The organism is Haloferax marinum (genome assembly GCF_009674625.1).
Lineage (GTDB): Archaea > Halobacteriota > Halobacteria > Halobacteriales > Haloferacaceae > Haloferax > Haloferax marinum.
Genome location: NZ_WKJQ01000001.1, coordinates 225,962 through 339,638 on the forward strand (window position 1 = coordinate 225,962; position 113,677 = coordinate 339,638).

Consider the following 113,677-nt stretch of genomic DNA (forward strand, 5'->3'; position numbering starts at 1 on the left):
AGTTCGATGACGTTCTTCGTCGCGTCCCGGCAGAATCGCTGGACTGCGTTGGTCGAAGGCTTCCAGTGTCGCTGTCGCGTTCGGAGGATACGCATCCCGAGCCCTTCGACCTGAATCGGGTCGACCATCTCGGCGGGGAACGCCCAAATCTTCCCCGCGCCTTTCTCCCAGAACGTGTAGTGGTCGAACGTCTCGGGGTCGAGTCCGAACCGCTCTTCCCACCAGTCGACGACTTCTTCGCGAGACGGACGCCCTTCGACGACTCTGTCGTCGGGCGTCTCTGGGAGGCGGTCGAACTGTTGGCCCCAGTTTTCGTCTTCGGCGGTTTCGTCTCTCATCCTTGGACCTCCAGTTTCGCGGTGAAAAAGCCGCCCGTGTCGTTCTGATGTGGGTAGACACGTCGGGCCTTGGTGACCGAGGGGTCGTACTCTTCGTCTTCCCACTCGGTGACGCCGGGAGACGTTTCGAAGCCAGCAGGCACGTCCCACTCGACGACTTCGCAGTCTTCCCGTTCGAGGACGAAGTCGAGGACCGCTTCGTTCTCTTCGGGCGCGAACGTGCACGTAGAGTAGACGACGGTGCCACCGGGTTTCGTCACCTGGACGGCGCGGCGGAGGATGCCTTTCTGGATGCCGGCGACGCTCTGGACGTGGTTCATCGTCCACTCGTCGAGGACGTCAGGGTTCTTTCGACACGTGCCCTCACAGGAACACGGTGCGTCGACGAGGACGCGGTCGAACTGCGAGAATGCGCCCGGTTCGTCCGGCGTCTGCTCGCCGAACGGTTTCATCGAGAAGTTTCGTGCGTCCTGATTCGTCACGACGAGATTCGTCACACCGAGTCGTTCGGCGTTGTGACGGAGTGCCGAGAGTCGGCCGAGATTGTTGTCGTTGCCGACGAGGACGCCCTCGTCGTTCATCATGGCGGCTATCTGGGTCGTCTTCGACCCCGGTGCGGCGCAGGTGTCCCAGACACGCTCGCCAGGTTGCGGGTCGAGTGCGATTGCCGGGAGTGCAGAGACTTCTTCTTGTCCGTGGAGCCAACCGTGGAAGTACGGCCAGTTCGTTCCTGCAGTACTGTCTTCGAGTTTCAGGATACCGGGGTGCCAGTCGGTCGGTTCGTAGCTGACGCCCTCGTCGTCGAGTGCCTCGCGGGCACGCTCCACTGTGGCCTTGATGGTGTTGACCCGGACGACAGACGGAAGAGGCCGCTCGCAGGCCTCCAAGAATGCCTCCTCGTCGTCCACGAGTGGCGCGTACCGCTGGAGCGGGTTCATACCACTCGATTCCGTGTGGGTGCGTTTGTCGGTTTCGGAGTGGCCGGGGCTCTCGTGTGAGAAACACGAAGTATCTCGGCGGACGCCCATCTGACAGTATTGTCCCCAGTATTCAGGCCCCCCTTCTCAAAACGTATAATTTGGGGCTCACTTTTATGAGCTGTATTGGCTGATAACTGCACAGTTGAGCACAATGAACGTAAATCAGACTGGGGGAGCTGATGGAGTGTTGATTACGAGCGAAAAGCGGAGCACGGTCGATGGTGGGGCACTCTGTGCCGAAATCGGAATCGACGACGACGAAGTCGAGTGGCGAAAGAGGTTCACGCGGTTTACCGAGGCCGACGCAAGACGTCTCGATGCGCTCTCTGACACGTTCGACGACGTGGCCGAACCACTCGTCGAAGAGTTCTACGACAACATTCTGCGAGACGACGAGACGGAGTCGATTCTGGGGCGCTCGACGAAGTCGGTCGAGGCGCTGAAGGGGTCCCAGCACGCCTACCTCGACGACCTGACGAACGGTTCGTACGGGTGCGACTACTTCGAAAGACGGGCACGTATCGGGAAGATTCACGACATGCTGGAACTCGGGCCGAAAATCTACCTCGGCGCGTACTCGGTGTACTACGAGGGACTGTTCGGAGCAATCGTCGAGGACGCAAAATCGCGGCTTGCCAGCACCGAACCGGCCGTCGAGACGACGAAACCCTCACTTCGTGAACGACTCTCTGGAGCGAAAGCCGCGACCGACGGCGCAGTCGAGACAGATTCGGATGGGCTCTCTCCCGAGGAGGCGCTCGACGAAGTGTACGAGAACTTCATGTCCGTCCTCAAACTCGTCACGCTCGACCAACAGGTCGCGATGGACACCTACATCCACTCGTACAGCAGTCAGATAGAAGACGAACTCGAGCGGCGTGAACACGTCACCAAAGAGGTCAGAGAGACCGTCGACGAACTCTCCGAGGACGCCGAGAAAGTCACTACACGGGCAGCGACGATTCGGGACTCTGCGTCGATACAGTCCGAAAGTACGCGGTCGGTCGCCGACGAAGTGTCGTCGATGAGTGCGACGGTCGAAGAGATTGCGGCGACGGCGACCGAAGTCGAAGAGACGAGTGGACGCGCCGAGTCGCTCGCTCGTCACGGTCAGGAGGCCGCAGGCGAGGCACTCGGTGCGATGGCTGAAGTCAGCGACTCCGCAGAAGGCGTCGCAGACGACGTGGACCAACTCAGAACTCGTGTCGACGAAATCGACGAAGTGGTCGAGATAATCACCGGCATCGCCGACCAGACCAACCTGCTGGCACTCAACGCCTCCATCGAGGCCGCACGGGCAGGTGACGCGGGCGACGGGTTCGCCGTCGTCGCCGAGGAGGTCAAGTCGCTCGCAGAAGAGTCGAAAGCGCAAGTCGGCGAGATAGAGTCGGTCATCAGGCGGATTCAAGACGACACAGACGAGACGGCCAAGAACATCGAACAGACCACCGTCAGACTCGACGAGGGCATCGACGAAGTCGAGTCTGCGATGGAGAACCTCGGTGAAATCGTCGCCGCTGTCGAGGACACTGCGGCGGGGATTCGCGAGGTGTCGGACGCGACGGACGAACAGGCGACGTCGATGACCGAGATTACGAGTATGATGGACGAAGTCGCGATGCGTGCCTCGGAGATACGCGAAGAAGTCGCGACCGTCTCGGAAGCGAACCAGCGACAGGCCGAACAGGTTACCGAAATCGCCGACACGGTCGGCCGTCTCACCGACGAGTCCTAAACCCGCTCGTCTTCGGGGGTGCCACGGGGTTCAGCGGTCGGCTTTTGCGGTACACACCCCCGTCGGATTTACCACACGCGGGCACCCACGTTGACATATGGCACAAATACGCGTCTTCGCTGACGAACTCACCGACCAGTTGGACTCTCCGACGCTCGTCGAGGGACTCCCCGGTGTGGGACTCGTTGGAAAAATCGCGGCCGACCACCTCGTCGAGGTGTTCGATATGACGCACTACGGTGACGTCTACTGTGGGGGTGTTCCCAAAGTTGCAGTGTACATGGAGGGGTCACCGACGCTCCATCCGCCCGTCCGACTCTACGCCGACGCCGAACACGACTTACTCGTGCTTCAGAGTGACATCCCGATTCGCCCCGAGTCGGCGACCGAACTCGCGACGTGTCTCGACTCGTGGATTGCAGACCTCGACGTGACGCCGATTTACCTCTCTGGTATCGCACGACAGAAGTCCGACGGGGTGCCGGCGCTCTACGGTGTCGGGAGCGACGGTGTCTTGGACCGGTTGGAAGAGGCGGGTATCGGCCTCCCGACGGAGACGGGACTCATCTCGGGGCCGACTGGCGCGATGCTGAACTATTCGGTTCAGCGTGGAACACCGGCGTTCGGACTCATCGTCGAGTCGGACCCGCAGTTCCCCGACCCCGAGGCGGCTCGAATCATCATCAAACAAGGAATCGAACCCCTGACGGGTATCGAGGTTCCGGTCGACGACCTGGTCGACAGCGCGGCCGAGATTCGACAGGCGAAAGAGAATCTGGCCAAGCAGATGCAACAGGCCGACGAAGAGAGTTCGCAAGCACGGCCACTCGGGATGTACCAGTAACGCGTGGTGGGGAGTCAGAACGGAATGCGTGGTGGGGAGTCAGAACGGAATGCGTGGTGGGGAGTCAGAACGGAATGCGTGGTGGGGAGTCAGAACGGAATGCGTGGTGGGGAGTCAGAACGAAATGCGTGGTGGGGAGTCAGAACGAAATGCGTGGTGGGAAGTTAGACCCACCTCCGACCGAAAACGAACCGGCGAATACACCCCAACAGTGAGAACCTTTCGGCCGGGGCGCAGTCTACACTCTTAAGCCATATCAGCCACTTTTCCCGCTCATGAGCGACGACCCTGCCGAGTCGGTCACGGAAGCAACTGCAGAAGGCGACTCCGAGACGGCTTCCGAAGCCGATGCGTCGGAGTTCGAGGACGCGGAGGTAGTCGACCGCGACGCCGAGAACGGCGAATCGGTATCCGATGCCTCTGATGACAGCACCGACGACGAGTCGGACGCGGTATCCGACCGCGTCGCCGAGTACGACGACGAACTCGCCGACGAGGTTGCGGCACTCGAAGCGCGCGTGTCGGAACTCGAAGCCGAACGCGAGGAGACCGAAGCGACGGTCTCAGAACTCGAAAGCAGACTCAAGCGGACGCAGGCCGACTTCCAGAACTACAAGAAGCGAGCGAAGAAGCGCCAAGACCAGATCAAAGACCGCGCGACAGAGGACTTCGTCGAACGCGTCGTCACGGTCCGCGACAACCTGCTCCGCGCACTAGACCAAGACGAGGACGCCGACATCCGCGATGGCCTCGAATCGACGCTCAAGGAGTTCGACCGAATCCTCGAAGACGAGAACGTCGCCGTCATCGACCCCGAACCGGGAACCGACGTCGACCCGAACCGTCACGAAGTGATGATGCGCGTCGACAGCGACCAACCGGTCGACACCATCGCGAGCGTGTTCCAACCGGGCTACGAGATGGCCGACAAGGTCATCCGCGCCGCACAGGTCACCGTCAGTAAAGACGAGTAGTTCGGCACTGGCGAGTCCCCACGACCTGCCAACTGAGTCTTCTCGACGGCTGAACCGGTCGAATCCGGGGAGGACTTTTCTTCTCACCCGTCGTCAGGTCGTACATGCGACTTCGCCCCGGTCGACGCCGTCCGACAGTCCGTGTCACCCAACACGGTGACCCACTCGACGACGGCTTGCTGTTCGTTCTCGGGTGGGGGAACAAACCCACTCACCGAAGCGTCGAATGGCTCATCGACCGACTCACGTACGACGGCTACCGAGTCCACGCCGTCGAACTGCCGACGAACGGGTGGGAGTTCGAAGACCAGTACGTTGCGCCGGTCAGAGCGTACGCGGTGGACCGAGATATCGACCTCGTACTCAGTCACAGCACGGGTGGCCTCGTCGCGTCGCACCTCGACTTGGCTGTGCGCAACGTCTTTTTGAGTCCGTGGTGGGGAATGGCACTCGATGGAATCGACCGGTTCGTCTATCCACTGCTCGAGCGAGTCCCGACGAGAAAGCCGTTCGTTCCGACTGGCATCGCTCGGACGGACCTCGGAGCGCTGAAACTTGCCGAGGAGATGCGTGACACACCGGACACCGTCTCGCCTGCGTTCCTCCGCGCGATTCGGGGCGCACAGGATTCGCTACCGCCGTTTCGGACGTCCGACGTGGTGTTCTTCTCACCGACAGACCGAGTCGTCGACGTCCCGTCTATCGGCGAGCGAACGCCGGCCGATAATCTGGTCCCCTACGACGGTGGCCACGAGTTCTTCGCCAGCGAGGCACGAGAACACACGTTTACGAAGGTCAGTGTGGCCCTCGAAGACGGCGCCGATTCGTTTCGCTCGGTAGACGCGACTCCTCTCTCTGTGGCTGAACGGCCGTAATCGATTTGTAGACGTCCGTAGAACGGGCCTCACCGAATTTTCCGCCGAGTCGAATCGCGGTCAGAGGACGCAGTGGGCGGTTCTACATAAATCGTCCGACCTGATTCGGAGTGCCAACTCAAAATCGCAAGACTGCGGCGACGTGTATACACTGTGTGTGTCGTAGTATCTAGTAACCTTTAACCACCAAAGGACGGTATTTGAGTGCAAGATGGCGAGCAATAAGATTCTGGGTATCGACCTTGGTACCACGAACAGCGCGTTCGCGGTGATGGAAGGTGGGGACCCGGAGATTATCGTGAACGCAGAAGGCGACCGAACGACGCCCTCCGTCGTCGCGTTCACCGACGATGGTGAGCGCCTCGTTGGAAAGCCGGCGAAGAACCAGGCTATCCAGAACCCTGAGCGCACCATTCGTTCTATCAAGCGCCACATGGGTGAAGACGGCTACACCGTCGACATCGAGGGTGAGGAGTACACGCCCGAGCAGATTTCGGCGATGATTCTCCAGAAGATCAAACGCGACGCCGAAGACTACCTCGGCGACGAACTCAAGAAAGCGGTCATCACGGTCCCTGCGTACTTCAACGACAAACAGCGTCAGGCGACGAAAGACGCCGGCGAAATCGCCGGCCTCGACGTCGAGCGCATCGTCAACGAACCGACGGCCGCGTCGATGGCGTACGGTCTCGACGACGAGTCGAACCAGACGGTCCTCGTCTACGACCTCGGTGGCGGAACGTTCGACGTCTCCGTCCTCGACCTCGGAGGCGGCGTCTACGAAGTCGTCGCGACGAACGGGGACAACGACCTCGGTGGGGACGACTGGGACGAAGCCATCATCGACTGGCTCGCACAGGAGTTCAAGAACGACCACAACATCGACCTCCGTGAGGATCGTCAGGCCCTCCAGCGCCTCAAGGACGCGGCCGAAGACGCCAAGATAGAGCTCTCCTCGCGCAAGGAGACGACCATCAACCTCCCGTTCATCACGGCGACGGATTCCGGCCCGGTCCACCTCGAATACGACCTCACTCGAGCGAAGTTCGAGTCGCTCACGAAGGACCTCATCGAGCGCACGGTCGAACCTACGGAGCAGGCGCTCGAAGACGCCGAGTACACGAAAGACGACATCGACGAAGTCATCCTCGTCGGTGGGTCGACCCGCATGCCGCAGGTCATCGACAAGGTCGGCGAGATGCTCGGGTCCGAACCCAAGAAATCCGTCAACCCCGACGAAGCAGTCGCACTCGGTGCGGCGATTCAGGGTGGCGTCCTCGGCGGCGAAGTCGACGACATCGTCCTCCTCGACGTGACGCCGCTGTCGCTCGGTATCGAGGTCAAAGGTGGCCTGTTCGAACGCCTCATCGAGAAGAACACGACCATCCCGACCGAGGAGTCGAAGATTTTCACCACCGCGGCCGACAACCAGACGACGGTTCAGGTCCGCGTCTTCCAGGGTGAGCGCGAGATGGCCGCAGACAACGAACTCCTCGGCGAGTTCACGCTGTCGGGTATCCCACCGGCACCGGCCGGCACCCCACAGATCGAAGTCGGATTCAACATCGACGAAAACGGTATCGTCAACGTCTCTGCAGAGGACAAAGGCTCCGGTAACGCCGAGTCCATCACCATCGAAGGCGGTGCTGGTCTCTCCGACGACGAAATCGACCGGATGCAGCAGGAGGCCGAACAGCACGCCGAAGAGGACAAAGAACGCCGCCGCGCCGTCGAGGCCCGCAACGAGGCCGAAGGCGCAGTCCAGCGGGCCGAGACCCTCCTCGAGGAGAACGAAGAGAACGTCGACGACGAACTCCGCGCGGACATCGAGGCGGCCATCGAGGACGTCGAAGCGACCCTCGAAGACCCCGAAGCGTCCACCGAGGAACTCGAAGACGTCACCGAACACCTCTCGAAGGAACTGCAGGAGATCGGCAAGCGCATGTACCAGCAACAGGCCCAGGCGCAGGCCGGCGGCCCCGGCGGTGCCGGCGGCCCCAATGCTGAGGACATCGACCCCGAAGACTTCGTCGACGCCGACGCCGACTTCGACGACGAAGACGACCAATAACCACGGCGTCTGACTGCAGTTCATCGGGCCTCCCGGCGCAGTCGGCCGAATTTTTGATTTTTCGTACGTCTACACCCTCGTAGCGTCGCAAATACTAGAGGCGCACTTTTCAAATACCTCGACGGATTACAAGGCACTAACCGATGAGCGAGGACTTCTACGACGTGCTCGGGGTCTCGCGGGACGCCTCGAAAGACGAGATCAAGAACGCGTACCGCAAGAAGGCCGCGAAGTACCATCCCGACGTCTCTGATGAGGACGACGCCCAAGAGAAGTTCAAAAAGATACAGAAGGCCAAAGAGGTCCTCACAGACGACGAGAAGCGCCAGATGTACGACCAGGTCGGCCACGACCGCTTCAAACAGGCACAGAAACACGGTGCCGGTGGCGGCGGTCAGAGTCGCGGCAACCCGTTCGGCGGTGGCGGCAACCCGTTCGGCGGGATGGGCGGTGGTGGTGGCTTCGAGGACCTGTTCAACAATCTGTTCAACGGCGGGCGTGGACAACAGCGTAACCGGCCACAGCAAGGACGTGACGTCGCCCAGCGCATCAGTATCGACCTCGAAGACGCCTACCACGGTGTCGAACGCGACGTGACGATTCGCCGGCGTGAGGTGTGCCCGGAGTGTGACGGAGCGGGTCACCCCGACGACGCCGACGTCAACACCTGTTCAGAGTGTGGTGGGTCTGGCCAACAGACCACCGTCCAGCAGACGCCGTTCGGCCGCGTCCAGCAGGCGACGACCTGTCGGGCCTGTGGTGGCGACGGCGAAACCTACAGCGAAGACTGTTCAGAGTGTCGCGGAAGCGGGCGCGTCCGGCGCACGCGTGACGTGACTATCTCCATCCCCGCCGGATTCCGCGACGGACAGCGACTCCGTTACCGCGGCGAGGGTGAACCCGGTGAGAACGGTGGTCCGAACGGCGACCTGTTCGTCGAAGTCTCGGTTCGAGACCACGACGAGTTCGTCCGTGAGGGTGACGACCTTCACTACACCCACCCCATCTCCTTCCCGCAGGCCGTCTTCGGGTCGACTGTGGAGGTGCCGACCCTCGATGGCGACGAAGAACTGAAAGTGCCCGCAGGCACCCAAAGTGGGTCGACGTTCACCGTCTCCGGTGCAGGGATGCCCCACCTCGATGGCCGTGGGTCGGGCGACCTGCACGTCGAAGTCCACGTCGTCACGCCCGAAGACCTCAACAAAGAACAGCGTGAGGCGCTCAAGAAGTTCGCAGAAGCAGGTGGCGAAGAGGTCAAAGAAGGTCTCTTCCAGAAACTGAAGAACTCGCTGTAAGCTCGATTCCTCGTCTGTTACGGTTCTCTCACCAGTTATCAGAGAGCAGTTCTGCTCGACCGACTTTGGGCGTCTACCAGTCCGTCGTGGTGTTTCTACGGTTCGTGTGCATCGAGTCTCTATCGTGAGGCAACGGTGTTCGCCATCCACCCACCAACTCGACCGAACACCAGACCAAAGATGGGGGCGATGCACAGTACCAGTCCACTGACGAACACGAAGAACACCGCTCTCGACAATGGCCATGCTGCCGTCGCACTTACTGGCACGATAGACGCGAGCACTCCGACGACAGCAGCAACGAGGCCGGCACGGAGTCCGGCAGCACCCGAATCCGTCGAACGAGTCGCAGCGATTGCTCCCGCCACGAACGCGCCGATTATCATGATACCCCCGCCAATAGTCGCCTCCGAATTCGGCAGCAAGTTCACACCGACGGTGATGGGCAGCGAAATGAGTGCGCCGAGTATCGCGAATCGCCATGCTGCAGGGTGAGTTCGAGTACGGAGGGATGATGGGGACATTCGTGTCAAATGATTTACGGAGAGTCTAGATATGGTTTTTGGAGGAGAGAGGGGCGAAAAACGAGAGTTTGTTGGTGACCAGTTCGTCCAGAGTGGTTGAGATGGACTGGCGCGAATAGTCGAATCCGTTCGACAGAGGCGCTCTGCAACTCGTGTGTGCCTGAGTTTGCAGACAGTTCTGACTTCGAGAACTGTCTGGGAGTGGAGAAGACATATACACGTCTGTCTACGGACGTAGAACGTGAACCGACGGAATCTCTTGTTGACGACCGGGTTGGCCTTCTGTACACCGCTCACCGGCTGTCTCGGCGTCGGACTCTTGACCGAATCACCTCCTCCTCCCGAACCCTGTGAGCCAGCCAATCCAGGGGTTGACCTCCCAAGCGAGAACACGCTCAATGAAGACGACGTCGGCGCATATCTCAGAGGGATTGAAAAGCAACGATACCTCGACCAGAGTCGCTCCCCAGAGTTCACCACGGTACGTCTCTCGGTGAATTCTGTCACCACCTACGACAAGGGGTTCGTGGTCGATATCCACGGGAACGGTTCGATAGACATGGGAGACAACAAAGCTATCGTCTCTATCCGCGAGACGGTGCCTGAAAATGTGACCGTCAAGTCTGCCGACACTGCCCCGTTCTCCGCTATCGACCGACTACAAGAGACAATCGAGACAGCATGGGTTCGGCTGGCTGATGAGCGGTGCGAGGGCCGGGTTGCTGCCCATCTCTCTCAGAGTGAATTCGACACCGTGCGGGCAGCATTCGAGGACATGGAGTCGGGCCCGGACGACATCTATTATCTTCGGGGCGACGTTTGCTACATCGGTGTCAAATTCGAGGATTCAACGGTCGTAGTTACTCTTTCCCACGATATCCCAGAGGGCGTACCGACTGAATCCGTGACAGCTGAGCAGTTCGAGCTAAAACCATTACAGGAGGCCATTGACCAGGCACTCAGCATGAGTGAGTATACCCACGACCCGGCTTCGTCATACCTCACCGAAGAAGAGTACGACCGACTGAAAAACGGGTTCGCGGAGATGGAATCAGACAAGGACGGTTTCTACTATCTCCGAGACAACGAGTCATACGCTGCGGTCAAAGTACAACGAGAAACCGGACCCATTGGTCATCTCGCACCCTGGGTCGCGAGATACTATGTTGACGATATGCAAGTGCGCGTAACTGCCGATCATGATGCTGAGAACACCGCTGATGCGGATCTTGAAGACCCAACGAAGGGCGAGGTTATCGTCTGTTAGTGAGGCAGGGGGTGTGTAACACCTGCACAAGTGATAGGCCATAGAGTTATGGTCCGTTTCACGGGGACTCGAACGGAGCCTTCGTGCTGATTACAGCCTCTCTATTCAGCACGCTATTTCTGTCACTCCCCGAAGACTTCAACAGAGGCTCATCTCTCGCCGCCACGTTCAGGGTGCTCGCGCCCGATTTCTAGTCGATGTCGTACACCAAGGTCAACTACCGTGACGTGGACGAACTCGGGGGTGGACTACACTTCATGCGCGACTCGCTGGAGTGCGAACAACTCGGCTTCACCGTCGTCGAGTGCGAACCGAACTGGACCGGGAAACGACACGATCACGCCGAAGAGCGCCACGAAGAGATATACTACCTCGTCTCCGGTGACGCGACGCTCGTGGTCGAAGGCGAGCGGATACCGCTCGAACCCGGCGACGCCATTCGAATCTCACCGACCGACACTCGGCAACTCCGAAACGGGGACACCGAGAGTCTCTTGGTCGTCGCCGGCGCGCCCTGAGCGTCGGGATGCAGTGGTTGGGCTCGATTCGGTCTGAACGCCGAATACGACGACTGCCTCGGCGGCTTTTTTCACCCCGCCTCCGTACGGCCTCGTATGGACGTTATCGGTGACCTCATGGCCCGCGACCGGCGAAGCGACCGCCTCGCCCTACAGGTCGATGGCCCCGGCCGGACCTACACGTACTACGACTTCATCACAACGTCGTACAAGGCGGGGAACGTCCTCCGCTATCTCGGTGTTCGGAAGGGGGCACGCGTCGCCATCGAACCGGTCGCACTCCCCGAACCGATACTGACCTTCGTGGGGGCGTCTCACCTCGGAGCAATCACCGTCTTCGACCCCACCGTCGAGGCACGGGCCGTGCTCGTCGACGTCGCCCGCGAAGAGGAGTTCGACCTTCCACCGGGGCACAAACTCGCCGTCTACAACGGCCCACCGAGTTCACCGACGACGACGCACTGGGAGAAAGAGGTGTGGAGTGAGAACCCTGCAGTCCACCCCGAAGTCGTCGAACCGGAGGACGTCGCACTCGTCGCGGATGGTCGTGAGTACACCCACGGCGACCTCCTCGACTCGGCGAAACGAGTCGTCGATGCGTCCGACCTCGACGCCGACGACACCGTCGTGGTTCGGTCGTCGCTCGCTCACCCTGGGACCGTCGTCGCCGGGATTCTCGCCCCACTGCTCGCTGGTGGAACGATTCGCGTTCCCGACGGTGACGCACCGATAGCCGGGGCAGTCGGGGTCGGTGACACTGTGCCTGAACCGCGCTCAATTTCGCCCGCCGACGCCGCACCGGACCGCTGACAGAGAAAGTACTTACCTGCGTCTGCAATCGGATTCGCTATGACTGGCACAACCGTGGTCGACGGTGACCGTGTCTCGCTCCGTCCCGTCGAACGAGACGACGCAGCCTTCCTCCAACGGTCGACGACTGACCCCGAGATTCGCATTCCACTCGGCGCACCCAAGCCACAGAATCTGAACCAAGCCACCGAGTTCATCGAGAAGACCGTCGAAGACAGCGACAACATCTGTTTCATCGTCGAGGCCGACGACGAAGCAATCGGATTCGTGATGGTCGAGATACACGACTACGGTCGGCCTAACCTCGTCTATTGGTTCATCCCCGAGTACCACGGACAGGGGTATGGAACTGAAGCCGCGGGCTTTCTCGTCGATTACTTCTTCCGAACCGTCGAATGCCACGGCCTCCAGGCTCTCACGTTCGAGTTCAACGACGCCTCACGCGGCGTCCTCGAACGACTCGGATTCACGAAGGAAGGTCGACAGCGAGAAGCGGCGTTCGTCGACGGGTCGTACGTGGACGTCGTCCAGTTCGGCTTGCTGCGCCGAGAGTGGGACGCGAGTCGTTCGGACTGACCGAACTGACCGCCGCGTTTCCGAACGGCCGACCGTCGGGTTACTTGCCGCTGTCCGTCGATTCGTGACTTATGAAGGACACGACTGTCGTCGAAGGCGAGCGTGTGTCGCTGCGCCCCGTCGAGCGCGACGATACCGACCTCCTCCAGCGCTCGATGACGGACCCAGCGATTCGAATCCCGCTGGGTTCCGAACCGAGAAACGAACACGAGACGACCGAGTTCATCGAGGAGTACGTCGAAGGTTCCGACAACCTCTCGTTCGTCGTCGAAGCCGAGGGCGAACGAATCGGCATCGTCGCCGTGAAGAGTCTCAAACCTGCTCGGCCTGAACTCGTCTACTGGTTTCTCCCAGCGTATCACGGACAGGGCTACGGGACCGAGGCAGTGGGTAGTCTCGTCGAGTACGTCTTCAACGCGGTCGATTGCCACGGACTCACCGCAATCGTGTTCGAGTTCAACGAGGGGTCACGTCGACTTCTCGAACGACTCGGGTTCGAAGAAGAAGGCCGACTCAGAGAACATCGGTTCGTCGATGGGGCGTACGTCGATGTCCTTCGGTTCGGCTTGCTTCGACGGGAGTGGGAACAAGCCCGGTCCGACTGAGCACTGTGTCGGGGTTTTACGACGCGTTTTCTATCTTCTCTAAGGCTTCGGGGTTCTCGATACTGCTCATATCTCCGAGGTCCTCGCCAGCGTAGATGGCCGAGATGGCCCGGCGGATAATCTTTCCAGATTGGGTCTTCGGGAACTCGTCCACGAAGAGAATCTCGCGGGGACGGAACGGCTTGCCGAGTTCGTCGCCGACGACACCCCGGAGTTCCTCGCGTAGGTCGTCGCTCGCTTCGAAATCGTCTTCCAGGACGACGTACGCGACGACGGCAGTGCCCGTGGTGTCGTCGGGGACGCCGACGGCGGCGGCCTGATTCACGGCGGCGTGTTCGATGAGCGCGCCTTCGACTTCCGCGGGACCGACTTTTCGACCGGCCACGTTGAGGGCGTCGTCGGCACGGCCATGTAAGAACCAGAAGCCGTCTTCGTCTTTCTGGGCCCAGTCGCCGTGGTCCCAGAGGTTCTCCCACGACGACCAGTAGGTGTCGAGGTAGCGTTCGTCGCCCTCCCAGAGGCTCTTTGTCATCGACGGACAGGAGTCGCGAGCGACGAGGAAGCCACGTTCGTTGGTGTCGGCAACCGACTCGCCCGACGAATCCACGATATCGATATCCATCCCGAGGCCAGGGCCACCGAGTGAACACGGCTTGAGGGGTTGGGTCGGCATCGGCATGAGGAAACAGCCGCAGATTTCGGTCCCGCCGGAGATGTTGATAATCGGGGCTTCGCCGCCGCCGACGTTCTCGTAGAACCACATCCACGACTCGGGGTCCCACGGTTCGCCGGTAGAGCCCAGCAAGCGCAGACTCGAGAGGTCGTGTCTCTCGACGTAGTCGTCGCCGTACTTTCGCAGGGCACGAATCGCGGTGGGAGAGATACCGAAGGTGGTGATGCGGTGGCGCTCTATCATGTCCCAGAACCGGTCGGGCTCGGGGTAGTCTGGCGCGCCTTCGTACATGAAGATGGTGCCGGCGAACGTGTGATTCCCGATGAGCGTCCACGGGCCCATCATCCAGCCGATGTCCGAGACCCAAAAGAAGCGGTCGGCGGGTTTCTGGTCGAACCCGAAGTGAATCTCTTTCGCTGTCTGCATCTGCACACCCGCGTGGGTGTGCACGATTCCTTTCGGCTTCCCCGTCGTTCCCGACGAGTACAGGAGCATGGACTCGGCGTCCGAGGGGAGGTGTTTCGTCTCGTACTCGCTTTCTGCTTCGTCGACGGTGTCTGCCCACCACTCGTCGCGGCCGTCTGTCCACGGGACGTCGGTGGCGTCTTCACTGTCTTCGTCGCCGTCTCCGAATCGTCGGTAGACGACGGTGTGTTCGACACATCCTGCTTCTTCGATAGCCTCGTCGGCAGTCTCTTTCAGTCGGACCTCCGACCCGCGACGGTAGAAGCCGTCGGCCGTAAAGAGGACCGAACACTCTGGGTCTTCGAGACGGGTTGCAGTCGCGTCTACGCCGAACCCAGAGAAGATGGGGACGGCGATCGCACCGACTTTGAAACAGCCGTAGAGAATCGAGATGACTTCGGGAACCATCGGCATGTAGAGGCCGACGGTGTCACCGGTCTCTATCCCGTAAGATTCGAGGACGTTGGCGACGCGGTTGGCTTCGCGATACAGGTCGTGGTAGGTCCGCTGGACGACCTCACCGTCTTCGCCCTCCCAGATACAGGCGACGCGATTTCGGTTGGGCGAGTCGACTGCCGCGTGGCGGTCCAGTACGTTGTGTGCGACGTTGATTTCGCCACCCGGATACCAGTCGGAGAACTGGGGGCCGTCGGTGTCGTCTCGAACCTCGTCGTAGTCTTCGTAGAAGTCGATATCGAGATAGTCGACGAGTTCGTCCCAGAACCACTCGACGCCCGATTCGCCGATTCCCGGAAGCTCAGTCGTGGTTCGTTCGATGAGTTCGTCGTAATCATCGATGTCGTACTCCCGCATGAAACGCGTGACGTTGGCGTCCGCGACGAACGCCGGGTCGGGGTCGTGCACCACCGTGTCGGTATCGGGTACGTCCATGCGTCGTCGTACCGTAACGAAGACCATGAATCTTTACCGTTCGATGATGTGGGAAGACCCCACGGCACCGAATCGGCCTACCTGGCCGGGGTGTTTTTATCGGCGGGAGCGGTATACCTCGGTATGTACGTCCGGGATGCCAAGAACCGAGACGAGGCCTGGTTGCTCGATGCACTCGAGGACCTCGCACTCGACGACGCTGCGTTCCGCTCCCGCGACTACGTCATCGCACTGGACGAGGAGACGAACGAGAAGGCGGGGTTCGGTCGAATCCGGGTCCACAAAGGTGACGAGTCGTTCTGCGAGATTACCTGTGTTGGCGTTCCCGAGCGCTGGCGTGGACAGGGTGTCGGTGCCCACGTCGTCGAGCGACTCGTCGACCGAGCGACTGCCGAAGGATACGACACCGTCTTCGGCTTTTCGTCCGCCTACAGATACTGCGTCCAGTTCGGATTCGACCCCGTCGATGCGTCCGACCTCCCCGAACGGGTCGAGGCCCGATTCGAACAGGTCAAATCGAGTGACTCCGACGCGATTGCGGTCCGACTCGACAACGACGACTTCTCCATGCCGGACCGACTCCGAGAACGGTTCAAGCAGGCGACCCCGGCACCGACAGAAGGCGAGGCCGAACCCGAACTCACGGCCGAAGACTTCGGCTACGACGAAGAGACACCGACGAAATACTCGACGAACCTTCGGCGGTAAGTCGGCCTCGGCCTGGTCCGGTCTTTTTTAGACAGGGTCGGTTCGGTCTATTCTGACCAAGTTAGGTTCGGCCTTCGAGGAAGTCCGTGCTGAAGACGATCCACGTCAGCACGCTACAGAAGAGAATCGGCGGGAGGATAGCGAACCCCCAGAGTGGTTCGAGTCCCTGCATCAAGATGAGAACCACGTCGGCGAGTCCGAGTGCGAGAAACGGTGCAGTCGCCAATGCGGCCCGTCTCCGATTTTTTCCACCCTCTTCTTCCGGGAGCGGTCCAGGCGATGGTTCACCGGTCGAAGACGACGTGGAGGTCGACGAGGGCGCGTCCATGGTCGTCTCTGGGGACCCGACGAGCAAAAACGGTCCGCCTTTCGCTCGGCGAAGTTTCGGGTGTGTTCGCGGCGAACGTTCAGGCGTCTTCGAGTCGAGACGCGAACTCGACGAGACCGAACAGCACCGCGAGGACGACTGCCGACACGACCATCCCGTAGAGGCTGAACGCGACGGGCGACGTCGGCAGCGTGAGGGTCCCGAACAGCGTTATTTCGGTGACCACTTGGCCACCGTTCTCTCCGATGAATACGCCGAGAATCCCCGAGATAATCACCACGCTCGCGCCGACGAGCAAGAGGATGTCTCGGCCGCCAAACCGTTCGTTCACGCCGGCCGCTACGGACCGGATAGTATAGTCGTTTACGGGGCGTGACGGGTGGACTACGACGAGACAGAGAGACTACGACGAGACGACCCGTCTCTCGATACCCGACGTATCCGACGTGTCTGTGCGACGTCGGGAGACGAACGAACTAAGCAACCTCACACGAACTTTCGCCACACGATGCCCGAACCTCTCGTCGAACGTGCCCGTGAGGCACTCGACAACGCCTACGTTCCGTACTCCGAGTACACCGTCGGTGCCGCTCTCAGAACGGCCGATGGCACAGTCTACGTCGGGTGCAACATCGAGAACGCCAACTACTCGAATAGCCTCCACGCCGAAGAAGTCGCTATCGCGGAGGCAGTAAAGAACGGTCACACCGAGTTCGACCGACTCGTCGTCACGTCGGGTGCTCGTGACGGCGTCACTCCGTGTGGGATGTGCCGACAGACGATTGCAGAGTTCGCAGACGAGGACCTCGAAATCGTCTGTGACCTCGGTGGCGACGACGTGGCCGAGTACACGCTCGGAGAACTCTTGCCGAACACCATCTCGCTGGACACGCTCGAAGCGGCGGCAGAAAAGCGCTCCCGCGACGAGTAACGTGCCGTCACCTGCCGACACGCGTCTCCATTCACTGGCGCTCGCAGTGCTGGTCGTCCTCTCTGGGTGTGCGGGGTTCTCTCCGGCCCCACCGGTTGCAGAGGGCACCGCACCCGATTCGCCGGCCGACGTCGTCCGCGGTCACCCCACGTCGAACGCCTCGGCAGTCTCGCCTCCGTCGTCGGATGTCGATTTTCGCCCTGCACGTAATCCGTGGAATCACACGCCACTCGTCGTCGCAATCGACGCACTGGACGATAACCGAACGTACGCACCACTCGTCACGTCGGCAATCGAGTACTGGCGGTCGAACGCCTCGGGAGACTCCGAGGGTGCGTCAGGCGACTCCGAGGACGTGACTCCCCCCGCGTACAACCCGGCGTTCGTCGTCGTTCCGAACGCCTCCGACCCGGACGTTCGCGTCTCGGTCGTCGACTCTATCGAGTCGTGCGGGGCGTACGACGGCCCCGACGCCGTCGGGTGTGCACCGCTCTTGGACGCCGCGAGTTCAGTCGACGCGCCCGTCTCAGTTGTCGTCGCAGACGGATACGACGACGCGACGACTGTCTCCGTACTCACCCACGAGTTTGGCCATCTCCTCGGGTACACACACGACGATGCCGAGTCACATCCAGTGATGGGGACACACCTCGAGACGACTCGCCTGCCCGTCGCGAACGCGTCGACGCGTGCGGTTCCGTTCCGTGACGAGACGCTCTCTGTCTACGTCGACCTCTCGAACGTCTCCGACGCCGAGCGCGAGGCGTACGACGCTGAACTCGACCACACCCTTCGGTACTACGAGTCGGGCGCAGACGGGTTCACACCCGAGGCTGTCGAACTCACTCGCGTGTCGAATCGGTCTCGCGCACAGGTCGTCGTGCGTGTCGTGACGTTCCGGGAGGGTCCGTCAGGCGTACGCTGGCGGCGAACTGGTGAGTCGGTGGACGACGACCCGGCGTACGAGTGGTACACCGGCGGAACGATTCTCGTCGATACTCGACTCGGCCCGTCGTTGGTCGATTGGTACGTCGGTGCCGGGGTCGGATATCTCCTCGGCGCAAACGACCGCGCTGAGTTACCGCCACCCTTCCGCGACAGCGACCTCCGTGACGACCCGTCGTGGCGGGGCGTGGCGAACGAGACCGTTTGAAACGACGACATCGATTTCGAAGAACGCAAGAATTTCCCTTGTTCCCCTGGGAGTAGTCGTATGAACGACAGTGAGGACCCGAACGCCGAGGTCCAGTACCATCTCGAAGTCGCACCCGAGGACCTCGCGAACGCGGTTTTGCTCCCTGGGAATCCCGAGCGCGTCGACAAGGTAACCGCGCTGTGGGACGACCACGAGGAGAAAGCGTACCACCGCGAGTACCGAACTGCGACCGGTACGTACGACGACACACCGATTTCAGTCACCTCTACGGGTATCGGTAGTCCGTCGGCGGCAATCGCTGTCGAGGAACTCGCACGCGTCGGCGTCGATACGTTTATCCGCGTCGGGTCGTGCGGTGCCATCCAACCAGAGATGGACGTCGGCGACCTCGTCATCACGTCGGGTGCAGTCCGACAGGAAGGCACGTCCAAAGAGTACGTCCGCGAGGATTACCCCGCGGTTGCCGACCAGGAAGTGGTCTCTGCGCTCGTCGCCGCGGCCGAACGACTCGGGTACGACTACCACGTCGGTCTCACGATGAGTGCAGACTCCTTCTACGCCGGCCAGGGTCGCCCCGGATTCGAAGAGTTCCGCGCTGCAGGCTCCGAGTCACTCGTCGAAGAACTCCAGAACGCGAACGTCAAAAACATCGAGATGGAGGCGTCGGCACTCTTGACCATCGCCAACATCTACGGTCTCCGCGCCGGTGCTGTCTGTTCGGTCTACGCGAACCGTGTCACTGGTGAGTTCCGAACCGAAGGGGAATCTCGTGCGGCCGAAGTCGCGAGTCTCGCAGTCCACCTCCTCGCGAAGATGGACGCGGTCAAACAGGAGGCCGGTGTCGACCACTGGCACGCCGGACTGAGCATCGAGTAATCCGACAACCGTCGAACCCGAATTTCGACGCTACGGCACGTATAGACCCAAAATAGACAGGTATCAGGAGACGGTTTCAAAGCCCCTTTATCCGATGACTGCAGAGACGACGACATGAGCACGCAGGTCGTCGTCCTTGGCTCGGGTTACGCTGGGGCCGGCGCAGTAAAACGCCTCGAAAAGGAACTCGGCCACGACGCAGAACTGACGTGGGTCGCAGAGAACGATTACCACCTCGTCCTCCACGAAGTCCACCGATGTATTCGTGACCCGAGTGTCGAATCGAGCATCGCGATTCCCATCGACGACGTCAAATCGGCTTCGACGACGTTCGTCAAGGGTCGAGCGACCGACGTCGACGTCGACGAACGTGTCGTCGAACTCGAAGGGGGCGACACGGTCGACTACGATTACCTGCTCGTCGCGATAGGGTCTTCGACGGCGTTCTTCGGTATCGACGGACTCGAAGAGTTCGCACACCAACTGAAAGGTCTCGACGACGCCCGCGAGATTCACCAGGACATCAAGCAGGCCGCAACAGACGCCTCCCGCGACGACCCCGCACAGGTCGTCATCGGTGGTGCCGGTCTCTCCGGCATCCAGTCGGCCGCCGAAGTCGCGGAGTACCGCGACCTGAACCGCGCACCCATCGACATCAAACTCGTCGAGGGGATGGACGAAATCTTCCCTGGCAACGACCCCGAACTGCAGGGTGCGCTCCGCCGCCGACTCGAAGAGCTCGATATCGACATCCTGACTGGCGACTTCATCTCGAAAGTCGACGAGGAGACTGTCTTCATCGGTGGTGGCGAAGACGAAGCACCGGAGGAACTCGCCTACGACGTGCTCGTCTGGACCGGCGGTATCACCGGACAACCCGAAGCGAGCGACCTCGAACTCGAACAGGACGAGCGCTCCCACCGCTTCTTCGCTGAAGAGGACTTCCAGACGAGCGACGAACGCGTCTTCGCAGTCGGTGACTGTGCACTCGTCGAGCAGGGCCCCGACAACGTCGCGCCGCCGACGGCGCAGGCCGCTTGGGACGCCGCAGACGTCGCCGGCGCGAACGTCGCGCGTGCCATCGACGGCCAACCGCTCGAGCGCTGGTCGTTCACCGACAAAGGGACGGTCATCTCTATCGGTGAAGACGCCGTCGCCCACAACGTCAAGTTCCCCGTCGTCGGCGAGTTCCCGGTCAACGTCTTCGGTGGTCCGCTCGCGAAGATGCTGAAGAAGGGCATCGCTGCGAACTGGATTGCCGACGTGACTGGTGTGGGCCGCGCGGCCTCGGCTTGGAACGACCTGTAGACGACTACTACGACCGACTGTCCTCGGAACCGTCACCGGGGAACAGCACTGTCTTGCGATTTCTCTCTTTCATCCGGTTTTCGGCCGCGTTTGCAGCGCTCGAACCTCTCTACCGGCCGCAGCGCTGTGTCGCTGTACGACTCGAAAATGGCGTTCAGAGAAAAGAAAATAGACGTCGACTCGGTTAGTGCGACGCTTCGCCAACCGGCGCTTCCATATCGTCGATGCGGAGGATGAGGATGTTGCTCGTGTCGTCCTTGCCGTCGAGCGTTCCGTCGATGACGAGTCGCGACAGCGGCGTCGGACCGACGCGAATCTTGTCTCCCTCGTGGAAGTCACGAACCGAGCCCTGGACGTGAATCTCGGCGCGGCAGAGTTCGGGGTGGTGGACGCTCGACAGGTCGATTTCGTCGACGTTGACGCCTTCGACTCGGTCGTCGTTGTGGAACAGCGGAACCGACGCAGGCTCGTCCATCTTCTCGACGTCGAGTGCCTCGTACGCGTTCGCCGTCGGCTTGTAGCCACCTTTCGGACCGGGTACACCTTCGACCAGTTGCAGTGCTTTCAGGCTCTGCATCTGGTTGCGAATCGTTCCGGGGTTCCGGTTGACCTCCTCCGCGATGTCTTCGCCCTTCACCGCGTCTTCAGATTCTCGGTAGAGGTTGATGAGTGCAGTGAGGATAGTTTTCTGACTCGAAGTCAGTTCGATTGATGACATGGAGAGTGGTTCGCTACATACGTCCTTAAATCCGATGGATGATAGGTCGAATCTTCCGTTCGCCATCGGTGTAACGAACACCTATTCAGGAATGTATCGCGAGACTGACCGTCGAACATCCCGTGTCGACAACACTTTAGGGCTTAGCAGAGTCCAGTCGATTATGAACGGGAAACGAGTCCTTGTCACTGGCGGCGCTGGATTCATCGGGTCCAATCTCGCGAACACTCTCGCCGCAGACAACGAGGTCGTCGCAATCGACGACCTGTATCTGGGCACACCCGAAAACCTCGACGAATCAGTCGAGTTCCACGACGTGAGCGTCCTCGACGACGACCTGCCAACCGAGGGTGTCGACGTCGTGTTCCACCTCGCAGCGCTGTCGTCGTACTCGATGCACGAAGACGACCCGACGCTCGGCGCTCGCGTCAACGTCGAAGGCTTCGTCAACACGGTTGAACAGGCCCGAGACGACGGGTGTGACACTGTCGTCTACGCCTCCACGTCTTCGATTTACGGGTCGCGAACCGAACCCTCGCCCGAGGAGATGCCAGTCGAGGCACGAACCGGGTACGAGGCGTCGAAACTCGCCCGTGAACGCTACGCTGAGTACTTCCACCACCACTACGACATGCAACTCGCCGGCCTGCGCTTTTTCTCCGTCTATCAGGGCTTCGGCGGCGCGGAAGAACACAAAGGCGAGTACGCGAACACCGTCGCACAGTTCGCCGACAAGATAGCCAACGGCGAGCGCCCCGAACTCTTCGGGGACGGGTCCCAGACCCGCGACTTCACGCACGTAGACGACATCGTCCGTGGCATCGAACTCGCTGCCGACAACCGACTGAACGGTATCTACAACCTCGGGACGGGCGAGAGCTACTCGTTCAACGAGATGGTCGGGATGATAAACGAAGTGCTCGGAACCGACGTGGAACCGAAGTATATCGAGAACCCACTGGAGGTGTACGTCCACGACACGATGGCCGACTGTACCAAGATTCGTGAGGCGACCGGATGGGAACCCGAGATTACGTTCGAAGAGGGCGTCGAACGCGTCTGCGAACCGTACCGCTCCGACTAACCGCTGGTTCGGACGGCGGAGTCGCTGTTCTTTGTCGCCGGTAGTTTCGACGAAATAGTCCACGATGCTGAGTATTCCGATGCCACTAAACACCCCGACTGAGTGGATTCACCATGGAACGGAACGTTCGAATTCTCGGCGCACCGACGGACTACGGTGCGAATCGACGTGGCGTGGATATGGGCCCGTCTGCGATTCGATATGCGGGACTCACGTCACAACTCGAGGATGCTGGTGTCAGGCCGGAAGACGCAGGCGACCTGCGCGTCCCACACCACGCGACCCGCGACGCCGACGCCGGTGCGGACAACGCGAAGCATATCCACGAGGTCGAAGAAGTCTGTACGGCGCTCGCTGACGCCGTCTCGTCGACGATTGCTGAAGGAGCGACACCGCTCGCGCTCGGTGGCGACCACTCTATCGCCATCGGGTCGATGGTCGGGAGCGCCCGAGACGCCGACATCGGCGTCGTCTGGTTCGACGCCCACGGCGACTTCAACACGCCCGGTACGTCGCCGTCTGGAAACGTTCACGGGATGCCCCTCGCCGCAGCACTCGGTATCGGTGACTTCGAGGGTGTCGAGTGGGCGAACGCCGCGGGTCTGAGAGAAGAAAACGTCGCTATCGTCGGCCTCCGCGACGTCGACGTAAACGAGACGGCGGCGATTCACGCCAGCGACGTCACTGCCTACACGATGTCCGACATCGACGAACACGGCATCACCGAGATAACGCAGGAGGCACTCGACGTGGCGACGAGCGGAACCGACGGCATCCACGTCAGCCTCGACCTCGACTGGTTGGACCCCAGAGAAGCACCCGGTGTGGGGACCCCTGTCCGCGGTGGCGCAACTTATCGTGAGGCGCACGCCGCGATGGAACTCGTCGCCGAATCGGGCGCGATGCGCTCGATGGAACTCGTGGAGGTCAACCCCATCCTCGACCAGCACAACGAGACTGCAGCGCTCGCGACCGAACTCGCCGCCAGCGCTTTCGGGAAGCGTATCCTCTGATGGCTGCCCCGAGAGACGCCCCGGCCCCGCACGACTTGGCCGCCGGTGTCGTCGTCATACGTGACGACGGCATCCTCGCCGTCTACGAGAAAGACCGTTGGGGACTCCCGAAAGGTGGGTCCGAACCTGGGGAGTTCTTCTACGAGACGGCCGCCCGCGAGGCAGCAGAAGAGACCGGAATCGACGTCGACATTCAGTCACTCGCGTTCACGAGTGAGATTCGCGGCCCTGACAGACGTATCTACCTGCAGCGATTCTATCACGCGACTGCCGTCAGTCCGGAGGCGACGCCGACGCCGAGCGACCCGGACGACGAAATCGAGGACGCGGCGTTCATCCCCCTGTCGGAACTCGGACGGACGTTCACGTATCGCCCACGGGTCGAACCACTCCGTGATTGGCTCGAAGACCGCAAACCGAGACACTACACGTACGACCTGACGAACGAACCGTCACACGTCGACGAGTAAGCTCTGTAGAACCCCTCGAATCGATTTAGGGCCGTCCGTTTCATTTTTGCAAGAAAACAGCGTACAGCGTCGGAAGAGTCGTTATTCCTCGGCTGGGCCGTCTGAGTCGTCTGCGTCGGCCGCGTCGCCGGAGTCGTTCGTCTCCGCCAGTTCGTCCAGTTCGTCGGCGTCTGACGCCACTTCGTCTTCGAGTTCTTCGTCTTCGGTCGTCATCGTCGGCGGAATCACGTCGACGGAGGCGACGGTGTCGCCCGCGTCGAGGTCCATGACGATGACGCCCATCGTGTTGCGCCCGACCGTCGAGATATCTTCGACGGGGGTGCGGACGATTTGGCCGTCGTCGGACATGACGACGAGGTGGTCGCCTTCGCCGACGGTGTTGATGGCACAGACGGGGCCGTTTCGTTCGTTCGTCTTGATGTCGATGAGGCCCTTTCCGTTACGCGACTGCGGGCGGTACCTGTCGAGGTCCGTGCGCTTACCGTAGCCGTTTTCGGTGACGGTCAGAATCCAACTGTGGTGTTCTTCGTCGATTGCGGCGACACCGGCGACTCTGTCGTCGCCCGTGAGTTTGATGCCGCGAACACCGCGGGCCGAGCGACCCATCGCCCTGACTTCGTCTTCGTCGAAGCGGATAGACATCCCCTGTTCGGTGCCGATGACCAGGTCGTGGCCACCGTGGGTGACTTCCACGTCGGCGAGTTCGTCGCCGTCGTCGAGTTTGGTGGCGATGATACCCGTCGAGAGGATGTTCTGGAACTCGTCGATGTTGGTGCGCTTGATGTACCCACTGCGGGTCACCATCGTCAGGTAGCCGTCGACCTCCTCTATGTCGTCGCAGTTGACGACGGCGGTAATCTCTTCACCGTCGTCGAAGTCGAGCAGGTTGACCGCGGACTTCCCGCGGGCAGTCCGAGACATCTCCGGCACCTGGTAGGCTTTGAGTTGGTAGACCTGTCCGTGGTTGGTGAAACACAACAGGTCGTCGTGGGTGTTCGTGACGAACACCGACGACACTCTATCGCCTTCTTTCAGGTCAGTCCCGATGATGCCCTTTCCACCGCGGTGCTGGGCGCGGAAGCGCGAGACGGGCATGCGCTTGATGTAGTCGTCTTCGCTGACGACGACGACGACGTCCTCTTCGGGGATGAGGTCCGCACGCGTGACTTCGCCAGTGTTGGCGACGAACGACGTCCGCCGGTCGTCGGCGTACTCGTCTTTGATGTCGAGGAGTTCGGACTCGATGACTGCGTCGAGTTCCTCCGCGTCGCCGAGGATAGTTTCGAGGCGTTCGATGGTCGCCTGGACGTCCTCGTACTCGTCTTCGATTTCGGCCGCCTCCATCGAGGTGAGCGAACCGAGTTGCATCGAGACGATGTGGTTGGCCTGGTCTTCGGAGAAGTCGAAGGTGGGCAGCGGTTCGCCGTCGACTTCGACGACGACCTCGCCGCGGAGGGCGGCCTTCGCGTCGTCACGACTCTCAGAGTTCCGAATCGTCTCGACGACGTCGTCGATGTTGTCGAGCGCTTTCAGGCGGCCTTCGAGGATGTGTGCTCGGTCTTCGGCCTCGGCGAGTTCGTACTCGGAGCGCCGGCGCACCACGTCACGGCGGTGGTCGAGGTAGTGCTGGAGCGTCTCCTTCAGCGTGAGGACTCGCGGTTGGCCGTCCACGAGGGCGAGGTTGATGACGCCGAACGTGGATTCGAGGTGGTTATCGAGCAGTTGGTTCTTGACGACTTCTGCAATCGCGCCGCGCTTGAGTTCGATGACGACGCGGATGCCGTCTCGGTCGGATTCGTCGCGGATGTCGCGGATACCCTCGATTTTACCGGCGTTGACGTCGTCGGCGATGCGCTCGATGAGGCGGGCCTTGTTCTCCTGATACGGGAGTTCGTTGATGATGATGCGGCCTTCCTCTTCTTCGACGGTGTAGTCGGCGCGGACACGGACGCGTCCGCGACCCGTCTTGTACGCCTTGTGAACCGCGTTGCGGCCGACGATGTTGGCACCAGTCGGGAAGTCTGGACCCTTGACGTGTTCCATCAGGTCGGCGACGGTGGCGTCGGGGTCTTCGATGAGTTCGACGGTCGCGTCGATGACTTCACCGAGATTGTGTGGCGGGATGTTCGTCGACATCCCGACGGCGATACCGGACGACCCGTTGACGAGCAGGTTCGGGAACGACGACGGGAGGACCGTCGGTTCCTGTTTGCGGTCGTCGTAGTTCGACTGGAAGTCGACGGTGTCTTTGTCGATATCGGCGAGGAGTTCCTCGGCGATAGAGGACATCCGCGCTTCCGTGTACCGCATGGCGGCCGGCGGGTCGCCGTCGACAGACCCGAAGTTCCCCTGGCCGTCGACGAGGGGATAGCGCATGGAGAAATCCTGCGCCATGCGTGCGAGCGTGTCGTAGATTGCAGAGTCGCCGTGTGGGTGGTAGTCACCCATCGTCTCGCCCACGATGGACGAGGACTTTCGGTGTGAGGAGTTGGAGGTGACGCCCGCTTGGTGCATCGCATAGAGGATGCGCCGGTGGACGGGTTTTAGGCCGTCGCGAACGTCCGGGAGCGCACGACCCGCGATGACCGACATCGCGTAGTCGATGTACGACTGCTCCATCTCGTCTTCGATGCGAGCGTTTCTAATCTCCGCCGCGATGCCCGCGCCGGGTTCGAAGGAATCAGGTGCGTCAGAACTCATATTAGATGTCTACCCACTCGGCTTCGGTCGCGTGTTCCTTGATGAACTCTTTTCGTGGTTCGACGGCGTCGCCCATCAGGATGTTAAACATTCGGTCGGCCGCCGCGGCGTCCTCGATAGTGATGCGCTTGAGGACGCGGTTCTCGGGCTTCATCGTCGTCTCCCACAGTTGGTCGGGGTTCATCTCACCGAGCCCTTTGAACCGCTGGACCTGCGTGGGGTTGCCGTTACATTTCTCTTCGATGATGCGGTCTCGCTCTTCTTCGTTCATCGCGTCGTAGGTGTTGCCACGGTAGCGGACGCGGTAGAGCGGCGGTTGGGCCGCGTAGACGTAGCCTGCTTCGATGAGTGGGCGCATGTGCCGGTAGAGCAGAGTGAGGAGCAACGTCCGAATGTGTGCTCCGTCGACGTCAGCGTCGGTCATCAGGATGATGCGGTTGTACCGCGCGTCTTCGATGTCGAACTCGTCACCGATGCCGGCACCGATGGCGGTGATGAGCGCGCGAACTTCGTTGTTCTGGAGGATGCGGTCGAGACGGTGTTTCTCGACGTTCAGAATCTTCCCGCGCAGTGGGAGAATCGCCTGGAACTTGCGGTCACGGCCCTGTTTGGCCGACCCGCCTGCGGAGTCACCCTCGACGACGAACAACTCGGATTCCGCTGGGTCGCGCGTCTGGCAGTCTGCGAGTTTGCCGGGGAGCGCAGTGGATTCGAGCGCAGATTTGCGTCGGGTGAGTTCTTCTGCCTGCTTCGCTGCTTTCCGAGCGCGTGCGGCCTCGACTGCTTTCGAGATGATGGCCTGTGCGACGTTCGGATTCTCCTCGAAGTAGGTGCCGAGTTTCTCGTGGGTGACGCTCTCGACGATACCGCGAACTTCGGAGTTGCCGAGTTTCGTCTTCGTCTGCCCCTCGAACTGCGGGTCGGGGTGTTTGATGGAGATGACGGCAGTGAGGCCCTCTCGAACGTCTTCGCCGCGGAGGTTCTCGCCGTCGAGGTCCGAGAGCATGCCCTCGGAGTTGGCGTAATCGTTGACGACACGGGTCAGTGCCGTCTTGAACCCGGTGAGGTGCGTCCCGCCTTCGCGCGTGTTGATGTTGTTGGCGAACGCGTGGACAGACCCTTGCAGTTCGTCGGTCGCCTGCATGGCGATTTCGACGGCGATGCCATCCGACTCGTCTTCGTAGTAGATGACGTCGTCGTGGAGTGACGTCTTCGTCTCGTCTAGATACTCGACGAACTCGCGAATACCACCCTCGAAGAGGAACGTACTCGACTGCTCGGTGCGCTCGTCGGTGAGCGTGATTTCGACACCAGAGTTGAGGAAGGCGAGTTCGCGCAGACGGTTTTCGAGCGTCTTGAATTCGAACTCGTCCGTCTCGAAGATATCGCCGTCGGGCCAGAATCGGATGACTGTCCCGGTATCTTCGCCCGGTTCGAGGTCTCGGACGCGTGTGAACTCGTCGGGAAGCGGTTCCCCGAGTTCGAAACGGTGTCGCCAGAGTGCGCCGTCGCGCTTGACCTCGACTTCCAGTTCCTTCGAGAGCGCGTTGACGACGGAGACACCGACGCCGTGGAGACCCCCAGAGACCTGGTACGATTTGTTGTCGAACTTCCCGCCAGCGTGGAGGATAGTCATGATGACTTCCAGGGCAGGTCGGTCGTACTGTTCGTGTGTATCCACCGGGATACCACGGCCGTTGTCCGAGACGCTCACTGACCCGTCTTCGTGAAGGGTCACTTCGATAGCGTCGCAATACCCCGCGAGTGCTTCGTCGATGGAGTTATCGACGACTTCGTAGACGAGGTGATGGAGTCCGCGAGAATCGGTGGACCCGATGTACATCGCCGGACGCTTCCGAACGGCTTCGAGCCCTTCGAGGACCTGAATCTGCCCGGCCCCGTACTCGTTATCCTGTGACATCTGAACTGGCCTAGGATAGCCCGTCCCTTAAAGCCTCGCACGCGCGGGCGCAAACTACTTACAGGAATGTCGCTTTGAGTGTCATCTGACGCCTCGACTCCGTCCGATTCGCCCTCTGCGTGGACCGAATCGAGACGCACTGCATCCGGCCACGTTCACTTTCACTCCGTTGCCGGAGAGTACTTAACGCGGGAATTGGTAGATGCGGCACAGGAAATGACGTCGTTCCAGTCGACGCTCGGCGAAGACGAGGGGATCGCAGAGGAGTTGGCAAAGGGCCAGCGAGAGATCTCCATCGCCGAGTTCTTCGAAAAGAACAAGCACATGCTGGGCTTCGACAGCGGAGCCCGTGGGTTGGTCACTGCCGTCAAAGAGGCAGTGGACAACGCACTCGACGCAACGGAAGAAGCGGGTATCCAACCCGATATCTACGTTGAAATCAGCGAGGTGCGCGACTACTATCGCCTCGTCATCGAAGACAACGGGCCGGGCATCACGAAAGAACAGGTGCCCAAAGTGTTCGGGAAACTCCTCTACGGTTCTCGGTTCCACGCACGCGAACAGTCCCGTGGTCAGCAGGGTATCGGTATCTCTGCAGCAGTTCTCTACTCACAACTGACCAGCGGAAAACCGGCGAAGATTACGAGTCGGACCCAAGGCTCTGCGGACGCCGAGTACTTCGAACTCGTCATCGACACGGACAAGAACGAACCCGAGATTCGCACGTCGAAGACGACGTCGTGGGACCGCCCCCACGGCACGCGAATCGAGTTGGAGATGGAGGCGAACATGCGTGCTCGCCAGCAACTTCACGACTATATCCTCCATACGGCAGTCGTGAACCCGCACGCGCGCTTCGAACTCCGGGAACCCGGCCTCGACGAACCGATGAAGTTCGAGCGGGCGACCGACCAACTCCCCCAACAGACGAGCGAGATTCGCCCGCACCCACACGGTGTGGAACTCGGGACGCTCCTGAAGATGCTCAGCGCGACGGAGTCGTACTCGGTCTCCGGATTCCTCCAAGAGGAGTTCACCCGCGTCGGCGCGAAGACGTCCTCGAAGATTATCGACTCGTTCCGCGACCGGCACTTCGGCCGCGAGATGACGTGGAAGACGCCCGCGTCCCACGAGGCCGAGGAACTCGTTGCCGTCGTCGAAGACGCCGTCGCCAACAAGGGCAAAGGACCGACCGCGGCGTTCGCCGAGGAACTCGTCGATATCGTCACGGGCAAGGACAGAATCGCCCACAGCGAACTCGAACAGATAGTCGGCAACGTGGCCGAATCGGTCGGTGAAGAGACGGACACCTCCTTCGGAGACACCGTCCAGGAGAACGTCGTCGAGGCAGTCTGGCCCGTCCTCACGGAAGACCGTGAGAGCGATATCTACGCCATCGTCGACGACGTGACGACGACGAAGAAGAGCGACGCCGGCAAAGTCTCTATCTCCCGGTCTATCGCGACACAGTTCGCCGAGACCACAGGACCGAAAGACCGCACATCCCACGACGACGTCACGGAGTTCGTCGTCTGGGCGGCCGAGCGGACCAAAGAACGCGAAGACGAGACCTACGGCGAGACGGCACAAGAGAAGATTATCGACGCGCTGTGGTCGCGGATGCGAACCGTCCCCGACGACGTGCCGAAAGTCCGGGAAATCGCAGGTGACCGCGACATCGCACGCGACCTCCTCGAAGGCATGCGCGAGGCGGACATCCTCGCACCGCCGACAGATTGTCTGTCGCCCATCACCGCAGAACTCGTCGAGGAAGGCCTGAAAAAGGAGTTCGACGCCGACTTCTTCGCCGCGGCCACCCGCGACGCCGAAGTCCACGGCGGCGACCCCTTCATCGTCGAAGCGGGCATCGCCTACGGTGGCGAACTCAAAGCCGAGGGAAGTATCGACCTGCTCCGATTCGCCAATCGCGTCCCACTGGTCTACCAGCAGGGTGCGTGTACCATCACACACGTCGTCAAGGACATTGGCTGGCGGAACTACGGCCTCGACCAACCGGGCGGAAGCGGGATGCCGAACGGCCCCGCCGTCCTCATGGTCCACGTGGCTTCGACGAACGTCCCCTTCACGAGCGAGTCGAAAGACGCACTCGCCGACGTTCCGGCGATTCAAGACGAAGTCGAACTCGCGATTCGTGAGGCGGCCCGCGAACTCAAATCCTACCTCTCGAAGCGCCGGTCGCTCCAGAAGCGCCGCAAGAAACAGGACGTCCTCGGCCGCATCCTCCCGCAGATGGCGACGAAACTCTCGGAGGTTACGGGCCGCGACGAACCCAACATCGAAGGTGCGCTCGCTCGTATCATGAACAACGTCAGTGTCGACCGCGACGTCGACGACGACACGGTGACGCTGACGGTGAAAAACTACTCCAGCACCATCGAGTCGCCCGACATCACGGATATCGTGACGGCCGAACCGCAGGGCCTCAACGGTGACGCGACCGTGGTCGACTTAGACGGCGAGTGGTTCGTCAAGTGGAACCCCGAGGTGTCGCCCGGCGACACGGTGACGCTCACGTACACGATTGCAGAGGACGCGTCGTTCGACATCAACGTCGACGGCGTCGAAGCAGAGAAACTCACGGTGAACGCATAATGGCATCCGATTCGAAGACATCCGAGGAGATCGCCCGCGAACGGCTTATCGACCTCGCAGCGGAGTTCTACGACCAGTTCGACCGGGGAGAGATTCCCGAGATGAAACTGCCGACGCGGACGAAGAGCAACATCGAATACGACGAAGACTCTCACGTCTGGGTCTACGGCGACCGAACCTCGACGCGGTCGGCAAACAGTGTCCGCGGCGCGCGGAAACTGCTGAAAGCCACGTACACCATCGAGTTCCTCGCCCGCCAACTCGACGAAGACCGCTCGTCCACCCTTCGTGAACTCTACTACCTCTCTGAGTCGTGGGACGCCCAGGAAGCCCACTTCTCGGACCAAGACGAGTCGAACCAGTTGGTAGAGGACCTCGAAATCGTCTCGAACGTCACTCGCGAGGACCTCCACATGCGGCCCGAAGAGTCGGGTGCGACGCTCATGGGTCCGTTGAAGATTCGCGAGCAGACCCGCCGTGGCGAACGCGAGATTCACTGCCAGGGCGACGTCGGCGAAGGTGGCTACCAGATTCCGAACAACCCGGACACCATCGAGTTCCTCGAACACGACATCGACTTCGTGATGTGTGTCGAGACCGGTGGTATGCGTGACCGCCTCATCGAAAACGGATTCGACGAGGACTACAACGCACTCATCGTCCACTTGAAGGGCCAACCTGCCCGTGCGACCCGTCGTATCACCAAGCGACTCCACGACGAACTCGACCTGCCCGTCGTGGTCTTCACAGACGGTGACCCGTGGTCCTACCGCATCTTTGGCTCTGTCGCGTACGGGTCTATCAAATCTGCCCACCTCTCGGAGTACCTCGCCACGCCCGAGGCCCGATTCGTCGGTATCCAACCCCAGGACATCGTCGATTACGACCTGCCGACCGACCCACTCGCGGATTCGGACATCAACGCCCTCCAGTCGGAACTCGAAGACCCGCGCTTCATGACCGACTACTGGGAAGAACAGATCGAACTCCAACTCGACATCGGGAAGAAGGCAGAACAGCAGGCGCTCGCGGCCCGTGGACTGGACTTCGTGACCGACGAGTACCTCCCGACGCGCCTCGACGAGATGGGCGTCATCTAACGGGAACGGCCTGCTTTTTCGGCTTACTGGAACGGCCTGCTTTTTCGGCTTACGGGTAGAGACCGTCGCCGCGGAACCCCTCGAGGTAGCGTCTGACGATACCGTTGAGTGGTTTCGTTTCTTCGGTCATCAGGTCGTGGCCGACGCCCCTGAACAGCGCTAGCGTCGAGTCGTCGATGCCGTCTTTCAGTTCGCGGAGTCTGGGTTCGGGGAACAGTCGGTCTGCGTCGCCTGCGGCGACGAGCGTCGGTGTAGAGATGTCGCCCAGAACGTCTCGACTGTCGTGTTCGAGACACGCCGTACAAGAGACGACGACGTCAGCGGGAACTGCCGGCCGTAAATCGGTGAACCGTCCTGCGAATTCGACGAGAGGGGGAACGACTGTCTGGCCGGCGCCAGTCGCTGCCTCGCGGACGGTGTCTGCGAGTACGTCGGTCCACTTTCCTTTCCCCGCCCAGTTTCGCCACTGTTTGATGACGTTCTCTCCGTGTCCCCCGAGTCGAGACCCTGCGGAGACGATGGCGACGGACCCGACGTAGTCTGCATAGTCGGCGGCGAGATACTGGGCGATGAGGCCACCCATCGACACGCCGACGACGTCTACGGGCCACAGCTCTTGCTCGTCGATAACTGTCGCGTACCCAGCGGCCATGTCACGAGTCGAAGAACCGACGGGGATGTGGCGGCGGCGGCCGACGACCCAGACGTCTCTGTCGGCGAACTCGGGGAAGAGTCCCGTGAGCATCATCGCCGTACTTCGTTTGGGGGCACCACGTTGGAAGGCGTCGGAGAGGCCGGGAACGACCAATAGCGGGTCACCGTCGGTGTCACCGAACCGGTAGTAGGGTCGGTTGCCACCGAGCATGCCGTAGTCGAGGTCCATGTCTCGATAGACGGTTCGGTGTGGCAAAACCGTTCTGTCTGTTTACAGCTTCTGCGGAGAGAAACCGGAGCGTCGAGACCGGCGTCGTGGCCTCAGACCTGGGTTGGGTCGTCGATGACGACTGGGATACCGCGCCGTGCGACGTCGACGACGAACGCGTCCTCGTCTGCTTCGAGGAGGGGAATCGTGTCGTAGTGAATCGGGAGCACGAGGTCGGGGTCCAGCGTCTCGGCCAACTCGGCGGCCTCGTGGCGGTCCATCACGACGGTCCCGCCGATGTTGGCGAGGAACAGCGACACTTCGAGGTGTTCGAAGCCTTCCAGTGCGTCCGAATCGCCGGGCCAGAAGACTGTCCGGTCACCGATGGAGATGTGGTAGGCACACCCCAGGCCGCGCGGGTGGTGGGGTTCACCGTTCTCTCGAACGTGCGGTCCGTCAGGCTCGTTGAACGCAGGGAGCGTCCACACGTCCGCCTCACCGACCGTCAGGAAGTCCTCCTCACCGACGCGAACCGTCTCGTACGGGAGGTCTTCGACCGGTGTTACGTCTCGGTCGATGTTCGCGGCGTCGACACCCTCGAACGCGACGACGGTGGCGTCCTGGTCGGCCACCTGCTCGATTGCGTCCGAGTCGTAGTGGTGGTCGTGGGTGACCAAAATCAGGTCGCCGTCGCGGGCGTAGTAGTCGTCGAGGACGCCGTACCGTCCGGGGTCGAAGTAGACGACGAAGCCGTCGGGTGACTCGATGCGAACCGTCGCGTAGCCGAGCCACGAGACCGAGAGTCCGTCGTGTTTGATGCTCATAGTCGACAGGTGGGCCTACCGGATGAAAAACGCGACTACTGCGAGCCATAGTTGCTCGTTACGTCCAGCAGTGGACGACCCGTCTACCTACTGTGACGCAGCCAATCGCTCCACGCGTTCGAGCGTGTCGGCCGTCTCGGCAGTCTTGTCTTCGCGGACCGAGACGAACCGTGGGAACCGAAGTGCGTACCCCGAAGAGTAGGTCGGCGACTGCTGAATCTCCTCGTAGCCAACTTCGAAGACCACCGAGGGCCGAACGTCGACCTCTTGGCCGGATTCGCGCTCGATTTCGGGTTCGAGCAGGTCGGTGAGTTCGACGAGTTGGTCGTCGGTGATTCCCGTGGCAACTTTGCCGATGGTCTCGAACCCGTCGCTTCCGGACTGGTCTTCGACACGGGCCGAAAGCAGGAACGTGCCGAGGAACTTCGCTCGCCGGCCTTCGCCCCACTCCGCGCCGGTGACGACGAGGTCGAGGGTCTCGACGTCCGGTTTGCGTTTCAGCCAGTTCTTTCCGCGGTCGCCGGGTGAGTACGGCGCAACTGGGTTTTTCAGCATGATTCCCTCGTGGCCAGCGTCGAGGACATCGGCCTCGTATGCGGCGATTTCGTCGGCGTCGTCGGAGAGGAGTACGTCGGAGACGGCGTCTGAGTCCTGACCGAGGAGAGACGACAGTCGGTCGTGGCGCGTGGTGAGGGGTTCGGTCAACAGGTCGTCGCCATCGGCGTGGAGACAGTCGAACGCCCGAAGCTCGACGCGAACTTCCTCGCGCATCCGACCCACGTCGTGTTTTCGGCGGAATCGCCTGAGAATCTCCTGGAACGGGAGTGGTTCACCGTCGTCGTCCATCGCGACGACTTCGCCGTCCAGAATGACTGGCACCGCGACTGTCTCTTCGACGAACTCGACGACTTCGGGAAGCGCACCCGTCACGTCCTCCATATTGCGCGAAAAGAGCGACACGTCGCCCGATTCGTCGTGATGGACTTGGACACGAGCACCGTCGAACTTCGTCTCGACCGCCGCAGTGCCCCACTCGTCGAGCGCGTCGGCGGCGGTGCCTGCCTGTGCGAGCATGGCTTGAACCGGTCGGCCGACTTCGAGTCGGACCTCGTCGAGACCCGACTCACCCTCGTCGCGGGTGACTGCTGCGACCATCCCGTAGTCGTTCGAGACCTGCAGGGCGCGAGCGACGCTTGCAATCGCGTCGTCACGGCGTTCACGGGCCGCCGCTTCGGTTTTGGAGTCGACGTCGTCGTCGCGGATTGCGGCCGCGTCTTCGGGTGACACGAGGAACGCTTCTGCGATTGCGTCACGGACGCTCCCTTCGCCGACGCCGATGCGCATCTCTGAGAGGACGAGTCGCGCGAGGAATCTCGCTTCCTCGGGGTCGGTTCGGTTGAACAGGCCGTAGAGCGTCTTGAGCTTCGTCTCTTCGCTCCCCGACCCGGAAGCGGCGGCGACCGACCGAAGTTCCGAATCGACTTCGGTGACCGTCAGGCCGTCTTGGCCGCCGTTTCCGAAGGCAGCGAGCCCTCGCTGGCCGCCGAAATCGTAACTCTCGGCGACGGCCCCGATTTCTCCGAGGTCTGCGAGTCGGTCTTCGACGTCGGCGGCAGAGACGTTCGTCCCAGCGGCACGGGCAATCGCCTCGTGGCAGAGGCGAGGGCCGATGTCGAGCGTGGTCGAGTCCCACGCCGGGAAGACACGTCCTTGGACGAATCGAGCGACCGTCGAGAGGTCGTCGCCCGAGTCGCGAAACAGGGCCGCGAGGAGCGAGACGACGGCGAGGTCGGCGCTCTCTGATTCTATCTCGGCGGCGCGGGCGGCGAACTCGTCGAACTGCATCGAGCGTGCATTTCCCCGCCCGAGGCAAAAGCGGTTCGACAGTCGTCGGGGGTGTGATTCGCTGTCGAACGGCCGCTCTGCCGGGACGTTCAAGGGTCTCGACGCTCGAACGGCGTGTATGAGCGACGACCTCGCAGAGCGCGTCGAAGACGTGCTCGCGGTCGACGCGGCCGAGTTCGAAGCACAGGCGAAAGCCGACGCCGAGGTACTCAAGCGCGAACTGCGTGAGGGTACCTTCGACAACCACCAGTCTATCGTCGGACTGGAGTACGAGTTCTACGCCGTCTCGGACGGCCGGTGGTCCGCGAGCGAAGACGACGTCCACGCGCTCATGCGGGTGCCCCGTCGGATGCTCGGACTCATGGGATTCGAGAAGGAGTTGGGTCTCCACAACGCCGAGATGACGACGAGTCCGCAACCGTTGAACCCGCACGGGCTCCGCGCACAGGAATCCGAGGTTCGCGCCCGTCTCGAAGCGGCGCTCGATTGTGCCGCCGCCGAGGGGATACGCCTCGTCTCGGACGGGATGTGGACGATTCCTCCGGCAGGCGAGACGGCCGGTGAGTATCTCACAGACTCCATCAGAGACGACGGCGTCCGCCTCGCGACGAACATGAGCGACTCCGTTCGCTATCACGCGATGGCGAACGGGCCGACTGCGCCACCGTCGTTTACTCTCGAGGCCCCACACGTCTCTCTCGAAGCGGACACGGTGATGCCCGAGGCACTCATCACGTCGATTCAACCGCACTACCAGGTGCCGCAGGCCGAAGACCTCCCACACTTCTTCAACTACGCCCTCCGTGTCGCCGGGCCACTCCTCGCGCTCGGCGTCAACTCGCCGTTCTTCCCGGCGGACCTCTACGACGACGACGCGACGCCGACGGAGATACTCGACGACGGGTGGGACGAACACCGAATCGCCGTCTTCGAGTCGGTCCTCAACTCCGGTGACCACGAGAAGGTGACGTTCCCCGAGGACCTCGACACGGTCGAAGACGCCGTCGAACGCGTCGTCACCGACTCGACGATGGTGCCGATGTCTGTCGGACGCGGTGACCGATTCGACGACCAGTTCGCCACGCTTCGCCGGAAACACGGCACCTACTGGCGGTGGGTCCGTCCGGTCTTCGACGGCGCGAGTCGGTCGTCTGCCAACGCACGAATCGAGTTCCGCCCAATCGCCGGCCAACCGACCGTCCGCGACTCCGTCGCGTTCCAAGCGGCCTTCGCGGGTCTGATGGAACGACTCCCGCGGCAGGACCACCCAGTCATCGACCTCGACTGGTCCACTGCGAACGAGAACTTCTACACGGCGATGCGCGAGGGCCCCCACGGCGACATCGCGTGGGTCGATATCGACGGCGACGAGGTGTCGGGTGCGGAACTCTACGAAGACCTCCTCGTCCACGCCCGTGACGGTCTGCGAGTCGCTGGCTGTACCGAACAAGAGGCGAACTACTACCTCGAACCCCTCCGGCAGCGCGTCGAGACCGGTGTGACCCCCGCCGACTGGAAGCGCGAACGGGTTCGGGAGGCCCTCGATGCTGGTGCTGACTTCGAGACGGCACTCCAACAGATGCAGCGTGAATACGTCGAACAGCAGTCAGAGACGCTCCTCGAAGGCGAGTTCGCAGACTGGTTCTGAGGCGGCGGAGAGACCCACCCCTCACACGTTTCGGCTACTCGACGGGTGCGAAGTACGCGTCGTCGTACATCGTGTGCGTAATCTCTTCGAGTGTTCCGGAGTCGCAACTGTCGCACTGTGTCTGGGTCTCGGGGTGCGCGTAGACGGTGTCGCACCGGACGCAAGCGAAGAATCTCAATCCAAGCACGAACGGGGTTCGTGGTCGGAGAGCATAAACTGGACTCTGAAGGAGTCCTGCAGGTACCGGTCACAGAAAGCGGAGAGAAACCGAGAGGTGCCTTATTCGAGGCCTTCGAAGTTCTGGTGGCGCTGGATGTCGACGCCGTCTTCGGTGACGACGGCGAGGTTGATACCGTTACCCGACGCGAGGTCACGCTCGACTGCCGCGCGGATGGCGTTCGTCGCGACCTGCTTTGCTTCGTCGACCGTCAGGCCGTCTTTGTACTCACGCTCGAGGACACCGAGGGCGTACTGACTGCCGGAGCCAGTGACGGTGTACTCCTCTTCGAGGACGGAGCCTGCGGGGTCGATGCTGTAGATGTGGCCGCCTTCTTCGTCGACGCCGCCGAGGATGGGCTGGACGATGTAGAAACCGCCCGAGCGGAGGAAGTTGCCCACGAGCGTCGAGAGGGCCTTCATGCTCATGTCTTCGCCGCGGCGGGCCTCGTAGAGGCGAACTTCCGCGCGCAGGGAACTGATGAGCGACTGGGCCGCCGAGACGGACCCGGCGATGGTCAGTGCACCCGTCGGGTGAATCTCTTCGACCTTCTGGACGTCCTTCGAAGAGACCATGTAGCCCATGCTTGCGCGCATGTCGGTCGCGAGGACGACGCCTTCGTCGGTTTTGATACCGACCGTCGTGGTTCCGGTCTTCGTCTCTTTGTCACCGAGTGATTCGGCGCGTCGCTCGGCGTGTGGGAACTCGCCGAGTTCGGGGCCGAACACGTTCGAGTGGTCGCCGGTGAGCGAGTCGAGACGGCCAGAGAACTCGTCGTGAGTCGGGGTACGCATTATCTGCGATTGCACTTCGGCGCTGATAAATGCAACCCTTCACCTGTCCATTGCCGGTGTTGCGGTGTCTGACGCCCGTCATCGGCGCAGTCGCTCCGGGAGGGCGAGTCCGTCAAAAAGTGGCGTATGACCCAGGTTAGCGGGTCGCAGCGCGTTCGTATGCGTTTCCGGTCGTCTCGATGAGACGGTGGATTGGGAGGGTCACGCCCATCCGGCGGGCAGCGAGTGCAATCGGCAACATAGCGATGCCAGTTGCCACTGACAGCTGGTAGGCGGCTAGCAGGACGTTCTTCTTCAAGCGGTGGATCATTACCGTTGTCCTCAGTTGGGTGTCGAGCGATGCCTGGTTATAAACTTTCCCACCTGGGTGAAATACCGCCCCGACGCCGTCTGCCAATTCAACTGGACTTGTACAATGTCCAATACGTACGACTACTCCACGTGGGTAGTGCGTGATGACTCTGGACAATTCCCATAAGTTATGTGGATAATATGGGTTGCATGCGCAGGAGGTGCGCGCTCGCGCTCGATTTCTGGAGTGTCACTGTCGGGTGACGGTGGCAGAAATCGACCCGTCTGCGAACACGAGAGAACGACCACGGGTGTAACTCTCTACCACTGGCCCGCGCGAACCACAAGACACGAAACCCCACCGGCACGTAACGACTGTATGAGCAACTATCTCGTCGCGATGGAGGCGGCCTGGTTAGTACGGGACGTCGAGGACATCGACGACGCCATTGGCGTCGCCGTCAGCGAGGCCGGCAAGCGACTCAACGAAAAAGACAAAGAGTACGTCGAAGTCGAAGTCGGCGCAACGCCGTGTCCGGCCTGTGGCGAACCGTTCGACTCCGCGTTCATCGCGGCCAACACGGCACTCGTCGGACTGCTCCTCGAAATCAAGATTTTCAACGCAGACGGCGAGAAACACGCCTCGCGCATCGCAAAGAGCGAAGTCGGCGGCGCACTCCGTGACGTCCCACTCGACGTCATCGACATCAGGGAGTTCGAATCCGACGAAGACGCCTGAACGACCAGAACCTTTTTTCATAACCCTGGGTTATCCTTCGGCATGGAACTCCCCACGCCGCAGGACCTCCGAGAACGGCGCAAATCACTGGAACTGACGCAAAGTAAACTGGCAGATATGGCTGGTGTCTCCCAACCACTCATCGCCCGCATCGAGGGTGGAGACGTAGACCCGCGTCTCTCGACGCTCCGACGCATCGTCGAAGCACTCGACGAAGCAGAGGGCCGCATCGTCCGCGCAGAAGACATCATGAACACGAACGTTCGGAGCGTCGCTCCCGACAACTCCGTCCTCGAAGCGCGCGACATGATGCTCGACGCGGGCTTCTCGCAGTTGCCAGTCATCGAAAACGGCCGGCCACTCGGCATTATCTCGAACGCAGACATCCGGCACGTTCAGGAAGACAACGTCGCAGAGCGCCCCGTCAACGAAGTGATGTCCGAGAGTATCACGACGGTCGAACCGGAGACGACGCTCGACGAAGTTGGCGTCTACCTCGACCACAACTCCGCGATTCTCGTCGTCGAAGGCGGCGAGACGGTCGGTATCATCACGGAAGCGGACATCGCTGCACACATCTAACGACGCCAGACTGCGCTATCGACGGCGGACGACGAGGGGAGTCGCTCCGTCCGGTTGGGTCGTCATCTCGGGTGTGATTTCGAGTGGCTCGTCACTACCCCACTCGAGTTCGAACTCCCGGAGGACCGTCGCGAGAACGATTTTTGCTTCGGTGAGCGCGAACGACCGTCCCAGACAACTCCGTGGTCCTGCACCAAAGGGGATGTACGCGTAGGTGGGCCGGTCACTGTCTTCGGCCCAGCGCGCTGGTCGGAACGTGAGCGGGTCGTCGTACCAACGCTCGTCGCGATGGACGTGGATAATCGACAGATGGACGTCTGTCCCTGGGGGAATCGTTCGCGCCCCGGCCGAGAATGGTTCGGCCGTTTCACGAGGAATCGTGTGGACGGGTGGGTACAGTCGAAGTGACTCTTTGAGTACTCGTTCGAGTGTCGAGAGTCGGTCGAGTTCTTCAGCAGTCACCGGACCACCGTCGACCACGTCGTCGACCTCGGCGGTGGCTGTCTCGCATATCTCTGGGTGCGTCGCCAACAGATACAACGTGTAGGTGAGCGCCAGCGCTGTCGTCTCGTGGCCGGCAAATATCATCCCGATGAGTTGGTTCTCCATCGATTCGACGGTCTGTGGGTACTCGCTCCCTAACGCGTCGGCGAGTCTGGACGCGAGACTCCCTTCGTTCGCTGTTTCGACGAGGTCTCTAACCGTTTCGCGAAGAAGGTCGTCGGCCCGTTCGAATCGTCGTCGATTCGGCGTCGGAACCCACTCCGGAAGCACCCACGACGCCGGGGCGAACCGTCCGTTGAGGCCGTCGGCGGCACTCCGTACTCGGTCGTCGCCACCGAGTTCGAGTTCGCGCCCGAGAATCGTCGCGAAGATGACGTCGAGTGTGAGGTCTTTCATCTGAGATTCGAGTGAGACCGTTCCGGAGTCTGGCCACTCACCCAGACGCCGCTCGACTTGTTCGCTGATTTCGGTCGCGTACGTGTCGACTCGGTCCCAGCGGAAGAATGGGTCGAGCGCTGTTCGTTGGTTTCGCCACTCCTCTCCTTCGGCGGCAGTGACCGCGTCGCCAAAGGCCGCCGAAAACTCGTCTCCCTTTCTCATGGCGTCTCGGTCGCTGACCAGCGCTCGTTCGAAGTGGTCCGGGTGTGCGAGAACGTACAACTCGTCCATCCCCAGTACGTCGAGACCGACGGCGTCGTCGACGCCGTGGTCTGCCAAGAGGTCGGCAACGAACCCGAACGGGTCGGCCGCGAACCCGATGGTGTGCCCGAAGACGGGTAGTCCATCGGGCGTCGGTGGTCGTCGTGTCACAGTACGACTACGAAGAACGGCCGTGATGAATGGTTCGTTTCGTTACAGTTCGAGGCCGCGAATCGAAACGCCCGCTCCGGATTCGACGTGGCCGACGATGCGGCCGTCGGTCGCGTCGACGAGTGCCTCGGCGTTCTCCTCGGGGACGGCGGCGACGAACCCGGTGCCCATGTTGAACGTCTTGTGCATCTCCTCGTCGGAGACGCCGCCACGTTCCTGGATGAACTCGAAGACTGCCTGCGGGTCGAACGCGTCGTCGACGACGTAGCGGAACTCACCCATCCGTTCGAGGTTGGTCCACCCGCCACCTGTCACGTGGGCCGCCGCGTTGGTCTCTGCAGCGCGGAGGTCGTCGAGGAGGTAGGTGTAGATTCGCGTCGGTTCGAGGAGGGCCTGCCCGACTGTCTCGTACTCTTCGCCCTCCCACTCGTCGTCGTAGTCGCCGTCGGACGTCGCGGCCTTCCGGGCGAGTGTCAGTCCGTTCGAGTGGATACCCGACGAGGGGAATCCGACGAGCACGTCTCCCGGTTCTGCCTCGCCGGGGAAGATTGCGTCTTTCTTCGCGAGTCCAGCACAGGTTCCGGCGAGGTCGAGTCCGTTGATGACCTCGGGCATGACGGCGGTTTCACCGCCGACGAGTTCGATGTCTGCTTCCTCGGCACCCGCCGCGAGTCCCTGTCCAACCTGTTCGGCGAAGGTTTCGTCCGGCGCGTCGACTGCGAGGTAGTCTACGAACGCGACCGGGCGCACACCCGCGGCGACGAGGTCGTTTGCGTTCATCGCGATACAGTCGATACCGACCGTCGAGTAGTCGGAGAGCGCCTCCGCGACGAGGAGTTTCGTTCCGACGCCGTCGGTCGCGAGTCCGAGATACCGGTCACCGATGTCGAGGAGACCGGCGTAATCGCCCGACCCGCCACCGACCTGTGCGACGAGCGCTGCGGTTGCGGCCTCACTCGCCTCGATATCGACACCGGCGTCGGCGTAGGTCATTCCCTCGGAGTCGTCTTTCGTCATGTTCGTGTACGAGATAGGCCGAAATATAAAATCACAGGGTCCAGATGACACACGTTCTCGCATACTTGCAGGTTTTCGGTCGTTCGACGGTGAGCCCACTGTCTCGACGCTTGTCGCGATGTCGAACTAGTGCCGCCGTGTTCACACCGCGCCCCAAACCGGTGTCGTCGACCCGACTTCCCACCGCAAAATCGGCAGTAGTAGATGATTGTTGACATATTTGGGTAAAAAGTCTAAGAACCGTCTATGAATGGTCTAGTGCGTTCTAAGCCGTTTATAAAAGGTTTCAAAGAGGTCCTAACCCGGTTTTTTGCCCCGGTAAAGAGTTGGAAAAGCAAGCGAATTCACCGTAACGCTCGGCCCGTTATATGATGGTCCCAGTAGTACAGATGAGTGACGATGTCCGGAATCCCCTCCACCCCCGATTCGATCGCAAACGACCTCGCGTCGGCAGTCGGTCGGTTCGCGTTCGAACCGCTCGAAACCGTCGCCTTCTGGTCGGCGGTTGCCCTCCCTCTCGCGTACCTTCCCATGCTCGCTAACGGTCTGACCGCTTCGAACCTGCCCCTGTTCGTCGGACTGTTGGCCTTGCACGCGACTGCTCTGGTCCTCGGCCGTGGTCACGGCCAGGACTGACTGCAACTCCCACGTACCTGCCCCACCCTGCCCGAACCGGCTTCGTCACGGTCCCCCCACTGACGCTCTGTGCGTCGATTCGGTCTCATCACAGTACCAGTATCAGTCGATTCTCTCACGGCATCTTCGTCCCAGCTCCAGTTCCAGTCCCAACTCCATCTCTCGTCGACTCAAGTTCTATCGGAGTTCCTCACGTGCGGTGTGAGAATCCGTGAGACGGTGTGGCCGAGACGGCCCACCGAGACGCTCAGAACCCGACGAAGAGGAGCAACCCAGCCGTCAGAAGAATCGAGAGCACGAGCACACCGGCGAAGACCGGTGTACTCCACGCTTTGACCGTTCGGCCGTCGAGCGAGGCGAACGGCAACATGTTGAACGCCGCGAGGAACGCGTTGATGACGAGTCCGCGGGCACCGATGAGTTCGAGGACGCCCGACCCGAGGACGACGCCTGCGACGAACAGCGGCGCGAACGCGACGAGGAGAAGCAGGTTCGTTACTGGCCCAGCGAGTGCGATGAGACCGTGTTCACGGTCCGTGAGCATCCCTCGGTGGTACACTGCGCCGGGGGCGGCGAAGATGAACCCGACGAGAGCACTCATGATGGCGACACCGAGCATCCCGTAGTCGGCGCGAAACTCCGCGATCTGTCCGAACCGAACTGCGACGACTTTGTGTGCGACTTCGTGGAGGAGGAAGCCGACACCCGCCGTGAGAAGGCTCACGACGAGTGCGAGGACGAACGTCCCGTTTGCGAGCGACGCGAGAGCGCGCTGGCCGCCACCGGCGAAGAAGATGGCAAACGCCACACCGAGAGCGAGCCAGGCGACGCCGAGGTCACGAAGCTCACGTGAGGAAAAGGAGATGTTCACGTGAGCGTCCTCCAGATGAGGTCGGCGCTGTTCGTCGCGCCTTCGAGCATCAGGTTCGTGACGCCGGTGACACCGCCGAGGTCTGCCGCGATGACCGGGAGGACGTACGTGACGAAGAGGAAACTCGCGATGATGCTCCCGATGTTCGTCATCGCCACGACCATGATGAGTTTGAACAACGGCACGTCGAACAGTTGGCCGACGAGCTCGGCGATTGGCGTCTCCTCGTCGGAGAGAATCTTGTTGAGTTTCCCGATGTCACCGACGTTGACCGGCGTGTGTCGGAGCTCGACGTATCCGGTGAACCACCCCGGCGCGAGAAGCGGGTTGATAGAGGTCATCCACGCGACGAGACCACCGACGAGGGCGGACGTCCACCGAGCGCCGGCGACTTTCGCGAGACCGGCCGCGAAGACACCGTTGATGAGGAACCACGCGGCGAAGATGGTCAGCAGTCGTTCGTTTCCGACGCCTGCCATCGCCAAGAGGACGAAGAAACCGACGAACACTGCGGTGATGCCGAACCCGACGAGTTTCCCCCACGGGAAGCCATCTTTCTCTGCGACACCGACGAGTGACTCCATGGGCGGGAGCGTCTCGGGGTGTTCGAGATAGTTCTCGATACCGGCTTTGTGGCCCGCGCCGACGACGGCGACGACCGACTGCCCGGTCTGTCGAAGTGCGACCAGTTGGTGAGCGATGTAGGCGTCGCGCTCGTCGATGAGTGCCTCTGCACCACCGGGACTGAACCGGCGGAACTCTTCCATCATCGCGGTCACGACGTCGCCGTCGGTCAGGTCGGCCATGTCGAACTCTTCGACGTCAGTCCCTTCTGGAGGCGAAAACAGGCCGACTGCGTTGAGGACGGACCCCACGGCGACGCCAACGGTCGCGCCGGCGAGGATTCCGACGACGAGACTCCCGACGATAGCCGTCCCCAGTCCGCCGAGAACTGACGTGACGAGGCCGGTTCCGTATCCGAGTCCGAAGCCACCGACGAGACCGATAGCAGCGCCTCCGCCCAACCCCGCGACGAGTGCGTCGTCACCATCGAGCGAGAACGACGCAATCGTGTACAGGAGGTACGCGGCGGCAGCCCCGACGATTGCACCGGTCGAAACACGAGTCAAGAAGACGTCGGAGATACCGACCACGTCGCCGTAGAGGCCGACGAGCGGGCCGAGGAAGACACCGACTGCGATTCCAGCGATGGCACCGACGCCGCGCGCGTCGGCGACACCGAACGCGAGGTCACCGACCATGCGCAACTTCTCGAGTGTCCCCATCCGACGCCAGAAGCGCTGGATGGTCGTCTGGATGTCACGGTCGACGAGTGCGACGTCGAGACCTTCTTCTTCTGCCGTCTCGACGGCGGCGAGCATGTCCGCACCGGGCTTTACGTCGAACTGCTCTCCGAGTCTCGACTGGACGTACGAGAGCATCCAGTAGGCGATAAACTGGAAGACGGTGTTCCCGCGAAGCAGGTCGCGCGCTTCGATGTCGTCGGGGGTGCCGCCTTTCAGTTGTCGGTATCGACCCTCGTCGAGTTCGACCGCGACAACGTCTGGGCGTTCGGATTTGACGGTCTCTTCGACCTCTCGTACGCTGTCGGCCGAGACGTGGGCCGTCCCGACGACGTGGACGTGACCCTCGCCGGGCGACGAATCGTTCATCGCCGGGTTTACCGGCCCACGGTTTTTATCCGTGTCGGCATCTCCCACGAACTATGCAGGATTTCGATGCGCACACACCCACCGCTGCTCACGAGATGGCAGTAGACTGTCTCCAAGCAGGCGTCGAGGCGGTTCTCCCCGAACGCGTCGTCTACGAGTCACTCTCGCTCGACGGGGACCTCCTCTCTGTTGCGGGTGCGACCTACGACCTCACGGCGTACGACCGAATCCTCGTCGTCGGTGGTGGAAAAGCCGGTGACGGTGTCGCTGACGCCCTCGAAGCAATCCTCGGTGACCGAATCGACGCTGGCGTCGTCGTCACACCGAACCCTGGTGAGGGCACCCACGTCGAGCGCCTCCCCGGCGACCACCCCGTCCCCTCGGAACGCGGTGTCGAGAGTACCCGACGCATCGTCGAACTCGTCTCGAACCTCGACGAACGGACGCTCGTCCTCGCTGCCATCACCGGCGGCGCGAGCGCGATTCTTCCCGCACCGGCCGACGGCATCTCGCTTTCGGACCTTCGGCAGACCACAGACGAGTTACTCGAAAGCGGTGCGGAGATTCACGAACTCAACGCGGTCAGAAAACATCTCTCGACGCTCAAGGGTGGTGGCCTCGCCCGACTCGCGTCGCCAGCGACGGTGGTCGGTCTCGTCCTCTCGGACGTCGTCGGCAACGACCTCGGCGTCATCGCCTCTGGACCGACCGCACCAGACGAGACGTACTACGACGACGCACTCGACGTCGTGGACCGATTCGACCTCGACGTACCGAAGTCTGTCAGAACGCGTCTCGCACGCGGGTCCGCAGGCGAGGTCTCAGAGACGCCCAAGCCCGGTGACGACGTGTTCGAACGTGTGGACAACCACGTCCTCGCCGATACGTTCACCGCGCTCGACGCCGCCCGTGACGTGGCCGACGAGCGAGGGTACGACTCGATTATCCTCTCCTCGCGCGTTCGCGGCGAGGCGCGCGAAGCGGCGAAGACACACGTCGCCGTCGCAGAGGAGGTTCTCGCGACTGGAAACCCCGTATCGTCGCCTTCGGTGATTCTCTCTGGTGGTGAGTGTACGGTCACCGTCAGAGGCGACGGCTCAGGCGGCCCGAACCTCGAGTTCTGTCTCGCGGCCTGTCCAGAACTCCCCGAAGACGTGGTCCTCGCGAGCATCGACAGCGACGGACTCGACGGCGGCACGGACGTCGCAGGTGCCATCGTGGATTCGTCGTCGGTCGACCAGCGAGACGCCCACACGGCGCTCGCGTCGAACGACGCACTGCCCGCTCTCGCGGACGCTGACGCGCTCGTCGAGACGGGACCGACCGGAACCAACGTCAACGACCTCCGTGTGTTGGTCGTCGGCGCAGGCGAGTGACGTGAGTCGCCCGCTCCCCGAGTGACGGTACGGACAACAAGTTTGTATCCTTCGGTGTAGTATCGCTTGTATATGGCAGGTTTGCTGCCCTCCGCCCCCGACACCTCCTCCGCAGACGAATCCTCGCCGCGGGTCATCGGCCTCGGTGACGACGAGGCGTCCGACCTCCTGTCGGCGCTGTCGTCTACGACTGCGCGGCTCGTTCTCGCCGAACTCCACGAGCAACCGACGAACGCCGCGGAACTGGCCGACCGAGTCGAGACGTCCCTCCAGAACGTCCAGTACCACCTCAGAAAACTCGAAGACGCGGGTCTCGTCGAAGTCATCGACACCGTCTACTCAGAGAAGGGCCGGGAGATGAAAGTGTACGCCCCCTCCGACAGACCACTCGTCGTCGTCGCCGCAACCGAAGAAACTCGTTCGGGTGTCGCGAGCATCTTGAGTAGTCTGCTCGGTGGGGTCGCCGTCCTTGGACTCCTCGCCGCGTTGGTCCAGTGGTTCGCGACGCGCGGATTCGGCGGTACGGGCGCGGGCGCACCCGTCGCAGACTCCGGCGGCGCGGAGGCCGAAGCGGTGTCGATGGCCGCCGAAGCGGCCCCGGCAGTCGCACAGGGAATCCCGCCCGGTCTCGCGTTCTTCGCGGGTGGACTCGTCATCCTCCTCGCCATCGCAGTTATCCAACTGTCCCGTCGCTGAGTGGTCTCCCTCAGAGCGGTTCTCGTTCGTTACTAGTCGTTGGGGTAACTATTCGTACTCAGCGAAACTACAGTGTAGCATGAAACACCGTGCCGTGGTCCGTGGTATCGGGGTCGGTGTCGGTGAGGACGGGTCGAACGTCCCCGCAGTCATCCTCGAAGCACGTGACGAACTCCTTCCGATAGTTATCACGTCGGACCAGGCCCAAGCGATTCAGCTCGGCCTCTCTGGCGAGAAGTTCGAGCGTCCGCTGACGCACGATTTACTCGTGGAGATGGTCACCGAGTTCGGCGGTGCAATCGACAGCATCCGTATCGACGACATCTCCAACGGAACGTTCTACGCGAAGGTCGACGCCGAACGATACACCGACGGTGAGGCCCAGACGTTCGTCTTCGACGCTCGCCCGAGTGACGCCATCTCGCTCGCGATTCGTGTCGACTGCCCCATCCTCGTCTCCGATGGCGTACTCGACGTTGCGGGCCAATCTCCCGAAGCGTTCGACGTGGACGCCGACGAGTAGTTCACTTCGGGTCGGGTCCTACGATTTCAAGCCCCTTCGGTTCGACGCCTCTCGCATGAGCGAATCCACCGCCACGCTCGCGGAGTCGCGCACCGAGATGACCGAACTGCTCCTTCCCAACGACACCAACAACCTCGGCCGCGCCCTCGGTGGGGCCGTCCTCCACTGGATGGACATCTGCGGTGCGATTGCAGCGATGCGGTTTTCGAACCGACAGTGCGTCACCGCGTCGATGGACCACGTCGATTTCATCAGCGCTATCGACCTGGGCGAGGTTGCGGTCATGGAGGCGTACGTCTTCAACGTCGGACGAACGAGCATCGACGTGAAAGTCGACGTCCACGCGGAGAACCCGAAGACCGACGAAGTACGCAAGACGACCACCTCGTTCCTGACGTTCGTCGCGCTCGACGAGGAGGGAACACCGACGCCCGTTCCCCGTCTCGACTGCCCGACTGCCGAAGAAGAAGCACTCCGCGAGGAGGCCGTCGAGGCCCGCGCCGACCAGTTAGAGTCCGTCATCGAGCGGATGGAGCAGTAACGGCAGGGAGACTGAACCGCAATCCACCGGCTAACCCTTATCCGGGAAGACGACACACTCTCTCGTATGCTCGACGTTTCAGTCCCCGACCCGCCGTCGCTTCCGAAGGTCGACCCAAACCAGTACGAAGACGCACAGGTGGCAGTCGACGCCGACTTCAAGCGAACCGAACTCGAGGAGTTCCTCGAAGCGGGAGCGTGGACCGAGGCGTTCGAAGCGTGGGCCCAAGAGACGCCCGTCACCGACGAGCAGTGGCAGGTTGTCCTCGAACTCGACTTGCTGACGTACTTCGATTTCTTCTGGGACGACTTCGCCGACAGAGTGGGCTATCACGCACCGGGCATCCCCGAAGACTGGAAGGAACGGCAGTTACACCCCAAACTGACCTCGTGGGGACAGGTGTCGTCGATAAATGCGGGCCTCACCGAACTCGGCCAGGTGGTGTGCGACGTGCTCAAAGACGAGTACATCGACTGGGAGTCGTCGTACGAAGCACCCGACGACCTGCCGGAGTTCGACTGAAGACGGGTGTCCGAACGGCCGGCGTTCGACCAGCGAAAGACTGCCACTGCGCGAGAGTTCTCTCCAGCCCTCGTCTCCTGAACAAAACCGGTGTCTCTGGGTGACACTCTGGAGACACTTGGGAGACAGCTGGCGACCTCTGGGTGAGATTTGGGAAAACCCTCAAATAGGCACTGACGAACACCCTGCTCGTCGATATGACGAACATAAAGCGCCGTCAGGTACTCCGTGGAATCGGTGGTGTCGCCATCATTGGTGGATTAGCAGGTTGCACAGGTGGAGACAGCTCCGGTGGTGGTGGGGCTGGAAACGAGACCCAGACCGACACCGGGATGGACACGACCACCTCGACGCCAACTCCCGAGTCGGAGATGGCGATGGTCCGTGTGGCCCACCTCTCACCCGACGCTCCCAACGTCGACGTCTACGTCGATGGGGCCGTAGCACTCACCGACGTCCCGTTCGGTGCAGTGAGTGACTACCTCTCGGTTGCCGTCGGCCCTCACTCGGTGAAGATTACCGCTGCAGGCGACGAGTCGACCGTCGCGTTCGAAGGCGACGTCGAAGTCGCCGAGGCGACGTACACAGTCGCCGCAGTCGGTGAACTCGGCGAAGAGACGTTCCAACCGCTCGTCCTCGAAGACGACGTGTCGATTCCAGACGCCGACGTGGCGCGAGTCCGCGTCGTCCACGCCTCTCCCGACGCCCCTGCAGTGGACATCACCGCAGGCGACCAGACGCTCTTCGATGGCGTCGAATTCACCCAGTCGGGAACCGTCGAGGTACCCGCCGACACCTACACGTTACAGGTCAGAGGCGACACCGAGACGAACGACGGCGACGCAGTCGCCGAGTTCGACCTCCAACTCGCCGGTGAAACGGTGTACACTGTCTTCGCCGCGGGATACCTCTCACCACCCGACGACGCCATGGACAAAGCCTTCCGTCCAATCGCCGTGGTCGACGCTGGCACGGGCGGCGGCGGTCTGTTAGACGTCTTCGTGCGCGCAGCGCACCTCTCGCCCGACGCACCCAACGTCGACGTGCTCGTCGACGGGGCGGCCGTCCTCACGGACGTCCCCTTCGGAGCGGTGAGCGACTACCTCTCGTTGGTCGCAGGAACGTATCAAGTGTCGATACAGGCGGCCGGAGACCCCGACACCGTGGTCTTCGACGAGGATCTCGAGCTCGACTCGGGCGCGTACACCGTCGCCGCAATCGGTGAACTCGAATCGGGCGCGGAGAACCCCTTCACCGTCACGATTCTCGAGGACGACCGTTCGGCACCCGCTGACGACACGTCCCGTATCCGCGTCTTCCACGCGTCTCCCGACGCGCCTGCAGTCGATGTGACCGTCAAGTCGACCGGCGATGCCATCGTCGATGGGGCGGCCTTCGGTGACACGGCGACGGTCGAAGTCCCCGCCGGTGAGTACACGCTCGAAATCCGCGGCGCGACTGACATGAACGACGGCGACGTCGTGGCCGAGTTCGACGTGGCACCCGAAGGTGGCCGTGCGTACACTGCCATCGCTCAGGGCTACCTGACGACGGACGACGAACCCACGGACGAGGGGTTCGACCTCCAAATCGTCGCGGACAACTAATCCCAACGGCACCCTCGGGCTCTCCGGCACCCTCCGGCCCTCTCACCGCCTAAACATCTCAACTGGCCGATGTGCTTAGGTCCGTCTCTCGCGTAGTACGGTGAGATGGAGGGAATCCTCTGGTACGTACTGACCGGCACGCGCGGTGGTGCAAACCGTATCAGAATCCTCCGTGAGCTTGCCGACCGTCCACGAAACGCCAACAGACTCGCAGAGGAGTTACGACTCGACTACAAGACGGTTCGGCATCACCTCGACGTTCTCGTCCAGAACGGGTTGGTCGAACACAGCGGAACTGGATACGGTGCGGTCTACCTCCCGTCCGGGCAGACGAGACAACACTGGGACACTATCGAACGAATAATCGCGCAGGTAAACGAATGAGCATACAGACGACGAGTGACGTGTCGAAGCGAGTGGAGCGACTGCGATGAGCATCTGGGTCGATATCGCCCGTCTCTCTGTCGGACTCAGTGCCGTCTTCCTCGTCGTCCTCCTCGGAATCTGGGGACGGAACCTCGTCACGTTCCGGTCGAAGCACGCACTCGGACTGGTCGTCTTCGGCTTCTTCCTCTTCGCACAGAGTCTCTTTGCACTCTACTACTACCTCGTCGACCCGACGCTCTCGGTCTGGTTCGCCACCGAGATGCCCGACGTCGCGTGGCAGGTGTTGATGGGCATCCACGTCCTCCAATCGGTCGCGCTCGGTGTCTTGCTGTGGGTGACGTGGGATTGAGCGTCATCGTACTTCGACTGTCGGAGTAAGCGTTAATGCCGATGCGACACTGTTTTCGACTACGATGCGACGCCACGTGACGACTGCGGCCATCCTATCTGAGGCCCGCCAGTCGCCCCTCTCTGTCGCCCAGTCGTCCATTATTGCGGGGCACTAGCCTCGCACCTCTCCTCACCCTGTTCTGTCCCGAATCGACGCTGAGCGCCCGCAGTACATCGTATGAAACGACACACATTCCCCACCCGACAGGCGTATCGAACACGAACACCCCTGTTCCGACAGCGGCGGGTCCGCCACACCACTCCGAACCGGAGGTCCTGGCATGCCAGAACGTGACACGGAAGGCCGACCCGCGGACGCGGACGAGACCCGCCGTTTTGATATATATCCACGAGAAGGACGGGGTATGGAAGATATCGCAGACCAGTACACGCCGTCGGACGTCGAGTCCGTCGTCAGCGAGTACTGGGACGAGAACGACGCGTACGAGGCGACGAAGGAGGCACACGCCGACGACCCGTCGTTCTTCTTCGTCGACGGCCCGCCGTACACGTCCGGCCAGATGCACCTGGGCACGGCGTGGAACAAGACGCTGAAGGACGCGGTCATCCGGCACAAGCGCATGACGGGGCACCAGGTCACCGACCGTCCCGGCTACGACATGCACGGCCTCCCCATCGAGGTCAAAGTCGAAGAGGAACTCGGCTTCACCTCCAAGCGCGACATCGAGGAGTTCGGCATGGAGCAGTTCATCCAGAAGTGCAAGGAGTTCGCCGTCCGCAACCGCGAGGCGATGGACGAGGACTTCCAGTCTATCGGTACGTGGATGGACTGGGACGACCCCTACGAGACGCTGTCTCCGGAGTACATGGAGGCCGCGTGGTGGGCGTTCTCGAACGTCGCCGACAACGGCTTGCTCGAACAGGGCAAACGCAGCGTCAACTACTGTCCGCGCTGTCAGACCGCCATCGCTGCGAACGAAGTCGAGTACGACGAAATCACGTCGCCGTCTATCTACGTCAAGTTCCCGCTGACGGGTCGCGAGGGCAACCTCGTCATCTGGACGACGACGCCGTGGACCATCCCGGCGAACACCTTCGTCGCCGTCGCCGAGGAGATGACCTATCAAGCCGTCCGCGCAGAGAAAGACGGCGAGAGTGAAGTGCTCTACATCGCCGAACCATGTGTCGAGGGCGTCCTGAAGAAGGGTCGCTACGAGGACTACGAAGTCCTCGACGAACTCACCGGCGAAGAGATGGTCGGCTGGGAGTACGACCACCCGCTCGCCGACGTGCTCGGCGAATACGCCGACTTCGAAGGCGCTGGAGAAGTCTACACCGCCGACTACGTCGAAGCAGACCGGACGGGTCTCGTCCACTCCGCACCTGGTCACGGTCAAGAAGACTTCGCCCGCGGCCAGGAACTCGGCCTCGACGTGTTCGTCCCCGTCGACGACAAAGGCGAGTTCACCGAACAGGGCGGCGACTACGCGGGCACGTTCGTCCGCGACGCCAACCCGATGGTCATCGAGGACCTCGACGAGCGCGGCCACCTGCTCCACGCCGGCGAGCACGACCACCGCTACGGTCACTGTTGGCGCTGTGACACGGACATCATCTTCCTCGCCACCGACCAGTGGTTCATCACGATTACCGACGTGAAAGACCAACTGCTGGACAACATCGAGGAGTCCGAGTGGCACCCACAGTGGGCCCGCGACAACCGCTTCCGCGACTTCGTGAGCGACGCCCCCGACTGGAACATCTCCCGGCAGCGCTACTGGGGTATCCCACTGCCTATCTGGGTCCCGCAAGACCCCGACGCCGAGGGCGCAAAAGAGATGATAGTCGTCGGCACGCGCGAGGAACTCGCAGAGCGCGTCGACCAGGATATCGACGCCGAGACGGTGGACCTCCACCGACCATCCGTGGACCCGCTCACCATCACCGAAGACGGTGTGACCTACGAGCGCGTCCCCGACGTGTTCGACGTGTGGATCGACTCCTCGGTCGCCACGTGGGGTACGCTCAACTTCCCGAGTGAGACGGAAGACTACGAGGAACTGTGGCCCGCCGACCTCATCATCGAGGCGCACGACCAGACGCGCGGCTGGTTCTGGTCGCAACTCGGCATGGGAACCGCCGCGACCGGCGAGTCACCGTACAAGGAGGTCATCATGCACGGGTTCGCCAACGACAAGAACGGTCGCAAGATGTCGAAGTCCGTCGGCAACATCGTCACCCCCGAGGAGGCAATCGACCGCGCCGGCCGCGACCCGCTTCGCGCCTACCTCCTCTCGCACGACCAGCAGGGTGTGGACCTCTCGTTCGAGTGGGAGGGCCTCGCCGACATGCAGTCGACGCTCAACATCTTCTGGAACGTCTTCCGCTTCCCACTGCCGTACATGGACCTCGACGGCTACGACCCGGCCGAAGCAGACCTCTCGGAGGGTGAACTCACCGTCGTCGACCAGTGGGTGCTCTCACGTCTCCAGACCGTCAAAGCCGAGATGCACGAGGCGTGGGACGACTACCAGGTCCACACGGCGCTCAACACGCTTCTCGACTTCATCACGCAGGACGTCTCGCGCTTCTACGTGAAGGCAATCCGCGAGCGCATGTGGGACGAAGAGGAGTCCGACTCCAAACTCGGCGCGTACGCGACGCTCTCGACGGTACTCGCTGAGTCCATCCAACTCATCGCTCCGTACGCACCGTACATGGCCGAGCGCATGTACCAGCGTCTCGACGGCGGCGAGACGACGGTCCACATGCTCTCGTACCCCGAGGTCGACGAGGACCTGCGCGACGAGACGCTCGAAACCAACATGGCGGTCCTTCGCGACGTCGAAGAGGCGGCGGCCCACGCGCGCCAACTGGGTGGCCGCAAACTCCGCTGGCCCGTCTCGCGCATCGTCGTCGAGTCTGACGACGAAGACGTCGCTGAAGCCGTCGAAGCCCTCTCTGACCTCCTCTCTGAGCGTGTGAACACGCGCTCGGTGGAGGTGTGCGAGGTGTTCGACGAACTCGTCGAGACGGCCGAACCGCAGATGAGCGTCATCGGGCCGGAGTTCGGGGCCGAGGCGCAGAAGATTATGGAGGCCGTCGAAGGTCTCACCCGCGCCGACGTGGAAGCAGGCGTCGACGTCGACGGTGAGACGTACGAACTCACCGACGAGATGGTCTCGTACGTCAAAGAGCCGCCGGAGAACGTCGTCGGTGCCGACTTCGAAGGTGGCACCGTCTACGTGGACACCGCGCTCACCGACGACATCGAGTCCGAGGGCTACGCCCGCGACGTCATCCGCCGCATCCAGGAGATGCGCAAGCAACTCGACCTCGACGTCGAAGAAGAAATCGACGTGGGCGTCGTCGTCGAAGACGACCGCGTCACCGGATTCGTCGAGGAGAACGCCGACCTCATCGCGTCGGAAGTTCGCGCGCGCGAGTTCGAACTCGGAACTGCCGACGGAGATACCGTCGAAGAGTGGGACGTCGAAGACGTGTCGGTGACCATCGCGGTCACGCGACTCGACTAAGCACACACCGAACCCGTCCTAACCATCCAATTTTCCCACACATCTTGGCTCGATGAGCCTTCAGCTTGACGAACACTTTTGGTCGAATCGTCCAATAGATAATGTGGACCATGAAGAAACTCATCAACGAACCCGGAGCGGTCGTAGACGAGATGCTCGATGGAATGGTAGCGGCGCACCCCGAACTGCGCCGACTCGATGGGACGAACGTCCTCGTCCGCGGCGACGCGCCGGTCGATGGGAAAGTCGCAATCGTCTCCGGCGGTGGGTCCGGCCACGAACCCACACACGCGGGATATCTCGGTGAGGGGATGCTCGACGGTGCCGCAGCAGGAGAAGTGTTCACCTCGCCGACCGCCGACCAACTGAACGAGATGATTCAGGCGACCGACTCGGGCGCGGGCGTCCTCTGTGTCGTCAAGAACTACGAAGGCGACGTGATGAACTTCGACACCGCCGCGGAGATGGCGGGGATGGAGGATGTCGAAGTCGAGCAAGTCGTCGTCAACGACGACGTCGCGGTCGAAGACTCCCTGTACACCTCGGGTCGCCGCGGTGTCGCAGGCACGATTTTCGTCCACAAGTGTGCCGGCGCGAAGGCGGCCCAGGGCGCGGACCTCGGAGAGGTCAAAGCGGTCGCAGAGAACGTCATCGACAACGTCCGAACGATGGGGATGGCTCTCACCTCGTGTATCACGCCCGAGAAAGGCGAACCCACGTTCGACCTCGGCGACGACGAAATCGAACTCGGCATCGGTATCCACGGCGAACCGGGGACCGAACGCGCCGACATCATGAGTGCCGACGAGATAACCGAACATCTGACCGAAAACGTCCTCGACGACCTCGACCTCGACGAGGGCGAAGAAGTCGTCACGATGGTCAACGGCATGGGTGGAACCCCGCTGTCGGAACTCTACATCGTCAACCGCAAACTCCAGTCGATGCTCGACGAACGCGGTATCGAGACCTGGGACGCGTGGGTCGGCGACTACATGACCTCGCTCGATATGATGGGATGTTCGGTCTCCGTCCTCCGCGTCGACGACGAACTCAAAGAACTCCTCGCCGCACCGGCGAAGACGCCGGCGCTCACGGTCACTGAAGAGTAGTCCGACGACGAGCGCACGGTCGAGACGGACTTTTTCCTGATTTTTCGCGGACCTGGAAGCGGGGCAAGGGATTAACGACCGGGGTACGAATGAAGCGACATGGCCGACGTTGATACACAACGTGAAGCGGTGTTGGAGGCGCTCGACAACGTTTCGACGCGACTCACCGACGAAAAATCGTATCTCACCGACCTCGACTCCGCAATTGGCGACGCTGACCACGGGTCGAACATGCAACGCGGCTTTTCGAAAGCGGCCGAAAAGCGCGACGACTTCTCCGAGATGGAACCCCACGAAGTCGTCAAGAACATCGGGACGACGCTCATCTCGAACGTTGGCGGCGCGTCCGGTCCACTCTACGGCGGGTCGATTATGTTCGCCAGCCAGGAACTCGAAGGCGGCATCACCACCGAAAGCTCGGTGGCGTTTGCCGAGGCGTATCTGGACAAGGTGAAAGACCGCGGTGGTGCGCAGGTCGGGTCGAAGACGATGGTCGACGCGCTCGTGCCGGCAGTCCACACCTACAAGAAATCTGTCGAACAGGACGACCTCCCACCACTGGAGGCGCTCGCGAAAGCCGTCGACGCCGCCGAACGAGGTGTCGCGTTCACCACGCCAATCAAGGCGCTGAAGGGCCGAGCATCCTTCCTCGACTGGCGCTCTGTCGGTCATCAAGACCCTGGCGCGACGAGTACGCTGTTCATCATGGAAGAACTGCTAGCGACTGCCGAGGAGTATCTCGATGGCGACGTCGTCCGTGACGCACGTGCAGACAACGCCGTTCGGAGGGACGAATGATCGGACTCGTCGTCGTCTCGCACAGCGCGAGCGCGGCCGAGGGAATCGCAGAGGTCGCCGCACAGATGGGCGGTGGGAATGCTCGAATCGTCCCCGCCGGTGGAGACGAAGACGGTATCGGCACGTCACCCGACCGCATCCGTGCGGGTCTCGAGGAGGCAGACGACGGCGACGGTGTCGTCGTACTCGTCGACTTGGGGAGCGCCGTGATGAACACAGAACTCGCGATCGAGATGGCGGCCGACGTGAACGCGGCGATTGCCGACGCACCGATTCTCGAAGGAACACTCAACGCCGCGGTGGAGACGACGAGCAAGAAAGCGACGATTCAGTCCGTCGTCGACCGCGCCGAAGAGGCACGAGAGTACCGAAAACTGAACTGACTCGGCGCTCTCGTCTGATTCTTCACTCTTCGTCGTCTGACTCGGGCGTCGAGAGCACTTCTTCGAGCGCGTCGAGCGCGGATTCGGCGTCGTCGCCGTCTGCAACGAGACGCACGTCTTCACCGTGAGAGACGTTGAGCCCAGTTACTGCGAGCATACTGGCAGCGGAGACGAGTCCGTCGTCTTCGGCGCGGCCGAGTTGGACGTCGGCGTCGAACGAGTTGGCAGTCTCGACGAACCGCGATGCTGGGCGTGCGTGCAGACCGGCTTTCGGGACGACAGTGACGATTCGTTCCATAGCTGTTGGTACCGACGCCGATGCGTTATCACTGGTGGTTGCGGAACATCGCGCCAAAAAATGGAAGGTAGCTGTGTGTTCGTGCCGTGCGTTACATTCCGAGCGTGGCGACCCACGACGAACTCGGGAAGATTCCCACGATCGCGAGAACCGCGATGAGGAACGTCCCGAAGACGATCGCGGCCGCCGGTGGGTCCCAGTGGGTGTCGCCGTGCGAGTAGAAGACACGCTGGAACGCCTCACCGAAGAGCGCGCAGATACCGCCGAACACACCGCCGATGACGAGTGCGACGATACCGAGTTCTGCGGCCCCAGACGTCCACGCGAGCGCCGCCGTCGAACCGGGCAGCGCCATGTGGTGCGTCACGGGGACGCGCTCGACGCCGAGGTTGAGGAACAGCAGACTGGCCGCCGAGATACCGAACGCGAGGAACGGACTCCCGGTGACGAGTGCGATGTACGCCGCGACGATTCCCATCACGACGCCGATAGCGCCCACTTCCTGCCACTTGTACATGTTCGGAAGCCACGGCTCGACGCTCAGGCGTCCACTCTCGCCGCCGTCTGCGACGGCACCGCCGCGAGTCTCACCGCGCTCGAACGGCGTCATGTCGAAGTAGCCGTCGCCGCGGACCTTCCCGATGATGTCGTAGCCGAAGACAGCGCGGTGGAGGAGCGCCGAGAGCGTCACACCCATCGCGATGTGGTCGTACGGCATGCTGAACGACCCCGAGAGGACGGTCAGCCAGTAACCGATGATACCGAAGACACCACCGACTGCGAGCACGTCGGGTTTCGAACCGAGTGCGAAGCCGATGTCCTTGGCTTTGTGGTAGTCGAAGCCGCTGTCGATGTAACCACGGTTGGCCGCGTAGGCGGCCGCCGCTGCACCGCCGGCGAAACTGATTGCCGGGGAGAACGGAACACCGAACGCGACGGCACCGGTGATTGCACCCGCGTCTGCGTCGACGTACGACGCCACTTCACCGGCGATGACTGCGAAGCCGGTGAAGATGAAGACGGGCAGTGCACCGATTGCTGCGCCGAATGCGCCGCCAGCGAAGGCGGCGATGATCATCTCGATGGCCCAGAGGTCTTGAAGTGCCATCGATTACTCCTCGCTATCGCGTGCCCAGTCGAGGGAGCGCTCGACTGCTTCCTTCCAGCGACCGTAGCGGTGCTCGACGTTCTGTGGGTTCGACGGGTTGAACTCGCGGTCGACCTGCCAGTTCGCGCGAAGTTCGTCCAGCGTCTCCCAGTACCCGACGGCGAGGCCGGCAGCGTAGGCAGCACCGAGTGCGGTCGTCTCGTCGACTTCTGGACGGACGATTTCGGTGTCGAGGATGTTCGACTGGAGCTGACAGAGGAAGTTGTTCTTGACTGCACCACCGTCGACACGGAGGCTCGAGAGGTCGATGTCGCTGTCTTCGACCATCGCTTCGGCGACGTCGCGCGTCTGGAACGCGATGGATTCGAGCGTCGCGCGGACGATGTGTTCGCGACGAGTGCCGCGCGTCATGCCGACGATAGTCCCGCGAGCACGCTGGTCCCAGTGCGGGGCACCGAGGCCGGCGAACGCCGGGACGAAGTAGACGCCGTCCGTCGAGTCGACGGAGCGAGCGAGTTTCTCGGACTCTGCAGCGTCCTCGATGAGCGTCATGTCTTCGAGCCACTCGATTGCGGCGCCCGTGATGAAGATGGAGCCTTCGAGTGCGTACTGGACAGGCTCACCGGAGCGCTGGAACCCGACGGTCGTGAGGAGACCGTGTTCCGACATGACGGCCTCTTCGCCGGTGTTCATCAGCATGAACGACCCGGTACCGTAGGTGTTCTTGGCGTCACCTGCGTCGAAACAGGTCTGACCGAACAGTGCTGCTTGCTGGTCACCGAGCGCACCCGCGACGGGGATTTCGGCGCCCATGAAGCCGCTTGCGTCGGTCGTTCCGTAGTAGTCGTCGTCGGACGACGGACGGACTTCCGGAACCATCTCCCGTGGGACGTTGAACTCCTCGAGGAGTTCGTCGTCCCAGTCCATGTCGTGGATGTTGAACAACATGGTCCGGGAGGCGTTCGTGACGTCAGTGATGTGGTTGCCCGTCAGCTTGTAGATGAGCCACGTGTCGATGGTACCGAAGGCAAGTTCACCTTCTTCGGCACGCTCGCGAACGTCTGCGGGACGAGCGCGCTGCAGTTTGATGGGGTCAGAGTTGTCGAGAAGCCACTCTGCCTTCGTCGCAGAGAAGTACGCGTCGGGTTCGAGGCCCGTCTTCTGCTGGACGTCGTCTTTCTTGCCCTCTTCTTCGAGCGTCTCGATTCGGTCGGTCGTCCGGCGGTCCTGCCAGACGATTGCGTTGTGAATCGGTTGCCCCGTCTCGCGGTCCCAGACGACGGTCGTCTCACGCTGGTTCGTGATACCGATTGCTTCGAGTTGCTCGGCCTCGAGATTCGCGCTCTCGAGTGCCTCGCCGATTACCTCCTTCGTGTTCTCCCAGATCTCGTTGGCGTCGTGTTCGACCCAACCTGGTTCGGGGTAGATCTGTTCGTGCTTTTCGTATGCGTTCGCGACCACTTTCCCGTCGTGGTCGAACACCATGAACCGCGTTCCTGTGGTACCCTGGTCGATGGCACCGACGTAAGTTTCTCCTGACATTGCTAACCAACCTCGATTCGAACTCTCTGCGTGAGAGTCCGACCACATTGAACATGTACAAATTATATGATAAAAGTTTCTTTACTCCTGAGTACCCACCGGCGATAGTCATTTGTCCCGATAGTGTTCTAACCGGCCAATATCTGGAGAATTATTTCGTACTGGCGCTCGTTATGGTCCTATTCGCGTGTCAACCCTCTGCATTGATTTTGCGGGGTTTCTTGAGTCGGGTTCACGGGCACGAACCGAGGGTGACCGACATCTCGAAGGTGCGAATCGAACACTGGTGACCCACGAGGTGGAACTGACGGGGGACCGCGGTAGAACTGACGGAGCGCCGCGGTAGAAGGTCCGGCGCGATTAGACCAGCGCTTCTTCGAGGAGTTGCAGTGGGTGTTTGACGTCGTATCCGGTGCCGTGTTCCATCTGCATCGAACAGGTGGGACACTCGGTCATGCCGACGTTGCCCGCGGCGTGTTCCATGTGGTCGAACATATCTGCGCCAATCTGCATCGACTTGTCGTACTTCTCTTCTTTCCACCCGTACGTCCCAGAGATACCCGAACAGGAGTCGCCCACGTCCTCGATTTCGACGCCATCGAGTTCGCGGAACAGTTCCACTGCCTGTCGGTCGAGACCTTGGTTACGACCGTGACACGGGGCGTGGTAGGCGAACGACTGGTCGGAGACGGACGCCTCACGAACCTCACTCTCGATGTCTTCGTGGATGCGGAGATACTCGAGCGCGTCGTAGGTGTGTTCCGACAGGTCGCGGATACCGTCGATGTCGAACAGTTCGGGATACTCCTGTCGGAGCGACATCGAACACGAGGTACACGACGCGATGATGTCGTAGCCCTCGGGGATGAGGCCAGCGAAGTTCTCGACGTTGATGCCGGCGGCGCGCTTCGCGTCGTCTAACATGCCGTTGGCGAACATCGGCGTCCCAGAACAGCGCTGTTTGGGGACGACGACTTCGTAGCCGAACGACTCGAAGACGCGGACCATCGCCTTCCCGACTTCGGGCGTGTTGTAGTTGGAGTAACACCCGTGGAAGTAGGCGACGCGCTTGTCTTCGGAGCGGACCTGTGGGCCGCCGCGTTCTTGCCACCATTCGCGGAACGTCTGCGTTGCGAACTCGGGGAAGTCGCGTTCGGCGGTGATTCCGAGGACCTTCTCGTTGACTTTCTGGACGAGCGAGTTGCCCATGACGGCGTTCGTCAGGCGCGGGAACATACTGCCCAGTTGGGCCAGCGTCCCGTAGTTCGCGAGGATACGATTGCGGATGTACTCCCGCGAGAACTTCTCCATCACTTCGTCGACGTACTCGCCGCGGGCCGTGTTGTGCATCTGGCTGAGCGGAACGCCAGACGGACAGGCGTCGTCACAGCGCATACAGTTCGAACACGACATGATGGAGTCGTCGACTGCGGCGTCTTCTTTCCGCTTGAGGCGCCACTGCTCTGGCCCCTGGAACTTGGGGCCGGGGAACTCGTCGTCGACTTCCGCGACTGGACAGGAGATGTCACAGGCAGTGCACTTGTAACAGTTGTCCGCACCGGGACGGAGGTCCATGTCGGTGCTCTCGGCGAACACGTCGACGGCCTCGAATTCCTCAGTCTGTGCGTCCGGAGTCAGTGACGGATTCGTCGGTGATTCTGCGTCGCTCATTGGGATGCCTCCTCGCCCGCGAGCCGGCCGGCGACGGCACCCGTCGCCAGCGAGACACCACTCGCGGATTTTTCGCGTGCAACGTCGGCACCGCCGACGACGCCGCCCGCCGCACGCAGGTTTTCGAACTGTGATTCACTGTCTTCGGTGGTCGGGCGCAACTGGTCGTCGACGACGACACCGAAGCGGGCGAACGCGTGGTCGCCGAACGCGTCGGAGTCGGACCACTCGTAACGGTCTGCGGGGTGTGGGACGTGACACCCGAACACCGGTTCGGTGACGTGTTCGCGGTTCGAGTCGAGTCCTTTGCCGACGAGGCCACCCGTCGCGAGGACGATTTGGTCCGCCTCGTACGGCGTCAACCGACTCTTCTGGTCGACCAGAACGGTCTCGATTCGACCATCGTTCGCTTCGAAGTCGACTGCGGGGTTCCCCGACGAGATGCGGACGCCCGCCTCGTCGAGAGCCTCGAACAGCATGTCTTCGAGTTTGAGACCGAGGAGACTCGGCGGCCCCGTCGGAACTTCGAAGACTTGGACACCGAGACGGTCTGCGAGTTCGTCGCGGACTGCCTCGTCGTGGTCGTCGCCGAGCATGGCCGGGAACCCGACGCGGTCCGCACCGTCTAACTCGGCGGCGACGGTGTCGGCAAGAACAGAACGTACGGTTCCTCCTGCGACGTCTTCGTCTCGGTCGAGAGCCTTCGCGAAGCGCGTGACCTTCGCGTCAGACCGGAACGACTTGGGGAACGAGATAGTCGTTCCGCGCACGTCGAAGGGGACACCTCCGGCCGTCAGATGGTCGGCAGCGACTGGTGCGTCGAAGTCGGTGAGTCCTTCGAACCCGACGAGTAGCATGTCTCCAGACGCACTCGCGAGGCCTGGCGCGACCGACTCGGGATAGCGAGCGGTCGGTTTCACCGTCCCCCCGTGTGTCGCGACGAGCGCGTTCGAATCCGTGTGGCTGCCTTCGTACGCGTCGCCAACCGCCTCGTCGAAGATGCGGAGTCCTTCGCGGATGCCGTCTTCACCGACTACCGAGTACGGGTGGCCGTCCGGGAGCGAGTCGAGGCCAGCGAACGGGTCCGCGAAGGGACCGTCGCCACCGGCGTACCCGAGTACGTCGACGAGGCCACTGGCCTGTCGGAGCGTACTCTTCTTGTGGGCGAGCAAGCGTACACGTGCGCCGGTCTCTGCGGCAGACAACGCCGCGGTGCAGGCCGCGATACCGCCGCCGATGACGAGTACGTCGTCAGTTATCGCCATTGGAACCCCCCGTACGACCGCCGTCAGTGACTGCTCCGCCATCGAACGCCGCGAAGTCGATGTCTCCATCTGCCGACGCCGGGTCTTCGTCGCGGTTCATCGTCGTGGCGTGTAGCATGTGTTTGAGTGCAGATTGTGAGAGTTGTTCGCCCCACATGGCGTGGCGTTCGCCCTTCCAGCGCTCCTGATACAGGTCGTCGAGCGAGGCCCGAACCGTCGGTTCGTCGTACTCGGGGGCGAGTTCGTTCGCCATCCGGTGACAGCACATCGCGCCCTGACAGTTCCCCATCGAGGCACGCGTCTGGATTCGGACCGAGTTGAGGTCTGTCCCCGCCGACTCCAGTGCGTCGTGAATCTCGGCGCGAGTGACGGCTTCGCACTCACAGACGACGGGATTCGGTTCCATGCTGTTCAGCACGTCGTCGGCGCGCGACCCGAGTCGCTGGACCGACCGACGGCCGATTGGCGACCGGAGGTTGAAGTCGTCCATGTAGTCGCGGAGGACGGTGAAGTCCTCACTCCCCGGAAGCGGTTCGTCTGCGGTGCGGCACTCGGCTTCGACGTCGAGTTTCTCGCAGACGTGGTCCGAAATCTTCTCGGCCATCATCCGGTAGGTCGTGAGTTTCCCGCCGACGATGCTCGTCATGCCGGGGAGGTCGTCACGCTGGTCGTGGTCGAGGAGGAAGAACTCGCGGGTAATGTCCGTCGGGTCTTCCGTCCCCGTTCCCGGCGGTTCGTAGAGCGGTCGAACGCCCCAGAACGAACGAATCGTCCGTGCGTCTTTCAGCATCGGAACGAGTTCCGAGAGCGTGTCTATCATCAGGTCGACTTCCCACCCCTCTTCGGGGTAGTCTTCTGGGTCTTCGACTTCTTCGTCCGTCGTGCCGAGGATACACGTCGTCTCGTGCGGAACGATGATGTCGGCATCGCCCTTCGGTCGGCAGCGGTTGACGACCGTATCGACCTGCCGGGTGTTCATGATGGTCATGACGCCCTTCGAGGGACGGACCTCGACGTCGACGCCGGCGAGGTCGCCGACTTGGCCCGCCCACGCGCCAGTCGCGTTGACGACGTAGTCGGCGCGAATCTCTTCGACTTCACCGGGTTGCCCGTGGACGTACGGCCCCGACCCGGATTTGTGTGTCACTTCGACGCCGACGACTTCGCCGTCTTCGATGAGTACGTCGGTGACTTCGGAGTGTGTCTCGATTCGTGCCCCGTGTTCGATGGCACTCGCCGCGTTGGCGACACAGAGACGGAATGGGTCGATAGCTCCGTCCGGAACCTTGATGGCTCGCTTGATGTCTTTCGCGAGGTACGGTTCTACTTCGCGGGCCTCCTCGGCCGACAGAACTTCGGCGGGGATACCACACTCGCGGCACCCCTCTAGTTTCTGTTCGAAGTACTCGTCGGAGTCTTCCGGGCGCTGGACGAACAGTCCGCCCGTCATCTCGACGCAATGGCCCGCGATTCGTCTGAGGACGCGGTTTTCTACGATGCACTCTTTCGCAGACGGTTGGTCGGACACCGCGTACCGACCACCGCTGTGGAGAAGACCGTGCATCCGCCCCGTCGTCCCGTGTGTGAGATTCCCCTTCTCGACGAGGGTCACGTCCAGGCCACGCATCGCAAGGTCCCGTGCGATACCTGTCCCGGTCGACCCCCCGCCAATGACGAGGACGCTCGGCGATTTAGTCATCCGTCTTTCGTGAACTACGTTTGCCAGCACTTTATTTTATCTTCACTGTTCTCGTTATCGGGACGTTTCAGAAAATCGAGCAGTTTTCCAGAATTTACCACCGGTCACACCCCGATTATTTGCGTTGCAGGCCCAATATTCGTGGTCTATAAATACGTCCAGAAATCTTAAATCATCGTTCGAATTAGTTACTGCTGGTTCCGGAATCGCCCCCGGTCTCCAGCGCCAAACTGGTGATATTGACCTGTTGGGAGCCTCACATTTTGTGACGTGTGTTCGCACGCGTCACGTGTGTGGGGTCGAAGACGACCCAATTTTTATCTGTGGTCGGGGTACCGCTGAACCGACAGACCAGACGTCATGCGACTCGAAGACAGAATCACACGACGCCGTCGGCGCGGAGAGACTCGCCGTGTCGTGCGCGACCTGAGTGTGCTGAACCCCACCGTCCACCCGGACGAACCGACAGGACGAGGACCAACACTCGAACGTATCCTCGACGTTCTCGACCCCGTTTTCGATGGCGCGTTGCCTCCACACGCGCATATCCACGGCCCGAAAGGAGTGGGTAAATCTGCAGTCGTGACCACACTCTTCGACCACCTGGCGCGCGCGATTCCCTCACAACAGTCGGTTATCTACACGACGACTCGCACTGCCGGTTCGCCGAACACCTCGTTCGCGTACGTCGACGCTCGCAGTGCCCCGACCGAGTTTACACTCCTTCACGCGACGCTCGACGCGCTCACAGACGAGCCAGTTCCCAAGCAGGGTGTCGGCAACGAGGCACTTCGAGAGCGCCTGCGACACCGTCTCTCTCACGACGAGCGAGCAGTCGTCGCCGTCGACCACGTCGGCGAACCGGAGACGTACTCGGCTTCGACCGCCATGGAACTTCTCGACGACGTGTCGCCTCACGTCTCGGTTCTCACGGTCGGGCGAACACCTATCGAAGGGTTCAGCGATAGCGTCGAGTCAGTCGCTGTTGCGCCGTACGAGCGTCACGACCTGGTCGACATCCTCGTCGAGCGCGCGACCGACGCCATCGCGCGAAACGCGCTCACTCACAACGCGACGAGCGAAGTGGCAGCGTGGGCCGAAGGTGATGCACACGACGCGCTCTCGGCACTGTACGGCGCGGCGACACTGGTTGCGGCCGATGGTGCAGACCGACTCGGCACGGAGTACGTCACCGCCGGCATCGACGCAGTCCCCGACGACGGGTGTTCGCTCGGTCGAGTGTTCGCCCTCCCAGAGAGCCACCACGACGTGCTTCGTGCCTTCGTCTCGCTCGACGAGGGAGAGGCGGTGTCAGTCTCTGAAGCGACAGAAGGAATCGCGGCGACGCCTTCGGTCTCCCTGTCGGAGACGACTATCCGGCGTCTCGTCTACGAACTCTCTGACCTCGGGGTCGTCCGCCGCGTTCCAGTCGAAGCGTCCGCAGACGGACCGGGGCGACCTGCCACGCGGCCACTCCCCAACTTCTCGACACTGACCTTCCGCGGTCTCGACGGCGCCGACCGCTGACTCTATCTCCCCGGTGTCCTTAGCGCCGGTATGGTTCCGCCGCTTGTCCTCGATATCGACGGGACGCTTACCGACGCACAGGGACGACTCGACCCACGAGCTTTCGAGTACCTCCCGTCGTGGGAAGCACCCGTCGTACTCGCGACCGGGAAGGCGTTCCCGTATCCAGTCTCACTGTGTCATTATCTCGGCCTCGAACAGACGGTCATCGCCGAGAACGGTGGTGTCGTCCTCGTCGGTGGAGAGGTGTCCTACGCAGGCGACAGAGACGCCGCACAGGCTGCTGCCGACGAGTTCGTCTCACGTGGTGGGGACCTCGGATGGGACGCCGCCGACACCGTCAACCGCTGGCGTGAGACCGAAATCGCCGTCAGTCTCGACGCGGACGAAGAACTCCTCCGGGAGGTTGCTGCGTCGTACGACCTCGAAGTCATCGACACTGGATTCGCGTACCACGTCAAGTCGCACGGGGTCGAAAAGGGGGCCGGCCTCGAACTCGTCTGTGAGACGATGGCGTACGACCCAACGGACTTCGTCGCTATCGGCGACAGTGAGAACGACGCATCGACGTTCCGCGTCGTCGGTCAGTCGTACGCCGTCGCCAACGCCGACGACGTCGCGAAAGAGGCAGCAGACGACGTGTTAGAGAAGTCGTATATGGACGGGACGCTGTCGGTGCTAGAGTCACTGTCAGAGTCGTAAGCAGACGAGTCGGTCGTCACATCGAAGTTGGATGGTGGACGTGTCTCAGACCATCTCTTCGAACGGGGCGAACCGACCGTTGATATCCCACTCGTGGATACAAAACGGACTTCCAATCTGCTTTTCGCCGTCTTCCGTCGCAACTCGCCACGTCGCCGCGTCGGCGTCCCAGCGTTCCACTCGACCACAGCGCTCACAGGCGCGGCGCGTCGGCCGTCGAAGTTGGGGTTCCATATGTGTGTGAGTGATTGTCGGTACGCAAAAGCCCATCGCAGTCGGCATATTCACCACCATCTGGTGAGGTCTCTACACAACCACACCGAACCGATGCTACTTACCGGCCGCCGACTCGACTGTACGTATGGGCTTTCACACCTTCGACGTCGACGCCGCAGCGAAACTCGATGACCCCGCGAGATACCGCTTCGTCTCACGGGAGGAACTCCTCTCACACCTCGGCCCTGGGTCGGGTGACGTGGTCGCCGACCTCGGAAGTGGCACTGGATTCTTCACCGACGACGTCGCACCGTACGTCCAGACACTCTACGCAGTAGACCTCCAAGAGGAGATGCACGATTTCTACCGTGAGAAGGGAGCTCCCGAGAACGTCGAGTTTGTCACCGCGAACGTGGCGGCACTCCCGTTCGAAGACGACGACCTCGACGCCGCCTTCTCGACTATGACGTACCACGAGTTCGAGAGCGACGATGCGATGGCTGAACTCGCACGCGTCGTTCGACCGGGAGGGACCGTGGTCGTGGTCGATTGGTCCACGACTGGCGAGGGTGCTTCTGGGCCGCCGACGACCGAACGGTTCGGACTCGCAGACGCCATCGACGCCTTCGAATCGGTCGGATTCACCATCACACACGGTGAGACACGTCACGAGACGTTCGTCGTCGTCGCCCGCCGCTAACCGAACTGAAATTTACATTCTAAATCATCGTTCGTTATCTACTGAAGTAACAGTTCGTCGGACCTCGAATCGTATTAATTTCCTAGAATAGTTTAGCCCGTATCAGGAAAAACGTTATATTTTGGACTATGCTATCTGTTGTCATGGTAATACACAACTCGGTAATCGATGGCTACAGTGCCTCGGAAGGCTACTTCGAGTGTCGTTCCTGCGGAACGCGGACGGTCAGCGAGACGCACCTAGCAGCGTGTCCAGATTGCAGCGGGTCGGTTCGGAACATCGCTGTTCCGCGTGAGTAACCTGTCTGTTCCATTCGAACGGTCGGAATCGTCCGTTTACGATTCGATGACTGCCGTGTAGCGGTCGACCAACAGAACGAGTATCGCGCCACCGACCGCCGTGAGCGCGAAGAGGCCAAAGAGTTCGAGCGACCACGTCTGTCCTAACTCGGCCAGTTTCTCGGTCGTCTTCACCACGGGTGCGCGGAGTGCGCCGACGATGAGACTCACGAGAAACGCGAGCGTCGGCCGCCGGTAATGTTCGAGTGCCCATCTGACCACGTGTGCAATCGTGAACAGGCCGACGAGTGCGCCGGTGATGAAGGCCACGACGATGGTTCCCGGTTCGACGAGTGCGGACGCTGGCCCGCCAGTTGCAACGTCGATGAGTCTGTCGACGAACTCGCTGAGCGTGGACGTCATGTACTCGTACTGCCCGAGAAGTAACAACAGAAGCGACCCAGAGATACCGGGGAGAATCATTGCACTCACGGCGATTGCCCCCGCGACGACGGTCACCGACAGGGAGTTCCCGAGTGCGGTTCCGACGGTTCCCGACGCGACGAATGCGACGGTGAACCCGGCGACTGCAGCAGCGATTTCGCGTGGCGTGTCGAGTGACACCTGCGAGTAGAGCACGACTGCAGACGCCGCGATGAGACCGAAGAAGAACCCGAACGTCGGGACTGGATAGCTATCGATAGCGACGGTGAGCACGCGCGTGATGGTGATGATTGCCGTGGCGATGCCGGCACCGAGGACGACGAGGAACCCGATGTCGATTTCCCGTAATGCGGCGACTGCGTCGCGCCGACCGTTCGGGAAGAGCCCGCGGAGGACCCGCTCGATACGTTCGGGATTGATTGCAGTGACCGCACTGATGAGTCGTTCGTAGATTCCCGTTACGAGTGCGATCGTCCCGCCAGAGACGCCTGGGACAGCGTCTGCGGCGCCCATGCAGACACCTTTCAGATAGAGTACGAGCCAAGAGTAGAGGGCCGGACGGTCGTCCGTTTGTGTCGACATTTGGTTGTCCGAATCTTTGCTGGCATCCATATCAGTCCACCGTTACGTGAGGCGAACTCGTCTCGTCCCCACGCTTGCCCTGTCCCCGAACTCGGCAGTCGTGACCCGCGACACGAACTCGGAAAGAATCAAACCGACGGACGGTCACACTGTTTCTCATGGAACTCAGCATCGTCGGCAGTGGGTACGTCGGAACGACGCTCGCGGCGTGTTTCGCTGACCTCGGCCACGACGTAGTGAACGTCGATATCGACGAGGATATCGTCGAATCGCTCAACGCCGGAGCGGCACCGATTCACGAACCCGGACTCGACGAACTCGTCGAACGGTACGCCGGTGACCGACTGCGAGCGACGACCGACTACGACGAGATTCTCGACACCGACGCGACGTTCCTCGCCCTGCCGACACCTTCGAACGAGGATGGAAGCATCGACCTCAGAGCGATGCAGGCGGCGGCAGACGCACTCGGTGAGACCCTCTCGAAGAAGGACGGATACCACCTCGTCGTCACCAAGAGTACCGTCACACCGACGACGACCGAGGAAGTCATCGCTCCGCGAATCGAAGAGGCGTCCGGCAAGACCGTCGGCGAGGAGTTCGACGTCGGGATGAACCCCGAGTTCCTGCGCGAGGGAACTGCAGTCGAAGATTTCCTCGACCCCGACAAAATCGTCCTCGGCGCCAACACCGACCGGGCGTTCGACCTGCTGGACGAGATTTTTGCACCACTCGTCGAGCGGGCCGACGACCCCGCAGTCGTTCGGACGGGCATCCGAGAAGCCGAGATGATAAAGTACGCCAACAACGCCTTCCTCGCGTCGAAGATTAGCCTCGCAAACGACCTCGCGAACATCTGCAAAGAGTTCGGTGTCGATTCGTACGAAGTCCTCGAAGCCATCGGCCTCGACTCGCGCATCGGGTCGTCGTTCCTCGCTGCTGGCCTCGGATGGGGTGGGTCGTGCTTCCCGAAAGATACGGCCGCTATCATCGCCGCCGCTCGCTCTCGTGGATACGAACCGCGTCTCTTGCAGGCCGCCGTCGACGTCAACGACCAGCAACCACTTCGGATGCTCGACCTGCTCGAAGACCGATTCGACCCCGCCGGGAAGCGAGTCGCCGTCCTCGGCCTGTCGTTCAAGCCAGGGACCGACGACATCCGCGAATCGCGTGCAATCCCACTCATCGACGCACTTCTCGACGCCGGTGCGACCGTCGTCGGCTACGACCCTGTCGCCACCGACAACATGCGCGAGAAGTTCCCCGATATCGAGTACACGTCGACGGCCGCCGCCGCTCTCGAAGACGCTGACGCTGCGCTCGTCGCCACTGACTGGGACGAGTTCGCCGCACTCGACGACGAGTTCGACGAGATGCGTGAGCGAGTCGTCATCGACGGTCGTCGCATCGTGACACGCCGCGACGGTCTCGACTACGAGTCACTCGTCTGAACGGCCCCGACTCCGAACCATTCGTCTGAACGCACCCGACTCCGAACCGGCCCCCTGAATCCCCGGCCGTTCTGAACGCCACTTTCTTCGAACGTTTTCGACGACGACTGCTGGGTTCCGAAATAGACGACTCTACTCAGCTCTGCGCATCGCAGCCCTCGTCACTATGGAGAGAGCCACTATGGAGAGAGCCACTATGGAGAGAGCGTGGCCACTTCGTCGGTAGTGGCCAAAAGAAAGTACCGTGAAACTGCGTGTCCGCGTTACGCGGCGACGGCAGTCGAAACCGCAGTAGAGTCGACGTAGTTCGATTCGTTCGAAGCCGAGTCGTCGGACGACTGCTCAGTGAACGTCAGTTCCTGCTCACTGCGTTCGAGCGTGACGTCGACAGTGCCAGCTTCAGCACCGTTGACGAGGCCCTCGTCGACGCTGACGTTCTGTGCTTGGTAGGTGACGATGGTGCTGTTCCCTTCGAACGACGTCGGGCCAGTGAACGTGTAGTCGCCCGTCGCACGGACGCTCACGTTGGTGTAGCCGTTTTCGGGACCGTAGTCGTCGTAGCCGGTCGTCGAGTACGGCAGCGTCATCGTGAACTCTCCGTCTTCGTTCGTCTGGACGTGCTGGACGTAGGTGAACGTCGTGTTCGTCGTCAGATCACGCATCTCGACACGTGCAGTCACGTTCGAGTTAGCCGGGGCACCACTGCCTTCGACCGTCGCACCGGGGACTCGCTCGAACGTCTTGACCCACGCTGGGTTGTTGCCGAGGAGGACCTGTGGTTGGATGCCGTAGGTGTTGCCCGCGCGGATGAGCGAGTTCTGGTAGGAACTGGAGCGAAGTGCCGAACTGTTCGACGACTTCACGAGGCGGTAGTGGTCGAGCGCCTCGACGCGCTCTTCGGGGAACGTGCCGACGCCACCGATCTGCGAGCTTCCGTCGGTTTCGACGTACTCCTCGGCGGCGCTCATGTTGTCGAACGTCTTGATAGGCTGGCCGTCTGCCGGCGTCACCTTGAACGTCACCTCACCGTCGGTGGACGTGCGTTCGTCCCAGTCGACGACGACTGGCGATGGGTCACGAGCACTCCCGTGGAACTTGTAGAGACGCACCATCAGGCTCTCGTAGTAGCGCTGGTCGTTGACGTTCGTCGCGGAGGCGACTCGTTCCTGGCCGTTCTGTTCTTGAAGCCGGTACATCCGGTCGTAGAAGTCCGTCGTGGAGACGTTGGACTCGTCGTACCAGACCGTCGGTGCGCCGAACTTCGACTCGGTCGAGACCATCTGCCAGTCGACCATGACGTAGCGAGTGTCGTCGCCTTCGCCGTCGTCACCCATGGAGGTGAGGACGTCTTTGGCCTGCTGTTCGTCAGGTGCGAGGAGGTAGTTCGCCGCCTCCGCCGCGCCACCCTGGAACGGGTTGGCGTTCGGGATGCGTTCACCGAGGACCGTAATCCAGTGACCGTAGTCCCACCACGACATCACGCCGTAGGAACCGTCTGGATAGTCGAAGTCGTCTGCGTACTTGTACGTCCCGTAGTACTCCATCTGGTTCGACGCACCGCCGAACTCACCTTCTTCGGGAGTGTTAGTCTGCATCCATCCGAGCGTTTCGTCCCACTGGGTGACGGTGCCTGGCCCAGTTTGAGACGCCTGCATGGCCGTCTGAGACGTGCCACCGTTACCGAGTTGAATCGGAACGATGAGGACTGGCGTGAGGATGAGGAGGACGGCGAAGGCTACTGCCGCGACCTGCCCGTACGAGACGTCGTCGAGTCGGTCGACGTTGGCGAGGCCGATGAAGTCGATGCCGAGTGCCTCACGGAGGAGGTACGCGTTCATCACCGCGACGACCACTGCGAGGTAGTAGTTGAAACGAACCTGCGTGAAGGCGGCAGACGTCATGATGGCCGCCCAGACGAGGATGAACAGGTGTTCACTCTCGTAGTCTGCTTGCATCACTGCACCCACGATGAGGGCAGTGACGATACCGAGACTGACGAGCGAGGATTCGAGTCCGAGTACTGCGCCGATTCCTGCCGGAAGGGCTGGAATGAGGAAGAGGACGCCGATGAGGGCGATGCTCCCGGCGACGTACCCGAGTTTTCGAGTGTCGCCATCACGGACGAGTGGCTTGGCGACGAACCAGATTGCCGCCACGACACCCGTGAAGAACGTGAACCCGTACTCGGACATGATGCGGTCGACCGCCGTCAGACCGCTCGCTTGGAGAATGTTCGCTGCGAGGAACGGTTGTGCCTCACCGATGGTACGGGTCGCTGCACCGGCGCTGAACCCGACCGTCCGGAGGAAGTTGCGTGCAATCGAACCGAAGACGTTCGGGAGGACGAGCGAGAACAACACCAGACCGACGAGCATGATGCCGCCGACTGCTGCTGGGTAGTATCGGTCGTCGACGTCGTTCGACTCCCACCAGCGAGCGAGTGCGGCGAGGAACACCGCACCCAGTCCGACGCCGAAGGAGAACAGCGGTTGCAGGAAGCCGAAGTCGGTCACACCGAACGTCATCTCTTCGAGCGGGACGAACATCAGCACACCCGTGACCACCATCGAGACAGCACCGACGAATGCGGCGTGCTCGGGTGACCGTCCACGAGCGTAGTCGGAGACCATCTTCAAGACCAAGAAGAGGCCGAAGATACCGACCAGGAGGATGCCCGGTGGCCACGACCACATGTAGATGGCCGTCGCGACACCGGCGAGCGCGGACCACATCAGTGGCTCGCGGAGTGCGTCGAAATCACGGGCTTCGACGAGTTCCCAGACGGGTTTCTCTCGGTCGGCAACCGTGAGGGCGACCATGATTGCGAGGACGGCGAAGCCCATGAAGAACGGTTCTGCGATGTTGTGGTCTGCGAATCCGACGAGCCCACGCCGGAGGAACGTTCCGGGGAGGAGCATCAAGATGACTGCGCCGAAGAGGCCACCGAGACGGCCACCGAGACGCTTTCCGATGAGGTACGTCGGGATGGCGATTAGTGCCCCGAAGACGGCGGGAGCGACCAAGAGCGTCTTTGCGACGAGGTCGGCCGACGGACTCCCGAGTCCGACGACGAGTGCTGCAGTCGCGACGATTTGGTCGTAAATCGTCCCGAACTGGCCTGCTGTTCGACCGAATGGGAACTCGGTCCACGGGTCGAACGGCATCGTAGTCGGCCAGTTCCGGACGGTGTATTCCACCTGGCGGAGGTGATACCAGGCGTCGTTTCCTGAGAAGAACACCGACCCATCTCGAATGAACGCGTCGTAACTGCGGAGGCGTATCCACAGCATGACGAGGACGATAGTCGAGAGGACCGGTATGTGATACCAGTCGCGAGCGAGATCCGCTACGGAGGGCGAATGCTCTTGTTGCTCGTCGCTCATTGTGCCAAACAACTGTTAAGCTGTTCATAAGCCTTGTGATAGGGTATTTCGAGGGAAACGGTTGGCTCGGTTGAAAGACAATGCTTATTCGACACTCGTCGGTAACTCCGACTCATGAAAGTCTCCGTCGTGGTCTGTACGTACTCGATGGAACGGTACGGGTCGTTCTCCGAGACTGTCGAGAGCGTCCTCGAACAGACCTACGAACCCCTCGAAGTCGTCATCGTCGTCGATGGAAACGAGGAGGTGTTCGCTCGCGTCGAAGACGACTTCGGTGATATCGACGACGTCGTGCTCCACATCAACGACGAGAACCGCGGTATCTCCTACAGCCGAACGAAAGGTGCCGAACTCGCCTCCGGTGACGTCGTCGCGATGATAGACGACGACGCGACTGCCGAACCGGACTGGATAGCGAAACTCGTCCAGACCTACGAGGAGAACCCCGAAGCCGTCGCTGTCGGCGGTCACGTCGTCCCCGACTGGGTCGCCCGCAAACCCGACTTCTTCCCCGAGGAATTCTACTGGCTCGTCGGCTGCGACGAACGCGGATTCGGTGAGCACATGGATGAGGTCCGGAACACCTACGGTTCGAACATCTCCTTCAAGCGCGACGTCTTCCTCGAAGCCGGTGGCTACGACACGAACACCGGTCGAAAAGGTGACAAACACGTCCAAGCTCACGAGGCCCCGGTCTGTATCCGAATCTACAACAACACCGGCAAGCGCGTCATCTACAACAAAGAGGCCCGCGTGAACCACAAACTGTTCGAGTACCGGACAGAGTTCGACTGGCTCGTCTTCCGGTCGTTCTGGCAGGGCTACTCGAAGCGTGTGATGGACCTCCTGTACCCCGAGGCGTCGGGCGACAAGAACGACTATCTGCGTGACTTGATGCTCGTCTACGTCGTCGACCGACTCAAGAACCTCGTCAAAGACCCGTCGATGGCGAAGGTTCAACAGTTGATTGCCATCTTCGTCTTTACTGCGGCGGTCGGGTTCGGATACGTCTACGGGTTGTTGACGCCGAATCTGGTGGAGAAGACGAACCGCTGACACTCGACAATGTCTATAAACACGCCACATCAAAACCCAGGTTCGGAAGAGTCACCGATGCATATTCTATACTACCTCAATCAGTTTCCGAAGATATCCGAGACATTCGTGTTGAACGAAATTCGAGAGTTGCAGAGGCTCGGCCATCGGGTTACTGTGGTTTCGCTCAAGGATGCTGAAACGGACATAATCCACGACGAGTTCGAGGAGTTGGACATCGATATTCACTACATCTCTTACCCTTCTGCCAGGGATATTGTCTCACTTGCAACCTACCTGCCCCGCCTCCCTGCAGCACGTTTTGGAGACGGTGCACGTGCCATAACTCGTCGGCTGGCGATTCGCTATCTGTTCTTGAGAACACTTCAAGTCGTCTCATCTCTCGATACGACTCCCGATCTGATCCACTCACACTTCCTAGATTGGCCGAAACACGCTGCTGCTGCAGTATCGGACCTCGTTTCAATCCCATTTACTGTAACAGCCCATGCGTTCGGACTCTTTCGCGACATCAACATTGACGGGACCACTTCGTTGTTGAACCAGGCCACTGCAGTGGTTACTATTTCTGAATATAACCAGGATTACATCGAAGAGACGTTCCACACCGATACACCTGTACACGTAATTCACACAGGGATTCGTCCTGACAAATTTTCTGGGTCAGTGGATGCTGGTGAAGCAACGACCATTCTCTCTGTGTGCCGGTTTGTAGAAAAGAAGGGAATCGAGTACTCACTCCGTGCTATTTCTGAACTCGTCGATAACCACCCCGAAATCACGTATCACCTCATCGGTTCGGGAGAATTGGAGACCGAACTTCGACAACTCTGCTCCGAACTAGAAATCGAAGACAACGTGATGTTTTTAGGATCAGTCAGCGACGAGCGTCTACTTGATGAACTCTCTTCTTGTGGTATCTTCGTCTTACCTTGTGTGATTGCCTCTGATGGTGACCGGGATGGGATCCCAGTGGTGTTGATGGAGGCGATGGCAATGCAACGACCCGTCGTGACGACGAACGTGTCTGGGATAACTGAACTCGTGTCCGACGAAGTCAACGGATTAGTTGTCCCTCCTCGTGACGCTGCAACACTCGCGACAGCGATCGACGATTTACTGGCTGACGACGAAAGACGTCGTGAGTTCGGGAAAATGGGCCGCGAAAAAGTCGTCGAGTCGTTCGACATCCGGAAGCAGAGTCGGGTTCTGCTGGACCTCTTTACGTCTCTAGTTCAGCAGTAGTTCCTTTCAGTTTTATTCGGCTAGTTGTTTCAGCCGTTTTTCTGCCTCGTCTCTGTCCTCCGGATACCCGATATCCATCCGCCATCCGTCGATGCGGATGGCGTCTATGGTGCGCCCAGAGCGGATGAGTAGGTCGATTGCCTCGCTGATCTCGTACTCATTCCGGTTCGATGGCTGGACGAGGTGACACGCGTGGAAGATTGCAGGGGTGAACGTGTAGAACCCGGTCATCACTAGATTCGACGGAGGTTCTTCGGGTTTCTCTATGACTTCGGTGATCTCGCCGTAATCGTTCGTCACGCAGACCCCGTAGCGAGAGGCGTTGTCCCACTCGACCTCTTCGACGAGGAAAGCAGCATCAGCGCGGTCCTCCCGTTGTCGTTTGACGACGTCACCGAGGTTCGCGTTGAAGATGTTGTCACCGAGCATCAGCATGAAGTCCTCGTCGATGTGGTCTTCGACTGTGAGGAGGGCGTGGGCGAGGCCCTTCTGTTCACGCTGGTGGGTGTACGTGATGGGAACGCCACGATACTCGTCGTCGTAGTGCTGAATGATGACTTCTTTTTTGTAACCGACTACGACGACGAGTTTGTCGGCACCGAGGTCGACAAGTTGGTCGAAACAGTGCGTGAGGATGGGTTTTCCGGCGACTTCGACCATCCCTTTTGGCTTGTCTTCGGTAAGGGGGCGAAGGCGAGTGCCTTTGCCAGCGGCGAGAACTACTGCTTGCATATTTCAGCGTTAATCTGTTGTGTGTATATATCTTACTTTAAATTATTGTACATTTCTGTAGCTGGTAACCTGCGATTTGGCTCATCAAACGACATTTGGTTCGGGAGATAACAGAAATACCTCGGGAGATGGTGAAGATTCCCCACCAACAGTTTCATATCTACAATGATTTTAGAATGAACTCACGAGTCTGAACGTTGTACAGGCTTGAGAGGAACTAGTGTCCCGAACTTGCCTGTTTGCTCAACCAAAATTGAGCGCACACGCAAAATCAGTCCCCATTTCAATTTCTATCACCAGTAAACGCTTTTTCATAGGCATCTACGACAGACTCTAATGTGTGATTCTGTTGTATGTACCGTCGTGTATCACGACACATCTTCTCACGTGTGTCAACATCGCCAGCGATTTCTTTTACATCTTCTTTGAGCCTCTTCATCGAACCCGAGTGCCGACCAAGATTGTGTTCCTCGATTCTCCCATCAAACGCATATTTGAGCGAAATCACTGGTGTCCCAAAGCGCCATGCTTCGAGAAATGTATTAGGAAGTCCCTCAAAATCAGAAGTATTGACTAGTGCCTTAGCTCGCTTGAAATACTGATCAATTTCTCCAGGTTTAACAAACCCCTCGAAGTCTAAGTTCTCGACTTGTTGAGCCATTTTTTCTATCTCTTTGGCATACTCTGGGTCATCGTCATCTGGTGGGCCAATGAGAACGAATGACTCATTCGGGATTGCTTTGCTTAACTCGATGAATCGCATCGGTCGTTTCTGCTTCTTGTCTAGTCTTCCTACCCACAAGACATATTCACGTTCTTCTGCAGGAACGATTTCGGAATCAGGTGACAGTGAGTATCCATTCGTTATAATAGTTGATTCGATACCATGTTCGTCGTTGAGAACTGACCGTTGATGTGGTGTCTGCGCGATCACGTTGTCGGCTGATCGGATCGACTCAACGAATATTGTACGGTACAGTGGAGAAAACCGTTCAAGATGTTGTGGTTCGATATCTGCGTCATTCGACACCGAGTAGACGAAAGTGTAATTGAATAGTCTACAAAATGTTGACGCAAGAACGCAGAGGAAATCGTTTCCACGGACGAAGACTGAATCTGGTTCACATTCGTATATTGTTTTCCAGACAGCGGCTGTTTTTTTAGGTGCTCCAGAAACACCTCGAACGTCGGGGATTGTTTTCCAAACCTCGAACCCATCGATGGTTGTTTTTCGCTCCCCATCGTTAAAATTCCGTGTCACTAATGCAACCTCGTGGCCTCGTTCACGGAGCATTTTTGCAATCAGGTACTGTTGCCTTTCTGCCCCACCTGCTCCTGACTCAAAGCCTGTGGACAAGAAATTGTGTATCTTTGGGGATAAAATGCAGATTTTCATATTGTTGATGTGTGGTTTGGTGTGTGTTTCACGAACCGTCGTATATCAGTGGTTCGTACCATTCTCTTTCGGATTTGTACCAATCAATGAACTCTTTTACTCCGTGTCGGATACTGACCGATGGTTCATAGCCGAGAACATCCTTCAATTTTGTCACATCTGCGTGAGTGTGCTCTGCATCGCCCTCAAACCTGCTCGCATATTCAATCTCAATACCTGGGTTTATCTCGTTCACTACCGTCTCCGCAAGTTCTTGAATACTAATATTATGGTTACTACCCACATTGAGGATTTGTCCATCTGCAGAGCTGTCGGTTAGTAGTTTTTCATTCACATTGACAGCATCTGAGATGTATGTGAAATCCCTCGTCTGTGATCCATCACCGAAGATAATAGGAGACTTTCCATTCATGCAACGTGATACAAAATTCGATATTGCCATGTTCGGCCTCATTCGCGGTCCATACACAGTAAAGTAGCGAAGCGACACAGTTGGCAGTCCGTACACTTCATAGAATACCCGAGAGTATTGTTCAGTTGCGAGTTTAGATACACCATAGGGGCTAACAGGTCTCGCTGGGTGAGACTCGTCAAACGGAAGGTATTGTGAAACCCCGTAGATAGAAGAAGAACTCGCTACAACCACCCGTTCAACCTCGTTTTTTCTAGCGGCATTAAGTACATTCAGGGTACCACCTACGTTCACGTCATTCGGTTTTTGTGGGTTTTCTACACTCTTTCGGACGCCCGCTTGTGCAGCTTTGTGAAAAACTATGTCGACATCTTCTACGAGGTCGTTTACGAGGTCTTCGTCTCTAATGTCGCCCTTGACAAGTTTGAAACTGCCATCGGTCTCTCTTGATACTTCTCTGCATAATTCTACGTTGTATTCTTTCAGGGAAGTACTATAGTATGGGTCGAAATTATCTAACGTGATAACATCGTGTCCACCTCCAATAAATCGTTCAGCAATCTGACTCCCGATGAAGCCAGCTCCCCCCGTTATCAATATCTGCATGTTATGCCCGAGTCGAATGGGAGATATCTTAAATTCCCCGCTCTACAATAATCTGAACGTAATCTGTTGTCAATGATGGTTTCGAACCCCCTGTTCCAGCCCTACACTATTCTAAAGTCTGTAGCCATTGTATGGTCTTCCGATTGGCTCCCTATCAGCAGACTTTCGGGTGGTTCTAATCCTATACTCCCTCTTATCTCTAACCTACCTGAGCTGACCGATTCGTAGCCGGATATCTCACCACCTATACCACTCGCTAACTGATGTTATTCATTTCTCATTTCTCGGCTGTCCCGGTTTAAATTATGATTCTGCATGGCCATTTGCTTTTGTTATCTTTAGTTGGATGCTGAACTAGCAAAAATTCATTAAGATTTGTACATGTCCAGTTTGGCAATTATTCTCGTATTCCGATTGGCTTTGCCGGCACACCAGCGACGATCGACATAGGGTCCACGTCATCAGTCACAACGGCCCCCGCTGCAATAATGGCGCCATCACCAATATTCACATCTTTCAAAATTGTAACACCACATCCGATCCAAACATCAATGCCAATCTGTATTGAACCTTCAACGAGTGGTTGGTCTTTGATCATTCGTTCAGGACGAGTCCCGTGGTTGTGCGAGTGCATGCTCACTTTTTGAGCTATTCTCGTACCATCTCCAATTGTAATCTCTCCTGATAAAAATCCGAATTCGTGAACCGTACAATTTTTACCGATTTTGATACCACTGCCTCTCGGTTTGAACACAGTGCTGCCAAATATTCTAGTTCCATCTCCAACATCCATTAACTCAGGAGGATCAACACGAGCTGTTGGTGCAACTGAGCATTTTCTCTGATACTCATAAATCCCACGTACTTTACCAATGTATTTGCTCATAAAAAACACGAAGAAAAAGGGGTAATGAAGTATCTTCAAAATTTGTCGAAAGAGACTACGTAATCTACTGTCACTCATCGATATACCCAAGATGATTTAATCGCTCACTCACGTCGGTGTCAATGTCCTCTTGTGTTATCTCTCCACTTTTGATCGTCCGCCTTTGATCACTTGAATATACAATCCACGGCACCTCAATCAGTCCGTATGTTCTTTGTTGGGCGGGGTGTCCGTAGATCGGAAGTGGGAATGGGAACGAACGAGTTCCAAATTCGTTTCCATGGTCTGCTGTGATTACTGCTTTTCCAGGAAGACTCTCAGCTAGTTTTTTCGCCTTTGGGACGACCTCGTCAAAGTTCTCTATGTACGCTTTCCTCACTGTTTCCTCATCTACCTCCCCATTTTGCAATTGTGTCCAGATATCCACGTCAATATTAGATTCGATTTTGTCCCCCCCTGTAAAGGAGCGGTGCTTTGGGAGTTGGTTTTGGCCAGTTACACCGATAAATGGGTAGTGAGGCTGCATGAAGTGAGCGACGACTCGCTTGTTTGGATACTCACGCACAGCCTCCATGGTTGCTTCAACAATTGTCTCAGGCAATACCGTATTTAAATCTTCATTCCAACCGAAATCCCACACATTCACCACTTTATAGATTCGATCGTCATAATTCGACACCCAAGGGTTAGCGGTCACCCACACAACATCATCAAGAGGCCGGTCGTTGGCATTGTATTCTATAAACTCAATAGAATTTGAACCGCCCGATATCCTTGATTCAACATCTGCTTGTCCAAAATCGTATTCTCTAATACAGTCGTACCTAGCTGCGTCCAATATTATCAGAAAGTCCCAATCTTCTTCAAACACCTTGGCTCCCTTTCGAGTTTTTGAAAGGATTTTTGAAGCAAACTCCCTGTTAATTCGGTCCATAACAAGAGTTGGATTGCGCAGTCCAAGCAAAAACTTCTCAACAAGCGACATCGATACTCAATGTATACCAATCCTGGCCCTATAAATGATTTTCTATCAAATATTCAATCGAGAAATGGTTTTATACGAGTAATGAATGTGTGGGATAAACTGATGGCCATCAGAATACAACTATAAATCGGTCATTGAAATATGAAGCTACTGTATTCCAAAATAAAAAGTCCCAATATTGATAACTTGACAGGGACATTTATATGTGAATAACCATCACAATGCAACAATATGTTGTTTCTTGACCTAGACGAAGCTACCTCTTCGACAGACTTGGTGTTGGACCTCGGGACTAAAGACGGACGAAAAACTGCGGAAATCGATGCAGATGTTGCCGCTGTTGACTTGGTATTTGCCGAGGATAGATCTGATGAACTGTCGTATATTCGAGGAGATGGTACTAATTTACCATTTGCTGACAATACGTTCGATGCGGTTTATTGTGATCAAGTCTTGGAACACGTGAAAAATGAAGAAGATTTCATTTCAGAGATTGCTCGTGTCTTGAAACCTAATGGGTGTCTATGGTTGGCATTTCCAAACCGGTACGCTGTCAACAGCCCCCATGAAACACCGTGGTGGATCTCCTTGGTGCCCAAATCTGAGCGTTGGGCTGCCTTGCTATCGGAAGACGAGGCATCCTATTACATAAATCACGAGTGGCCAGTTGGCCCAACTCGAGCTAGGCAAGTCTGTAACAAGTATTTTGAACATGTTGAGTTTGCTTCCCTGAGGTTACGCGATGAATATCGGGATTGGTTTGTCGGAAATAAGAGAACAAGCGTGTACCCGCCGACGACATCTGGAAAATCATTCGATAAAATCCTTCCTGCAATTTTGGCAATTGGACATGTTTCTCTGTTTATGTATGTCTTCGAACGACTTTGGCCGCATAGCGAGTACGTTTGTCGCTTACCAAAGAGTTGAAAGAAGTTCGTGTAACCCTATCTATTTGATGACCTATTCAACCGGATTTTTTAACCCATTGAACCCTTATTAGGGTTCTGAAAATCGAATAACACCACGCGAACTGCATGACCTATTTGCGGACACTCGCGTGACCGACCACCCAAGGGTTATGGACATGGGTAACTCGCATTTGGGAGTGTGTGATGTCACTCTTCGATGAGATTTCGTTCGACGTAATTAAGGCAACTGCATACGCTCCCAATTTTCTGCTAAAATTAAGGTCTTAACTCACCCTAAGCATTGGTTCCAATGGAATTAGAGACAACCGCAGTCGTCATCATCAACGACTGAGGCGGAAGATTCAACAAGCTCTCGTCATCATCGGTGATTCCCTTGGACTAATCTTCGAGCTTAACGAAGAGCGAGAGAGCGTGCTCACTGCCGTTCCAGATCTGTTGTTGATTTATCGGGGTAATTTCGCACACAACGCCTAATGAATGAGACTGTAATAATGCGTGAGGTTGTACGAATAGTTCGGTTTCGTCGTGAATCTAGTGTCTATTATTCCTTGAGTCCATAGAAGCCCCAGTTGTAACATTGAGAGATAGATATTGTAAATCCAACCATCCCAGTAGGACTAACTAGAGCTTGCGGTTCTATTGTGCATATCCTAAGTCTCGAAGGTGATCTTCTAGATTACTATCTATCGTACGTTCCCGAGTTACGTCTGGGTCTCGAGTGTTGAGGTCCTGAGCACTCGTTTCAACCCATGGAACACGTTTTACGATGGGGAAGGGCAGACCCTCCGGATGACCGTACTGAGCCATCTCCCCGAAGGCCTCACCGTGGTCTGCCGTGATTGCAACCCTTTCAGCATCGACGTTGTCTAAGAGTTCTTCTACCTCGTCGAGGACATATCTGAGCGTCTCACGATAGACTGGATAAACGTCTTCACGGTTAACATCGCCACGTTCCATCAACTCGTAGCCTTTAGCCTCTGTTTCGGTGGCGGGGCGGTCCTCTTTGATAGCTCCCCCGATGTATGGTAGATGAGGTTGCATGTAGTGGACGATAATCCTGTCCTGATCTCGCTCCCGTCCAGCTTTGATAACTCTGTTTGTCAACGTGTCAGGAAGAACAACTTTGTATGTGTCATCTCTTCTTTTCCACGAGAGATCTAACTCATAGAAATCATCTCTTCCAACTACATTCCAACTGGAGACATCAAACGGTATCGTATTGTTCGCTGGTGGATACCTACCCTGAACGATTACCTTATCTGAAAATGGATTTCCGGATATATACGTTGTTTTGTTAATTTCGTCACTGTACGTTTTCGTGAATGTCTTCGCCATCCATTCGGCTGATTGGGTTCCAACAGACCATCGTGTGTCGACTTCCTCAATGAACTCGTATTCGTCCATTACCTCGCGTAACGTATCTACACGACACGCGTCAAGAACGATGAGCAAATCCCACTCCTCGTCGAAGACGTTCTGGCCGGGCTCGCACCGAGATGTTAACCCGTACCACAGTGAGAGATAGATAGTGAATGGAATGTAGAGCAGCCCGCGTAACCCCATGTCGCTGACTCGTTCTCGCATTTCACTGAACCACTCTCTAACCGACAGTTGCATACCCGTCGGTGCTCAGTCGAGCAGTAAGAAGTGACCGGTTGCCGATTTCGTTGCTGTCGAAATTACGTGAACGTTGCCGGGAGGTTGTCTCGGACTGTCTTGCGGAATTGCCGAGAGATACCGAACAGAGTTCCAAAGTACGCCCCAGCACCGACACCGACGAGAACGATTACGACCCCGAGACTTGCCCCAAACAGGGATTTTCCAGCCACGACCAAGGCACCCATCAGGCCTGCAGCGACCACTTGTTTTCCAATCTCGCGGTATGGGATCTTGACTGTGACGTATCGACTGACCTCGGTGTACGAGTAGAGGACACTCACTCCAGCCGAGATAGTCGTCGCGACAGCAGCACCGTACCACCCATAGAGATACACGAGCAGTATATTCAGCACGAGATTGAGTCCGATGAAAATAATATTTATCCGAAACGTCGATTCCGGGTGGTCCATCGCATCGAGGGCATTCGAGAACTGTTGCTCATACGAATAGATGAGTTGGGCGAAGACGAGGATAAGGAGTATCTGAGCGCCGATAGCAAACTCACCACCGTAAATCGAAAGAATTTGCTCTCCAACGAGGGCGCTGCCGACAAAACCGGGTATCAAAAAGAGGCCAGCGTACGCAAGCGAGTTAGAAATCGCCTCACGAACCTTCTCTGTCTCTTCATCGGCTGCGAGTGAACTGATTTCAGGGAAGTGTGCTGTACTAATCGACACACCAAATATCGCGAATAACGCCGCGATGTTCCACGCTATCTCGTACACCCCAATCAGGCTCTTCGAGATAAAGAAGCCAAGAATTATCGTGTCCATCGAAAGCCACGAACGGCCTTTCAGCGGGCCAATCCACGAGTATTTGGCGAACGAGGTGAGTTGACGGAAATCGTCGCGTGAGGGTATCGTTGGGCGATATGAGATGAAGTACAGAGAGACTACAATTCCAATAAGGCCGGAGATAATGTACCCCCAGATGAGACCGAACAGCGCATACCCAAGGACGATTAAACCAATCTGGAATATTGCTCTTCCACCCCACCAGACTGCGGGCATGAGTCCGGAGATGTGGACTTTATGTTGCCCAACGAGAACAAACTGGAGAAATTGGAAAATAACGTTTACTGCGAGCATCGCGACGACGAACTCACCCACAGGTGCACCGATGTACTGGTCGACTCGTCCTCGAAGCAGATAGACGAGACTCCCGATTACGAATAGGAGCCCGAACTGCGCCAAGCCAGCGGCGTTCAAAACACCCTGTCGGTCGTCGGACTCGCTTAGCCGCTTTTTCACCGACTGGTGGAGTCCGAGGTCAGAACCGATGGTGAGCCACGCGATGACTGAGACGACGAGTGCGTACTGGCCGAGAACCTCAGACCCGAGCGTTCGTGCGACGTATAAATTGACTGCAAACCCAGAGACTGAGAGGACGATTTGTCCAGCAAAGTGAACGATCGATGTCTGACCACGCTTCATCCGACTTTTTCTATTCACGGTCGGTTGTTATACGTTCTGTCACCGAGTTCCACTCGTGCCGGACTCACCTCGCAAAAATAGAGAGACAACGTTTTTCAAAACTGGGAGACTCTCTCGCAGATAATGCCCACCCCCGACTCCGTCTGCATCCTCGTCCCCACCTACGACGAGGCTGCGACAATCGCCGACGTCGTTTCTGACTACCGAGACGAAGGATTCGACAATATCCTCGTCATCGACGGCGGCTCCACAGACGGGACACAGGAACTCGCCGAAGAGGCCGGTGCCCACGTCGTCGTCCAGTCTGGCTCAGGGAAAGGCCAGGCCGTCAGAGAAGCCATCGAGGAACACATCGAGACGGAGTACATCCTGATGCTCGACGGAGACGGAACGTACGAACCGACCGACGCGGAGAAGATGCTCGCACCGCTCGACGACGGCTACGAACACGTCATCGGTGACCGATTCGCCGACATGCGCGAGGGAGCGATGACGAAACTGAACCAGATCGGGAACAGAATCATCAACCGAGCCTTCGCGCGCATCCACGGAGAAGACCTCAAAGACATCCTCAGTGGGTATCGGGCGTTCACGCGCGACTCGTTCATGGAGATGACGCTCACGTCCGACGGGTTCGGAATCGAGACGGAGATGGCCGTCGAGTGTTCGAAACACAACATCAAGACCACCGTCGTCCCGACGACGTACTACCCACGCCCCGACGGGTCGGACACGAACCTGCACCCGATTCGCGACGGCGGTATCATCTTCCTCGAACTCTATCGCCGGGCGAAGACCAACAACCCACTGTTCTACTTCGGGAGCGTCGGCCTCGCGTCGACGGCGACGGGACTGGGTCTGGCCGTCTACGTCGCATACGAGTGGGTCGTCCGGTCGATCTCACACGAGGTCATCGCCGTCGTCTCGGCGGCGGGCATCCTCTTCGGCGTGCAACTGCTGATGTTCGGCGTCCTCTCGGACCTCATCCTCTCGTTGCACCGCGACCAGATGAAACGCATTCAAGAACTGGAGTAAGCGAGTCGAGGTGGCAACGAAGCGGTCCGAGGTGGCAACGAAGCGGTCCGAGGTGGCAACGAAGCGAGTCGAGGTGACAGTGAGCCCAACCGTCGTGGTGTGGCGGTCCGACGACCCCTAGAAGGGTACGAGCGACCGAAGACGGGCGAAGATGCTTTTCGACGCGTTCGCGCGGAACTCCTCGAAGACGGGGTGGAGTGATTCGAGCAGTTCTCGGCGTGATTCGAAGTGGTCTTTCGACGTCGCTTCGAGCGCTTCGTCTATCGTGACCGTGTTCCCCGCGGCGTCGATGGGGACGTCGACGTGTTCGAGCGCCTGCGCAATCGTCCGCCCGTCTGCCGGGTAGTCGATGTCGGCGGCGTCGACATCGTCAGACAGTGCGGCGATGCCGAACTCGATAGCATCCGGCTCTGACGTATTGTTCTGCGGCGGTTTCGCAGCCATCGAATACTAGTTGCGTGGTGGGAAGTGAAAAATCCCCGTCTATTCTCTCGCGCTACAGCGACCACTCGCTCCTCTTGTCAGCGAGACGAACTCGACAGGCACCGTTGGGATTAACCCCGACGAGCGCCAGTTCCCAGCCATGACGGAGTACACGACAGTTTCTATCCCGAAGGAACTGGCAGCGCGTGTCGAAGATACCATCGAGGGAACCACGTTCTCCAGTACGAGCGACCTCGTCAGATTCCTTCTTCGGAGTATCGTCATCCAGCACGAACGTTCTGGTGGCGAACTCTCGGACGCAGAGTTTCAAGAAATCGCAGACAACCTGCGCGACCTCGGCTATCTAAAATAACGACCGAGACACACGCCGAGGTGATTGGCGGGTCGTTTTCAGAGCTCTTCTTCGGGTGGCTCGGCGTCGACGACGACGAGGTCGAGCTTTCTGCCCGCGCGGTCGAACGCGCCGAGCGTTCGTTCTTCCCACGGTGGGACGGCGAGGAGGACGACTGCGGCCAAGTCGTCTCGTTCGGTGAGTTCGAACGGTCCTTGCGGGTGGGTGATGAATCGCGCACGTCCTCGACCTGCTGGTGTCCCGAGGTCGATGCCGAAGATGGCACTGACAGACCCGCCCGCTTCGGCCATGTAGAAGTGTGTGAGAACTGGCGTCTCCGCGTCGAGTCCGAGGTCCGCCTCGAACTCGCCCGCGGGAGTCGGCGCGAGGACGAGGTTCATCGCCGACGGCTCGGCGTCTTCTGCCATGTCGAGGAGCACGTCCACGAGACCACGGGTCACGTGAATCTGGCGGTGCTCTGGGTGACTCCCCGACTCTGCCACCGCCGATTGGACTGCTTCGTCTTCGTTGGCCACCCCTCCTCCATCTGCAGAGAGTCGTCTCTCGTCGGTCATCAGTCGGAGACCATCGACTTGAACGCCGAGACGTACGCACTCGGGAGGTTCTTTCGGGCGTTCGAAAGCGCCGTTCTGAGTTCGTCACCCGCGTTCTCCATGACGCCCGCACCGTGCCCGACGAGGAGACGTTCGGGGTCGAACTGCGAGAGGACGCGACGCGGCGGGAACGGTCGGAGCATCGGATGGACGCCGAGTCGTTCGCTCGCGGCGCAGTAGTAGTCGACCGTTCCGACCGCTTCGGGGAGGATGAGCGTTCTCGTCTCGTCGTGGTAGAAACCCACTTCCTGCCACGGCGGGACCGCTCGGTCTACGACTCTGAACGTTCGAAATCCGGAGTCTGCGAGTTGCGTTCCGAACCGCTCGACAGGTGCGTCGAGTTCGTCAGCGACGCCTGTCATCCACGAGGCGACGTAGACCGGAACGTCGTGGCGAGTTGCGATAGCGGCCGCATCGCGTTTGTGTCGGTCCAGGCCGACGACGACCCCGACGACGTCGCCGAGTTCGTCGAGGAACTCGTCTAATCCGTCGGCATCGACGGGGTCGAACACCCAGACGTCGCCGTCGACTTCGACGGCGTGGCTGGCGCGTTGCATGGCTTCGTCGGGATACGCAAGCCAGCCGGCACCGTGGTCCCATCGGTCGACTTCGCGGAGGTGAGCGCGTCCGCTACCTTTCATTGGCATGATAGTAACGTAGGGCGGACTGTGCATAAGCCCTCTCCCGCCGGCCGATACACCCGGTTTCGTCTCCTCGGTCGTGGCGGCAGCGACGGTGGGTGAGAGAACTACCGGCGACGAGTGGGATAACAGAAGAGGTGGAGGCGAACACGAGAACTGGCGCGAGAGGGAGGGGTAGAGACAACAGGTGAGAGGGAGGGGTAGAGACAATAGACGAGAGGGAGAGAGCGCGACAGACGACGTCTCCAGTGTCGTGCGGACGCCTCGAGTAGTGGGCGCTTAGAGGTTGTCGGTGTTGATATCGACGCCTGGTGGGGTGACGACGAGGAACTTACGGAAGTGCATCAACTGGCCACCCATATCTTTCACGTCGCGCGCGAACCCGGACGCGAGTTTGTTCAGGTCACCGTCGATAGCCAGCATCAGGGTGTTTCCGCGAGCGACGGTCTGGACCCACTCTTCCGGTGGGGTGGACCCGTCGAGGACGCCGAGGACCACGTCACCTTCCGGGTCGTCCTCGTCCAGGTGTTCTTCGGCAGTCTGCAAGTTGAGGTTGAAATCGCCCATACCCGGTCGGTTGTCGAGGGACGAGAAAAGGGTTCGGTCACCCGTTGTGGGTGCTGCTGTCTCGAGGAGACTGAACGTGGACCAGTTTACGGACCAAACAACCGGTCAGACACCGGGCTTTGTGACACGTGCTGCCTCACGACCCACTCCACATTCGTCCAATCGAGGGTGCGCGAGAGCAGGTCGAATTATTGTTTCTAAACAACAGTGAGTAAATTAATCGAACTAATTATCCGAACACTGACCGAGTGTATCAAGTCACTATATGACATGATACAGTATTAGGCCATTTATGTCGTGCGATTAGTCGCGAGTGGCACTCACACACAATCGCAGGTGAACGACCGTGATACTGTCTGTGAGAAACATTTTTATACTAGTTGCCACACCGAACTGACACATGTCTCACAACGACACGGAGGATTCGTCGGGTTCCCCGGCGGGTCGAGTTCTTCCAGGGCACATTAGCCCAACAATCTGAAATCGAAGACGTACGAATCTTCGACACGACACTCCGCGACGGCGAACAGTCACCGCGAACCTCGTTCAGCTACGAGGAAAAGCGCGACATAGCCGCCACCCTCGACGACATGGGCACCCACGTCATCGAGGCAGGGTTCCCCGTGAACTCTGATGCGGAGTTCGAGGCAGTCGCTGATATCGCTGCTTCGGCGGACAACTCGACGACGTGCGGACTGGCCCGCGTCGTCGACAAGGATATCGAAGCCGCGCTGGATTCCGGCGTGGACATGGTGCACACGTTCGTCAGCACCAGCGACGTCCAACTGGCCGACTCGATGCACGCCTCTCGCGAAGAGGCCGTCGAGCGTGCTGTCCGCAGTGTCGAACGCGTCCGCGACGCGGGCGTCGAAGTAATGTTCTCTCCGATGGACGCCACCCGAACGGACGAGGAGTTCCTGATCGAAGTCGTCGAAGCGGTCTCCGAGGCCGGCGTCGACTGGATCAACCTCCCCGACACGTGTGGTGTGGCGACGCCGACTCGCTTCGCCCGGATGGTCCGGATGGTCCGCGAACACACCGACGCTCGAATCGACGTGCACGCGCACGACGACTTCGGACTGGCGTCGGCGAACGCGATGGCCGGATTCGAAGCAGGCGCCGCACAGGCGCAGGTGTCGGTCAACGGCATCGGAGAACGTGCTGGGAACGCCGCCTACGAGGAGGTCGTCATGGCCGCTGAATCCATCTACGGCGTCGACACCGGCATCGATACCACTCGAATCACCGAGCTGGCCCGCATCGTCGAGAAGGCCTCCGACATCCCGATTCCGGCGAACAAGCCGGTCGTCGGGCAGAACGCCTTCTCCCACGAGAGCGGAATCCACGCCGCCGGTGTCATCGAGAACGCCGACACGTTCGAACCGGGCGTCATGACCCCCGAGATGGTCGGGGCAACCCGCGAGTTCGTACTCGGCAAGCACACGGGGACGCACTCGGTTCGCAAGCGCCTCACCGACATCGGGTACGAACCGACGGACGCCGAGGTCCGCGAAGTCACCCGACGCGTCAAGGATTACGGCGCGGAGAAAGAGCGCGTCAACGACTCGACGCTCGAGGCGTTCGCCCGCGAGGTCGGCGTCACCCACGAGGACGAGAGGGAGGAGGTCCGCGCCTGATGGCGCTGGGCTGTGGCCCTACTGGGCGACCGCCCGGCACCCGCTCTCGGTCGGCGAGCAATCGTTGCCCGTCGCGAAACAGTTATTATACACCGGGAGTACGTGTGCCATACGATGAATCAGCACGGCGCACAGCTGGCACCCGCTTCACCGCACGCAGCGGTAAGCGAAGGCACCGTCGCTGCTGTTCGGTCGCTCATTATTGTAGGGGCATAGCCCCCTCACACTCCATCTCTCAGTCCTCGGGTTCGAACCGTTTTCAGACACTTCAGCAGTCCCCAACCATGGAGCACCAGTTCCACATCAACGACCGACAGCACACGTATCGACATCGACCGACAACACATCCGCACGGAGGGCAGCCATGAGCGAACGCACCGCCGCCTCGACTGAACCGGACACGTCGTCGGACGACGAATCCACGAAGACGGAAGTGACCTCGGGCGCGACGGCAGTCGTCCGCGCCCTCGAGAACGCTGGCGTCGAAACGGCGTTCGGCGTGCAGGGAGGGGCAATCATGCCCATCTACGACGCCCTGTATCACTCCGACATCCGTCACGTGACGATGGCACACGAACAGGGCGCAGCACACGCCGCAGACGCCTATGGCGTCGTTCGCGGTGACCCTGGCGTCTGTCTCGCCACGTCCGGGCCCGGCGCGACGAACCTCGTGACTGGCATCGCCGACGCCAACATGGACTCCGACGCGATGCTCGCGTTGACCGGTCAGGTCCCTTCGGACATGGTCGGCTCTGACGCGTTCCAGGAGACGGACACGACGGGCGTCACTGCCCCCATCACGAAGCACAACTATTTCGCGTCCTCTCCAGACACCGTCGGTGACACCGTCGGTGAAGCCTTCGCGCTGGCCGGTACGGGCCGACCTGGCCCGACGCTGGTCGACCTGCCGAAGGACACGTCGCTCAGCGAGACCGACCGCGAACCCGGTGAGGCCAAGCCACCGGAGACGTGTCGGCCTCGCCTCGACCCCGACGAAGCGGAGGTCGAAGCGGCCGCACGCGCAATCGAGCGCGCGGAGAAACCCGTGCTCCTGTTCGGCGGTGGCGTCGTCAAAGCAAACGCGACAGCGGTCGCCCGGCAGTTCGCGACCGAGCACCAGATTCCGGTCGTCACGACCATGCCCGGAATCGGTACGATGCCGGAAGACGACGAACTCTGCCTCTCGTGGGCAGGGATGCACGGTACTGGCTACGCCAACATGGCCATCACGCACACCGACTGCCTCATCGCGGTCGGGACGCGTTTCGACGACCGCTTGACCGGCGGTATCGATACGTTCGCCCCCGAAGCAGAAGTCGTTCACATCGACATCGACCCGGCGGAAATCTCGAAGAACATCCACGCTGACTACCCGGTCGTCGGCGACGCCGGCCGTGCCCTCGAGGCGATCGACGCCGCGATGGAACACAGTCCGGAAGCACCCGAGTGGCGCGAACAGTGCCTGACGTGGAAAGACGAGTACCCGATGGATTACGCGGCACCCGACAACGAACCGCTGAAACCGCAGTTCGTCGTCGAGGCGCTGGACGAAGCGACGCCCGACGAGACCATCGTCACGAGCGGCGTCGGCCAACACCAGATGTGGGCCGCCCAGTACTGGACGTTCCGCGAACCCCGTCGCTGGGTTTCGTCGCACGGACTCGGCACGATGGGATACGGCCTGCCTGCCGCCATCGGTGCACGACTCGCTGCCGACGACGACGAGACGGTCGTCTGTGTGGACGGCGACGCCTCGTTCTTGATGACGATTCAGGAACTGTCGGTCGCCGTCCGTGAGAACCTCGACATCACCATCGCTATCCTGAACAACCAGTACATCGGGATGGTCCGCCAGTGGCAGGACGCCTTCTTCGAAGGGCGTCGCATGGCCGCCGGCTACGAGTGGTGCCCACAGTTCGACAAACTCGCTGAAGCGTTCGGCGCTCGCGGGTGGACCGTCGACTCCTACGAGGAGGTTCCCGACGCCATCGAAGAAGCACTGGCATACGACGGCCCGTCGGTCATCGACTTCCACGTCGACCCGGCAGAGAACGTCTACCCGATGGTCTCGTCGGGCGCACCGAACGGCAAATTCGCACTCTCGGAGGACCAATTATGAGTGACCAACAGAAGGGACTGCAAGGACCGGCCCCCGACGAACGACCCCATCCAGAAGGCCGCCGCAACTCGCAAGGGATTCGCATCGACCCCGAAGTGGAGTCAGAACCCGAACGACGCCGCACGGTGTTTTCGGCCATCGTGGAGGACGAACCCGGTGTCCTCTCGCGAATCGCCGGCCTCGCCGCACGGCGCCAGTTCAACATCGAGAGCCTCACCGTCGGTCCGACCACCGTCGACGGCCACTCGCGTATCACGATGGTCGTCGAGGAACCGGACCCCGGTATCGACCAGATAGAAAAGCAGATTGCGAAGCTCAAGCCCGTCATCTCCATCGGCGAACTCGACGACGACGCCGTTCGCACGGAACTCGTCTTGTTGAAAGTCGGTGGTGAAGAACCCGACAAGGTTCACGCCATCACGGAGATGTACGACGGGAAGACGCTCGACGCCGGGCCGGAGACCATCACGGTCCAACTCACCGGTGACGAGCGCAAGATAGACGACGCCGTGGACGCGTTCCGCCGTTTCGGCATCATCGAAATCGCCCGAACCGGCCAGACCGCCCTCGCACACGGTGCGAAGAAGACAGTCCCCGGAGAGGAACCCGGAACCTCCGGCGAACCGACGAAACCAACGACCAATACCCAATGACCGAATTCACCACGACTGTATACTACGACGACGACGCTGACCGCTCCCAAATCGACGACAAGACCGTCGCCATCCTCGGCTACGGCAGTCAGGGCCACGCCCACGCACAGAACCTCGCCGACAGCGGGGTCGACGTGGTCGTCGGTCTCCGCGCAGACTCCTCGTCGCGAGCGGCCGCCCGAGAAGATGGACTCCGCGTCGCGACGCCCGTCGAGGCCGCCGCAGAAGCAGACATCGTCTCCGTCCTCGTCCCCGACACCGTCCAACCGGCAGTGTTCGAAGAGATTCGTGACGAACTCGAACCTGGTAACACCCTCCAGTTCGCCCACGGGTTCAACATCCACTACAACCAGATTCGACCCCCGGAAGACGTCGACGTGACGCTCGTCGCGCCGAAGTCGCCGGGCCACCTCGTCCGCCGGAACTACGAGAGCGGAGAGGGGACGCCAGGCCTCATCGCCGTCTACCAGGACACGACCGGCGACGCCAAAGAGGAGGCACTCGCCTACGCCCACGGAATCGGCTGTACCCGCGCGGGTGTCATCCAGACCTCGTTCCGCGAGGAGACCGAGACCGACCTGTTCGGTGAGCAGGCCGTCCTCTGTGGCGGTGTCACCTCCCTCGTCAAGCAGGGCTACGAGACGCTCGTCGACGCGGGCTACTCCCCGGAGATGGCCTACTTCGAGTGCCTGAACGAACTGAAACTCATCGTCGACCTGATGTACGAAGACGGACTCGGCGGCATGTGGCACTCCGTCTCCGACACTGCGGAGTTCGGCGGCCTGACGCGCGGTGACCGCATCGTCGACGAACACAGTCGCGAGCGCATGGAAGAAGTCCTCGAGGAGGTCCAAGACGGAACCTTCGCTCGTGAGTGGATTCTGGAGAACCAGGCGGGTCGCCCGTCGTACTCCCAACTCAAGGAAGCCGAAGAGAACCACGACATCGAGGAAGTCGGCGGCCGTCTCCGCGAGCTGTTCGCGTGGGCCGACGACGAAGACGACACAGAGAAAGCCGAAGCACCCGCAGACGACTGACCCACACAACGCACAATGACACGAGACGAGACACGAGACGAGACACGAATGCGAGACATCAGCCACACCAACCCGAACACGGGCGAGACGTTCACGACGGTCTACGAACGCGGCCCGGCCGTCGCAGACGGGAGTGGCGAAACTGCGGAGTCGCCCGAGATGACGGGCGGGTCCGAGACGATGGACGACGTCGACCACACTCCCCGAAACAAAACCGGGGCAAACGAGGTCTGGAAACGAGGCAAAGACGGGAAGCCAACCGCTGGTGACGTAGATGAGTAAGGGCACCCTCTACGACAAGGTGTGGGAAGAACACACCGTCTCCGAACTCCCGACCGGTCAGACGCAGTTGTTCTGTGGCCTGCACCTCATCCACGAGGTGACGAGTCCGCAGGCGTTCGGTATGCTGCAGGAACGCGATTTGGAAGTCGCCTACCCAGAGCGAACGCACGCAACCGTCGACCACATCGTCCCCACGTCGGACCAGTCGCGGCCGTTCCGCGACGACGCCGCCGAGGAGATGATGGCCGAACTCGAACAGAACGTCCGCGACTCGGGAATCAACTTCTCTGACCCGACGTCCGGCGACCAGGGTATCGTCCACGTCATCGGGCCAGAGCAGGGACTCACCCAACCTGGCACGACCATCGTCTGCGGTGACAGTCACACCTCGACTCACGGCGCGTTCGGTGCGCTCGCGTTCGGTATCGGAACGAGTCAGATTCGCGACGTGCTGGCGACCCAGACCGTCGCGATGGAGAAGAAGAAGGTTCGCAAAATCGAGGTCACGGGCGAACTCGGACCGGGCGTCGAAGCGAAAGACGTCATCCTCGAAATCATCCGTCGGCTCGGAACGGAAGGCGGCGTCGGCTACGTCTACGAGTACGCCGGCGAAGCCATCGAGAACCTCGACATGGAAGGTCGGATGAGCATCTGTAACATGTCCATCGAAGGCGGTGCTCGTGCAGGGTACATCAACCCCGACGAGACCACCTACGAGTGGCTGAAACAGACCGACTACTTCCAGGAGAACCCCGAGAAGTTCGACGAACTCAAGCCGTACTGGGAGTCCATCCGTTCGGACGACGACGCCGAGTACGACGACGTCGTCACCATCGACGGGTCGGAACTCGAACCTGTCGTCACGTGGGGAACCACGCCTGGACAGGGCGTCGGAATCACCCAACCCATCCCGGAACCAGAAGACCTGCCCGAAGAAAAGCAGGACACCGCCCGGATGTCGCAAGAACACATGGGCGTCGAACCCGGCGAGACGATGGAAGGCTACGAGATCGACGTCGCCTTCCTCGGGTCGTGTACCAACGCCCGAATGCCCGACCTGCGCCGTGCTGCAGACGTCGTGAAGGGTCGCCAAGTCGCGGACAGCGTCCGCGCGATGGTCGTCCCCGGCAGTCAGCGCGTCAAGGCCGCCGCAGAGGCAGAAGGCCTCGACGAGGTGTTCAAAGACGCGGGCTTCGAGTGGCGAGAAGCAGGGTGTTCGATGTGTCTCGGCATGAACGAAGACCAACTGGAGGGCGACGAAGCGTCGGCGTCTTCTTCGAACCGAAACTTCATCGGTCGGCAGGGGTCGAAAGACGGCCGCACCGTCCTGATGAACCCCCGAATGGTAGCCGCGGCGGCTATCACTGGGGAGGTAACTGACGTGCGCGAACTGAAGGAGGTGACCACGGCATGACCGACGAGATTCCAGAAGTAGAGTACGTCTCCGGGTCGGGCGTTCCCATCCGCGGCAACGACATCGACACGGACCAGATAATTCCGGCCCGGTTCATGAAGGTCGTCACCTTCGACGGCCTCGGTGAGTTCGCGTTCTTCGACCAGCGATACGACGAGAACGACGACACCAAAGACCACCCGATGAACGAACCGCAGTTCCAGGACGCGTCGGTCATGGTCGTCAACGCCAACTTCGGCTGTGGCTCTTCGCGCGAACACGCGCCGCAGGCGCTCATGCGCTGGGGCATCGACGCCATCATCGGTGAGTCCTTCGCAGAAATCTTCGCGGGCAACTGTCTCGCACTGGGTATCCCGACGGTCACCGCCGACCACGAGACCATCGTGGAACTCCAAGAGTGGGTCGACGAGAACCCCGACGGCGACATCGACGTCGACGTGGAAGCCGAGACGGTCACCTACGGTGACAAGACGGTCGAAGCGACGGTAGACGACGCACAGCGAAAGGCGCTCACCGAGGGCGTCTGGGACACGACGGCGCTCATGAAGTCGAACGCCGACGCAGTCGCCGAGAAAGCCGCATCCTTGCCCTACGTCGATGACTGAGGAAATCGTCGTCATCCCCGGTGATGGCATCGGAAGCGAGGTCATTCCCGCCGCCGTCGACGTCCTCGACGCAGTCGGCGACTTCGAGTTCGTGGAAGCCACCGCTGGGGACCACGTGAAAGAAGCGACGGGCGAAGCACTCCCACAGGAGACCTACGACCTCGTGGCTGAGTCTGACGCGACCCTGTTCGGTGCGGCAGGCGAGACGGCCGCCGACGTCATCCTGCCGCTTCGAACGGCCGTCGATTCGTTCGTCAACGTCCGCCCGGCGAAAGCATACCCCGGCGTCGACGCGCTGCGCCCCGAGACGGACCTCGTCTTCCTTCGGGAGAACACCGAGTGCGTCTACTCGGGCCACGAAGACCGCCTCTCTGACGACCTCTCGACGCTCACCCGCGTCGTGACGACGTCGGCGTCCGAGCGACTCGCGGAGTACGCCTGTGACTTCGTCGGCGGCGAGGGTGGCCAGTTCCACGTCGCCCACAAGGCGAACGTGATGCGCGAGACGGACGGTCGATTCCGAGACGCCGTCGTCTCCGTCGCTGACGAACGCGGCGTCGAGGCGGAGGAAGTCCTCATGGACGCCTTCGCGACACACGTCTGTCTCGACCCCACGCAGTTCGACACCATCGTCTGTCCGAACCTCGCGGGCGACGTGTTGTCCGACCTCGCTGCCGGTCTCGTCGGCGGCCTCGGACTGCTCCCGTCGGCCAACATCGGGCCGGACACCGCCCTGTTCGAACCGGTCCACGGCTCTGCACCCGACATCGCAGGCGAAGGCATCGCCAACCCGGCGGCGACCATCCTCTCGGCCGCGATGTTACTCGACTACCTCGACTACGGTGACGAGGCCGAACAGGTTCGGGCGGCCGTCGAGGGCGTCCTCGAAGACGGGCCGCGAACCCCCGACCTCGGTGGCGACGCTTCCACGGAAGACGTCACTGCGGCCATCCTCGACCGCCTCTAACAGCGACTTCCACTTTTCTCTCGCAGGGCAGCGCCTCGTGTAGCGTCGAGACTCGGGTTTTTGTTCTTGCGTGGTCGGCTCCACTTTCGAGCAGATTCGCTCGGAATCCAACATAAACAATTAACACCGCGTGCCCCCCTATCTTCCACCCAACGAGGAACCGCCACTGATGTTACCAGCAGAGCGAAAACGCCGCATCGTCGAACTCGTCTCTGAGTCCGATGGTCGCTCGGTCGAGGACCTCTCGGAGAACCTCGGATACTCGAAGGCGACGATACGACGTGATTTACGCGAGCTCGAAGACCGTGGGCTCATCGAACGGTCGCACGGCGGGGCCGTCCCCGTGACCTCCGTCGGGCGCGAGCAGACCTACGGGCAAAGAGAAGTACAGAATCTCGAAGCAAAACGCGCAATCGCGGAACGCGCCATCGAAGAACTCGCAGAGGGGCAGGTCGTCTTCTTCGACGCCGGCACGACGACGATGGAAGTCGCCCGAAAAGTACCGAACGATGGGTCGGTTCTCGCGGTCACCAACTCACCGCGGCTCGCTATCGAGCTCAACGACGAAGACAACGAGGTAAAACTCACCGGCGGAACGCTCCGACGACGCACGCGAGCGCTCGTCGGGCCGACTGCCGAGTCGTTCATGGAGCGGACGAACTTCGACGTGCTCTTTTTGGGGACGAACGCCCTCGACGTCGAGTCGGGACTCACCACGCCCAACGAAGACGAGGCTCGCATGAAGGAACTGATGGTAAAGAAGTCCTCGAAAGTCATCCTCGTCGCCGATGCGTCGAAACTTGGCCGCCGGAGTTTCGTCAAATTCGCATCGCTCGAAGACATCGACCTGTTCATTACTGACGACGAACTCGACCCAGCGACGCGCGAAGAGATCGAGAGCGCTGGCGTCGACGTCGTCGACGGAGTTGCACGATGATTTTCACTGTTACACCAAACCCTGCAGTAGACCACACGATTCACTTCGACGAACCACTCCAACCCGGCGTCGTCCACCGAACCGACGACGCGGTGTTCACCGCCGGCGGGAAAGGTATCAACGTCGCCAAGTACGTCTCGGCGCTCGGCGTCGACGCCACGGCCTCTGGATTCATCGGCGGCCACTTCGGCAAGTTCGTGCGTGACCGACTCGAAGCGGACGGCGTCGCCAGCGACTTCGTGAACATCGACGACAACACGCGACTGAACACGACCGTTCTCGCCGACGACGGCGAGTACAAACTCAACCACAACGGCCCGCATATCACCGCATCTGACGTGGACGAACTCGTCGAGGCGGCGCAGGCGAACGAACCCGACACCCTCCTCGTCGGCGGCAGTCTCCCCCGTGGGATGGCGCTCGAATCGGTCGATAGACTCGCGCGGGCCGGCGACTGGCGAACGGCAGTCGACATGGGCGGGAAGTACCTCGCGGAACTCGACGCTGACTACTTCGTCTGTAAACCCAACCGGTCGGAACTCGCCGAAGCGACTGGGCGAACCGTCGAGACGAACGAAGACGCGATTGCTGCGGCAGAAGCACTCCGTGACGGACAGTTCGAATACGTGCTCGCCTCCCTCGGGGGCGACGGTGCCGTCCTCGTGACCGAAGACGAAATCCTGTCTGCGCCGGCACTCGACGTCGACGTCGTCGATACCGTCGGTGCCGGTGACGCGATTCTGTCCGGGTTCCTCGCGGCACTCGAACACGGGCTGAGCGATTCTGACGCACTTCGAATGGGGATTCTCACTGCTGCACGTGTCGTCGGTGTCGCCGGAACTCGGGTTCCCCACCTCGAAGACGTGCTCACGAACGAGACACGCGTCGACGTGACGACTGTCCGGACTCGCTGACACTTCAAACAGATGTTTGTTAAGGATTAAAACGTTCAGAAAAAATCATATCCGAAAGGGTTTTTGAAGATATATGCGTAGAAACGATAACGGGGTGGCAACACTATGGCAAACGATGCAGAAGAGGCAGTTCGGTCCTACCTCACGTCGGTGAAGGAGGACCTCATGACAGGGGTATCGTTCATGATTCCGTTCGTGACTATCGGCGGAATCTTCCTGGCGCTGGGCTACGCGGTAGCCTCGCTTTCGAACAACGTACAAGACGTGTTCAGTAGTACTGGCACGGCAGGGTGGTTCCTCGCCCAAATCGGTGTGGCGGGACTCACGCTCATGGTCCCGGTTCTCGGTGCGTACATCGCGTACGCAATCGCGGACCGTCCGGGCCTGGCACCGGGGTTCATCCTCGCGTACATCATCCAGCAAGGAAACGTCCTGCAGGCGGCCGGTGACGTCATCGGTCTCCAGGGTGGGTCGGCCGGTGCCGGCTATCTCGGCGCAATCGTGGCCGGGTTCCTCGCCGGTATCGTCGCTCGCTGGTTCAAACAGCGCAACGTGCCGGAGTTCATCGCACCGATGATGCCGGTGCTCCTCATCCCGGTAGCGACCACTGCGGTCCTGACGCCGATTATGCTGTTCGTGCTGGGCGTCCCGATCTCCATCGCAAACGCGGGCCTCACGAACTTCCTGAGCAACATGCAAGGCGGCGGTCAGGCAATCGTTCTCGGTGCCATCCTCGGCGCGATGATGGCGTCAGACATGGGCGGCCCCATCAACAAGGTGGCGTACGTCTTCTCGGTCGGCCTCATCTCCGAGGGCGTCACTGCCCCGATGGCCGCCGTGATGATCGCCGGGATGGTCCCGCCAATCGGCCTCGCGATCTCGAACTTCATCGCACCGCAGAAGTACGCAGAAGAGATGTACGAGAACGCTAAGAGCGGCGTTCTCCTCGGCTTCTCGTTCATCACTGAGGGTGCGATTCCCTACGCAGCAGCAGACCCCGCACGCATCATCCCCAGCGTCGTGGCTGGCAGTGCAGTCGCGGGTGCGGCCTCGATGGCACTCGGCGTGACGATGCCTGCTCCCCACGGCGGCATCTTCGTCGTCCCGCTGTCGAACCAGCCGTTCGCGTTCATCGGTTGTATCCTGCTTGGCTCCCTCGTGACGGCAGCCATCGCGACGGGCATCAAGCCTGAATTCGAAGTCACGGCGGGCTCGGCACAGAGCAGCGACGACTGACCACGACACCTGACCAATCTTTCCATACCCGAACGAAGTACCATGGACGTAACAGACATCAGCACAATCACACCGGCCGAACTGATTTCACTCGAAGAGCCCCCGGCGACCAAGGATGGAGCCATCGAATTCCTGCTCGACCTGGCAGTCGACGCAGGGCGTGTCGAGGACCGCGAGGTGGCGCTCGAGGCACTCCTCGAACGAGAAGAAGAGGCGACCACCGGCGTCGGCTTCGGCATCGGCATCCCGCACGCGAAGACGGACGCAGTCACCAAGCCGACTGTCGCATTCGCTCGTTCCACCGAGGGAATCGACTTCGACGCCATGGACGACAAGCCGGCACGCCTGTTGTTCATGATTCTCGTCCCCGCCGAGGGTGGCGAAGACCACCTCCAGATTCTGAGCGCACTCTCTCGGTCGCTCATGCACGAAGACGTTCGGGAGAACCTCCTCGAAGCAGAGAGCAAGGAGACGGTTCAGGACATCCTCAGCGAGGTGGTGGCCTGATGGAGCGAATCGTCACCGTCGTCCCCGAAGACGGCCTTCACGCACGACCGGCCTCGAAGTTCGTCGAGACGGCCAACGAGTACGACGCGGACGTGCAACTCGGCCGCGCGGACTCCGACGACCTGGCACCCGCTGCGAGTATGCTCGCCGTGACTGGACTGGGCGTCTCCGCCGGCGAAGACGTGCGCCTCGTCGCCGACGGCGACGATGCAGAGGCAGTCCTCGACGCACTCGAAGATATCCTTTCGACGCCTGAAGCCGAACACTGACCATGGCCGAACGAACCCTCACTGGTATCGGCGTGACACCGCTCTCCGGGGTCGGAAAGGTCGTCTGGTACCGTCCGGACGCCGACCTTCCAGAACCGCCCGCCCCCGAGGACGTCGATGCCGACGCAGAACTCGCACGCTTCGACGAGGCGCGGAGCGTCGCCGAAGACGAGTTGCAGACGGAACGCGCACGAACCGCCGAACGCGTCGGTGAAGAAGAGGCCGCCGTGTTCGACGCGCACGTGCAGTTCCTCAACGACCCACAGATTACCGACGGCGTCACCGACGCCATCGAAGGTGGGTTGCCGGCAGCACACGCCGTCCAAGAGACGTTCACTGGGTTCGTCGAGCAGTTCGAGAGCATGGGCGGACGCATGGGAGAACGCGCAGACGACCTGCGTGACGTCCGTGACCGACTCGTCCGCGTCCTCTCGGACGGCGAACGCGTCGACCTCTCGTCGCTCCCGAAAGGCAGCGTCGTCGTCGCCGAGCGTCTCACGCCGAGTGACACGGCGCAACTCGACCCGAAGCGCGTCGCAGGCTTCGTCACCGTAACCGGCGGCAGAACGTCTCACGCAGCCATCTTCGCCCGGTCGCTCGCCCTGCCCGCCATCGTCGGCGTCGGCGAGGAACTGGAGTCAGTAGAAGACGGGACAGAAGTCGTCGTCGACGGCGACGCGGGTGACCTCGTCGTCGACCCCGACGACGACACGAAAGCGGACGCCGCTGCCGAGGCGGAGGTTCACGTTCGGAGCGGTCCCGTGGAGACGGCCGACGGCGTCGGCATCGAAGTCGCGGCCAACGTCGGAACGCTCGCCGACCTCGGACCCGCAGTCGACCGCGGGGGCGACGGAATCGGCCTGTTCCGAAGTGAGTTTCTCTTCTTAGACCGTGAATCCCCACCAGACGAAGACGAACAGTTCGAGGCGTACGTCGAAGCACTGGAGTCGTTCGAACACGGCCGCGTCGTCGTCCGAACCCTCGACATCGGCGGCGACAAGCCGGTTCCCTACCTCGACTTGCCCGAAGAGGAGAACCCGTTCCTCGGTGAGCGTGGGATTCGGCGGTCGCTCGGTCCGGACGCGTCGCTCTTCGAGACGCAGATTCGCGCGCTGTTACGGGCAGCGGGAAGCACCGACGGGACGCGCCTCTCGGTGATGCTTCCGCTCGTGACGACGCTGGACGAACTCCACGAGGCACGCGAGCGATTCGAATCCGTCGCGTCGGACCTCGCCGAGGAGGGTCTCGCCCACGAGATGCCAGAGTTCGGCATCATGATAGAGACGCCCGCGGCGGCGTTCATGGCCGACCGATTCGCACCGCACGTCGACTTCTTCAGTATCGGGACGAACGACCTCGCGCAGTACGTGATGGCCGCCGAACGCGGCAACGAACGCGTCTCTGAACTTGGCGACTATCACCAACCTGCGGTCCTGCACGCCATCGACGCGACCGTCTCGGCCACCGAAGGCCACGACTGCTGGGTCGGCATGTGTGGTGAAATGGCGGGCGACCCGGACCTCACCGAACTCCTCGTCGGCCTCGGATTAGACGAGTTGAGCATGAGCGCAGTCACGGTCCCGCACGTGAAAGAGGCCGTCACGGAGACGGACACAGCGGAGGCAGAAGCGCTCGCCGCGAAGGTTCTCGCGGCTGACACCAAAGATGAAGTCACTAACCTCCTAACCACAGACCAATGAAATTAGTCGCAGTCACATCCTGTCCGACGGGTATCGCACACAGCCAGATGGCGGCGGAGAACCTCCTGCAGGCCGGTGAGCGCCTCGGCCACGACATCGACGTCGAGGTCCAAGGCGCGATGGGGACCCAAGACGAACTGTCGTCTGGGGCTATCGCGGAAGCCGACGCGGTCATCATCACCTCGGACACGTCGGTCAGTCGCGACCGGTTCGACGGGAAACTCGTCGTCAAGGGCACCGTCAAAGACGGCGTCAACAACGCCGAAGCAATCATCGAGCAAGCGGTCGAACTCGCGGAAGCAGGGAAGACCGGGTCCGTCTCGTTCGGCGACGACGGGAGCGCCGCCGACACCGCCGCCGACGAGTCGGCCGACGCCGGGTCCGAACCGGAATCTGAGGAACCGGTTCGCCGCGGTGGCGACCCCGAAAAGGGCCTGTTCGCACGCCTGAAGAAGCTGTTCTCCTAACTCTCGCCGCTTTGTCTCCCCGTCTTTCTCACGGTTCTGAGCGACGCGTCTCGCGCTCGCTGAAAATTAACTCGAAAATGAACGAACGAGAACGTGCAAAATCGAAACCCGTTTCCCATAGATTATTAGTCTCGCGTTCGTTGCCGAAACCGAGGTGAACGAATAATGCCGTTCTACGGCGGGGAGGAACTCGCCACTGTGTACGACGAGGCGCTCGACCAAGGATTCGGACTCATCGCGAGTAACGTCGCGGAACCGAACGTGATGATGGGTCTGATGGAGGGTGCAGACCGGATGGACTCGGACCTCCTGTTACAACTCAGCGGTGGTGCCTGTAAGTTCGCTGGCGACGGCGACCCAGTTGCGGGACTGAAGGCGATGGGGAACTACATCGACATCATCGCCGAGCGGTACGACATCGGTGTCTTCCTCAACATGGACCACCAGACGGACCTCGAGTTCATCGAGAAGCAGATAGAACTCGACATCCCGTCGTCTATCATGATCGACGCCTCTCACGAACCGTTCGACGAGAACGTCGCGACGAGTCGTGAGGTCGTCGAGATGGTCGAGGCCGCAGGGTCGGATATCCTCATCGAGGCCGAACTCGGCCAAATCAAGGGTGTCGAAGACGAAATCGAGGCCGAAGAGGCGTTCTACACCGACCCCGAACAGGCCGTCGAGTTCGTCGACAAGACGGGTGCAGACCTGCTCGCAATCTCTGTCGGCACGCAACACGGCGTCGCCAAAGGGAAGGACCTCGAACTCCGTCCGGACCTGGCCCACGACATCCGGCAGGCGCTCAAGGACCACGGACTCGACACGCCACTCGTCCTCCACGGGTCGTCCGGCGTCCAACCGGACCAGCTCCAGGAGATGCTCAAACACGGCATCTGTAAGGTCAACAAAGACACTCGCTACCAGTACGAGTACACGCGCACCGCCTACGACCTCTACCGTGAGACTCCCGAAGCAATCGTCCCGCCGGAAGGCGTCGAGGACGCTCGTGACACGTTCTTCAACGAAACTGAGTGGTCGCCGAACAAGTCGGTGTTCGACCCACGTGTCGTCGGACGTGACATCCGTGCGCGTATCGCCGACGTTCACGCTGGCCTGACGGAAGTCTCCGGGAGCGCCGGCCAGACCCTCTTCAAGTAAGCGTCACTCGTCTCGAACGGTGGCAACCGGCCGCCGCAACCCGCTCGTTCTCTTTCGAACCGTGTTCTCTGCGTTCTTTCAGTGCGGTCGTTTGGCCCCACTCTCCCCAGTCGCTTATGGTATCAGACAGCGTGTATGTACGTATGCCACAAGTACACCTCGACGATTCCACCATCGAGCGACTCGACAACCTCCGCGAAGAAGACGAAGAGTACGACGAACTCATCAACGAACTCATCAACATCTACCAGGCGAGTGAACGAACGATGTTCCACGCTGGCGACGAGTACTGAGTCGATACGGCGGACTGAGACGCTACTGCAACCCGGTCGATAAGTGACGCCGTCACTGGGTCGGGTTTCTGTCGCGACCGGTTACTCCTGATAGGCGATTCTGACCTGTTCCCACTTTCCTTTCTCTTCGAGGTGTTTCTGCAGTGCGTCCGCGTACGCCTGTGTGAGTCGCTCTGCGTCTTCGAGTTTCTCCTGTTGGCCTTGTTTTCCGTCGTCGCCGAGGCCCAGTGCGCCCTTGATAGAGTCGACGATGCCGCCGCCCGACGACGACTCTTGTCCGCCGCCCATCGCACCCATCTGCTTTCGGATGTTGTCGAGTTCGGGGATAATCTGCGGCACCTTTTCGGTGTTCACGACGATACGCGCCGAGTCGGCGTCGTCGGCGTTCTCGATTTCGAACTCCGTGGCCGTCATGATGAGACCCCACTCTTGACTCGAAAAGCGGGAGTTCATCACGTGGTCGTTGAACTCGCGGTCTACCGCCATCCGGTCGCCGACGATACTGTCGGTCCAGTGTGCCATGTGGACACGTCGTCTCCCAGTTGGTATCAGAGTTGCGGGGTTTCGCGGAGAGGAATCCCCGACGAGAAGCGACTCGGTCTGACACTGATTTAATGCAGTTGCGTGACGACCAACTCTCATGGAGCGGTACGACCTCCTGTACCGACTGTACGGGAACTTCGACGCTGATTCGGTCAGAGAAGCCCAGGACTTCGTGGACCTCTTGCCCCCGCTCGACTCTGCAGTCGCGCTGTCACACTGGCAGGAGGTCAACGACGAACTGACCGAGCGAAAGAGCCGTATTCGACGCGGGTTTCCGAACGGTGACCGATACGCCGAACTCGCTGCTCGTGCGACGAGAGACCAGGCGTTCACTGCGCTCGACCTGTATACGAAGTACGGGCGGAGCGTCAACGCCCTCGTTCTCGACGTAGACGAGACCCTCCGGTCTGCAGGCCGAACAGACAACGAGATTCCCAGAGAGGTGCTGCACCTCCTCACCGAGTTCCACGAGACGGGCGTTCCAATCGTCATCTGTACGGGCCAGACGCTCGAGAACGTCAAGGGGTTCGCTATCCAGGGGCTCGGGAACGAACTCGTCCACTCCGGCGACGTGAGCATCGTGTACGAGGCCGGGACCGGCGTGTTCACGCCGGGGCACGGGTCGAACACCAAACGCCTCCTCTACGAGCGACTCGACGACTCGGTGCAATCGGTGTTCGAGTCGGTTCGAAGCCGTGTGATTCGTGACCTGCCGGACGGGCTCCGCGGGTGTGTTCACCTACAAGGCAACGAGTTCAACGTCACACTCAAACCCAACTTCGAAACCGGAAGCGACGACGCCGAGACAGTCATCGACGACTCGCTGGTCTACCTGTTGGACCTTCTCGGTGCGGCAGTCACAGACGACCCTGCTGGACCGGTTTGGACGCGCGCGTACTTCGCTGCAACCGACCCAGAAATCGAAGGGGTGCTCGCCGACAGAGACGAACGTCCCGACCCGGAGACGACGATTCCGGAAGACGTCGCCGAGACGTTAGACCGCGTCACAGTCGCGTACTACCACGCCGACGCCGCAGAGCTCTCGGCGGTGGACTTGAACAAGGCTGCAGGCGTCGAGGCGGCTCTCGACGTTCTCGCAGTCGACGACCCGTTCGTCTTGGTGATGGGTGACTCGAAATCCGACCTCGACGTGATGGAGTGGGCCGCCGAGAACGACGGCGGAATCGCCGCTGCGCCGGACCACTCGTCGCCCGGCGTCCTCGAACACGTCCGTGAGACCGACGACCTGGTGTTCGACCGTGGAGACGCGGCGTCGGTACTCCGGGCAGTCTACGCGCTCAACCTCCTCGTCGATTGAGTTCGAGTGAGTGTGGCCTCACACCGTACACGTCTTCCCGGACCCACTCCCGGTCGAACCGTCGTCGTCAGTGTCCGATTCCTGAGAGTCGTCAGTCGACGACGACTCGGTCGTTGGTGGTGATTCGGTCGTCGTAGACGACGACGCAGTCGAGGACGTCGAGTCGTCGGAAGAAGACGAACGGTCGGTCGATGTGCTCGACGACGATTTACTGGACGTCTTCGAAGTGGAACTCGAATCGGTCGCGGAGGAATCACTCTCGTCGACTGCTTCGACCGTTCCGCTCGGACTGTCTGTGTCAGTCTCGTCTGGGTCCGAAGCGTCGGTATCCGCGTCCGACCCGTCAGCCTCGTCCACTGCAGGCGCGTTTTCGGTAGTCTCGGCGTCGCCGAGGTCACCCGTCGAATCGGCGTCACCGGTGTCGAGCGTCGCATCGGCTTCGTCCTGTGTTGTTGGGTTCGGGCCGTTCACTCCACCTGAGAGAAACGCGAAGGCGACGACGACGGCGACGACGAGTGCTGCGCCGAGTTGTTTCTGATTCATCGGTCCGCTCCATCTAGTTCCGCGTCACCTGATAGATTGGAACCGACGTGGACTGCGCTGGCCGACGACACGACCGTATGTATCCAGGACATGTTCACGGTTCATATTTGATTTCCGTCGGTTTCGTTACGAATCGTCTACCGGTACACCATCTTCACGCTCGAAACAGTCCCGCCCCGTCAAGACGGCTAACTGACAGTATCTCGAGACTGTCTCACTGTATTCGGAAAATCGAGCGCCTAACCAGTGTTAATCGGAGAATATTCGGTACATCTGAGAGTCCGGCGTACAGTAACTTTCACGGCAGTCAGACTGTCTTTCGGACGTGAACGAAGTGACCCATCTGTCAGTAAATTTGCCATTCGGCCACGGTGGCACCACAGTACTCTCGGCGACGAGACGTCGAGGAAGCAAAACGTGATTGTCTAGTGATACCATGTTATACTGCATATGGCGAGTTCCATTCGGCGCGAGTCACAAGAGACAGACCGGTTACTGGCGCTGACTGACGGCGTCATCGCGATCGCGATAACGCTGCTGGTTCTGGAGATAACCGTCCCAGAGATTCGACCGGGGGCTCCCACCTCCGTGCTCGTGGAGTTGGTCTTCGAGCAGCGACACGAGTTCTTCTCGTACGTGCTGAGTTTCCTCGTCATCGGCTACTACTGGGTGCTCCACCGTCGCATCTTCATCCACGTCGAGGAGCACGACAAGCGTGTCATCGGGTACAACCTCCTGTTCTTACTTCTAGTGGCGTTCGTTCCGTACGGGACGAATCTGTTCAGCACCTACCCAACGCAGTTCGGCGTCATGTTCTACGCAGGCGTCTTGGCGCTCACGGGGTTGACGCTCACGTTGCTGTGGTTCCACGCGTTGCGTACCGATATCCTCGAAGATGGACTCACGTCGAACATCGTCCTCCTACAGGCGGCCCGGCTGCTCTCCTCACCGCTGGTGTTTCTCCTCTCGATTCTCGTCGCGTTTTTCAGCACGTCGCTCGCCATCTTCACGTGGTTCCTCGTGGTCCCGATAAACGCCATTCTGGAGTCACGGATGGTGGCGAAGTTCGAGTCGGAACAAGAGGACGCCCCGCCTGCGCCCAGTCCGCCCGTCTAACTGTTCTTCGTGTTCCCGTCTACCCGGCCCCCAACTCTCCCGTCTACCTGTCTCGCTTATCCGCTTGGCAGACTAAGAGAGCGTATGACTATTTCTATCGACCGAATCGTCGAACACGTCAGTGGGTGGGCCGGCGTCGAGACTGTGCCACACCGCTTTGGGGGGACCGAATTCCTCGTCGCCGACAAGGAGATTGGACACGTCCACGACGTGGGCATCCTCGATTTGGCGATTACCAAGGGCGTCCGTGACAACCTTCTCGAAGCCGGCCTCGCCAGTCCGCACCACGTCCTTCCGGACTCTGCGTGGGTTTCGTTTAGCGTCACAGACGCGGAAGACGAAGTGAACGCACGTCGACTCCTCAGACTCGCGTACCTCTGGCGGGCGCTTGCACTCCGCCGACGAGGTATCGAAATCGACCCGTCGCTCGACCCGGAAGGCGAACTCGACGAACTCGAACTCCCAGCGGAACTCGAGACGCTCGTCCGGACGACGTTCGCCGACTCGATGGACTCCCCGACGTCGGTCTGAGTCGAGACGTTCCTCGCCGGGCTCCGTACCCTGAGTGATGGCACCATGCCGAGTTCGGTAAAACTTTACTGACGTCTGAGTAAACAACGTATTATGGGAAAGAACTACGCGGACCTTCACGACCCAAACGCGGAGTATACGATGCGAGAGCTCTCCGCGGAGACGATGGGCGTGACCGCCAAGCGCGGCGGCGGCCGAGACGTGGAGATTACGGACGTGCAGACGACGATGGTCGACGGGAACTTCCCGTGGACACTCGTCCGAATCTACACCGACGCGGGCATCGTCGGCACCGGTGAGGCCTATTGGGGCGCTGGCGTCCCCGAACTCATCGAGCGCATGAAGCCGTTCGTCATCGGCGAGAACCCGCTCGACATCGACCGTCTCTACGAGCACCTCGTCCAGAAGATGTCCGGCGAAGGCTCCGTCGAGGGCGTCACCGTCACCGCCATCTCCGGTATCGAGATTGCCCTTCACGACCTCGCGGGCAAGATTCTCGACGTTCCTGCCTACCAGTTGCTCGGCGGCAAGTACCGCGACAAGGTTCGCGTCTACTGTGACTGCCACACCGAAGAAGAGGCCGACCCACAGGCCTGCGCCGACGAAGCAGAGCGTGTCGTCGAAGAACTCGGCTACGACGCCCTGAAGTTCGACCTCGACGTCCCGTCTGGATTCGAGAAGGACCGCGCGAACCGTCACCTCCGTCCCGGTGAGATTCGCCACAAGGCCGAAATCGTCGAAGCAGTCACCGAGCGCGTCAAAGACCGCGCCGACGTCGCCTTCGACTGCCACTGGACGTTCTCGGGTGGCAGTGCGAAACGTCTCGCCGCCGCCATCGAGGACTACGACGTCTGGTGGCTCGAAGACCCCGTCCCGCCGGAGAACCTCGAAGTCCAAGAGGAAGTCACGAAGTCCACGCTCACCCCCATCACGGTCGGTGAGAACCGCTACCGCGTGACCGAACTTCGTCGCCTCATCCAGAACCAGGCCGTCGACATCGTCGCACCCGACATGCCGAAGGTCGGTGGCATGCGCGAGACCCGGAAGATTGCGGACGTGGCCAACCAGTACTACATCCCGGTCGCCATGCACAACGTCTCGTCGCCCATCGCGACGATGGCCTCCGCGCACGTCGGCGCGGCTATCCCGAACTCGCTGGCAGTCGAGTACCACTCCTACGAACTCGGCTGGTGGGAGGACCTGGTCGAAGAGGACGTCATCGAAGACGGCTACATCGAGATTCCAGAAAAGCCAGGTCTCGGCCTGACGCTCGACATGGACGCCGTCGAGGAGCACATGGTCGACGGAGAAACCCTCTTCGACTGAGCGAAGCGAAGTCGAGTCAGCAGCACGGAGTGCTGCGTTGTTTGCCGAAGCGTACGCTTCGGCAAGCCAGCGGAACTTTGTTCCGCGTTGTTCGACGAAGCGTAAGCGAACTCGCCACCCCGAACCGACGTTCTTCTGAGCCACCATCCTCGCCGACTTCGACCCGCCTAGCTAGTTTTTGTCATTTCGCCACGTTAATTGCTAGCGCATGTCTGCAGACTACACAGTCGACTACGAACTGAGCGACGACGACGAGAACATCCACAACAAGTGGGACAACAGTCTCGACCCGCTCGTGACCGTCCAACCCGGCGACGTCGTCCGATTCGAGTGTCGTGACGCCCTGGACAGACAGATTACGCCGGATTCGACCGCCGAAGACCTCGCGAACGCGAGTTTCGACCCAGTCCACCCGCTCACAGGCCCCGTGGCAATCGAGGGTGCCGAACCGGGAGACGTACTCGCGGTGGAGTTCCTCGACTTCGAACACAAAGGGTGGGGCTACACCGGGTATATGCCCGGTGAGATGGGACTCGGACTCCTCCCGGAGGAGTTCGAAGAAGCAGGTCTCCACATCTGGGAGTTAGACGACGAGGTGGCACACTTCGTCGACGGCATCGAGGTTCCGCTGGACATGTTCCCCGGAATCGCCGGCGTCGCCCCCGCCGCTCCCGGCGCACACAACACGCTTCCACCGCGTGACACCGGCGGCAACTTCGACATCAAGCACCTCACGAAAGGCTCGACGCTCTACCTCCCCATCGAAGTCGAAGGCGCGTTGTTTTCGACTGCCGACTGCCACGCGGCACAGGGTGACGGCGAGGTGTGCGTGACGGGCATCGAATCACCGATGTTCGTCACCGCGCGGTTCGACGTGTTGAAGGACAAGTCCATCGAGCAACCCGAATTCGAGACGCGAGGTCCGTTCACACCGACCGGGTCGGACGAACCGATGTACGGCACGACCGGCATCGCGGACGACCTGATGGAAGCGACCAAGAAGGCCATCCGGCACATGATTTCGCACCTCGAGACCGAACACGGTCTGACTGCAGGCGAGGCCTACATCCTCTGTTCGGCCGCCGTGGACCTCAAGATAAGCGAAGTCGTGGACGCGCCCAACTGGACGGTCACGGCGTACCTCCCGCACAGTATCTTCCCCGAGTGAGGCGAGTGGACGGCCGAGACGCAGAGCCACGATTCACTCTGGGGTGACGATTCGAACGCCCTCGCTCGGCCGGCAGGCGAAGACCTGTGCGTTCGGGCCAACCTGGCCGGAGACTTCGGCACGGATAGACTGTTCTGCTCGTTCGAGCGCGTCACCAGCGACGAGTGCGACGACGCTCCCGCCGAATCCGCCACCAGTCATTCGCGCACCGTACACCCCCGGCGTTTCCGCCGCGAGTTCGACGGCCGCATCGAGTTCTGCGCAACTCACCTCGTAGTCGTCTCGAAGACTCTCGTGACTGGCGAGCATCGCCGCTCCGACGCGGTCGAACTCGCCAGCGACGAGGGCGTCACGACCACTTACGACGCGTTCGTTCTCGGTCACGACGTGTCTCGCTCGTCTGTAGTGAACGTCGTCGAGTGCGTCGGCGTGGGTTTCGAGCACGTCCTCCTCGACGTCGCGGAGGGAACGAATCTCGGTCTCCGTCGCGCTCCGAAGGGCGGTCACGGCCGCCTCACACTCGCGGACTCTGTCGTTGTACCCCGAGTCGGCCAGTTCGTGCGAGACGCCCGTATCGACGACGAGAATCCCCACGTCGCCGGCGATGGGAACGTGTTCGAACGCTCGTGTCCGGCAGTCTAAGAACAGCGCCGTGTCGGGTTTACAGAGGCCGACAGCGAACTGGTCGAGGATACCGCACTCGACGCCGACGCCCTCTCGTTCGGCCCGCCAGCACGCGAGTGCGAGGTCTGTCTTGGACAGCACTGTTCCGGACAGTTCGACCATCGCCTTCCCTACTGCGAGTTCGATGGCCGCAGACGACGAGAGACCTGCTCCAGACGGGACGTTCGACGCGATGGCGAGGTTCGCACCCGGTATCGCTCGGTCTTCTCGGAGGACGCCGACCACGGCGGCGACGTAGGCCGCCCATCCGGTTGGGCCGTCTCCCGGCGCGAACGTCGCCGTCTCGTCGAAATCGGTCGCGTAGACGCGAATTCGGTCGTCTTCACGTGGTTCGGCGGCCACTGCGACGTGTCGGTCGATGGCTTTCGGGAGACAGAGGCCGTCGTTGTAATCCGTGTGGCCACCGACGAGGTTCACTCGTCCGGGTGCGAGCGCGACCACCGGGTCAACGTGTTCGTGTGGACCGTCTCCGAACGCCTCTCGGAGACCCGACCGTGCGCGTTCGACTACGTCGTCGGAGTGCTGACCGGTTGCCGTCATTCTGCTTCGAGTACCGTCATTCTGTGCTGTGAGTTGCGTCTGTGTCGTGCGCCGTCATTCTGTGCCGTGAGTTGCGTCTGTGTTCTCCCCGCCGAGTCGGGCGGCTATCTGTCGCCCGATATCTCGTGGGTGTGCTTCGGTGACTCGAAGGGTGTCTCCGATGCGAACGGTCCCTGGGTCGACGACCTGCGCACAGATTCCACCGCGTTGCTCGCGGAGTGCTTCGACGACGGCCTCGTCGTCGACGAGTTGGCCGAGATACGCACAGGGTGGTCTGCGTCTCGTCCCGCGGAGCGTCGCACCCCCGAGTTCGAACGTCGCGTCGAGGAGGTCCGTCGGGTCGATACCGCGGACGACGACGTTT

The 113,677-nt window shown here is 60.5% G+C and carries 112 protein-coding genes (2 of these 112 cut by a window edge); 69 read left to right on the forward strand and 43 right to left on the reverse strand.

Annotated features, from left to right (window positions below; translation table 11 throughout):
- Together GJR99_RS01160 and GJR99_RS01165 are read right to left on the reverse strand one after the other, a co-directional pair.
- Window positions 1-338, reverse strand: the 5' portion of a protein-coding gene (locus GJR99_RS01160) for a DUF7122 family protein (RefSeq protein WP_151108844.1). It extends 199 nt beyond the left edge of the window; the window shows 338 of its 537 coding nt (coding positions 1-338); it begins with the start codon at window positions 336-338; its stop codon lies off the left edge, out of view.
- On the reverse strand, window positions 335-1,276 hold the full coding sequence (locus GJR99_RS01165; protein ID WP_151108845.1) for an RsmB/NOP family class I SAM-dependent RNA methyltransferase: 942 nt from the start codon (window positions 1,274-1,276) through the stop codon (window positions 335-337). Before GJR99_RS01165 ends, GJR99_RS01160 begins: the two co-directional genes overlap by 4 nt.
- A gap of 229 nt (window positions 1,277-1,505) precedes the next feature.
- Between GJR99_RS01165 and GJR99_RS01170 the strand changes: the two genes are divergently transcribed.
- From GJR99_RS01170 to dnaJ, 6 genes are all read left to right on the forward strand, one after another.
- A complete protein-coding gene (locus tag GJR99_RS01170) occupies window positions 1,506-3,053 on the forward strand; it encodes a globin-coupled sensor protein (protein WP_225317585.1) in 1,548 nt (515 codons plus the stop codon).
- Between the two features lie 97 nt (window positions 3,054-3,150).
- Window positions 3,151-3,897 carry a proteasome assembly chaperone family protein gene (locus tag GJR99_RS01175; RefSeq protein WP_151108847.1) on the forward strand — a complete coding sequence of 249 codons (747 nt, stop codon included), beginning with the start codon at window positions 3,151-3,153 and terminating at the stop codon, window positions 3,895-3,897.
- 275 nt (window positions 3,898-4,172) lie between these two features.
- The gene (locus GJR99_RS01180; protein WP_151108848.1) at window positions 4,173-4,871 is read left to right on the forward strand and encodes a nucleotide exchange factor GrpE; all 699 of its coding nucleotides are present in this window, start codon (window positions 4,173-4,175) and stop codon (window positions 4,869-4,871) included.
- A gap of 104 nt (window positions 4,872-4,975) precedes the next feature.
- Window positions 4,976-5,746, forward strand: coding sequence for an alpha/beta hydrolase (locus GJR99_RS01185; RefSeq protein ID WP_151108849.1), 771 nt, complete (start codon window positions 4,976-4,978; stop codon window positions 5,744-5,746).
- A gap of 211 nt (window positions 5,747-5,957) precedes the next feature.
- The gene (gene dnaK, locus GJR99_RS01190; RefSeq protein ID WP_151108850.1) at window positions 5,958-7,817 is read left to right on the forward strand and encodes a molecular chaperone DnaK; all 1,860 of its coding nucleotides are present in this window, start codon (window positions 5,958-5,960) and stop codon (window positions 7,815-7,817) included.
- A 143-nt stretch (window positions 7,818-7,960) separates the two neighbouring features.
- Window positions 7,961-9,112, forward strand: coding sequence for a molecular chaperone DnaJ (gene dnaJ / locus GJR99_RS01195; RefSeq protein WP_151108851.1), 1,152 nt, complete (start codon window positions 7,961-7,963; stop codon window positions 9,110-9,112).
- 119 nt (window positions 9,113-9,231) lie between these two features.
- On the opposite strand, the gene GJR99_RS01200 is transcribed toward dnaJ, so the two are convergent.
- Window positions 9,232-9,636: a DUF5518 domain-containing protein gene (locus GJR99_RS01200; RefSeq protein ID WP_151108852.1), complete on the reverse strand. Its 405-nt coding sequence runs from the start codon at window positions 9,634-9,636 to the stop codon at window positions 9,232-9,234.
- 241 nt (window positions 9,637-9,877) lie between these two features.
- Here GJR99_RS01200 and GJR99_RS01205 point away from each other — a divergent pair, with 241 nt between their 5' ends.
- The 5 genes from GJR99_RS01205 (at window position 9,878) to GJR99_RS01225 (ending at window position 13,412) form a co-directional block, all read left to right on the forward strand.
- Entirely contained in the window at window positions 9,878-10,903 is a 1,026-nt protein-coding gene (locus GJR99_RS01205; RefSeq protein ID WP_151108853.1) for a hypothetical protein, read from the forward strand.
- Between the two features lie 197 nt (window positions 10,904-11,100).
- Window positions 11,101-11,421, forward strand: a complete 321-nt coding sequence (locus GJR99_RS01210; protein WP_151108854.1) for a cupin domain-containing protein — start codon at window positions 11,101-11,103, stop codon at window positions 11,419-11,421.
- Between the two features lie 96 nt (window positions 11,422-11,517).
- A complete protein-coding gene (locus tag GJR99_RS01215; protein ID WP_151108855.1) occupies window positions 11,518-12,231 on the forward strand; it encodes an AMP-binding protein in 714 nt (237 codons plus the stop codon).
- A gap of 39 nt (window positions 12,232-12,270) precedes the next feature.
- Entirely contained in the window at window positions 12,271-12,807 is a 537-nt protein-coding gene (locus GJR99_RS01220) for a GNAT family N-acetyltransferase (protein ID WP_151108856.1), read from the forward strand.
- Between the two features lie 71 nt (window positions 12,808-12,878).
- Window positions 12,879-13,412 (forward strand): GNAT family N-acetyltransferase, encoded by a 534-nt coding sequence (locus GJR99_RS01225; protein WP_151108857.1) that lies wholly within the window; start codon window positions 12,879-12,881, stop codon window positions 13,410-13,412.
- Between the two features lie 16 nt (window positions 13,413-13,428).
- Here GJR99_RS01225 and GJR99_RS01230 read toward each other — a convergent pair whose 3' ends face one another.
- On the reverse strand, window positions 13,429-15,441 hold the full coding sequence (locus tag GJR99_RS01230) for an AMP-binding protein (RefSeq protein WP_151108858.1): 2,013 nt from the start codon (window positions 15,439-15,441) through the stop codon (window positions 13,429-13,431).
- A gap of 123 nt (window positions 15,442-15,564) precedes the next feature.
- On the opposite strand from GJR99_RS01230, the gene GJR99_RS01235 reads away from it, so the two are divergent.
- On the forward strand, window positions 15,565-16,149 hold the full coding sequence (locus GJR99_RS01235) for a GNAT family N-acetyltransferase (RefSeq protein WP_151108859.1): 585 nt from the start codon (window positions 15,565-15,567) through the stop codon (window positions 16,147-16,149).
- A gap of 61 nt (window positions 16,150-16,210) precedes the next feature.
- Here the strand turns inward: GJR99_RS01235 and GJR99_RS01240 are convergent, their stop codons facing one another.
- Both GJR99_RS01240 and GJR99_RS01245 read right to left on the reverse strand, forming a co-directional pair.
- Complete coding sequence (locus GJR99_RS01240) at window positions 16,211-16,477, reverse strand: hypothetical protein (RefSeq protein WP_151108860.1); 267 nt, start codon at window positions 16,475-16,477, stop codon at window positions 16,211-16,213.
- 79 nt (window positions 16,478-16,556) lie between these two features.
- A complete protein-coding gene (locus GJR99_RS01245; RefSeq protein WP_151108861.1) occupies window positions 16,557-16,808 on the reverse strand; it encodes a DUF7520 family protein in 252 nt (83 codons plus the stop codon).
- A 177-nt stretch (window positions 16,809-16,985) separates the two neighbouring features.
- Here GJR99_RS01245 and cdd point away from each other — a divergent pair, with 177 nt between their 5' ends.
- The 4 genes from cdd (at window position 16,986) to GJR99_RS01265 (ending at window position 20,748) form a co-directional block, all read left to right on the forward strand.
- Window positions 16,986-17,408, forward strand: a complete 423-nt coding sequence (gene cdd / locus GJR99_RS01250) for a cytidine deaminase (RefSeq protein ID WP_151108862.1) — start codon at window positions 16,986-16,988, stop codon at window positions 17,406-17,408.
- A gap of 1 nt (window position 17,409) precedes the next feature.
- Window positions 17,410-18,561 carry a zinc metalloprotease gene (locus GJR99_RS01255; protein WP_151108863.1) on the forward strand — a complete coding sequence of 384 codons (1,152 nt, stop codon included), beginning with the start codon at window positions 17,410-17,412 and terminating at the stop codon, window positions 18,559-18,561.
- A 60-nt stretch (window positions 18,562-18,621) separates the two neighbouring features.
- A complete protein-coding gene (locus GJR99_RS01260) occupies window positions 18,622-19,440 on the forward strand; it encodes a nucleoside phosphorylase (RefSeq protein ID WP_151108864.1) in 819 nt (272 codons plus the stop codon).
- A gap of 114 nt (window positions 19,441-19,554) precedes the next feature.
- Window positions 19,555-20,748, forward strand: coding sequence for an NAD(P)/FAD-dependent oxidoreductase (locus tag GJR99_RS01265; RefSeq protein ID WP_151108865.1), 1,194 nt, complete (start codon window positions 19,555-19,557; stop codon window positions 20,746-20,748).
- 184 nt (window positions 20,749-20,932) lie between these two features.
- Here GJR99_RS01265 and GJR99_RS01270 read toward each other — a convergent pair whose 3' ends face one another.
- Entirely contained in the window at window positions 20,933-21,466 is a 534-nt protein-coding gene (locus GJR99_RS01270) for an Rrf2 family transcriptional regulator (RefSeq protein WP_151108866.1), read from the reverse strand.
- 163 nt (window positions 21,467-21,629) lie between these two features.
- On the opposite strand from GJR99_RS01270, the gene GJR99_RS01275 reads away from it, so the two are divergent.
- The 3 genes from GJR99_RS01275 (at window position 21,630) to GJR99_RS01285 (ending at window position 24,033) form a co-directional block, all read left to right on the forward strand.
- Complete coding sequence (locus GJR99_RS01275) at window positions 21,630-22,550, forward strand: NAD-dependent epimerase/dehydratase family protein (protein ID WP_151108867.1); 921 nt, start codon at window positions 21,630-21,632, stop codon at window positions 22,548-22,550.
- Between the two features lie 113 nt (window positions 22,551-22,663).
- Window positions 22,664-23,563 (forward strand): arginase, encoded by a 900-nt coding sequence (rocF, locus tag GJR99_RS01280; protein ID WP_151108868.1) that lies wholly within the window; start codon window positions 22,664-22,666, stop codon window positions 23,561-23,563.
- Window positions 23,563-24,033 carry an NUDIX domain-containing protein gene (locus GJR99_RS01285; protein ID WP_151108869.1) on the forward strand — a complete coding sequence of 157 codons (471 nt, stop codon included), beginning with the start codon at window positions 23,563-23,565 and terminating at the stop codon, window positions 24,031-24,033. The genes rocF and GJR99_RS01285 overlap by 1 nt, the downstream gene beginning before the upstream one ends.
- A gap of 81 nt (window positions 24,034-24,114) precedes the next feature.
- On the opposite strand, the gene gyrA is transcribed toward GJR99_RS01285, so the two are convergent.
- Window positions 24,115-26,733 carry a DNA gyrase subunit A gene (gyrA, locus tag GJR99_RS01290; RefSeq protein ID WP_151108870.1) on the reverse strand — a complete coding sequence of 873 codons (2,619 nt, stop codon included), beginning with the start codon at window positions 26,731-26,733 and terminating at the stop codon, window positions 24,115-24,117.
- A 1-nt stretch (window position 26,734) separates the two neighbouring features.
- The gene (gene gyrB, locus GJR99_RS01295) at window positions 26,735-28,654 is read right to left on the reverse strand and encodes a DNA topoisomerase (ATP-hydrolyzing) subunit B (RefSeq protein WP_151108871.1); all 1,920 of its coding nucleotides are present in this window, start codon (window positions 28,652-28,654) and stop codon (window positions 26,735-26,737) included.
- Between the two features lie 216 nt (window positions 28,655-28,870).
- Between gyrB and GJR99_RS01300 the strand changes: the two genes are divergently transcribed.
- On the forward strand, window positions 28,871-31,267 hold the full coding sequence (locus tag GJR99_RS01300) for a DNA topoisomerase VI subunit B (RefSeq protein WP_151108872.1): 2,397 nt from the start codon (window positions 28,871-28,873) through the stop codon (window positions 31,265-31,267).
- Window positions 31,267-32,367: a DNA topoisomerase IV subunit A gene (locus GJR99_RS01305; protein ID WP_151108873.1), complete on the forward strand. Its 1,101-nt coding sequence runs from the start codon at window positions 31,267-31,269 to the stop codon at window positions 32,365-32,367. The genes GJR99_RS01300 and GJR99_RS01305 overlap by 1 nt, the downstream gene beginning before the upstream one ends.
- Window positions 32,368-32,416: 49 nt before the next feature.
- Here GJR99_RS01305 and GJR99_RS01310 read toward each other — a convergent pair whose 3' ends face one another.
- From GJR99_RS01310 to ligA, 3 genes are all read right to left on the reverse strand, one after another.
- On the reverse strand, window positions 32,417-33,250 hold the full coding sequence (locus GJR99_RS01310; RefSeq protein WP_151108874.1) for an alpha/beta fold hydrolase: 834 nt from the start codon (window positions 33,248-33,250) through the stop codon (window positions 32,417-32,419).
- A gap of 92 nt (window positions 33,251-33,342) precedes the next feature.
- Entirely contained in the window at window positions 33,343-34,053 is a 711-nt protein-coding gene (locus tag GJR99_RS01315) for an MBL fold metallo-hydrolase (RefSeq protein ID WP_151108875.1), read from the reverse strand.
- An 87-nt stretch (window positions 34,054-34,140) separates the two neighbouring features.
- On the reverse strand, window positions 34,141-35,898 hold the full coding sequence (gene ligA, locus GJR99_RS01320; protein WP_151108876.1) for an ATP-dependent DNA ligase LigA: 1,758 nt from the start codon (window positions 35,896-35,898) through the stop codon (window positions 34,141-34,143).
- 118 nt (window positions 35,899-36,016) lie between these two features.
- Here ligA and GJR99_RS01325 point away from each other — a divergent pair, with 118 nt between their 5' ends.
- Complete coding sequence (locus tag GJR99_RS01325; protein WP_151108877.1) at window positions 36,017-37,546, forward strand: glutamate--cysteine ligase family protein; 1,530 nt, start codon at window positions 36,017-36,019, stop codon at window positions 37,544-37,546.
- 34 nt (window positions 37,547-37,580) lie between these two features.
- Here the strand turns inward: GJR99_RS01325 and GJR99_RS01330 are convergent, their stop codons facing one another.
- The 3 genes from GJR99_RS01330 to GJR99_RS17335 form a co-directional block, all read right to left on the reverse strand.
- The gene (locus GJR99_RS01330) at window positions 37,581-37,733 is read right to left on the reverse strand and encodes a hypothetical protein (protein ID WP_154325918.1); all 153 of its coding nucleotides are present in this window, start codon (window positions 37,731-37,733) and stop codon (window positions 37,581-37,583) included.
- A gap of 92 nt (window positions 37,734-37,825) precedes the next feature.
- Complete coding sequence (gene psmB, locus GJR99_RS01335) at window positions 37,826-38,557, reverse strand: archaeal proteasome endopeptidase complex subunit beta (RefSeq protein WP_151108878.1); 732 nt, start codon at window positions 38,555-38,557, stop codon at window positions 37,826-37,828.
- 136 nt (window positions 38,558-38,693) lie between these two features.
- The gene (locus tag GJR99_RS17335) at window positions 38,694-38,867 is read right to left on the reverse strand and encodes a hypothetical protein (protein ID WP_191967050.1); all 174 of its coding nucleotides are present in this window, start codon (window positions 38,865-38,867) and stop codon (window positions 38,694-38,696) included.
- 360 nt (window positions 38,868-39,227) lie between these two features.
- Between GJR99_RS17335 and GJR99_RS01340 the strand changes: the two genes are divergently transcribed.
- A complete protein-coding gene (locus tag GJR99_RS01340) occupies window positions 39,228-39,587 on the forward strand; it encodes a DUF555 domain-containing protein (protein ID WP_151108879.1) in 360 nt (119 codons plus the stop codon).
- A gap of 42 nt (window positions 39,588-39,629) precedes the next feature.
- A complete protein-coding gene (locus tag GJR99_RS01345) occupies window positions 39,630-40,169 on the forward strand; it encodes a CBS domain-containing protein (RefSeq protein WP_151108880.1) in 540 nt (179 codons plus the stop codon).
- A gap of 15 nt (window positions 40,170-40,184) precedes the next feature.
- Here the strand turns inward: GJR99_RS01345 and GJR99_RS01350 are convergent, their stop codons facing one another.
- Both GJR99_RS01350 and purM read right to left on the reverse strand, forming a co-directional pair.
- Window positions 40,185-41,483 carry a cytochrome P450 gene (locus GJR99_RS01350; protein WP_151108881.1) on the reverse strand — a complete coding sequence of 433 codons (1,299 nt, stop codon included), beginning with the start codon at window positions 41,481-41,483 and terminating at the stop codon, window positions 40,185-40,187.
- A 42-nt stretch (window positions 41,484-41,525) separates the two neighbouring features.
- Window positions 41,526-42,500 (reverse strand): phosphoribosylformylglycinamidine cyclo-ligase, encoded by a 975-nt coding sequence (gene purM, locus GJR99_RS01355; RefSeq protein ID WP_151108882.1) that lies wholly within the window; start codon window positions 42,498-42,500, stop codon window positions 41,526-41,528.
- Between the two features lie 399 nt (window positions 42,501-42,899).
- On the opposite strand from purM, the gene GJR99_RS01360 reads away from it, so the two are divergent.
- The gene (locus tag GJR99_RS01360) at window positions 42,900-43,136 is read left to right on the forward strand and encodes a hypothetical protein (protein WP_151108883.1); all 237 of its coding nucleotides are present in this window, start codon (window positions 42,900-42,902) and stop codon (window positions 43,134-43,136) included.
- Window positions 43,137-43,383: 247 nt separating this feature from the next.
- Here the strand turns inward: GJR99_RS01360 and GJR99_RS01365 are convergent, their stop codons facing one another.
- Together GJR99_RS01365 and GJR99_RS01370 are read right to left on the reverse strand one after the other, a co-directional pair.
- A complete protein-coding gene (locus GJR99_RS01365; protein ID WP_151108884.1) occupies window positions 43,384-44,007 on the reverse strand; it encodes a zinc metalloprotease in 624 nt (207 codons plus the stop codon).
- Window positions 44,004-45,680 (reverse strand): TraB/GumN family protein, encoded by a 1,677-nt coding sequence (locus GJR99_RS01370; protein ID WP_151108885.1) that lies wholly within the window; start codon window positions 45,678-45,680, stop codon window positions 44,004-44,006. The genes GJR99_RS01365 and GJR99_RS01370 overlap by 4 nt, the downstream gene beginning before the upstream one ends.
- A gap of 53 nt (window positions 45,681-45,733) precedes the next feature.
- Here GJR99_RS01370 and GJR99_RS01375 point away from each other — a divergent pair, with 53 nt between their 5' ends.
- From GJR99_RS01375 to dhaM, 12 genes are all read left to right on the forward strand, one after another.
- Window positions 45,734-47,056: a glycerate kinase type-2 family protein gene (locus GJR99_RS01375; protein ID WP_151108886.1), complete on the forward strand. Its 1,323-nt coding sequence runs from the start codon at window positions 45,734-45,736 to the stop codon at window positions 47,054-47,056.
- 72 nt (window positions 47,057-47,128) lie between these two features.
- Complete coding sequence (locus GJR99_RS01380) at window positions 47,129-47,752, forward strand: ArsR/SmtB family transcription factor (protein WP_151108887.1); 624 nt, start codon at window positions 47,129-47,131, stop codon at window positions 47,750-47,752.
- Between the two features lie 79 nt (window positions 47,753-47,831).
- Window positions 47,832-48,275, forward strand: coding sequence for a bifunctional nuclease family protein (locus GJR99_RS01385; RefSeq protein WP_151108888.1), 444 nt, complete (start codon window positions 47,832-47,834; stop codon window positions 48,273-48,275).
- A 55-nt stretch (window positions 48,276-48,330) separates the two neighbouring features.
- Window positions 48,331-48,816: an acyl-CoA thioesterase gene (locus GJR99_RS01390; RefSeq protein ID WP_151108889.1), complete on the forward strand. Its 486-nt coding sequence runs from the start codon at window positions 48,331-48,333 to the stop codon at window positions 48,814-48,816.
- A 66-nt stretch (window positions 48,817-48,882) separates the two neighbouring features.
- The gene (locus tag GJR99_RS01395) at window positions 48,883-49,338 is read left to right on the forward strand and encodes a hypothetical protein (RefSeq protein WP_151108890.1); all 456 of its coding nucleotides are present in this window, start codon (window positions 48,883-48,885) and stop codon (window positions 49,336-49,338) included.
- Window positions 49,339-49,535: 197 nt separating this feature from the next.
- Entirely contained in the window at window positions 49,536-50,945 is a 1,410-nt protein-coding gene (locus GJR99_RS01400) for a DUF4397 domain-containing protein (protein ID WP_151108891.1), read from the forward strand.
- Window positions 50,946-51,050: 105 nt separating this feature from the next.
- On the forward strand, window positions 51,051-51,329 hold the full coding sequence (locus tag GJR99_RS01405) for an ArsR/SmtB family transcription factor (protein ID WP_151108892.1): 279 nt from the start codon (window positions 51,051-51,053) through the stop codon (window positions 51,327-51,329).
- 46 nt (window positions 51,330-51,375) lie between these two features.
- Window positions 51,376-51,681, forward strand: a complete 306-nt coding sequence (locus GJR99_RS01410) for a hypothetical protein (protein WP_151108893.1) — start codon at window positions 51,376-51,378, stop codon at window positions 51,679-51,681.
- Window positions 51,682-52,087: 406 nt separating this feature from the next.
- On the forward strand, window positions 52,088-55,219 hold the full coding sequence (gene ileS, locus GJR99_RS01415) for an isoleucine--tRNA ligase (RefSeq protein WP_151108894.1): 3,132 nt from the start codon (window positions 52,088-52,090) through the stop codon (window positions 55,217-55,219).
- Window positions 55,220-55,329: 110 nt separating this feature from the next.
- Entirely contained in the window at window positions 55,330-56,331 is a 1,002-nt protein-coding gene (dhaK, locus tag GJR99_RS01420) for a dihydroxyacetone kinase subunit DhaK (protein WP_151108895.1), read from the forward strand.
- Window positions 56,332-56,430: 99 nt separating this feature from the next.
- Window positions 56,431-57,129: a dihydroxyacetone kinase subunit DhaL gene (dhaL, locus tag GJR99_RS01425; RefSeq protein WP_151108896.1), complete on the forward strand. Its 699-nt coding sequence runs from the start codon at window positions 56,431-56,433 to the stop codon at window positions 57,127-57,129.
- A complete protein-coding gene (gene dhaM / locus GJR99_RS01430) occupies window positions 57,126-57,512 on the forward strand; it encodes a dihydroxyacetone kinase phosphoryl donor subunit DhaM (protein ID WP_151108897.1) in 387 nt (128 codons plus the stop codon). The genes dhaL and dhaM overlap by 4 nt, the downstream gene beginning before the upstream one ends.
- 22 nt (window positions 57,513-57,534) lie before the next feature.
- Here the strand turns inward: dhaM and ptsH1 (GJR99_RS01435) are convergent, their stop codons facing one another.
- The 6 genes from ptsH1 (GJR99_RS01435) to glpA all read right to left on the reverse strand — a co-directional run bounded on the left by ptsH1 (GJR99_RS01435) (window position 57,535) and on the right by glpA (window position 65,095).
- Window positions 57,535-57,810 (reverse strand): phosphocarrier protein HPr, encoded by a 276-nt coding sequence (gene ptsH1, locus GJR99_RS01435; protein ID WP_151108898.1) that lies wholly within the window; start codon window positions 57,808-57,810, stop codon window positions 57,535-57,537.
- Between the two features lie 91 nt (window positions 57,811-57,901).
- Complete coding sequence (locus tag GJR99_RS01440) at window positions 57,902-58,918, reverse strand: hypothetical protein (protein WP_151108899.1); 1,017 nt, start codon at window positions 58,916-58,918, stop codon at window positions 57,902-57,904.
- Window positions 58,919-58,921: 3 nt separating this feature from the next.
- Window positions 58,922-60,460, reverse strand: coding sequence for a glycerol kinase GlpK (glpK, locus tag GJR99_RS01445; RefSeq protein WP_151108900.1), 1,539 nt, complete (start codon window positions 60,458-60,460; stop codon window positions 58,922-58,924).
- Between the two features lie 360 nt (window positions 60,461-60,820).
- The gene (locus tag GJR99_RS01450; RefSeq protein ID WP_151108901.1) at window positions 60,821-62,131 is read right to left on the reverse strand and encodes an anaerobic glycerol-3-phosphate dehydrogenase subunit C; all 1,311 of its coding nucleotides are present in this window, start codon (window positions 62,129-62,131) and stop codon (window positions 60,821-60,823) included.
- On the reverse strand, window positions 62,128-63,396 hold the full coding sequence (gene glpB / locus GJR99_RS01455) for a glycerol-3-phosphate dehydrogenase subunit GlpB (protein ID WP_151108902.1): 1,269 nt from the start codon (window positions 63,394-63,396) through the stop codon (window positions 62,128-62,130). The genes GJR99_RS01450 and glpB overlap by 4 nt, the downstream gene beginning before the upstream one ends.
- On the reverse strand, window positions 63,383-65,095 hold the full coding sequence (glpA, locus tag GJR99_RS01460) for an anaerobic glycerol-3-phosphate dehydrogenase subunit GlpA (RefSeq protein ID WP_151108903.1): 1,713 nt from the start codon (window positions 65,093-65,095) through the stop codon (window positions 63,383-63,385). The genes glpB and glpA overlap by 14 nt, the downstream gene beginning before the upstream one ends.
- A gap of 360 nt (window positions 65,096-65,455) precedes the next feature.
- Between glpA and GJR99_RS01465 the strand changes: the two genes are divergently transcribed.
- Together GJR99_RS01465 and GJR99_RS01470 are read left to right on the forward strand one after the other, a co-directional pair.
- Entirely contained in the window at window positions 65,456-66,622 is a 1,167-nt protein-coding gene (locus tag GJR99_RS01465) for a Cdc6/Cdc18 family protein (protein ID WP_151108904.1), read from the forward strand.
- Window positions 66,623-66,652: 30 nt separating this feature from the next.
- Window positions 66,653-67,324 (forward strand): phosphoglycolate phosphatase, encoded by a 672-nt coding sequence (locus GJR99_RS01470; RefSeq protein WP_151108905.1) that lies wholly within the window; start codon window positions 66,653-66,655, stop codon window positions 67,322-67,324.
- Between the two features lie 45 nt (window positions 67,325-67,369).
- On the opposite strand, the gene GJR99_RS01475 is transcribed toward GJR99_RS01470, so the two are convergent.
- Complete coding sequence (locus tag GJR99_RS01475; RefSeq protein WP_151108906.1) at window positions 67,370-67,558, reverse strand: HEWD family protein; 189 nt, start codon at window positions 67,556-67,558, stop codon at window positions 67,370-67,372.
- 127 nt (window positions 67,559-67,685) lie between these two features.
- Here GJR99_RS01475 and GJR99_RS01480 point away from each other — a divergent pair, with 127 nt between their 5' ends.
- Together GJR99_RS01480 and GJR99_RS01485 are read left to right on the forward strand one after the other, a co-directional pair.
- Window positions 67,686-68,240, forward strand: coding sequence for a class I SAM-dependent methyltransferase (locus tag GJR99_RS01480; protein ID WP_151108907.1), 555 nt, complete (start codon window positions 67,686-67,688; stop codon window positions 68,238-68,240).
- A gap of 143 nt (window positions 68,241-68,383) precedes the next feature.
- On the forward strand, window positions 68,384-68,539 hold the full coding sequence (locus GJR99_RS01485) for a rubrerythrin-like domain-containing protein (protein WP_151108908.1): 156 nt from the start codon (window positions 68,384-68,386) through the stop codon (window positions 68,537-68,539).
- Window positions 68,540-68,575: 36 nt separating this feature from the next.
- On the opposite strand, the gene GJR99_RS01490 is transcribed toward GJR99_RS01485, so the two are convergent.
- Complete coding sequence (locus GJR99_RS01490) at window positions 68,576-69,544, reverse strand: DUF368 domain-containing protein (RefSeq protein ID WP_151108909.1); 969 nt, start codon at window positions 69,542-69,544, stop codon at window positions 68,576-68,578.
- A gap of 158 nt (window positions 69,545-69,702) precedes the next feature.
- On the opposite strand from GJR99_RS01490, the gene aglM reads away from it, so the two are divergent.
- The gene (gene aglM / locus GJR99_RS01495; protein ID WP_151108910.1) at window positions 69,703-70,995 is read left to right on the forward strand and encodes a UDP-glucose 6-dehydrogenase AglM; all 1,293 of its coding nucleotides are present in this window, start codon (window positions 69,703-69,705) and stop codon (window positions 70,993-70,995) included.
- A 263-nt stretch (window positions 70,996-71,258) separates the two neighbouring features.
- Here the strand turns inward: aglM and GJR99_RS01500 are convergent, their stop codons facing one another.
- Complete coding sequence (locus GJR99_RS01500; RefSeq protein ID WP_151108911.1) at window positions 71,259-74,378, reverse strand: oligosaccharyl transferase, archaeosortase A system-associated; 3,120 nt, start codon at window positions 74,376-74,378, stop codon at window positions 71,259-71,261.
- 114 nt (window positions 74,379-74,492) lie between these two features.
- Between GJR99_RS01500 and aglG the strand changes: the two genes are divergently transcribed.
- Both aglG and GJR99_RS01510 read left to right on the forward strand, forming a co-directional pair.
- Window positions 74,493-75,434 carry a glucosyl-dolichyl phosphate glucuronosyltransferase gene (gene aglG, locus GJR99_RS01505; RefSeq protein ID WP_151108912.1) on the forward strand — a complete coding sequence of 314 codons (942 nt, stop codon included), beginning with the start codon at window positions 74,493-74,495 and terminating at the stop codon, window positions 75,432-75,434.
- Between the two features lie 9 nt (window positions 75,435-75,443).
- Window positions 75,444-76,679: a glycosyltransferase family 4 protein gene (locus GJR99_RS01510; RefSeq protein ID WP_151108913.1), complete on the forward strand. Its 1,236-nt coding sequence runs from the start codon at window positions 75,444-75,446 to the stop codon at window positions 76,677-76,679.
- 12 nt (window positions 76,680-76,691) lie between these two features.
- Here GJR99_RS01510 and aglF read toward each other — a convergent pair whose 3' ends face one another.
- The 5 genes from aglF to GJR99_RS01535 form a co-directional block, all read right to left on the reverse strand.
- Window positions 76,692-77,411: a UTP--glucose-1-phosphate uridylyltransferase AglF gene (gene aglF / locus GJR99_RS01515; protein WP_151108914.1), complete on the reverse strand. Its 720-nt coding sequence runs from the start codon at window positions 77,409-77,411 to the stop codon at window positions 76,692-76,694.
- 283 nt (window positions 77,412-77,694) lie between these two features.
- The gene (locus GJR99_RS01520) at window positions 77,695-78,807 is read right to left on the reverse strand and encodes a glycosyltransferase family 4 protein (RefSeq protein ID WP_151108915.1); all 1,113 of its coding nucleotides are present in this window, start codon (window positions 78,805-78,807) and stop codon (window positions 77,695-77,697) included.
- 28 nt (window positions 78,808-78,835) lie between these two features.
- Window positions 78,836-79,825, reverse strand: a complete 990-nt coding sequence (locus GJR99_RS01525; protein ID WP_151108916.1) for an SDR family oxidoreductase — start codon at window positions 79,823-79,825, stop codon at window positions 78,836-78,838.
- A 397-nt stretch (window positions 79,826-80,222) separates the two neighbouring features.
- Window positions 80,223-80,711, reverse strand: coding sequence for an acyltransferase (locus GJR99_RS17780; protein ID WP_151108917.1), 489 nt, complete (start codon window positions 80,709-80,711; stop codon window positions 80,223-80,225).
- Between the two features lie 70 nt (window positions 80,712-80,781).
- Complete coding sequence (locus GJR99_RS01535; protein WP_151108918.1) at window positions 80,782-81,696, reverse strand: alkaline phosphatase family protein; 915 nt, start codon at window positions 81,694-81,696, stop codon at window positions 80,782-80,784.
- Between the two features lie 231 nt (window positions 81,697-81,927).
- Between GJR99_RS01535 and GJR99_RS01540 the strand changes: the two genes are divergently transcribed.
- A complete protein-coding gene (locus tag GJR99_RS01540) occupies window positions 81,928-82,623 on the forward strand; it encodes a class I SAM-dependent methyltransferase (RefSeq protein ID WP_151108919.1) in 696 nt (231 codons plus the stop codon).
- A 638-nt stretch (window positions 82,624-83,261) separates the two neighbouring features.
- Here GJR99_RS01540 and GJR99_RS01545 read toward each other — a convergent pair.
- Together GJR99_RS01545 and GJR99_RS01550 are read right to left on the reverse strand one after the other, a co-directional pair.
- Window positions 83,262-84,242 carry an alkaline phosphatase family protein gene (locus tag GJR99_RS01545; protein WP_151108920.1) on the reverse strand — a complete coding sequence of 327 codons (981 nt, stop codon included), beginning with the start codon at window positions 84,240-84,242 and terminating at the stop codon, window positions 83,262-83,264.
- Between the two features lie 62 nt (window positions 84,243-84,304).
- On the reverse strand, window positions 84,305-85,717 hold the full coding sequence (locus GJR99_RS01550) for a lipopolysaccharide biosynthesis protein (RefSeq protein WP_151108921.1): 1,413 nt from the start codon (window positions 85,715-85,717) through the stop codon (window positions 84,305-84,307).
- A gap of 123 nt (window positions 85,718-85,840) precedes the next feature.
- Between GJR99_RS01550 and aglJ the strand changes: the two genes are divergently transcribed.
- A complete protein-coding gene (aglJ, locus tag GJR99_RS01555; protein WP_151108922.1) occupies window positions 85,841-86,752 on the forward strand; it encodes an S-layer glycoprotein N-glycosyltransferase AglJ in 912 nt (303 codons plus the stop codon).
- Between the two features lie 117 nt (window positions 86,753-86,869).
- On the opposite strand, the gene GJR99_RS01560 is transcribed toward aglJ, so the two are convergent.
- Window positions 86,870-87,196 carry a hypothetical protein gene (locus GJR99_RS01560; protein WP_151108923.1) on the reverse strand — a complete coding sequence of 109 codons (327 nt, stop codon included), beginning with the start codon at window positions 87,194-87,196 and terminating at the stop codon, window positions 86,870-86,872.
- Window positions 87,197-87,335: 139 nt separating this feature from the next.
- Between GJR99_RS01560 and GJR99_RS01565 the strand changes: the two genes are divergently transcribed.
- Window positions 87,336-87,548, forward strand: a complete 213-nt coding sequence (locus tag GJR99_RS01565) for a ribbon-helix-helix domain-containing protein (protein ID WP_151108924.1) — start codon at window positions 87,336-87,338, stop codon at window positions 87,546-87,548.
- A gap of 38 nt (window positions 87,549-87,586) precedes the next feature.
- On the opposite strand, the gene GJR99_RS01570 is transcribed toward GJR99_RS01565, so the two are convergent.
- The 3 genes from GJR99_RS01570 to GJR99_RS01580 form a co-directional block, all read right to left on the reverse strand.
- Entirely contained in the window at window positions 87,587-88,102 is a 516-nt protein-coding gene (locus GJR99_RS01570; protein WP_225317586.1) for a hypothetical protein, read from the reverse strand.
- Window positions 88,102-88,788 carry an MBL fold metallo-hydrolase gene (locus tag GJR99_RS01575; protein WP_191967051.1) on the reverse strand — a complete coding sequence of 229 codons (687 nt, stop codon included), beginning with the start codon at window positions 88,786-88,788 and terminating at the stop codon, window positions 88,102-88,104. The genes GJR99_RS01570 and GJR99_RS01575 overlap by 1 nt, the downstream gene beginning before the upstream one ends.
- A gap of 273 nt (window positions 88,789-89,061) precedes the next feature.
- A complete protein-coding gene (locus GJR99_RS01580; RefSeq protein WP_151108926.1) occupies window positions 89,062-89,349 on the reverse strand; it encodes a DUF5779 family protein in 288 nt (95 codons plus the stop codon).
- A 380-nt stretch (window positions 89,350-89,729) separates the two neighbouring features.
- Here GJR99_RS01580 and GJR99_RS01585 point away from each other — a divergent pair, with 380 nt between their 5' ends.
- The 17 genes from GJR99_RS01585 (at window position 89,730) to GJR99_RS17340 (ending at window position 105,544) form a co-directional block, all read left to right on the forward strand.
- On the forward strand, window positions 89,730-90,986 hold the full coding sequence (locus GJR99_RS01585) for a LeuA family protein (protein WP_154325920.1): 1,257 nt from the start codon (window positions 89,730-89,732) through the stop codon (window positions 90,984-90,986).
- A gap of 364 nt (window positions 90,987-91,350) precedes the next feature.
- On the forward strand, window positions 91,351-93,105 hold the full coding sequence (gene ilvB / locus GJR99_RS01590; RefSeq protein WP_151108927.1) for a biosynthetic-type acetolactate synthase large subunit: 1,755 nt from the start codon (window positions 91,351-91,353) through the stop codon (window positions 93,103-93,105).
- Window positions 93,102-93,758, forward strand: a complete 657-nt coding sequence (gene ilvN / locus GJR99_RS01595; RefSeq protein WP_151108928.1) for an acetolactate synthase small subunit — start codon at window positions 93,102-93,104, stop codon at window positions 93,756-93,758. Before ilvB ends, ilvN begins: the two co-directional genes overlap by 4 nt.
- Complete coding sequence (gene ilvC, locus GJR99_RS01600; protein WP_151108929.1) at window positions 93,755-94,795, forward strand: ketol-acid reductoisomerase; 1,041 nt, start codon at window positions 93,755-93,757, stop codon at window positions 94,793-94,795. The genes ilvN and ilvC overlap by 4 nt, the downstream gene beginning before the upstream one ends.
- Window positions 94,796-94,810: 15 nt before the next feature.
- Window positions 94,811-95,077: a hypothetical protein gene (locus GJR99_RS01605; RefSeq protein ID WP_151108930.1), complete on the forward strand. Its 267-nt coding sequence runs from the start codon at window positions 94,811-94,813 to the stop codon at window positions 95,075-95,077.
- A complete protein-coding gene (gene leuC / locus GJR99_RS01610; protein ID WP_151108931.1) occupies window positions 95,070-96,491 on the forward strand; it encodes a 3-isopropylmalate dehydratase large subunit in 1,422 nt (473 codons plus the stop codon). Before GJR99_RS01605 ends, leuC begins: the two co-directional genes overlap by 8 nt.
- Window positions 96,488-97,096 (forward strand): 3-isopropylmalate dehydratase small subunit, encoded by a 609-nt coding sequence (gene leuD, locus GJR99_RS01615; protein WP_151108932.1) that lies wholly within the window; start codon window positions 96,488-96,490, stop codon window positions 97,094-97,096. Before leuC ends, leuD begins: the two co-directional genes overlap by 4 nt.
- Window positions 97,089-98,063, forward strand: coding sequence for a 3-isopropylmalate dehydrogenase (leuB, locus tag GJR99_RS01620; protein ID WP_151108933.1), 975 nt, complete (start codon window positions 97,089-97,091; stop codon window positions 98,061-98,063). The genes leuD and leuB overlap by 8 nt, the downstream gene beginning before the upstream one ends.
- A gap of 169 nt (window positions 98,064-98,232) precedes the next feature.
- Window positions 98,233-99,000 carry an HTH-type transcriptional regulator GlpR gene (gene glpR / locus GJR99_RS01625; RefSeq protein WP_151108934.1) on the forward strand — a complete coding sequence of 256 codons (768 nt, stop codon included), beginning with the start codon at window positions 98,233-98,235 and terminating at the stop codon, window positions 98,998-99,000.
- The gene (gene pfkB, locus GJR99_RS01630; protein WP_151108935.1) at window positions 98,997-99,914 is read left to right on the forward strand and encodes a 1-phosphofructokinase; all 918 of its coding nucleotides are present in this window, start codon (window positions 98,997-98,999) and stop codon (window positions 99,912-99,914) included. The genes glpR and pfkB overlap by 4 nt, the downstream gene beginning before the upstream one ends.
- 105 nt (window positions 99,915-100,019) lie before the next feature.
- Window positions 100,020-101,150: a fructose PTS transporter subunit IIC gene (gene ptfC / locus GJR99_RS01635; RefSeq protein WP_151108936.1), complete on the forward strand. Its 1,131-nt coding sequence runs from the start codon at window positions 100,020-100,022 to the stop codon at window positions 101,148-101,150.
- 42 nt (window positions 101,151-101,192) lie between these two features.
- Window positions 101,193-101,657: a fructose PTS transporter subunit IIA gene (ptfA, locus tag GJR99_RS01640; protein WP_151108937.1), complete on the forward strand. Its 465-nt coding sequence runs from the start codon at window positions 101,193-101,195 to the stop codon at window positions 101,655-101,657.
- On the forward strand, window positions 101,657-101,926 hold the full coding sequence (ptsH1, locus tag GJR99_RS01645; protein ID WP_151108938.1) for a phosphocarrier protein HPr: 270 nt from the start codon (window positions 101,657-101,659) through the stop codon (window positions 101,924-101,926). Before ptfA ends, ptsH1 (GJR99_RS01645) begins: the two co-directional genes overlap by 1 nt.
- 2 nt (window positions 101,927-101,928) lie before the next feature.
- On the forward strand, window positions 101,929-103,626 hold the full coding sequence (gene ptsP / locus GJR99_RS01650; protein ID WP_151108939.1) for a phosphoenolpyruvate--protein phosphotransferase: 1,698 nt from the start codon (window positions 101,929-101,931) through the stop codon (window positions 103,624-103,626).
- Entirely contained in the window at window positions 103,623-104,093 is a 471-nt protein-coding gene (ptfB, locus tag GJR99_RS01655; protein WP_151108940.1) for a fructose PTS transporter subunit IIB, read from the forward strand. The genes ptsP and ptfB overlap by 4 nt, the downstream gene beginning before the upstream one ends.
- A gap of 165 nt (window positions 104,094-104,258) precedes the next feature.
- Window positions 104,259-105,251: a class II fructose-bisphosphate aldolase gene (gene fba, locus GJR99_RS01660; protein WP_151108941.1), complete on the forward strand. Its 993-nt coding sequence runs from the start codon at window positions 104,259-104,261 to the stop codon at window positions 105,249-105,251.
- A 143-nt stretch (window positions 105,252-105,394) separates the two neighbouring features.
- Window positions 105,395-105,544, forward strand: coding sequence for a DUF7557 family protein (locus GJR99_RS17340; RefSeq protein ID WP_191967052.1), 150 nt, complete (start codon window positions 105,395-105,397; stop codon window positions 105,542-105,544).
- An 81-nt stretch (window positions 105,545-105,625) separates the two neighbouring features.
- Here the strand turns inward: GJR99_RS17340 and GJR99_RS01665 are convergent, their stop codons facing one another.
- The gene (locus tag GJR99_RS01665; protein WP_151108942.1) at window positions 105,626-106,066 is read right to left on the reverse strand and encodes a DUF5799 family protein; all 441 of its coding nucleotides are present in this window, start codon (window positions 106,064-106,066) and stop codon (window positions 105,626-105,628) included.
- Window positions 106,067-106,184: 118 nt separating this feature from the next.
- Here GJR99_RS01665 and GJR99_RS01670 point away from each other — a divergent pair, with 118 nt between their 5' ends.
- On the forward strand, window positions 106,185-107,405 hold the full coding sequence (locus GJR99_RS01670) for an HAD family hydrolase (RefSeq protein WP_151108943.1): 1,221 nt from the start codon (window positions 106,185-106,187) through the stop codon (window positions 107,403-107,405).
- Window positions 107,406-107,423: 18 nt separating this feature from the next.
- Here the strand turns inward: GJR99_RS01670 and GJR99_RS01675 are convergent, their stop codons facing one another.
- Window positions 107,424-107,948 (reverse strand): hypothetical protein, encoded by a 525-nt coding sequence (locus GJR99_RS01675; RefSeq protein ID WP_151108944.1) that lies wholly within the window; start codon window positions 107,946-107,948, stop codon window positions 107,424-107,426.
- A 450-nt stretch (window positions 107,949-108,398) separates the two neighbouring features.
- On the opposite strand from GJR99_RS01675, the gene GJR99_RS01680 reads away from it, so the two are divergent.
- The 4 genes from GJR99_RS01680 to GJR99_RS01695 all read left to right on the forward strand — a co-directional run bounded on the left by GJR99_RS01680 (window position 108,399) and on the right by GJR99_RS01695 (window position 112,089).
- Window positions 108,399-109,064, forward strand: a complete 666-nt coding sequence (locus tag GJR99_RS01680; protein WP_151108945.1) for a TMEM175 family protein — start codon at window positions 108,399-108,401, stop codon at window positions 109,062-109,064.
- 84 nt (window positions 109,065-109,148) lie between these two features.
- Window positions 109,149-109,595: a luciferase domain-containing protein gene (locus GJR99_RS01685; RefSeq protein ID WP_151108946.1), complete on the forward strand. Its 447-nt coding sequence runs from the start codon at window positions 109,149-109,151 to the stop codon at window positions 109,593-109,595.
- 93 nt (window positions 109,596-109,688) lie between these two features.
- Window positions 109,689-110,921 (forward strand): mandelate racemase/muconate lactonizing enzyme family protein, encoded by a 1,233-nt coding sequence (locus GJR99_RS01690; protein ID WP_151108947.1) that lies wholly within the window; start codon window positions 109,689-109,691, stop codon window positions 110,919-110,921.
- 208 nt (window positions 110,922-111,129) lie between these two features.
- Entirely contained in the window at window positions 111,130-112,089 is a 960-nt protein-coding gene (locus GJR99_RS01695; RefSeq protein WP_151108948.1) for an acetamidase/formamidase family protein, read from the forward strand.
- Between the two features lie 33 nt (window positions 112,090-112,122).
- Here GJR99_RS01695 and galK read toward each other — a convergent pair whose 3' ends face one another.
- Window positions 112,123-113,313 carry a galactokinase gene (galK, locus tag GJR99_RS01700; protein ID WP_151108949.1) on the reverse strand — a complete coding sequence of 397 codons (1,191 nt, stop codon included), beginning with the start codon at window positions 113,311-113,313 and terminating at the stop codon, window positions 112,123-112,125.
- Window positions 113,314-113,367: 54 nt separating this feature from the next.
- Window positions 113,368-113,677, reverse strand: partial view of an MOSC domain-containing protein gene (locus GJR99_RS01705; RefSeq protein WP_151108950.1) — the 3' portion only. The gene runs 242 nt beyond the window's last position; only the last 310 of its 552 coding nucleotides appear in the window; the start codon falls outside the window, past its right edge; the stop codon is at window positions 113,368-113,370.

Coding starts and splice junctions, on each gene's coding strand:
- GJR99_RS01165 (WP_151108845.1), bottom strand. CDS start 1,276: ATGAACCCGCTCCAGCGGTACGCGCCACTCGTGGACGACGAGGAGGCA.
- GJR99_RS01175 (WP_151108847.1), top strand. CDS start 3,151: ATGGCACAAATACGCGTCTTCGCTGACGAACTCACCGACCAGTTGGAC.
- GJR99_RS01180 (WP_151108848.1), top strand. CDS start 4,173: ATGAGCGACGACCCTGCCGAGTCGGTCACGGAAGCAACTGCAGAAGGC.
- GJR99_RS01185 (WP_151108849.1), top strand. CDS start 4,976: ATGCGACTTCGCCCCGGTCGACGCCGTCCGACAGTCCGTGTCACCCAA.
- dnaK (WP_151108850.1), top strand. CDS start 5,958: ATGGCGAGCAATAAGATTCTGGGTATCGACCTTGGTACCACGAACAGC.
- dnaJ (WP_151108851.1), top strand. CDS start 7,961: ATGAGCGAGGACTTCTACGACGTGCTCGGGGTCTCGCGGGACGCCTCG.
- GJR99_RS01200 (WP_151108852.1), bottom strand. CDS start 9,636: ATGTCCCCATCATCCCTCCGTACTCGAACTCACCCTGCAGCATGGCGA.
- GJR99_RS01210 (WP_151108854.1), top strand. CDS start 11,101: ATGTCGTACACCAAGGTCAACTACCGTGACGTGGACGAACTCGGGGGT.
- GJR99_RS01215 (WP_151108855.1), top strand. CDS start 11,518: ATGGACGTTATCGGTGACCTCATGGCCCGCGACCGGCGAAGCGACCGC.
- GJR99_RS01220 (WP_151108856.1), top strand. CDS start 12,271: ATGACTGGCACAACCGTGGTCGACGGTGACCGTGTCTCGCTCCGTCCC.
- GJR99_RS01225 (WP_151108857.1), top strand. CDS start 12,879: ATGAAGGACACGACTGTCGTCGAAGGCGAGCGTGTGTCGCTGCGCCCC.
- GJR99_RS01230 (WP_151108858.1), bottom strand. CDS start 15,441: ATGGACGTACCCGATACCGACACGGTGGTGCACGACCCCGACCCGGCG.
- GJR99_RS01235 (WP_151108859.1), top strand. CDS start 15,565: ATGTACGTCCGGGATGCCAAGAACCGAGACGAGGCCTGGTTGCTCGAT.
- GJR99_RS01240 (WP_151108860.1), bottom strand. CDS start 16,477: ATGGACGCGCCCTCGTCGACCTCCACGTCGTCTTCGACCGGTGAACCA.
- cdd (WP_151108862.1), top strand. CDS start 16,986: ATGCCCGAACCTCTCGTCGAACGTGCCCGTGAGGCACTCGACAACGCC.
- GJR99_RS01260 (WP_151108864.1), top strand. CDS start 18,622: ATGAACGACAGTGAGGACCCGAACGCCGAGGTCCAGTACCATCTCGAA.
- GJR99_RS01265 (WP_151108865.1), top strand. CDS start 19,555: ATGAGCACGCAGGTCGTCGTCCTTGGCTCGGGTTACGCTGGGGCCGGC.
- GJR99_RS01270 (WP_151108866.1), bottom strand. CDS start 21,466: ATGTCATCAATCGAACTGACTTCGAGTCAGAAAACTATCCTCACTGCA.
- GJR99_RS01275 (WP_151108867.1), top strand. CDS start 21,630: ATGAACGGGAAACGAGTCCTTGTCACTGGCGGCGCTGGATTCATCGGG.
- rocF (WP_151108868.1), top strand. CDS start 22,664: ATGGAACGGAACGTTCGAATTCTCGGCGCACCGACGGACTACGGTGCG.
- GJR99_RS01285 (WP_151108869.1), top strand. CDS start 23,563: ATGGCTGCCCCGAGAGACGCCCCGGCCCCGCACGACTTGGCCGCCGGT.
- gyrA (WP_151108870.1), bottom strand. CDS start 26,733: ATGAGTTCTGACGCACCTGATTCCTTCGAACCCGGCGCGGGCATCGCG.
- gyrB (WP_151108871.1), bottom strand. CDS start 28,654: ATGTCACAGGATAACGAGTACGGGGCCGGGCAGATTCAGGTCCTCGAA.
- GJR99_RS01300 (WP_151108872.1), top strand. CDS start 28,871: ATGACGTCGTTCCAGTCGACGCTCGGCGAAGACGAGGGGATCGCAGAG.
- GJR99_RS01305 (WP_151108873.1), top strand. CDS start 31,267: ATGGCATCCGATTCGAAGACATCCGAGGAGATCGCCCGCGAACGGCTT.
- GJR99_RS01310 (WP_151108874.1), bottom strand. CDS start 33,250: ATGGACCTCGACTACGGCATGCTCGGTGGCAACCGACCCTACTACCGG.
- GJR99_RS01315 (WP_151108875.1), bottom strand. CDS start 34,053: ATGAGCATCAAACACGACGGACTCTCGGTCTCGTGGCTCGGCTACGCG.
- ligA (WP_151108876.1), bottom strand. CDS start 35,898: ATGCAGTTCGACGAGTTCGCCGCCCGCGCCGCCGAGATAGAATCAGAG.
- GJR99_RS01325 (WP_151108877.1), top strand. CDS start 36,017: ATGAGCGACGACCTCGCAGAGCGCGTCGAAGACGTGCTCGCGGTCGAC.
- psmB (WP_151108878.1), bottom strand. CDS start 38,557: ATGCGTACCCCGACTCACGACGAGTTCTCTGGCCGTCTCGACTCGCTC.
- GJR99_RS17335 (WP_191967050.1), bottom strand. CDS start 38,867: ATGATCCACCGCTTGAAGAAGAACGTCCTGCTAGCCGCCTACCAGCTG.
- GJR99_RS01340 (WP_151108879.1), top strand. CDS start 39,228: ATGAGCAACTATCTCGTCGCGATGGAGGCGGCCTGGTTAGTACGGGAC.
- GJR99_RS01345 (WP_151108880.1), top strand. CDS start 39,630: ATGGAACTCCCCACGCCGCAGGACCTCCGAGAACGGCGCAAATCACTG.
- purM (WP_151108882.1), bottom strand. CDS start 42,500: ATGACGAAAGACGACTCCGAGGGAATGACCTACGCCGACGCCGGTGTC.
- GJR99_RS01360 (WP_151108883.1), top strand. CDS start 42,900: ATGTCCGGAATCCCCTCCACCCCCGATTCGATCGCAAACGACCTCGCG.
- GJR99_RS01370 (WP_151108885.1), bottom strand. CDS start 45,680: ATGAACGATTCGTCGCCCGGCGAGGGTCACGTCCACGTCGTCGGGACG.
- GJR99_RS01375 (WP_151108886.1), top strand. CDS start 45,734: ATGCAGGATTTCGATGCGCACACACCCACCGCTGCTCACGAGATGGCA.
- GJR99_RS01380 (WP_151108887.1), top strand. CDS start 47,129: ATGGCAGGTTTGCTGCCCTCCGCCCCCGACACCTCCTCCGCAGACGAA.
- GJR99_RS01385 (WP_151108888.1), top strand. CDS start 47,832: ATGAAACACCGTGCCGTGGTCCGTGGTATCGGGGTCGGTGTCGGTGAG.
- GJR99_RS01390 (WP_151108889.1), top strand. CDS start 48,331: ATGAGCGAATCCACCGCCACGCTCGCGGAGTCGCGCACCGAGATGACC.
- GJR99_RS01395 (WP_151108890.1), top strand. CDS start 48,883: ATGCTCGACGTTTCAGTCCCCGACCCGCCGTCGCTTCCGAAGGTCGAC.
- GJR99_RS01400 (WP_151108891.1), top strand. CDS start 49,536: ATGACGAACATAAAGCGCCGTCAGGTACTCCGTGGAATCGGTGGTGTC.
- GJR99_RS01405 (WP_151108892.1), top strand. CDS start 51,051: ATGGAGGGAATCCTCTGGTACGTACTGACCGGCACGCGCGGTGGTGCA.
- GJR99_RS01410 (WP_151108893.1), top strand. CDS start 51,376: ATGAGCATCTGGGTCGATATCGCCCGTCTCTCTGTCGGACTCAGTGCC.
- ileS (WP_151108894.1), top strand. CDS start 52,088: ATGGAAGATATCGCAGACCAGTACACGCCGTCGGACGTCGAGTCCGTC.
- dhaK (WP_151108895.1), top strand. CDS start 55,330: ATGAAGAAACTCATCAACGAACCCGGAGCGGTCGTAGACGAGATGCTC.
- dhaL (WP_151108896.1), top strand. CDS start 56,431: ATGGCCGACGTTGATACACAACGTGAAGCGGTGTTGGAGGCGCTCGAC.
- dhaM (WP_151108897.1), top strand. CDS start 57,126: ATGATCGGACTCGTCGTCGTCTCGCACAGCGCGAGCGCGGCCGAGGGA.
- ptsH1 (WP_151108898.1), bottom strand. CDS start 57,810: ATGGAACGAATCGTCACTGTCGTCCCGAAAGCCGGTCTGCACGCACGC.
- GJR99_RS01440 (WP_151108899.1), bottom strand. CDS start 58,918: ATGGCACTTCAAGACCTCTGGGCCATCGAGATGATCATCGCCGCCTTC.
- glpK (WP_151108900.1), bottom strand. CDS start 60,460: ATGTCAGGAGAAACTTACGTCGGTGCCATCGACCAGGGTACCACAGGA.
- GJR99_RS01450 (WP_151108901.1), bottom strand. CDS start 62,131: ATGAGCGACGCAGAATCACCGACGAATCCGTCACTGACTCCGGACGCA.
- glpB (WP_151108902.1), bottom strand. CDS start 63,396: ATGGCGATAACTGACGACGTACTCGTCATCGGCGGCGGTATCGCGGCC.
- glpA (WP_151108903.1), bottom strand. CDS start 65,095: ATGACTAAATCGCCGAGCGTCCTCGTCATTGGCGGGGGGTCGACCGGG.
- GJR99_RS01465 (WP_151108904.1), top strand. CDS start 65,456: ATGCGACTCGAAGACAGAATCACACGACGCCGTCGGCGCGGAGAGACT.
- GJR99_RS01470 (WP_151108905.1), top strand. CDS start 66,653: ATGGTTCCGCCGCTTGTCCTCGATATCGACGGGACGCTTACCGACGCA.
- GJR99_RS01475 (WP_151108906.1), bottom strand. CDS start 67,558: ATGGAACCCCAACTTCGACGGCCGACGCGCCGCGCCTGTGAGCGCTGT.
- GJR99_RS01480 (WP_151108907.1), top strand. CDS start 67,686: ATGGGCTTTCACACCTTCGACGTCGACGCCGCAGCGAAACTCGATGAC.
- GJR99_RS01485 (WP_151108908.1), top strand. CDS start 68,384: ATGGTAATACACAACTCGGTAATCGATGGCTACAGTGCCTCGGAAGGC.
- GJR99_RS01490 (WP_151108909.1), bottom strand. CDS start 69,544: ATGTCGACACAAACGGACGACCGTCCGGCCCTCTACTCTTGGCTCGTA.
- aglM (WP_151108910.1), top strand. CDS start 69,703: ATGGAACTCAGCATCGTCGGCAGTGGGTACGTCGGAACGACGCTCGCG.
- GJR99_RS01500 (WP_151108911.1), bottom strand. CDS start 74,378: ATGAGCGACGAGCAACAAGAGCATTCGCCCTCCGTAGCGGATCTCGCT.
- aglG (WP_151108912.1), top strand. CDS start 74,493: ATGAAAGTCTCCGTCGTGGTCTGTACGTACTCGATGGAACGGTACGGG.
- GJR99_RS01510 (WP_151108913.1), top strand. CDS start 75,444: ATGTCTATAAACACGCCACATCAAAACCCAGGTTCGGAAGAGTCACCG.
- aglF (WP_151108914.1), bottom strand. CDS start 77,411: ATGCAAGCAGTAGTTCTCGCCGCTGGCAAAGGCACTCGCCTTCGCCCC.
- GJR99_RS01520 (WP_151108915.1), bottom strand. CDS start 78,807: ATGAAAATCTGCATTTTATCCCCAAAGATACACAATTTCTTGTCCACA.
- GJR99_RS01525 (WP_151108916.1), bottom strand. CDS start 79,825: ATGCAGATATTGATAACGGGGGGAGCTGGCTTCATCGGGAGTCAGATT.
- GJR99_RS17780 (WP_151108917.1), bottom strand. CDS start 80,711: ATGAGCAAATACATTGGTAAAGTACGTGGGATTTATGAGTATCAGAGA.
- GJR99_RS01535 (WP_151108918.1), bottom strand. CDS start 81,696: ATGTCGCTTGTTGAGAAGTTTTTGCTTGGACTGCGCAATCCAACTCTT.
- GJR99_RS01540 (WP_151108919.1), top strand. CDS start 81,928: ATGTTGTTTCTTGACCTAGACGAAGCTACCTCTTCGACAGACTTGGTG.
- GJR99_RS01545 (WP_151108920.1), bottom strand. CDS start 84,242: ATGCAACTGTCGGTTAGAGAGTGGTTCAGTGAAATGCGAGAACGAGTC.
- GJR99_RS01550 (WP_151108921.1), bottom strand. CDS start 85,717: ATGAAGCGTGGTCAGACATCGATCGTTCACTTTGCTGGACAAATCGTC.
- aglJ (WP_151108922.1), top strand. CDS start 85,841: ATGCCCACCCCCGACTCCGTCTGCATCCTCGTCCCCACCTACGACGAG.
- GJR99_RS01560 (WP_151108923.1), bottom strand. CDS start 87,196: ATGGCTGCGAAACCGCCGCAGAACAATACGTCAGAGCCGGATGCTATC.
- GJR99_RS01565 (WP_151108924.1), top strand. CDS start 87,336: ATGACGGAGTACACGACAGTTTCTATCCCGAAGGAACTGGCAGCGCGT.
- GJR99_RS01570 (WP_225317586.1), bottom strand. CDS start 88,102: ATGACCGACGAGAGACGACTCTCTGCAGATGGAGGAGGGGTGGCCAAC.
- GJR99_RS01575 (WP_191967051.1), bottom strand. CDS start 88,788: ATGCCAATGAAAGGTAGCGGACGCGCTCACCTCCGCGAAGTCGACCGA.
- GJR99_RS01580 (WP_151108926.1), bottom strand. CDS start 89,349: ATGGGCGATTTCAACCTCAACTTGCAGACTGCCGAAGAACACCTGGAC.
- ilvB (WP_151108927.1), top strand. CDS start 91,351: ATGAGCGAACGCACCGCCGCCTCGACTGAACCGGACACGTCGTCGGAC.
- ilvN (WP_151108928.1), top strand. CDS start 93,102: ATGAGTGACCAACAGAAGGGACTGCAAGGACCGGCCCCCGACGAACGA.
- ilvC (WP_151108929.1), top strand. CDS start 93,755: ATGACCGAATTCACCACGACTGTATACTACGACGACGACGCTGACCGC.
- GJR99_RS01605 (WP_151108930.1), top strand. CDS start 94,811: ATGACACGAGACGAGACACGAGACGAGACACGAATGCGAGACATCAGC.
- leuC (WP_151108931.1), top strand. CDS start 95,070: ATGAGTAAGGGCACCCTCTACGACAAGGTGTGGGAAGAACACACCGTC.
- leuD (WP_151108932.1), top strand. CDS start 96,488: ATGACCGACGAGATTCCAGAAGTAGAGTACGTCTCCGGGTCGGGCGTT.
- leuB (WP_151108933.1), top strand. CDS start 97,089: ATGACTGAGGAAATCGTCGTCATCCCCGGTGATGGCATCGGAAGCGAG.
- glpR (WP_151108934.1), top strand. CDS start 98,233: ATGTTACCAGCAGAGCGAAAACGCCGCATCGTCGAACTCGTCTCTGAG.
- pfkB (WP_151108935.1), top strand. CDS start 98,997: ATGATTTTCACTGTTACACCAAACCCTGCAGTAGACCACACGATTCAC.
- ptfC (WP_151108936.1), top strand. CDS start 100,020: ATGGCAAACGATGCAGAAGAGGCAGTTCGGTCCTACCTCACGTCGGTG.
- ptfA (WP_151108937.1), top strand. CDS start 101,193: ATGGACGTAACAGACATCAGCACAATCACACCGGCCGAACTGATTTCA.
- ptsH1 (WP_151108938.1), top strand. CDS start 101,657: ATGGAGCGAATCGTCACCGTCGTCCCCGAAGACGGCCTTCACGCACGA.
- ptsP (WP_151108939.1), top strand. CDS start 101,929: ATGGCCGAACGAACCCTCACTGGTATCGGCGTGACACCGCTCTCCGGG.
- ptfB (WP_151108940.1), top strand. CDS start 103,623: ATGAAATTAGTCGCAGTCACATCCTGTCCGACGGGTATCGCACACAGC.
- fba (WP_151108941.1), top strand. CDS start 104,259: ATGCCGTTCTACGGCGGGGAGGAACTCGCCACTGTGTACGACGAGGCG.
- GJR99_RS17340 (WP_191967052.1), top strand. CDS start 105,395: ATGCCACAAGTACACCTCGACGATTCCACCATCGAGCGACTCGACAAC.
- GJR99_RS01665 (WP_151108942.1), bottom strand. CDS start 106,066: ATGGCACACTGGACCGACAGTATCGTCGGCGACCGGATGGCGGTAGAC.
- GJR99_RS01670 (WP_151108943.1), top strand. CDS start 106,185: ATGGAGCGGTACGACCTCCTGTACCGACTGTACGGGAACTTCGACGCT.
- GJR99_RS01675 (WP_151108944.1), bottom strand. CDS start 107,948: ATGAATCAGAAACAACTCGGCGCAGCACTCGTCGTCGCCGTCGTCGTC.
- GJR99_RS01680 (WP_151108945.1), top strand. CDS start 108,399: ATGGCGAGTTCCATTCGGCGCGAGTCACAAGAGACAGACCGGTTACTG.
- GJR99_RS01685 (WP_151108946.1), top strand. CDS start 109,149: ATGACTATTTCTATCGACCGAATCGTCGAACACGTCAGTGGGTGGGCC.
- GJR99_RS01690 (WP_151108947.1), top strand. CDS start 109,689: ATGGGAAAGAACTACGCGGACCTTCACGACCCAAACGCGGAGTATACG.
- GJR99_RS01695 (WP_151108948.1), top strand. CDS start 111,130: ATGTCTGCAGACTACACAGTCGACTACGAACTGAGCGACGACGACGAG.
- galK (WP_151108949.1), bottom strand. CDS start 113,313: ATGACGGCAACCGGTCAGCACTCCGACGACGTAGTCGAACGCGCACGG.